The sequence below is a fragment of the Streptomyces purpureus genome, assembly GCF_014648195.1.
Taxonomy (GTDB): domain Bacteria; phylum Actinomycetota; class Actinomycetes; order Streptomycetales; family Streptomycetaceae; genus Streptomyces; species Streptomyces purpureus.
Window position 1 is genome coordinate 44,669 of sequence record NZ_BMQQ01000021.1, and the last position, 86,914, is coordinate 131,582.

71 protein-coding genes and 2 pseudogenes are annotated in these 86,914 nt (G+C 71.7%); 29 read left to right on the forward strand and 44 right to left on the reverse strand.

Going from position 1 to position 86,914, the window contains the following annotated elements; translation table 11 throughout:
* The 7 genes from IEZ01_RS24090 to IEZ01_RS24120 all read left to right on the forward strand — a co-directional run.
* On the forward strand, positions 1-325 hold a 325-nt coding region (locus tag IEZ01_RS24090), incomplete at its 5' end, for a roadblock/LC7 domain-containing protein (protein ID WP_229833192.1).
* Between the two features lie 132 nt (positions 326-457).
* Positions 458-862, forward strand: coding sequence for a DUF742 domain-containing protein (locus tag IEZ01_RS24095; RefSeq protein WP_019889726.1), 405 nt, complete (start codon positions 458-460; stop codon positions 860-862).
* The gene (locus tag IEZ01_RS24100; RefSeq protein WP_028798027.1) at positions 843-1,424 is read left to right on the forward strand and encodes a GTP-binding protein; all 582 of its coding nucleotides are present in this window, start codon (positions 843-845) and stop codon (positions 1,422-1,424) included. The genes IEZ01_RS24095 and IEZ01_RS24100 overlap by 20 nt, the downstream gene beginning before the upstream one ends.
* 348 nt (positions 1,425-1,772) lie before the next feature.
* A complete protein-coding gene (locus IEZ01_RS24105) occupies positions 1,773-5,054 on the forward strand; it encodes a sensor histidine kinase (RefSeq protein WP_189203728.1) in 3,282 nt (1,093 codons plus the stop codon).
* Between the two features lie 10 nt (positions 5,055-5,064).
* Entirely contained in the window at positions 5,065-5,478 is a 414-nt protein-coding gene (locus tag IEZ01_RS24110; protein WP_006127847.1) for a roadblock/LC7 domain-containing protein, read from the forward strand.
* A 112-nt stretch (positions 5,479-5,590) separates the two neighbouring features.
* Positions 5,591-6,178 (forward strand): DUF742 domain-containing protein, encoded by a 588-nt coding sequence (locus IEZ01_RS24115; RefSeq protein ID WP_028798025.1) that lies wholly within the window; start codon positions 5,591-5,593, stop codon positions 6,176-6,178.
* Positions 6,159-6,737, forward strand: coding sequence for a GTP-binding protein (locus IEZ01_RS24120; protein WP_189203730.1), 579 nt, complete (start codon positions 6,159-6,161; stop codon positions 6,735-6,737). Before IEZ01_RS24115 ends, IEZ01_RS24120 begins: the two co-directional genes overlap by 20 nt.
* Before the next feature lie 131 nt (positions 6,738-6,868).
* Here IEZ01_RS24120 and IEZ01_RS24125 read toward each other — a convergent pair whose 3' ends face one another.
* The 4 genes from IEZ01_RS24125 to IEZ01_RS24140 form a co-directional block, all read right to left on the reverse strand.
* Complete coding sequence (locus tag IEZ01_RS24125; RefSeq protein WP_019889720.1) at positions 6,869-7,072, reverse strand: acyl-CoA carboxylase subunit epsilon; 204 nt, start codon at positions 7,070-7,072, stop codon at positions 6,869-6,871.
* Positions 7,073-7,084: 12 nt separating this feature from the next.
* Positions 7,085-8,671, reverse strand: coding sequence for an acyl-CoA carboxylase subunit beta (locus IEZ01_RS24130; protein WP_019889719.1), 1,587 nt, complete (start codon positions 8,669-8,671; stop codon positions 7,085-7,087).
* Between the two features lie 152 nt (positions 8,672-8,823).
* Positions 8,824-11,175 (reverse strand): polysaccharide lyase 8 family protein, encoded by a 2,352-nt coding sequence (locus IEZ01_RS24135; RefSeq protein ID WP_189203732.1) that lies wholly within the window; start codon positions 11,173-11,175, stop codon positions 8,824-8,826.
* Positions 11,176-11,342: 167 nt separating this feature from the next.
* Entirely contained in the window at positions 11,343-15,197 is a 3,855-nt protein-coding gene (locus tag IEZ01_RS24140; protein ID WP_189203734.1) for an endo-alpha-N-acetylgalactosaminidase family protein, read from the reverse strand.
* 197 nt (positions 15,198-15,394) lie between these two features.
* Between IEZ01_RS24140 and IEZ01_RS24145 the strand changes: the two genes are divergently transcribed.
* Positions 15,395-16,012, forward strand: a complete 618-nt coding sequence (locus IEZ01_RS24145; protein ID WP_189203736.1) for a YceI family protein — start codon at positions 15,395-15,397, stop codon at positions 16,010-16,012.
* Between the two features lie 104 nt (positions 16,013-16,116).
* Here the strand turns inward: IEZ01_RS24145 and IEZ01_RS24150 are convergent, their stop codons facing one another.
* The 10 genes and pseudogenes from IEZ01_RS24150 to ureA all read right to left on the reverse strand — a co-directional run bounded on the left by IEZ01_RS24150 (position 16,117) and on the right by ureA (position 26,051).
* Positions 16,117-17,475, reverse strand: a complete 1,359-nt coding sequence (locus IEZ01_RS24150) for a hypothetical protein (RefSeq protein ID WP_019889714.1) — start codon at positions 17,473-17,475, stop codon at positions 16,117-16,119.
* 115 nt (positions 17,476-17,590) lie between these two features.
* Positions 17,591-17,704: pseudogene (locus IEZ01_RS36085) on the reverse strand (AMP-binding enzyme); the annotation flags it as partial.
* A gap of 1 nt (position 17,705) precedes the next feature.
* Positions 17,706-18,342, reverse strand: a pseudogene (locus tag IEZ01_RS24160) (glycoside hydrolase family 3 protein); the annotation flags it as partial.
* Positions 18,294-18,518 (reverse strand): hypothetical protein, encoded by a 225-nt coding sequence (locus tag IEZ01_RS24165; protein ID WP_189203738.1) that lies wholly within the window; start codon positions 18,516-18,518, stop codon positions 18,294-18,296. The pseudogene IEZ01_RS24160 and the gene IEZ01_RS24165, both read right to left, overlap by 49 nt.
* 48 nt (positions 18,519-18,566) lie before the next feature.
* Entirely contained in the window at positions 18,567-20,195 is a 1,629-nt protein-coding gene (cimA, locus tag IEZ01_RS24170; protein ID WP_019889710.1) for a citramalate synthase, read from the reverse strand.
* A gap of 374 nt (positions 20,196-20,569) precedes the next feature.
* Positions 20,570-21,892 (reverse strand): MFS transporter, encoded by a 1,323-nt coding sequence (locus tag IEZ01_RS24175; RefSeq protein WP_028798022.1) that lies wholly within the window; start codon positions 21,890-21,892, stop codon positions 20,570-20,572.
* A gap of 74 nt (positions 21,893-21,966) precedes the next feature.
* The gene (locus IEZ01_RS24180) at positions 21,967-22,527 is read right to left on the reverse strand and encodes a TetR/AcrR family transcriptional regulator (RefSeq protein WP_028798021.1); all 561 of its coding nucleotides are present in this window, start codon (positions 22,525-22,527) and stop codon (positions 21,967-21,969) included.
* 133 nt (positions 22,528-22,660) lie between these two features.
* Positions 22,661-23,677, reverse strand: a complete 1,017-nt coding sequence (locus tag IEZ01_RS24185; protein WP_019889707.1) for an agmatine deiminase family protein — start codon at positions 23,675-23,677, stop codon at positions 22,661-22,663.
* A gap of 8 nt (positions 23,678-23,685) precedes the next feature.
* A complete protein-coding gene (locus IEZ01_RS24190; protein ID WP_019889706.1) occupies positions 23,686-25,368 on the reverse strand; it encodes an urease subunit alpha in 1,683 nt (560 codons plus the stop codon).
* Positions 25,368-26,051 carry an urease subunit gamma gene (ureA, locus tag IEZ01_RS24195; protein WP_189203740.1) on the reverse strand — a complete coding sequence of 228 codons (684 nt, stop codon included), beginning with the start codon at positions 26,049-26,051 and terminating at the stop codon, positions 25,368-25,370. Before ureA ends, IEZ01_RS24190 begins: the two co-directional genes overlap by 1 nt.
* A 164-nt stretch (positions 26,052-26,215) precedes the next feature.
* Here ureA and IEZ01_RS24200 point away from each other — a divergent pair, with 164 nt between their 5' ends.
* On the forward strand, positions 26,216-27,619 hold the full coding sequence (locus IEZ01_RS24200) for a cytosine permease (RefSeq protein WP_019889703.1): 1,404 nt from the start codon (positions 26,216-26,218) through the stop codon (positions 27,617-27,619).
* Here the strand turns inward: IEZ01_RS24200 and IEZ01_RS24205 are convergent.
* The 5 genes from IEZ01_RS24205 to IEZ01_RS24220 all read right to left on the reverse strand — a co-directional run bounded on the left by IEZ01_RS24205 (position 27,589) and on the right by IEZ01_RS24220 (position 31,915).
* A complete protein-coding gene (locus IEZ01_RS24205) occupies positions 27,589-28,140 on the reverse strand; it encodes a tetratricopeptide repeat protein (RefSeq protein ID WP_028798019.1) in 552 nt (183 codons plus the stop codon). The two genes, IEZ01_RS24200 and IEZ01_RS24205, sit on opposite strands and share 31 nt — an antisense overlap.
* Before the next feature lie 74 nt (positions 28,141-28,214).
* On the reverse strand, positions 28,215-29,303 hold the full coding sequence (locus IEZ01_RS24210) for a branched-chain amino acid aminotransferase (protein WP_019889701.1): 1,089 nt from the start codon (positions 29,301-29,303) through the stop codon (positions 28,215-28,217).
* A gap of 248 nt (positions 29,304-29,551) precedes the next feature.
* On the reverse strand, positions 29,552-30,592 hold the full coding sequence (locus IEZ01_RS24215; RefSeq protein WP_019889700.1) for a 3-isopropylmalate dehydrogenase: 1,041 nt from the start codon (positions 30,590-30,592) through the stop codon (positions 29,552-29,554).
* 104 nt (positions 30,593-30,696) lie between these two features.
* Positions 30,697-30,828 (reverse strand): hypothetical protein, encoded by a 132-nt coding sequence (locus tag IEZ01_RS35735; RefSeq protein ID WP_267907295.1) that lies wholly within the window; start codon positions 30,826-30,828, stop codon positions 30,697-30,699.
* Between the two features lie 190 nt (positions 30,829-31,018).
* The gene (locus IEZ01_RS24220; RefSeq protein WP_019889698.1) at positions 31,019-31,915 is read right to left on the reverse strand and encodes a LysR family transcriptional regulator; all 897 of its coding nucleotides are present in this window, start codon (positions 31,913-31,915) and stop codon (positions 31,019-31,021) included.
* A gap of 104 nt (positions 31,916-32,019) precedes the next feature.
* Between IEZ01_RS24220 and IEZ01_RS24225 the strand changes: the two genes are divergently transcribed.
* The 3 genes from IEZ01_RS24225 to IEZ01_RS24235 all read left to right on the forward strand — a co-directional run bounded on the left by IEZ01_RS24225 (position 32,020) and on the right by IEZ01_RS24235 (position 34,175).
* Positions 32,020-33,021, forward strand: a complete 1,002-nt coding sequence (locus IEZ01_RS24225) for an NADP-dependent oxidoreductase (RefSeq protein ID WP_028798018.1) — start codon at positions 32,020-32,022, stop codon at positions 33,019-33,021.
* A 66-nt stretch (positions 33,022-33,087) separates the two neighbouring features.
* Positions 33,088-33,429 (forward strand): PadR family transcriptional regulator, encoded by a 342-nt coding sequence (locus tag IEZ01_RS24230; protein WP_019889696.1) that lies wholly within the window; start codon positions 33,088-33,090, stop codon positions 33,427-33,429.
* A complete protein-coding gene (locus IEZ01_RS24235) occupies positions 33,426-34,175 on the forward strand; it encodes a hypothetical protein (RefSeq protein WP_019889695.1) in 750 nt (249 codons plus the stop codon). The genes IEZ01_RS24230 and IEZ01_RS24235 overlap by 4 nt, the downstream gene beginning before the upstream one ends.
* Positions 34,176-34,213: 38 nt before the next feature.
* Here IEZ01_RS24235 and IEZ01_RS24240 read toward each other — a convergent pair whose 3' ends face one another.
* Positions 34,214-34,756, reverse strand: a complete 543-nt coding sequence (locus IEZ01_RS24240; protein WP_189203742.1) for a GNAT family N-acetyltransferase — start codon at positions 34,754-34,756, stop codon at positions 34,214-34,216.
* A gap of 88 nt (positions 34,757-34,844) precedes the next feature.
* Here IEZ01_RS24240 and IEZ01_RS24245 point away from each other — a divergent pair, with 88 nt between their 5' ends.
* The 8 genes from IEZ01_RS24245 to IEZ01_RS24280 all read left to right on the forward strand — a co-directional run bounded on the left by IEZ01_RS24245 (position 34,845) and on the right by IEZ01_RS24280 (position 41,781).
* Positions 34,845-35,417 (forward strand): CDP-alcohol phosphatidyltransferase family protein, encoded by a 573-nt coding sequence (locus tag IEZ01_RS24245; protein WP_189203744.1) that lies wholly within the window; start codon positions 34,845-34,847, stop codon positions 35,415-35,417.
* Positions 35,414-36,250, forward strand: coding sequence for a phosphatidate cytidylyltransferase (locus IEZ01_RS24250; RefSeq protein ID WP_028798017.1), 837 nt, complete (start codon positions 35,414-35,416; stop codon positions 36,248-36,250). Before IEZ01_RS24245 ends, IEZ01_RS24250 begins: the two co-directional genes overlap by 4 nt.
* A gap of 176 nt (positions 36,251-36,426) precedes the next feature.
* Positions 36,427-37,578 carry a lysophospholipid acyltransferase family protein gene (locus IEZ01_RS24255; protein ID WP_189203787.1) on the forward strand — a complete coding sequence of 384 codons (1,152 nt, stop codon included), beginning with the start codon at positions 36,427-36,429 and terminating at the stop codon, positions 37,576-37,578.
* Between the two features lie 101 nt (positions 37,579-37,679).
* On the forward strand, positions 37,680-38,384 hold the full coding sequence (locus tag IEZ01_RS24260) for a nitroreductase family protein (RefSeq protein WP_189203746.1): 705 nt from the start codon (positions 37,680-37,682) through the stop codon (positions 38,382-38,384).
* A gap of 93 nt (positions 38,385-38,477) precedes the next feature.
* Complete coding sequence (locus IEZ01_RS24265; protein WP_028798015.1) at positions 38,478-39,365, forward strand: alpha/beta fold hydrolase; 888 nt, start codon at positions 38,478-38,480, stop codon at positions 39,363-39,365.
* Between the two features lie 38 nt (positions 39,366-39,403).
* Positions 39,404-39,814 carry a hypothetical protein gene (locus IEZ01_RS24270; RefSeq protein WP_189203748.1) on the forward strand — a complete coding sequence of 137 codons (411 nt, stop codon included), beginning with the start codon at positions 39,404-39,406 and terminating at the stop codon, positions 39,812-39,814.
* 6 nt (positions 39,815-39,820) lie between these two features.
* On the forward strand, positions 39,821-41,263 hold the full coding sequence (locus tag IEZ01_RS24275) for a hypothetical protein (RefSeq protein ID WP_189203750.1): 1,443 nt from the start codon (positions 39,821-39,823) through the stop codon (positions 41,261-41,263).
* The gene (locus IEZ01_RS24280; protein ID WP_189203752.1) at positions 41,260-41,781 is read left to right on the forward strand and encodes a hypothetical protein; all 522 of its coding nucleotides are present in this window, start codon (positions 41,260-41,262) and stop codon (positions 41,779-41,781) included. Before IEZ01_RS24275 ends, IEZ01_RS24280 begins: the two co-directional genes overlap by 4 nt.
* A 1-nt stretch (position 41,782) precedes the next feature.
* Here the strand turns inward: IEZ01_RS24280 and IEZ01_RS24285 are convergent, their stop codons facing one another.
* From IEZ01_RS24285 to IEZ01_RS24295, 3 genes are all read right to left on the reverse strand, one after another.
* Complete coding sequence (locus tag IEZ01_RS24285; protein WP_189203754.1) at positions 41,783-42,844, reverse strand: S1 family peptidase; 1,062 nt, start codon at positions 42,842-42,844, stop codon at positions 41,783-41,785.
* Positions 42,845-42,961: 117 nt separating this feature from the next.
* Positions 42,962-44,593, reverse strand: coding sequence for an L-glutamate gamma-semialdehyde dehydrogenase (gene pruA / locus IEZ01_RS24290; protein WP_189203756.1), 1,632 nt, complete (start codon positions 44,591-44,593; stop codon positions 42,962-42,964).
* A gap of 34 nt (positions 44,594-44,627) precedes the next feature.
* Positions 44,628-45,554 (reverse strand): proline dehydrogenase family protein, encoded by a 927-nt coding sequence (locus tag IEZ01_RS24295; protein WP_019889681.1) that lies wholly within the window; start codon positions 45,552-45,554, stop codon positions 44,628-44,630.
* Between the two features lie 173 nt (positions 45,555-45,727).
* On the opposite strand from IEZ01_RS24295, the gene IEZ01_RS24300 reads away from it, so the two are divergent.
* Genes IEZ01_RS24300 through IEZ01_RS24310 form a run of 3 tightly spaced genes read left to right on the forward strand, consistent with a single transcriptional unit; the run spans position 45,728 to position 49,665 of the window.
* Positions 45,728-47,293, forward strand: a complete 1,566-nt coding sequence (locus IEZ01_RS24300; RefSeq protein WP_189203757.1) for a PucR family transcriptional regulator — start codon at positions 45,728-45,730, stop codon at positions 47,291-47,293.
* Positions 47,294-47,320: 27 nt separating this feature from the next.
* Positions 47,321-48,496: a DUF1266 domain-containing protein gene (locus tag IEZ01_RS24305; RefSeq protein ID WP_229833194.1), complete on the forward strand. Its 1,176-nt coding sequence runs from the start codon at positions 47,321-47,323 to the stop codon at positions 48,494-48,496.
* A complete protein-coding gene (locus IEZ01_RS24310; protein ID WP_189203759.1) occupies positions 48,487-49,665 on the forward strand; it encodes a DUF1266 domain-containing protein in 1,179 nt (392 codons plus the stop codon). The genes IEZ01_RS24305 and IEZ01_RS24310 overlap by 10 nt, the downstream gene beginning before the upstream one ends.
* Positions 49,666-49,798: 133 nt before the next feature.
* On the opposite strand, the gene serA is transcribed toward IEZ01_RS24310, so the two are convergent.
* From serA to IEZ01_RS24340, 6 genes are all read right to left on the reverse strand, one after another.
* Positions 49,799-51,388: a phosphoglycerate dehydrogenase gene (gene serA / locus IEZ01_RS24315; RefSeq protein ID WP_019889677.1), complete on the reverse strand. Its 1,590-nt coding sequence runs from the start codon at positions 51,386-51,388 to the stop codon at positions 49,799-49,801.
* 237 nt (positions 51,389-51,625) lie between these two features.
* Positions 51,626-52,627 (reverse strand): ketol-acid reductoisomerase, encoded by a 1,002-nt coding sequence (gene ilvC / locus IEZ01_RS24320; protein WP_019889676.1) that lies wholly within the window; start codon positions 52,625-52,627, stop codon positions 51,626-51,628.
* A gap of 121 nt (positions 52,628-52,748) precedes the next feature.
* Entirely contained in the window at positions 52,749-53,273 is a 525-nt protein-coding gene (gene ilvN, locus IEZ01_RS24325; protein WP_019889675.1) for an acetolactate synthase small subunit, read from the reverse strand.
* 18 nt (positions 53,274-53,291) lie between these two features.
* On the reverse strand, positions 53,292-55,178 hold the full coding sequence (locus tag IEZ01_RS24330; RefSeq protein WP_028798013.1) for an acetolactate synthase large subunit: 1,887 nt from the start codon (positions 55,176-55,178) through the stop codon (positions 53,292-53,294).
* Between the two features lie 227 nt (positions 55,179-55,405).
* Entirely contained in the window at positions 55,406-58,273 is a 2,868-nt protein-coding gene (locus IEZ01_RS24335; RefSeq protein ID WP_189203761.1) for a putative bifunctional diguanylate cyclase/phosphodiesterase, read from the reverse strand.
* 324 nt (positions 58,274-58,597) lie between these two features.
* Entirely contained in the window at positions 58,598-59,548 is a 951-nt protein-coding gene (locus tag IEZ01_RS24340) for a 2-hydroxyacid dehydrogenase (protein WP_189203763.1), read from the reverse strand.
* A gap of 75 nt (positions 59,549-59,623) precedes the next feature.
* On the opposite strand from IEZ01_RS24340, the gene IEZ01_RS24345 reads away from it, so the two are divergent.
* The 3 genes from IEZ01_RS24345 (at position 59,624) to IEZ01_RS24355 (ending at position 62,195) form a co-directional block, all read left to right on the forward strand.
* The gene (locus tag IEZ01_RS24345; protein WP_052185689.1) at positions 59,624-60,625 is read left to right on the forward strand and encodes an aldo/keto reductase; all 1,002 of its coding nucleotides are present in this window, start codon (positions 59,624-59,626) and stop codon (positions 60,623-60,625) included.
* A gap of 205 nt (positions 60,626-60,830) precedes the next feature.
* Positions 60,831-61,976 (forward strand): PQQ-dependent sugar dehydrogenase, encoded by a 1,146-nt coding sequence (locus tag IEZ01_RS24350; RefSeq protein WP_189203765.1) that lies wholly within the window; start codon positions 60,831-60,833, stop codon positions 61,974-61,976.
* A gap of 12 nt (positions 61,977-61,988) precedes the next feature.
* Positions 61,989-62,195, forward strand: a complete 207-nt coding sequence (locus IEZ01_RS24355; RefSeq protein WP_019889668.1) for a DUF6191 domain-containing protein — start codon at positions 61,989-61,991, stop codon at positions 62,193-62,195.
* Here the strand turns inward: IEZ01_RS24355 and IEZ01_RS24360 are convergent.
* The 5 genes from IEZ01_RS24360 to IEZ01_RS24380 form a co-directional block, all read right to left on the reverse strand.
* A complete protein-coding gene (locus tag IEZ01_RS24360; protein ID WP_229833195.1) occupies positions 62,192-65,269 on the reverse strand; it encodes a helix-turn-helix transcriptional regulator in 3,078 nt (1,025 codons plus the stop codon). The two genes, IEZ01_RS24355 and IEZ01_RS24360, sit on opposite strands and share 4 nt — an antisense overlap.
* A 7-nt stretch (positions 65,270-65,276) precedes the next feature.
* On the reverse strand, positions 65,277-65,450 hold the full coding sequence (locus tag IEZ01_RS24365; protein ID WP_019889666.1) for a hypothetical protein: 174 nt from the start codon (positions 65,448-65,450) through the stop codon (positions 65,277-65,279).
* 160 nt (positions 65,451-65,610) lie between these two features.
* Positions 65,611-66,168, reverse strand: a complete 558-nt coding sequence (locus IEZ01_RS24370; protein WP_189203767.1) for a GNAT family N-acetyltransferase — start codon at positions 66,166-66,168, stop codon at positions 65,611-65,613.
* Positions 66,146-68,386, reverse strand: a complete 2,241-nt coding sequence (locus tag IEZ01_RS24375; RefSeq protein WP_189203769.1) for an MMPL family transporter — start codon at positions 68,384-68,386, stop codon at positions 66,146-66,148. Before IEZ01_RS24375 ends, IEZ01_RS24370 begins: the two co-directional genes overlap by 23 nt.
* Positions 68,387-68,618: 232 nt before the next feature.
* Positions 68,619-70,709, reverse strand: a complete 2,091-nt coding sequence (locus IEZ01_RS24380; protein WP_189203771.1) for a phosphocholine-specific phospholipase C — start codon at positions 70,707-70,709, stop codon at positions 68,619-68,621.
* Positions 70,710-70,897: 188 nt separating this feature from the next.
* Here IEZ01_RS24380 and IEZ01_RS24385 point away from each other — a divergent pair, with 188 nt between their 5' ends.
* Positions 70,898-71,299 (forward strand): hypothetical protein, encoded by a 402-nt coding sequence (locus tag IEZ01_RS24385; protein WP_019889662.1) that lies wholly within the window; start codon positions 70,898-70,900, stop codon positions 71,297-71,299.
* Positions 71,296-74,058 (forward strand): tetratricopeptide repeat protein, encoded by a 2,763-nt coding sequence (locus IEZ01_RS24390; RefSeq protein WP_189203773.1) that lies wholly within the window; start codon positions 71,296-71,298, stop codon positions 74,056-74,058. The genes IEZ01_RS24385 and IEZ01_RS24390 overlap by 4 nt, the downstream gene beginning before the upstream one ends.
* A 38-nt stretch (positions 74,059-74,096) precedes the next feature.
* Here IEZ01_RS24390 and gatB read toward each other — a convergent pair whose 3' ends face one another.
* The 10 genes from gatB to mnmA all read right to left on the reverse strand — a co-directional run bounded on the left by gatB (position 74,097) and on the right by mnmA (position 85,947).
* Positions 74,097-75,608: an Asp-tRNA(Asn)/Glu-tRNA(Gln) amidotransferase subunit GatB gene (gene gatB / locus IEZ01_RS24395; protein WP_019889660.1), complete on the reverse strand. Its 1,512-nt coding sequence runs from the start codon at positions 75,606-75,608 to the stop codon at positions 74,097-74,099.
* Between the two features lie 16 nt (positions 75,609-75,624).
* A complete protein-coding gene (locus tag IEZ01_RS24400) occupies positions 75,625-75,858 on the reverse strand; it encodes a hypothetical protein (protein ID WP_040875683.1) in 234 nt (77 codons plus the stop codon).
* Positions 75,859-75,955: 97 nt separating this feature from the next.
* Positions 75,956-77,455 (reverse strand): Asp-tRNA(Asn)/Glu-tRNA(Gln) amidotransferase subunit GatA, encoded by a 1,500-nt coding sequence (gatA, locus tag IEZ01_RS24405; protein ID WP_189203775.1) that lies wholly within the window; start codon positions 77,453-77,455, stop codon positions 75,956-75,958.
* Between the two features lie 4 nt (positions 77,456-77,459).
* Entirely contained in the window at positions 77,460-77,756 is a 297-nt protein-coding gene (gatC, locus tag IEZ01_RS24410) for an Asp-tRNA(Asn)/Glu-tRNA(Gln) amidotransferase subunit GatC (RefSeq protein ID WP_019889657.1), read from the reverse strand.
* Positions 77,757-77,860: 104 nt separating this feature from the next.
* Positions 77,861-79,969, reverse strand: a complete 2,109-nt coding sequence (locus IEZ01_RS24415; RefSeq protein ID WP_019889656.1) for a putative bifunctional diguanylate cyclase/phosphodiesterase — start codon at positions 79,967-79,969, stop codon at positions 77,861-77,863.
* 229 nt (positions 79,970-80,198) lie between these two features.
* Positions 80,199-82,388 carry an NAD-dependent DNA ligase LigA gene (gene ligA / locus IEZ01_RS24420; protein WP_019889654.1) on the reverse strand — a complete coding sequence of 730 codons (2,190 nt, stop codon included), beginning with the start codon at positions 82,386-82,388 and terminating at the stop codon, positions 80,199-80,201.
* A 40-nt stretch (positions 82,389-82,428) separates the two neighbouring features.
* Positions 82,429-83,433 (reverse strand): methionine synthase, encoded by a 1,005-nt coding sequence (locus tag IEZ01_RS24425; RefSeq protein ID WP_189203777.1) that lies wholly within the window; start codon positions 83,431-83,433, stop codon positions 82,429-82,431.
* Positions 83,434-83,503: 70 nt separating this feature from the next.
* Positions 83,504-84,193: an SDR family oxidoreductase gene (locus tag IEZ01_RS24430; RefSeq protein WP_189203779.1), complete on the reverse strand. Its 690-nt coding sequence runs from the start codon at positions 84,191-84,193 to the stop codon at positions 83,504-83,506.
* Between the two features lie 27 nt (positions 84,194-84,220).
* Complete coding sequence (locus IEZ01_RS24435) at positions 84,221-84,760, reverse strand: LOG family protein (protein ID WP_189203781.1); 540 nt, start codon at positions 84,758-84,760, stop codon at positions 84,221-84,223.
* A 62-nt stretch (positions 84,761-84,822) separates the two neighbouring features.
* Positions 84,823-85,947, reverse strand: coding sequence for a tRNA 2-thiouridine(34) synthase MnmA (gene mnmA, locus IEZ01_RS24440; RefSeq protein ID WP_028798009.1), 1,125 nt, complete (start codon positions 85,945-85,947; stop codon positions 84,823-84,825).
* Positions 85,948-86,008: 61 nt separating this feature from the next.
* On the opposite strand from mnmA, the gene IEZ01_RS24445 reads away from it, so the two are divergent.
* Positions 86,009-86,671: an N-acetylmuramoyl-L-alanine amidase gene (locus IEZ01_RS24445; protein WP_019889644.1), complete on the forward strand. Its 663-nt coding sequence runs from the start codon at positions 86,009-86,011 to the stop codon at positions 86,669-86,671.
* The last annotated feature ends 243 nt before the right edge of the window (positions 86,672-86,914 follow it).

An 86,914-nucleotide genomic window follows, 5' to 3' on the forward strand; every position in this document is an offset into this window, starting at 1 on the left:
GGACGGTCTGCTGCTGGCGATGTCCGAAGGGTTTCCGCGCGACCGCGCCGACCAGCTCGCGGCCGTCGCCTCCGGACTGACCTCGCTCACCGCGGGGGCGTCCCGGATCTTCGAAGGCGGTCCCGTCACCCAGACCGTCGTGGAGATGGAGCGCGGTTTCCTCTTCCTCATGTCCGTTTCGGACGGCTCCTCCCTGGCCGTCCTGGCCCACCCGGAGTGCGACATCGGCCTTGTCGGGTACGAGATGGCGCTGCTGGTCGACCGGGCCGGCAGCGTCCTCACCCCGGACCTGCGGGCCGAGCTCCAGGGAAGCCTGCTCCACTAGCCCAACAGCACGTCGGCGGTGCGCCCCTCAGCCCGCCTTCCGCCCCAACTGACCGTAAGGCCGCCCCACATGGCCCCCCACCGGCCCCTCAGACGGCACGAAGACGATCCTGCTGTCACGCCCGGAGGATTAATGACCCCGCCACCCGCCTCTCACGATCCGTACGGCGTCTCCGTAGACGCCTACGGGCATGAAGGCGACCAGCCGCTGGTCCGTCCGTACGCCATGACCGGCGGCCGGACCCGGCCGCGCTACCAGCTCGCCATCGAGGCGCTGGTCAGCACGACCGCCGACCCGGCCCACCTCGGGTCGCTGCTCCCCGAGCACCAGCGGATCTGCCACCTCTGCCGTGAGGTCAAGTCGGTGGCCGAGGTCTCCGCACTGCTGTCGATGCCCCTGGGTGTCGCCCGGATCCTCGTCGCCGACCTGGCCGAGGCGGGCATGGTGGCGATCCACCAGCCGGGCAATGGAGAGGCCGGCGGCACGCCGGATGTGACGCTGCTCGAAAGGGTGCTCAGTGGACTTCGGAAGATCTAGCGGCGGTACCGCCCGGTCGACCACCAGCGCGAAGATCGTGGTGGCGGGTGGCTTCGGCGTGGGCAAGACCACGTTCGTCGGCGCCGTCTCGGAGATCAATCCGCTGCGTACAGAGGCCGTGATGACCTCCGCGTCGGCGGGCATCGACGACCTGACGCACACCGGTGACAAGACCACCACCACGGTGGCGATGGACTTCGGCCGTATCACTCTGGACCAGGACCTGATCCTGTACCTCTTCGGTACGCCGGGCCAGGACCGCTTCTGGTTCATGTGGGACGACCTGGTCCGGGGTGCCATCGGCGCTGTCGTGCTGGTCGACACCCGTCGTCTGGCCGACTGCTTCCCGGCGGTGGACTACTTCGAGAACTCCGGGCTGCCGTTCGTCATCGCCCTCAACGGATTCGACGGGTACCAGCCCTACGGTCCCGACGAGGTGCGCGAGGCGCTCCAGATCGGCCCGGACACCCCGATCATCACCACCGACGCCCGTCACCGGGGGGATGCGAAGAGCGCGCTCATCACGCTCGTCGAGCATGCCCTGATGGCGCGACTCAAGTAGTGGCCGGTATACGTCAGTTGTCGTAGTCCGACCAGTTGTAAACAGGGGTGCGCTGTGTGGTTCGACACGGTCCGCCCCGGTGTTCATAACATTTCGACAGAGAATTGAGCCTGGTCGGACACCCGACGCATCCGAGTCGTATCGCTGCGCTCACATGAGCCCCGCCTTTTGGCGGGGCTCGCTCTTTATGCCCGTTTTATCTGCGGTCTGGACCACTTGAAATGGCCCGTTCCCGCTGTTTGGAACGGACCCGCTTCACGTGCTGCAATTCCCTGAACTCCCGAGTAGTACGGCCCTGAACGAAAAACGGCACAACGTAGGTGCCGACGCCGAGAGGTTGTTGGTCGAGTGAGGCGAAGCAAGGAAAGCTCCGCGGAGCAGCAGGCGCGGGGAAACTTCACCCCGCCGCCGCGCGCGGCGGTGTCGCCTGCGGACGCGCCAGGAACGGTCGAGGAAAGCGCCCCCACCGGCAGCTCCAGCAAGCTGTCCCCGCGTAACTGGCGGGTGCCCACCCGGCTGAACGCGATCCTCCTCATACCCGTGCTCGTCGGCCTCGTCATGGGCGGCTTCCAGGTGAAGACCGCTGTCGACACCTGGCAGGAGGCCCGGGACGCCGAGAAGACGGCGCTCATCGTGCGCGCCGCCTCGGAGTACGGCGAGGCCCTCCTCAACGAGCGTGACCTCACCGCCGCACCGCTCCTCACCGCGAGGACCGAGGAGGACCGTAAGACCGACGAGGTCCTCAAGATCTACGCGGCCACCGACGAGGCGAAGAAGAAGTTCGACGCCGCCGTCCAGGACATGCCCGAGGGGCAGGGCCTGGAGCGCCGTCTGGAGCTCTTCAGGAACGCCAAGCCGACCCTGGAGGACCTGCGCGAGGTCGCGTACAAGCGCGTGCAGGACCCCACCCAGACCGAGCAGGGCTACGTCGCGGTCCAGCACTACCTGATGGAGTTCTCCAACGAGCTCGGTCTCGGTACCGGCAACGTCACCAGCTACGGCCGTACGGTCTACGCCATCCAGCTCGCCAAGGCCGCGAACTCGCTGCAGCGCTCGATCGGTATGCACCTGCTGGTCCGGCCGAGCAAGGACGACGCCGTCTTCGCCCAGCAGTCGGTGGCGTTCAACTCGTACAACTACCTGGAGTCCATCGCTCTGGGCGAGTACCAGTCCGGTGGCACCGACGCCGATGTCGCGCGGCTCCAGGAGGTCATGAAGGGCAAGGCGGTCGAGGGCGCCAAGAAGCTCGAGGCGGCCGGTCTCAACCCGCCGCGGGACGCGCAGGGCAACGTCCTCGCCGGTATGGCCGCCGCGATCGGCCAGGCCAAGGACGCCGACGGGATCAAGGACCTCCGTAAGAAGGACATCACCCCCGAGACCTGGATGGGCGGCTCCACGGCGAAGTTCGACGGCTACTCCCAGGTCGAGTCGGAGCTCGTCACCAAGGCCGTGGACGAGGCCTCGGACATCGCCGACGAGGCCAGGACCGACGCGTTCGTCATCGGCGGCATCGTCGTGATCGCGCTCCTCACCGCCTTCATCCTGGCCGGGATGATGGCGCGCCAGATGAGCCGCTCCATGCGCCAGCTGCGGACCGCCGCCTTCACCATCGCCGAGCAGCGGCTGCCGATGCTGGTCGACCAGCTCTCGCGCACCGAGCCCGGCCGCGTCGACACCCGCGTGAAGGCCATCCCGATCGACACCCAGGACGAGATCGGCGAGGTCGCCCGCGCCTTCGACCAGGTCCACCGTGAGGCCGTCCGGCTCGCCGCCGAGCAGGCCCTGCTCCGGGGCAACGTCAACGCGATCTTCACCAACCTGTCGCAGCGCAACCAGGCGCTGATCGAGGGCCAGCTGACCCTGATCACCGACCTGGAGAACAACGAGGCCGACCCGGACCAGCTGGAGAACCTCTTCAAGCTGGACCACCTGGCGACCCGTATGCGCCGCAACGGCGAGAACCTCCTCATCCTCGCCGGCGAGGAGCCGGGCCGCCGCTGGAACCAGCCGGTGCCGCTGGTGGACGTGTTGCGCGCCGCCTCCTCCGAGGTGGAGTCGTACGAGCGCATCGAGCTGACCGGTGTCCCCGAGTCCGAGATCCACGGCCAGGCCGTGACCGACCTCGTGCACCTGCTCGCCGAGCTGCTGGAGAACGCCACGACGTTCTCCTCCCCGCAGACGAAGGTTCGCGTCACCGCCACCCGGCTGCCCGACGGTCGGGTCATGATCGAGATCCACGACAAGGGCATCGGCCTGACCGCCGAGGACTTCGCGGACATCAACCACAAGCTGGCCAACCCGCCGACCGTGGACGCCGCCGTCTCGCAGCGCATGGGCCTGTTCGTGGTCGGCCGGCTCGCCGACCGGCACGGCATCCGGGTCCAGCTGCGCCCCTCGGGCGAGCAGGCGGGCACGACCTCGCTGGTCATGCTCCCGGACGCGATCACCCACGGTGGTGGTGGCGACCCGCTGCCGGACGACGACTTCACCGTCTCGCAGATCATCCCCGAGCAGCAGGCCTTCGAGAGCGCCCCGCTGCGCACCGCCGCCGAACTCGGCTTCGACGACTCGCGCTACGAGCAGCAGACCGGCGAGCGCCAGCTCGACCCGGTCGGCCGTTCGCTGATGCGCGGGGAGCGCCGGGCGGCCCTGGAGGAGCGCGCGCAGGGCAGCGACCGGCCGCTGTTCAGGGACGAGGTCGAGCAGGACCAGCAGGGTTACGCACCCCAGCAGGACGAGCAGTCCTACGGCCAGGAGTACGCGCAGGGCGAGCGGCAGCAGGGCTACGATCAGGGCTACCAGCAGCCTGGTTACGACCAGCAGCAGGGCTACGGCGAGCACTCCGGCTACGAGGAGTACTCCGGCGAGGAGTACCGCGGCGAGGGCTACCGCACGGACGAGTACCGCACCGGTGAGTACCAGACCGGTGACTATGCCTCCGGCAGCTATGCCGAGTCGGCCTATCCGGAATCCACGTATCCGGCTCAGGAGGCTCAGCAGCCGCAGTACGACGGCTCGTTCGACTCCCAGGCCCAGCAGGGCGAGTGGGCCGGTCAGGACGCCTTCCAGGGCCGCTATGAGTCGGATTACCAGCCGGAAGCGGAATCTGCCCCGGGCGCTCCCGCGCACGCTCCGGAGCGCGTAGGCTTCGACCGTCAGGGTCCGGCCCCGAGCAGCGGTCACGCGCTGACCGACGCCGGTCTGCCGCGCCGCGGCAGCAGCGCGCAGAACCCGCAGGCGCCGCAGCCGCAGTCGCAGCAGCGGGCGCCGCAGGCGAAGCCGGTGCAGCAGGCCCAGCCGGGCCGCGAGGACCGGCAGAACGACGCCGACGGCTCCGACGACTGGCGTTCGACGAACGACGAACGCTGGCAGCGGGCCGAGAAGCTCCGCGAGCCGAAGGCCGGAGGGGTCACCCCCTCCGGGCTGCCGCGACGGGTTCCCAAGGCCAATCTGGTCGAGGGCACGGCGGAGCAGACCCCGCAGGGCGGCCCACAGGTCTCCCGCGCCCCTGAGGACGTGCGTGGCAGGTTGAGCAACCTGCGGCGCGGCGTCCAGCAGGGTCGCAGCGCGGGAACGGACACGAACGGATCGGGCCTCGGCCCGGGTAGTACCTACAACCAGGAGCGTTAGTGTGAGCCCGATGAGCCAGGCGGCGCAGAATCTGAACTGGTTGATCACCAACTTCGTGGACAACACCCCTGGGGTGTCCCACACGGTGGTGGTCTCCGCCGACGGACTCCTGCTGGCGATGTCGGAGGGTTTCCCCCGGGACCGCGCCGACCAGCTTGCGGCCGTCGCCTCCGGACTGACCTCGCTCACCGCGGGGGCGTCCCGGATCTTCGAGGGGGGTGCCGTCAACCAGACCGTGGTCGAGATGGAGCGCGGTTTCCTCTTCATCATGTCCATCTCGGACGGTTCTTCGCTGGCCGTGCTCGCGCACCCGGACGCCGACATCGGCCTCGTCGGGTACGAGATGGCGCTGCTGGTCGACCGGGCCGGCAGCGTCCTCACCCCGGACCTGCGCGCGGAGCTTCAGGGAAGCCTCCTGAACTAGAAGAACTGTTCTCAACCATCAGACAGACAGTGCGTTTCGCGCCATCGCACCATAGGGTGCGGTGGCGCGGCTCCAAGGGACATGGACCGCGACGGCAGTCGGAGGAGGAAACGTGGGAACACCCCCGGGCGGACGCCCATATGACGGTTATGACGGGCACCAGCCGCACGGTGACACCGGTCAGAACCGTTTCAACTTTCCCTCCGCACCGAGCAGCAGACAGGGCCCCGCACAGCCCTATCCGAATGCTCAACAGCCGTACGACCAGCCGCAGGCGCCGCGGATCCAGCCCGCGGCCCCGCGGCGGACCACGGAACCCAAGGCCCGCTCAGGGGCGGGCGCGGGCTCCGGAACCAGCCACAACCCGCTGGTCCGTCCGTACGCCATGACCGGCGGCCGGACCCGGCCGCGGTACCAGCTCGCCATCGAGGCACTGGTCAGCACCACGGCCGATCCGGCCCGGCTGCAAGGGCAGTTGCCCGAGCACCAGCGGATCTGCCGGCTGTGCTTCGAGATCAAGTCGGTCGCCGAGATCTCGGCCCTCCTCTCCATCCCCCTCGGCGTTGCCCGGATCCTCGTCGCCGACCTGGCGGAGGCCGGCCTCGTCGCCATCCACCAGCCCGGCGGCGACGAGGCCGCCGGCGGCCAGCCAGATGTGACACTGCTCGAAAGGGTGCTCAGTGGACTTCGCAAGCTCTAGCGGCGGTGCTGCCCGCTCAACCACCAGCGCGAAGATCGTGGTGGCGGGCGGCTTCGGCGTGGGCAAGACCACGTTCGTCGGCGCCGTCTCGGAGATCAACCCGCTGCGTACCGAAGCCGTGATGACCTCCGCGTCGGCGGGCATCGACGACCTCACCCACACCGGCGACAAGACGACGACCGTCGCCATGGACTTCGGCCGTATCACCCTGGACCAGGACCTGATCCTGTACCTCTTCGGTACGCCGGGCCAGGACCGCTTCTGGTTCATGTGGGACGACCTGGTGCGCGGCGCGATCGGCGCGGTCGTGCTGGTCGACACCCGCCGGCTCGCCGACTGCTTCCCGGCGGTCGACTACTTCGAGAACTCCGGGCTGCCGTTCGTCATCGCCCTCAACGGCTTCGACGGCCACCAGCCGTACACGCCGGACGAGGTGCGCGAGGCGCTCCAGATCGGCCCGGACACCCCGATCATCACCACCGACGCCCGCCACCGCGCGGACGCCAAGAGCGCCCTCATCACGCTCGTCGAGCACGCCCTGATGGCCCGCCTGCGCTAGCCGTCACGAGCCGCCCCGGCCCCGTACACCGCGGAAGGTGTACGGGGCCTTCTGCGTGGCGTCGCGGCACGTGCCTGGGGACGCGAAAGGCCCCCGTCTCGCGACGGGGGCCTTCACGCGTGCGGTGGGCGTCAGCCCTGCCAGGAGTGGGCCGAGCGGAAGCCGTTCTGGCGTTCCAGGCGGCGCCAGCCGGCGGTGGAGCGGCGGCGGTGGGCCGGGGCGTCGGGCTGGGCGGCGGCGCGGGCGAGGAGGACCGCGGTGATCGCGGCGAGTTCCTCGGGGTCGGCGTGGCCCTTCTCGACGCGCAGCAGATGCTCGGAGGCGGGTGTGGTCACAGGGTGCTCCTGTTACTGAGGCGGGTTGCCGTGCTTGCGGGACGGCAGGTCGGCGTGCTTGGTGCGGAGCATCGCGAGGGACTTGATGAGGACCTCGCGGGTCTCGGTGGGGTCGATGACGTCGTCGACGAGTCCGCGCTCCGCCGCATAGTAGGGGTGCATCAGCTCGGCCTTGTACTCCTTGACCATGCGGGCCCGCATGGCTTCGGGGTCCTCGGCGTCGGCGATCTGCCGGCGGAAGATGACGTTGGCCGCGCCCTCGGCGCCCATGACCGCGATCTCGTTGGTGGGCCAGGCGTAGGTGAGGTCGGCGCCGATGGACTGGGAGTCCATGACGATGTAGGCGCCGCCGTACGCCTTGCGCAGGATCAGGGAGATACGGGGCACGGTCGCGTTGCAGTAGGCGTACAGCAGCTTTGCGCCGTGCCGGATGATTCCACCGTGCTCCTGGTCGACGCCGGGCAGGAAGCCGGGTACGTCCAGAAGAGTGATGATCGGGATGTTGAAGGCGTCGCACATCTGCACGAACCGGGCGGCCTTCTCGGACGCCTCGATGTCCAGGACACCGGCCAGCGACTGGGGCTGGTTGGCGACGATGCCGACGACCTGGCCGTCGAGCCGGGCCAGCGCGCAGATGATGTTGCGGGCCCAGCGCTCGTGGATCTCGAGGTAGTCGCCGTCGTCGACGAGCTCCTCGATGACCTTGTGCATGTCGTACGGGCGGTTGCCGTCGGCCGGGACCAGGTCGAGCAGGACGTCCGAGCGGCGGTCGGCGGCGTCCTCGGAGACGACGACCGGGGGGTTCTCGCGGTTGTTCTGCGGCAGCATCGACAGGAGGTAGCGCACCTCCGCGATGCAGGTCTCCTCGTCGTCGTAGGCGAAGTGCGCCACGCCGCTGGTCTCGGCGTGCACGTCGGCGCCGCCCAGGCCGTTCTGGGAGATCTCCTCGCCGGTGACCGCCTTGACGACGTCCGGGCCGGTGATGAACATCTGCGAGGTCTCACGGACCATGAAGACGAAGTCGGTGAGCGCCGGGGAGTAGGCGGCGCCGCCCGCGCACGGGCCGAGCATCACCGAGATCTGCGGGATGACACCCGAGGCCCTGGTGTTGCGCTGGAAGATGCCGCCGTAGCCGGCGAGCGCCGAGACGCCCTCCTGGATACGGGCGCCGGCGCCGTCGTTCAGGGAGACCAGCGGCGCACCGGCCGCGATGGCCATGTCCATGATCTTGTGGATCTTGGTGGCGTGGGCCTCGCCCAGCGCGCCGCCGAAGATCCGGAAGTCGTGGGCGTAGACGAAGACCGTGCGGCCCTCGACGGTGCCCCAGCCCGTGATCACACCGTCGGTGTAGGGCTTCTTGGACTCCAGACCGAAGCCGGACGCCCGGTGCCGTCGCAACTGCTCGACCTCACGGAACGAGCCCGGGTCCACCAGCAGCTCGATACGCTCGCGAGCCGTCAGCTTGCCCTTCGCGTGCTGCGCCTCGGTCGCACGGTCGCTCGGCCCACGCAGGGCCTGCTCACGCAGGGCGTGCAGCTCCGCCACACGCCCACGGGCGTCACTCGGCTCGCTCGGGATCTTGTCCACCAGATCGGTCATGTACCGACCCTACGAAGCCGACCAAGAAAATCCCGCCGTTGACTCCGTACAGTCTCCTGACCGGATTCCTGGTGGAGCTGGACAGAACGGCTTCCCGTACGGCACTTCTCAACAGCTAGGAACCCCTCGTACTTATGGGGTTCCTATAAAAGTCAGCTGAGAGCCACCTCACACCGATGAGTGGCCCCCTGGGTGCCGGGGGTGATCCGCAGCCGGAGCGACGGGGTGGTGGCGAGCACCTCCACCGAGGGATCGCGAAAGAGGATCCGGGCGACCGGACGGTCCCAGGCGATCTCCAGCGGCTGCCCGGTTCTGGGCGGCTCGGAGACGGCGAGGACGGCGGTGGAGCGGCGCCTGCGCACCAGCACGCTCGCCGGGGCACTCACCTTCAGGCGCTCTACCGTACCGGCTCGCCAGAAGTTCGCCGCGGTCAGCCCCAGAGAGCGGACGGCGACCGCCTGGCGGTCCGCGGTGTTGTCGAGGATCTCCAGCCAGCCGAGATCGTGGGAACGTGCCGCCACGGCGCGTCGCGAGGCGCCCGGCATCAGCAGATAGGCGTAGGCCGCTTGGGTGGGGTTCGTGCCGTGGTCCAGCCACAGGGTCTGGTACCGGCGGGTGCGGCGCTCGGTGGAGGAGCCGGCGTTGATGTCGCTCCAGGCCCCCGTGCGGTCCTCGCGCAGGGTGCGCAGCGCTCCCGTGCCGCCGGGCAGGACCCAGCCGCCGTGGCCTTCGAGGTGGGCCCAGCGGGGGCCGGTGGTGAAGGCCTGGGTGCCCTGCTCGCCGAGGTTGCGATTGTCGACGACGGTCTCGACGGGGACGCCGTCGGTGCTGGTGATCCCGGCGCCGAGGCAGATGACGGTGTCGGCGGCGCAGAACCAGGACTTACGGGCTTCGAGGGTGGACCCGAGGCCCTTGAGGTGCTGGCCCACCGCGGCGAACTCCCCGTCGGTGGCGCCGCCGACCCACTGGACGGCGGGCTTGGGCTGCCCCCATTCGCCGCCGGCCCGGTCGGCGAGCCGCTTGGTGGAGACGGTGGTGCCGGGCAGCCGGTAGGGGTCCACGGTCGGCCAGAACCAGTCGGTGTACTGGGCGTCCGCTCCTGGGCCGGGGCCCCACCAGTAGAGCATTCCGGCGCCGGTGTGCCAGCCGCGCGGGTTCTCGCCGTTGCCGCACTCGTAGTACGAGATCCGCTCCGAGGCCATGGCTATGTTGGCGGCCCAGCCGGGGCGGCGGTGGACGGCGCGGTCCATGGCGGCGAAGAGGCGGTGGCCGACGGGCTCGGGGGCGGCGGGGCCGGGGGCGGCGGCGACCGCGTGCAGCCGGGCGAGGTCGGCGACGCCGAACTGGCGGGCGGTGAGGATCGGGCTGACCGTGTCCCGTTCGATCCAGCCCTTCACGCGCGCGTGCCACCGGTCGCGTTCGGCGGGGCTCGCCCCGGCGGCGAGCAGGGCGATGGCGGCGATGAGTCCCTGGCCGTGGAAATGGTCGCCGCGCAGGATCTTCCGGGCGTCGTCGCGGGCGTAACCGCGGCTGATGGCACGGCCGTTGACGCTGTCCATCGCGAGGCCGTTGTAGATGAGCGGGGCGTAGGCGTGCTCGACGCCGTCGAGGATGATCTGCCGGGCCGGGTCTGTGACCGCCCAGGTGGAGCCGGCGAGCAGCGTGAAGAGCCGGCCGAGGCCGTCGAGCAGGACCTGTCCGTACGTACCCGAGTAGGCGACCCAGGTGTGCTGGACGAAGCTGCCGTCGGCGTAGAGGCCGTCGCCCCGGGTGACGTACGGGAAGACGGGGCTCAGCGCGTCCCGGGCCAGGGCGAGTTTGGCGGGGTCGCGGCCGAGGACGCCGCGCAGGGCGACCGAGCGGCACAGGTCGACGCGGTTGGCGCCGGTGGAGGTGCCGGTGTAGCTGCCGAGGGCGGAGTCGGGGATGAAGTGGTCGACGGCGGCGCAGGCGGCCTGGACGCGGTCCGGGCCGAGGTGGTCGTGGAGGGCGGCGACGATGTCCATCAGCAGGCGGGGGCTGCCGATCTGCCACTCCCACCAGTTGCCGTAGCGGGTGGTGCCGGGGTGGTAGACGCGGGCGGAGAGGTGGTCGAGGCCGCGTACCACGTCGGCGAGGAGGCTCTCGTCGCCGGTGAGGCCCGTGCCCTGCTGGAGGTAGGCCTCGGTCATGGTCCACAGGCGGCTGTAGCTCTTGGTGATCCCGGACGGCGGGTCGAAGGCGTGGCCCGGCCACAGGGAGGTGGCGGTGGGGGCCATCGACGCCTGGAAGCCGCGGGCGAGTTCGCCGGTCTCGGCGAGCCGGGAGGCGTACGGCGCGGCGGCCGGGTCGTAGCCGGTGCCGAGCTGGAGGGTCAGCCAGCGGGCTCGTAGCGTGTCGAACTCGTCTGCGGCAGCGGCGCGTTGAATGGGGACACGGGCGGACGCCGGGGCGGGCACGAGGGCGGCGCCGATGGCGGCGGACGAGGTGGCGGCGAGGAAGGTGCGGCGGGACCAGGCGGGCACGGGGGCCTCCCGAGGCGTGGGTGTGGACCGGCTCAGGGCCGGTGTAGCACGCGCTTTCTGTCGCCAGCAATGGTCATGACATGACGAGATGAAAGCGCTTTCCACCTTGGGGCGTCCGGACGGCGGGATGGCGGGCCGCCCGGGCGCCGGGTCAGGGCCTTCGAGGGTCAACCGCCGCAGTGGAAGCGGGCGTTGCTCCAGTCGGCGTGGTCGTTGCCGTTGCCGTCTCCCCCGTCGTCGGCCACCAGGTCGACGTACCGCGCGCCGGTGACGTCGACGGTCAGGGACCACGCCGGGTCGTTCGCCCCCAGGACCGGTGACGTCACCTTCCGGGTCCCGTCGGCGAGCACGCCGAAGCGCACGCTGCCGCGGGCCGTCTGTGCGTCGTCCACGCCGACCTCGGCGGTGAAGGTGGTGCACCGGCCGCCCAGGTAGTAGCGGACGGTGGCCGGGGCGTGGGTGCCCAGGCCCTTGGCGTAGGGCACCCCGCCGATCGACAGCGGGCGGCCGTCGCCGGTGCCGGTCTCGCCGTTGGAGCGGTCGCGTTCGACGGGGCCCCAGCCGTTGGTGGCCGAGGTCCAGTCGAGGTCACTGGCCCAGCTGTCGGTGGTGGGCGGCGGGGGCAGCGTACGGACGGAGGTGGTGGCGCTCACCCGGCGCGGGACGCCACCGGTGGCGTAGGTCGCGTGCGATGTCACCGTGTACGTCCGGTAGGGGGCGTCCAGCGGTGGGGTCACCCGCCAGGTGGCGCTCGCCTTGGCGCCCGGTGCGACCGAGTCGAAGGTGACGGGGCCGGCCGGCTCGGCGCTCCAGCCGTCGGGCAGGGTCAGTGCCACCGCGACCCCTTCGGCGGCTCCGGCCTCGTCGTGGGTGAAGGTGGCCGTGACGTCGTTGGGGCGGCCTGGTTCCAGGGTCTCGCCGGCCGTGACCGAGAGCGTTCCACAGGCGGCGGGTTCGGCGGCCGGGCCGAGGTCGGTGACGGTGAAGCCGTCGAGGACGAAGTCGGCTCCGTCGGGGGCGTCGCTCCGCTTGCGCAGCCCGGTCCAGGTGTCCCCGCATCCGGCGGTGACGGTCTCGGTGAACCGCGCGGTGGTCCGCTGCTGTCCGATCGGTGTGCGGCGGGTCTCCACGGCGCCGCCGGACGTGCGGTCGTACCCGGTCACCCACTCGTAGGCGCCCGCATGGCTGGACTGGTGGTCGTAGGAGACCCGGTAGGCGTGGCCGGCCTTCATCGGCACGGTCCAGGGGGCGGTGCGGTAGACGAGGCCGGGGTTCTCGTCGTGTGACTTGAGGGACTCGGCGCCGCCGAGGACGTCGTCGACGAGCTTGCCGTTCCAGCCGGACTGGGTGTACGGGGCGTGCAGCTGGCTGATGTGGGTGCGGGGGTCGGTGGAGCCGCCCGCGTCACCCTTGAGGAAGGGGCCCCAGCCCTGGTCGACGGCCTCGAAGTCCTCCTGGACGACGGTGCCGGGCTCGGGGGCGGGGGCGGCGCCCGCGACGACACGGACGTCGTCGACGCGTACCCGCGCCGTACCGGCCTGGGCGGCGATCCTCAGCACCGCGGTGCCGTCCGCCGGGGCGTTGAAGGTGGTCCTGGCCCGCTGGAGGTGGGTGCCGTGCCAGTCGGATGCGGCGACCTGGTCCTTGACGGCGGAGCGTTCGACGGCGACCGACCGCCCGGCGATCGAGAGCGTGGTGCGGCGCGTCGCACCCGGCTCGACCTCGACGAGCGCCGAGGCGGTGTAGCGGCGGCCGGGGGTGAGGCCGGTGATCCGCTGGGTGAGTGACACCTCGGTGTCACCGGTCAACGCGGCGCTGTGGCGGCCGTTGGCGTCGGTGTGACGGGTGACATCGCCCGACTTGGTCCAGGCGGCCAGCCGGTTGTCGTTGAAGCCCGGGTCGGCGACCGGGCCGCCCTCGCCCCAGCGCGGCGGGCTCTGCTCGGGCGCCCGGTCGGGGTAGAGCACATAGGGCTGCCCGGCGGCCGCGTCGAGGGTGATCCGGCCGTCGACCGGGCGGACCGTACCGGTCCTCACCCGGCCGTTGTCTGTGAGCTCGTACACGGTGTACGCGCCCCGGCCCGGCACCGCCCAGCTGCTGGTGCCGCCCCCCTTGCTGTAGTGGTACAGCTTCCTGCCGCCGTCCCAGGGGAGCAGATAGCGCTCGCCGTCGAGGACCTTGCGGCCGTGGTCGTAGAAGGTGCGCCGGCCGTTCTCGACGGTGCCGCGCACGCCGCCGGTGAAGGTGATGTCGTCGCCCTGCCAGCGGGTGATCCGCTGCTGCTGGAGGTATTTGGCGGGCAGGTTCTTCTGCCAGACGGTGGCCTGGAAGGCGTTCCAGTCGTTCTCGCCGGTCCAGCCCTCGAACTCCTCCAGCGCGCTCTGGCCGAGGACGGGGTGGTTGTTCCAGATGTCCTTCTCGTGGTTGCGGATGAAGCGGATGATCTGGGAGTTGAGGCCCTTGTTGGTGGAGCCGCCGTAGTCGAGGTCGTTGGCCCAGTGGGACCAGAGCGAGGCGCGCTCGAACTTCTCCGACCATTCCGTGCCGACGTGCCAGCCCTGCGCCTGGACGGCCTGGAGGGTCTTGTCGGCGATCCAGCCGTGTGTGTAGTAGACGTCGATGTAGAGGAAGGAGAGGTTGCGGTCGGTCTCGTTCCTCAACTGCTGGAATCTGCTGGCGAGATCGCCGCTGTTGAGGTCGCGGCGCTGGTCGATGTAGTAGCTCTGGTTGAGCCAGTTCCAGCCGGGCCGGGTCTTGTCGACGAGGGTCTCGCTGAAGTTCCTGGCCTCGGGGTAGGACTCGGTGGCGTTGACGTGGACGCCGAAGGTGGCGCCCCACTTCTTGCCGCCGCGCAGCAGCTTGTTGAGGTCGTCGAGGCCGCCGGCCCGCTTGTTGTAGTTGCCGCCGTAGTCGGGGTGGGCGGAGTCGTGACCCTCGGAGCCGTAGCCCTTGAGGACGGCGAGCTGGCCGAGGCCGTCGGTGGCCAGCGAGATCCGCTTGACGTCGTCGAGGGTGCGCAGGAACGGGTGGGTGGCCTGGCTGGCGAAATTGAACGGGATGTGGGTGATCACCCGGTCCGGGGTGCTTTCGCTGCCGGGTGCCCGGACGCCGATGGCACGGAAGGCGAGGGCGCCGTCCTGCCAGTCGGTCTTCCCGTCGCCGTTGGCGTCCGGGGTGACGACGACCTTCGCCCAGGGAAGGTGGTCGCCCCTCTCCGGCCGGGGGGCGCCTTCGCCGCGGTAGGTCCACTGCCCGGACCAGACGCCGACCCGGACGGATCCGTCGGCGGCCTTGCGGGCCTGGTGCCACAGCCGGGCCTTGTCGCCGCCGGTGGGGCCGGAGGGCTTGTCGTAGCTGGAGTTGGACTCGACGGCGGCGGCCAGTGAGGCCGTGTTGACCAGGCCGTAGGTGGCGCCGACGGGGGCGGGGTCCGGCGCCGTGGCGGCGGTGATGTCGGCGAAGCGGTCGGCGTTACGGGTCGAGTCGTGGTCGAGCCAGGTGAAGGCGGTCTCGGCGCCCGGGTCGGCCGAGCCGACGGAGACCAGGTCGTGGCCGGGTATGTCGAGGGTGGCGAGGCGGAAGGCGTCGGTGTCGCGGACGGCGGTGACCTTGAAGGTGGTGGCGCGGCCGGTGACGGTCAGGGACGCGTCGATCTCGACGCCGGGGAGGTCGGGGAAGGTGAGGGTGTAGGCGGCCCGGTCGGCGGTGACGACCGGTTCGCCCTTGGCCTGGACGGTGAACGGCGTGCCGTTGAGCACGACCCGGGTGACCGGGGCCGTACTGCCCGCGAGGGCGGTGCCGGTCCCGCGGTCGGTGTACGAGACCACGCGCGGGAAGTCCTTGGCGACGGCGACCGCGAGCTGGGGGGAGCCGATGAGGGCGGTGGTGCCCGGGCCGGCGGCGCGGGGGGCGTGGTGGGCCCGGCCGTCCGCGAGGGCGGGCCCGGAGAGCGGCCCGGCCAGGGCGAACAGGGCGGACGAGGCGGCGAGGAGCGCGCACCCGGAACGGAATCTTCGCGACATGGACTCTGCGTAGTGGCCGCCGCGCGGGGCGGTCAACGCGTTGGTGCGGCGGCGGCTCCGCCAGTCCAAGAACCCCGTTCCGTTAGTCCAAGCGTGACCCGGACCACAGAGATGTTGAATGTTGAACGGAATGGAGTTACGGTCGTTCTCGTTGAACATTCAACAAGAGCGTCACTCATCCCCCCAAGGAGCACGTCATGGGTCTCTTCGGCCGCAAGAACGACACCGCCACCACCGCCACCGCGGTCGCCACCCTGCCGGTGGACCCGGCGCTGGCCGCCCTGACCGGCGACTACACCGTCGACCCGGCGCACAGCAGCATCGGCTTCACCGTCCGCCACGCCATGGTCACCAACGTCCGCGGCGCCTTCGGGGAGTTCGAGGGCACGCTGCGGCTCGACGGGGCGGACCCGGGCGCCTCCACGGCCGCCCTCGACGTGCGGATCGAGAGCGTCGACACCGGGATCGCCGACCGCGACGGCCATCTGCGCGGCGCCGACTTCTTCGATGCGGAGCGGTTCCCGCTGATGACCTTCCGCTCCACCTCGGCCGAGCAGCTGGGCGGCGAGACATACCGCATGACCGGTGACCTCACGATCAAGGACGTCACCCGCCCGCTCTCCATCGACCTGGAGTTCCACGGCAGCGCGACGGACGTCTACGGCAACGAGCGCGTCGGCTTCGAGGGCAGCGCCGAGATCCTGCGCTCCGACTGGGGCCTGACCTGGAACGCGGCGCTGGAGGCCGGCGGTGTCATGGTCAGCGACAAGGTGAAGCTGACCTTCGACATCTCCGCGATCAAGACCGCCGCCTGAGCCGCCAGAGCCGCCAGACTCACCTGAGCCGCCCGAGCGACCACGCGCGCGTGGCGCTGCCGACCGGGCGGCTCACCCGCTGAGCGCCGCGGCGGCCGCGGCGGTCAGAAGCCGCCACCGCCGTCGAAGCCGCCTCCTCCGCCGAAGTCACCGCCGCCGAAGCCGCCCCAGCCGCCCGAGTCTCCGCCGCCGAAGTCACCGGAGTCGAAGTCCGCGCCGGAGGTGTCCCCGCCCTGGAAGTCGGCGCCGCCGTACTCCGCCGCATACGCCGGGGTGGAGAGCATCGATCCGAGCATCGTGCCCATCAGCAGGCCGGGCAGGATGCCGCCGCCGAAGTAGCCGCCCGCCCAGGGGCCGTAGGCCGGGCCCGCCTCCCAGTACGGGCGGCGGCCGGTGTCGGTGTCGACCGTACGGGCCGCCGGGTCCTGGCCGTCCTCGATCCGGGCGGCGTCCGCCGCGCAGACCGGGACCTGCCGCGCCGCGGCGCCGGACGGCGACCAGAGCACGTCCGCCACGGAGGGGCCGTGGCGCGGGTCGAAGAAGCAGGGCGAGCGGCGCTCGGGCAGCGGCCGGTGCTCGCGGCGCGCCGCCAGGACGGCGAGCGAGAACCGGCCGTCCTCCAGGGCCTGGGTCACCGCCCGTACGTCGCTCGGGTGCTCGGCGGCGCCCATCAGGGACTTCGCCTTGTCGTAGGCGTCCAGGGCGCGTTCGTAGTCGGCGCGCATCGCGTCGTCGGCACCCTTCTCCGCCGGGTGGAAGTCGAGCCGGTCGAGCTCCTCGCCGAAGGCGGTGATGTCCTCGTCGACGACGACCCGCAGCTTGTCGAGGGCGGCCTGCTCCTCGGCCCGCTTGCGGTTCTTGTTGCGCCTGGCGACCGCGAGCGCGCCGGCACCGCCGGCGGCCGCGACCGCGCCGAGGGTCACCAGCGCGCCGACGCCCGGACCTTCGGTGTCGGCGGCCGAGCCGCCGCTCCAGGAGGCGGGGGCGGAGCCGCGGGCCTGCGGCAGGGCCTGGTCGACGAAGTTGTTCAGCTCGGTCTGCGCGTCGACACCGGGGGTCCTCACCGCGGTGACGAGGTTCTGCACGGCATCCCGGGACATCACGGAGCGGTCCGCGCCCGCGTCGAACCCGTCGCCGAGACGGACGGCGTAGAGGCCGGTCACCCCGGTCTCGGTGCGCAGATTGCGCAGCAGGTTCTCCGGCGGGAAGTCGGCGGTCGCGGGCAGGACGGCCACGAAGACCGGCTTGTCCGCGTCGATGATCTTCTGAGCGAGGGCGTCCGCGTCGGCCCGCGAGAGCTGGTCGGCGGCGCCCGGGTCGACGTAGACCGGGCCCTGTTTCAGGGCCGCGGCCGCGTCGGATATGCCCGTGGCCCTGGCGGAGACACCGGGGGCCAGGGCCAACAGCAGCAGGAGCGCCAGCCCGGCGAGGGCCGACAGTACGGAAAACGGCCTGGTCCTCATGCATCGAAGCTACCCGAAAGGGAGCAAATCAGGCCATATCCCTGAAATTCGCGCTCCTGGGGGCAGGCGCGCGCTCAGCGGCCGGGCTGGGGACCTCGGACGGTCAGACCGAAGGCTCGGCGGGCTCCGCGGAGACGCCGGGGCGCAGGCTGACGTACGCCTTCACCGTCTCGCCGCGGTAGGCGTCGGGGACGCCGACGACGGCTGCCTCGCGGACCGCCGGGTGAGTCGCCGTACGGGAAGAGCGGGTCGTACCCGCGGTCCCCGACGTTGACCTGCCCCTGGTCGGCGGAGCGGGGCCAGCTCAGCGGCAGCTTCCCGGTGAAGGGCCGCTTGCCGTAGAGCACGTGGGTCACGCCGTCGCCCTCGCTGCCGGGCAGCCAGGAGGCGACGAGCGCGTCCATGGCGGGCAGCTGGTCGGCGATCATCTGCGGACGGCCGGAGACGACCAGCACCACGCACCGCATCGTGCCGCAGACCCGGGTCGACGGCCTTCCGGTCGGCCTCGGTGAGCTCCAGGTCGTGGCCGTTGTTGCCGACGTCGCCGAAGCCCTCGGCGTACGGGGCCTCACCGACGGCGACCACGCCCACGTCATGCCCCTCGGTGGGCGCCGAGGCGTCCACGGAGTGGGTGACCCGGGCGCCCTTGGCCGCCGTCCTGATCCCGTCCAGGATCGTCCTGCCGCTGATCGTCGGCAAGGAGGGGCCCTGCCAGCTGACGGTCCAGCCGCCGACCTGGTTGGCCATGTCGTGGGCGTTGGAACCGGCCACGTACACCCGCTGTCCGGCGCGCAGCGGCAGCGCTCCCCCGCTGTTCTTCAGCAGCACCTGCGCACGGCCCGGGTGAGCGGCTTCGTGGTGTGCAGGGTGACGCGGACCTGCGCGGTGGAGCCCTCGGTGACGGTGGTGACCGGGGCGGCGGTGACGCGCGGCACGAGGGGTGCGGCGGGCGCGTCGGCGGCCGTGAGGCAGCCGGTCAGGACGGCGACGGCGGCACCGGCCGCCGCCGTCCTGGTACTCGGAGTGATGAACGTACGAGCCATGCTGCCCATGTGTGGGACGAACAGGGGCGAATCGGCCGGTACGACGCGCTACTGGGCCGGCTCGATCCCCGCGCGCAGCAGCCCATAGGTGTACGCGTCCTCCAGCGCCTGCCAGGAAGCGGCGATGACGTTGTCGCCGACGCCGACCGTCGACCACTCGCCGCTGCCGTCGCCGGTGGTGATCAGGACGCGGGTGGTGGACTCGGTGCCGTGGCGCCCTTCGAGGATGCGGACCTTGTAGTCGACCAGCTCCAGCTTGGCGAGTTGCGGGTAGACCGGTTCGAGGCCGGCTCGCATCGCCTGGTCGAGGGCGTGCACGGGGCCGTTGCCCTCGGCGGTGGCGACGATCCGCTCGCCCTTGGCCCACAGCTTCACGGTGGCTTCGTTGGCGTGGGTGCCGTCGGGGCGGTCCTCGACGATCGCCCGCCAGGACTCCGTACGGAAGTAGGTGCGGGGGCGTCCCTCCGCCTCGGCGCGCAGGAGCAGTTCGAAGGAGGCGTCGGCGGCCTCGTAGGTGTAGCCCTGGAGTTCGCGCTCCTTGACCCGCTCGACGACCCGGCCGACCAGGTCGCGGTCGTTGCCGAGGTCGACGCCGAGCTCCTTGCCCTTGAGCTCGACCGAGGCGCGCCCGGCCATGTCGGAGACGAGCATCCGCATGGTGTTGCCGACCTGCTCGGGGTCGATGTGCTGGTACAGGTCGGGGTCGACCTTGATGGCGGAGGCGTGCAGTCCGGCCTTGTGGGCGAAGGCGGAGACACCCACGTAGGGCTGGTGGGTGGAGGGCGTGAGGTTGACGACCTCGGCGATGGCGTGCGAGATCCGGGTCATCTCGGCGAGCGCGCCGTCGGGCAGCACCTTCATGCCGTACTTGAGCTCCAGTGCGGCGACGACCGGGAAGAGGTTGGCGTTGCCGACCCGCTCGCCGTAGCCGTTGGCGGTGCACTGGACGTGGGTGGCGCCCGCGTCGACGGCGGCCAGGGTGTTGGCGACGGCGCAGCCGGTGTCGTCCTGGGCGTGGATGCCGAGGCGGGCGCCGGTGTCGGCGAGGACGGTGGTGACGACGGCCTGGACCTGGGCGGGGAGCATGCCGCCGTTGGTGTCGCAGAGGATGACGACGTCGGCGCCGGCCTCGGAGGCGGCGCGGACGACGGCCTTGGCGTATTCGGGGTTGGCCTTGTAGCCGTCGAAGAAGTGCTCGCAGTCGACGAAGACCCGGCGGCCCTGCTCGCGCAGGAAGGTGACGGTGTCGCGGACCATCTCGACGTTCTCGTCGAGCGTGGTGCGCAGGGCGAGTTCGACATGCCGGTCGTGAGCCTTGGCGACCAGCGTGATCACCGGGGCGCCGGACTCCAGGAGCGCTCTGACCTGCGGGTCGTCGGCGGCCTTGGCCCCGGCCCGGCGGGTGGCACCGAAGGCGACCAGCTGCGCGTGCTTGAAGTCGATCTCCTGCTGGGCGCGGGCGAAGAACTCGGTGTCCCGCGGGTTGGCCCCGGGCCAGCCGCCCTCGATGAAGCCGACGCCGAATTCGTCCAGGTGCCGCGCGATGGTCAGCTTGTCGGCGACGGTGAGGTTGATGCCTTCGCGCTGGGCGCCGTCGCGCAGCGTGGTGTCGAAGACATGGAAACTGTCGTCGGCCCGAGCGCCCCGGTCGGTGCTCTGGTCGGTCTCCGTGGTCATGACTGTGTTGGCTCCTGTCGGACGTGGCTCCGGAAGGTATGGCTCCACTTGCCCCCATTTTCGCGCGCCTTCCGTCTCCGGTCGGGGTGGTCCGGAAAACGAAAAAACCCCTCGCGGGTGCGAGAGGTCTGCGCGCGGGTCTGGGGCACGGTGGCCGCTGCCGCGGGGGTACAGCCGCGTTCAGCGGTCACTGCGGACCGGCGCGCTACTGCCAATAATCATGGTGGTAGCAAGCACCTCCGCAGTCTCCCACACGGGCGCCGTCCGCGGGACACGGGTCTCACATGGCGGGCACCCGGCCGAGGGACCGGTTGGGAAGTGGGTGGCGACGGAGGCGCTCCCGCGCGCCGCCGTCGCCACCGGTCATGGACGGCCTACACGGCCGGGGTCCTGGCCGGCTCCGGCTCGGGCGCCCGCGGGGCCCTGCCGACGCGGCCGAGGTCGATGTCGCGGGTCTCGCGCATCGTCAGGTACACCACCAGGGAGACCGCGGCGCAGCCGGCGACGTACCAGTAGAAGCCGGACTCGACGCCCGAGTCCTTGAACCAGAGCGCCACGTACTCGGCGGTGCCGCCGAAGAGCGCGTTGGCGATGGCGTAGGGCAGGGCGACGCCGAGGGCCCGGATGCCGGTGGGGAAGAGCTCGGCCTTCACGCACGCGTTGATCGAGGTGTAGCCGGTGATCACGACGAGGGCGAGCAGCGAGAGGCCGAGGGCGGGCCAGAAGGAGCCCGCGTGCCGCAGCAGCGTCATGATCGGCACGGTCAGGAAGGTCGAGCCGAGCGCGAAGGTGATCAGCAGCGGGCGGCGGCCGATGCGGTCGGAGAGCTTGCCGGCGAGCGGCTGCAGACAGGCGAAGACGATCAGGGCGCAGAAGGAGACCAGGGTGGCGGTCTGCTTGGGCAGGCCCGCGGAGTTGGACAGGTACTTCGTGAGGTAGGTCGTGTACGTGTAGTACGCGACGGTGCCGCCCATGGTCAGGGCGATGACGAGGAACGCCTCACGCTTGTGCGCCCACAGCGCCTTGATGGTGCCCTTGTCCTTGGCCGGGGTGTCGTCGGCGGAGTCCTCGTAGACGTCCGTCTCCAGCATGTTGCGGCGCAGGTAGAAGACGACCGCGGCGCCGAGCGCGCCGATGATGAAGGGGATGCGCCAGCCCCAGCTGTGCAGGGCCTCGCTGGACATCGTGCGCTGGAGCACGATCTGCAGGCCGAGGCCGAGGATCTGGCCGGCGGTCATCGACACGTACTGGAAGCTGGAGGCGAAGCCGCGGTGCTGCGGGGCGGAGGCCTCGGTGAGGTACGTGGCGCTGGCGGCGTACTCGCCGCCGACCGAGAGCCCCTGGAGCAGCCGGGCGATCAGCAGGACGGCGGCGCCGCCGTAGCCGGCGACGGAGTAGGTGGGGGCGACGGCGATCAGTAGGGCCGAGGCGGACATGAGGGTGACGGTGAGCGTGAGGGCCGCCTTGCGGCCCTTGCGGTCGCCGACCCGGCCGAGGAGCCAGCCGCCGACGGGGCGCATGAAGAAGCCGACGGCGAAGATGCCGGCGGTGTTCATGAGCTTGGCGGTGTCGTTGCCCTCAGGGAAGAAGGCTCCCGCGAAGTAGGTGGCGAAGCTCGCGTACACGAACCAGTCGAACCACTCGACCATGTTGCCGGCCGACCCGACCCAGATCTTTTTCCAGTGCTCTCGTCCCATGATCCGAACCGTGCCGGAGGGGCCCGGGGGCGGACAAGGCGGTGGCGGGCAACGATAGGGAGTACTTGCGTACGTTACGTTCCCGGAAGGAGTGTGTCCTGGAGGAACTCCCGTACGTGAGCGAGAACTTGCTCGCGTCCGGTGCCCGGTATCCCGACTGCCACGTGCACGCTGAACCCGTCGAGCAGGGCGCGCAGCCGGGCGGCGTACCGGTCGGGGTCGACGGGCCGGAGCTCGCCGCGGGAGAGCCCCTCGGCGAGCAGCGCGACCAGGTCGCGGTGCCAGGCCCCCTCGATGGCGGCCTGCCGGGCGCGGGCGTCGGCGTCGGCGTTCTGGGACCGGTTCCAGACCTCCAGCCACAGCGTCCAGTGGGGGTCGCGGGGTCCGTCGGGCACGTACAGGTCGACGTAGGCGGCGAGCCGTTCGCGTACGGGTGCCTGCCGCGACAGCAGCGCGCTGCGCTCGGCCCCGAGCTGGGCCTCGCTCCACTCCAGGGTCTGCAGCAGCAGTTCGTCCTTGGTGCGGAAGTAGTAGAGGAGGTGCCCGCTGCTCATCCCGACCTGGCGGCCGAGGCCGGCCATGGTGAGCCCGTCGAGCCCGCGCTCGGCGATGGTGTCCATGGCGGCTGCCAGCAGCTCCTCCCGGGGAGGGGCGGCGTTGCGGCGGCGCGGGCTGTGCGGGTGGCTAGGGGTCACTCATACGTTTTACCTGATCGGCCGGGGCCGGCCGGCCGGTCCCCCGCCGCGCGGTGCGCGGCGAGGGGTCGGGTCAGACCTTCGGCTGCTGCTGGGTGATGCAGTGGATGCCGCCGCCGCCCGCGAAGATCGCGCGGGCGTCGACGAGGGTCACCGTGCGGTCCGGGAAGAGGCGGCGGAAGATGCCGGCCGCGATCTCGTCGTTCGGGTCGCCGAAGCCGCACAGCACCACGCCGCCGTTGCAGAGGTAGTGGTTGATGTACGAGTAGTCGACCCAGTCGCCCTCCTCGTCCTTGAGGACGGTGGGGGCCGGGATCTCGACGACCTCCAGGCGCCGGCCCCGGGCATCGGTCTGGCCGCGCAGGAGATTGACGTAGAGGCGGGAGCGCTCGTGGTCGGGGTGGGCGGGGTCCTGCTGGCTGTGGACCACGACCGTGCCCGGGCGGGCGAAGGCGGCGACGATGTCGACATGGCCCTGGGTGCCGTACATCCCGTAGTCGCCGGCCAGGCCGTGCGGGAGCCAGATCGCCTTGGTGGTGCCGAGCTTGGCGTGGATCTCCGCCTCGACCTGGGCGCGGGTCCACTCGGGGTTACGGCCGGCGCCGAGCTGGACGGTGTCGGTCAGCAGGACCGTGCCCTCGCCGTCGACGTGGATGGCGCCGCCCTCGTTGACCAGCGGGCTGCTCAGCACGGACACGCCCGCGAGGTCGGCGACATGGCGGGCGATCTTGGAGTCGTGCTCCCAGCGCGCCCAGTCCTGTCCGCCCCAGCCGTTGAACACCCAGTCCACTGCGGCCAGTTGGCTGCCATCGGTGACGAAGGTGGGGCCGATGTCCCGCATCCAGGCGTCGTCGAGCTCGCGCTCGACGAGGTCGATGTCCGGGCCGAGCAGGTCGCGCGCCGAGTCGCCCTGGCCGGGGCCGTGCACCACCGTCACCGGCTCGAAGCGGCGGACCGCCCGGGCGACGGCCGCCCAGGCCGCGCGGGCCTCGGCGAGCTCCTCGTCGTCGGTGAAGGTGGGGTTGGGGCCGGGCCAGGCCATCCACGTGCGCTCGTGCGGCGCCCACTCGGGCGGCATACGGAAGGTCATGTCAGTCCTCAGAGGAAGTAGAGGCGGTTGAGGGAGATGGACTCGGCCGGTTCGGAGCGGATCGGGTCGCCGTCGAGGGTGACCAGTCCGGTCCGGCCGTCGACGGAGACGTCTCCGATACGGGAGTTGAGGAGGAGGTTGCCGGGGCCGATGCCGCGGGTGCCGCGGACGGCGACCCGGCGGCGGCGGGTCGGCAGCCGGTCGGAGCCGAGGTCCACGGCGGCCTGGGCGACGAACGCGACGGAGATCTCCGCCGGGGTGGCGCCGTGCGCGCCGAACTGCGGTCCGAGGACCAGCGGTTCGCAGGTGTCGGTGGCGGCGTTGGGGTCGCCGACGACGCCGTACGCCGGGAAGCCCGACTTGAGGACCAGCTGCGGCTTGGCGCCGAAGTACTGCGGGCTCCACAGCACGATGTCGGCCATCTTGCCGACCTCGATGGAGCCGATCTCGTGCGCGAGGCCGTGGGCGATGGCGGGGTTGATGGTCAGCTTGGCGATGTAGCGCAGGACGCGCGCGTTGTCGTCGTGCGCCCCGTCGCCCGTCATGGGGCCGAGCTCGGCCTTCATCTTGCCGGCCATGGCGAAGGTCCGGCGTACGGTCTCGCCGGCCCTTCCCATGCCCTGCGCGTCCGACGAGGTGATGCCGATCGCGCCGAGGTCGTGCAGGACGTCTTCGGCGCCCATGGTCCCGGCGCGGATCCGGTCCCGAGCCATGGCGGCGTCGCCGGGCAGGTCCGTCTTCAGGTCGTGGACGGAGACGATCATGCCGTAGTGCTCGGCGACCGCGTCCCGGCCGAAGGGGAGGGTGGGGTTGGTGGAGGAGCCGATGACGTTCGGCACGCCCGCCATCTTGAGCACGTTGGGGACGTGTCCGCCGCCGCAGCCCTCGATGTGGAAGGCGTGGATGGTCCGGCCGTCCAGCACCCGCAGGGTGTCCTCGACGGAGAGGCATTCGTTGAGGCCGTCGCTGTGCAGCGCGACCTGGACGTCGTGCTCCTCGGCGACCCGCAGGGCGGTGTCCAGGGCGCGGGTATGGGCGCCCATGTCCTCGTGGACCTTGAAGCCGGAGGCGCCGCCCTCGGCGAGCGCCTCCACGAGCGGGGCGGGGTCGGAGGACGAGCCGCGGCCGAGAAAGCCGATGTTGACGGGCCAGGCGTCGAAGGCGCTGAAGGCGTGCTTGAGCGCCCAGGGCGAGTTGACGCCGACGCCCCACACCGGACCGAACTCCTGACCGATGACGGTGGTGACGCCGCTCGCCAGCGAGGCCTCCATGATCCTCGGGGAGAGGAGATGGACATGGGTGTCGACGGCGCCGGCGGTGGCGATCATGCCCTCGCCGGAGACGATCGACGTGCCGGTCCCGACGACGACGTCCACGCCGTCGAGGGTGTCGGGGTTGCCGGCCCGGCCGATGGCGTGGATCCGGCCTTCGCGGATGCCGATCGACACCTTGCGGATGCCCTGCACGGCGTCGATGACGAGGACGTTGCTGATGACCACGTCACAGGTCTCGCGCACGGCGGCGGCCTTCAGGTGCAGTCCGTCCCGGGCCGTCTTGCCGAAGCCGGCGAGGAACTCGTCCCCCGGCTTCTGGGCGTCGGAATCGACGCGCACGACGAGCCCGGAGTCGCCCAGGACGACCCGGTCGCCTGCGCGCGGGCCGTGGACGGATGCGTATTCGTACGGGTCCATCAGCTGACCTCCACTCCCAGATAGCCGCAGGCCGCTGCCCTGCGTAGCGCCTCTTCCTTCGCGCCGGGCGCGTCCAGCGGGCCGTCGACGAGACCGGCGAAACCGATCGCGATCCGGTCGCCGCCGATCGGTACGAGTCCGACGGTGGCCTCGCCGCCCGGGTCGAAGCGGAAGGAGGACCCGGCGGGGACGCACAGACGCATGCCGTAGGCGGCGGCCCGGTCGAAGTCGAGGCGCGGGTTGGCCTCGAAGAAGTGGAAGTGCGAGGTGACGCCGACCGGGACGGTGGCGGTGTTGCGCACGCTCACCGTGACCGCCGGTTCCTGCTCGGCGTGCGGCGGCGCGGGCAGCAGCGCTCCCGGCGCGTCCGCGCCCGATCCGGCCCCCAGGGGCTGGGAGACCACGGCGAGCCGCGATCCGTCCTCGAAGACGGCCTCGACATGGACCTCGGTGACCACGTCGGCGACGCCCGGCAGGACGTCGTCGGGGCCGAGGACGCCGCGGGCCGCCTCGATCGCCTCGGCGAGCCGTCTGCCGTCGCGGGCCGCCTCGCAGACGGTGTCCGCGATCAGGGCGGTCGCCTCGGGGACATTGAGCTTCAGGCCCCGGGCCCGGCGGGCCCTGGCCAGTTCGGCCGCGCCGAAGAGCAGCAGCCGGTCGCGCTCCGTGGGGGTCAGTCGCACGTCACCACACCTCCTGTTTGAGCAACACTCTAACCGGAGATTCAGCGCGCTCAAAGCATTGACTCGGGGGCTTGTGGTAGTTCACATTGAGCGTCACTCTAATTATTGAGCGACGCTCGAAATGCCGACCCTCGACGAGGCCGGAGAGCAGGGAGAGAGCCCCCATGCCGATAGAACAGCGCGGAGTCGACACCATCCCGGACGCGGAACGCACCAGCGGCCCTCGCGACCTGATCGCGATCCTGCTGGGATCCAACCTCTGCCTGGGCGTCATCGTCTTCGGGTGGCTCCCGGTCTCCTTCGGGCTCGGCCTGTGGCCGGCGGTGACCTCGATCCTCGCGGGGACGGCCGTCGGCGTCCTGGTGACCGCGCCGCTGGCGCTGATCTCGCTGCGGACGGGCACCAACCTGTCCACCTCCAGCGGTGCCTTCTTCGGCGTACGCGGGCGCCTCGTCGGCTCGGTCGTGGGGCTCCTGCTCTCCCTCGGCTACACCGCGCTCACGCTGTGGATCGGCGGGGACGTGATGGTGGGCACCCTGGCCCGGCTGATCGGCCTGCCCACCGGCGGGCTCTCGCACACCCTCGTCTACACCCTGCTCGCGGGCTGTACCGTCGTCGCCGCGGTGTACGGCTACCGGCTGCTGCTCAAGCTCAGCAAGGCCCTCGCCCTCGGCATGACCGTGCTGCTCGCGCTCGGGATCTTCGCCTACGCGGGCGACTTCACCACCGCCGCCGTGCCCGACACGCCCTACCTGCTCGGCTCCTTCTGGCCGACCTGGGTGCTCTCCGCGGTCGCCGCCGGGCTCAGCGGCCCGATCGCCTTCATCACCCTGCTCGGCGACTACACCCGCTACATCTCCCCGCGGCGGCACAGCTCCAAGGCCGTCTGGCGGGCCACCTGCCTGGGCCTCGCCGCCGGTCTGCTCGTACCCCAGCTCTTCGGCACCTTCACGGCGCTGGCCGCGCGCGGCTCGCTGGACTACGCCGGGCCGCTGGTCGACGCCTCCCCCGTCTGGTACCTCGTGCCGCTGCTGCTCGCCGCGACCGCCGGCTCGATCGGCAACGCCGGTCTGATGCTCTACTCGATGGGCCTCGACCTGGACGCCATCCTGCCTCGCGCCACCCGGGCCCGGGCCACGCTCGCGGTGGCCGTCGTGGCGACCGCCTTCGTCTTCCTCGGCCACTTCGCCTGGGACGCGCAGTCGGCGATGACCTCCTTCGTCCTGCTGCTCACGGCGGTCGGCACCCCCTGGGCGGTGATCACCCTGATCGGGCACGCCCGCTGCGGCGGCGAGTACGAGCCGGAGGCCCTCCAGGTCTACAACCGCCGCGCCCGCGGCGGCGTCTACTGGTTCCAGGCCGGCTGGCACCCGCGCGCCGCGGCCGCCTGGGCGCTGGGCGCCGCGGTCGGCCTGGCGTCGGTCTCCACCCCGCTGTACGAGGGCCCGCTGCTCGCCCTGACCGGCGGGATCGACTGCAGTTTCATCCTCTCCGGCGTGGTCGGCGGCGCGCTGTACGCGGCGCTCACCCCGCGCGCCTACGCCGTGGCCGAGAGGTCCTTGGCGTAGAAGGCGATGGCCGGCCGCAGCTCCGCGACGGTCGGGTCGTCGCTGGTGGCGGCGAGCAGCTCCAGCAGGAGCCGTATCGACTCCTCGTGACGGCCGGTGTTGTGCAGGGCCATGGCGAGGAAGGTCCGCAGCCCGCCGTGGTCCGGGAACAGCTCCACCGCCCGGCGCAGCAGCCGCTCGGCGTCCTCGTACCGCCCGAGCACGCGGTACGTGCTGCCGAGGCCGAGCATCGCCCCGGCCCGGTCCTCGTCGGACAGCGTGCCCGGCCCGGCTCCGGACAGCGCGCCCGGCCCGGCGCCGTTGCCCGGCCCGTCCCCGGCCAGCGCCCGCTCGTAGAACGGCACCGCCTCCGCCTCCAGGCCGAGCACGTCGTGCGCCCAGGCGGTCTGGTAGGCGATCTCCCGGTCTTCGGGCCACCGCCCGGCGAGCGCGAGCAGCCTCCCGCGGGCCTCCTCACGCTCCCCGCGCTCACGCAGCGCCACTGCCTCGGCCAGCTGTCGGTCCCGCTCGTCCGTCGTCATGGCGCCCATTGTGGAACACGGGTACGACAACGGGCCGCGCCTCTCGCGAAGAGGCACGGCCGTCGTGGTGCCGGCTACGCCAGCTCGTGGGTCCAGCCGTGGACGTCCTCGGCCTTGCCCGTCTGGATGTCGAGCAGGGCCTGGCGCAGCTTGCGGGTGACCTCGCCCGGCTCGCCGCCGGACTGCTGCCACTCGCCGGAGGCGCACTTGACCGTGCCGACGGGGGTGATCACCGCGGCCGTGCCACAGGCGAAGACCTCCTTGAGCGTGCCGTTCTCGGTGTCGGCGCGCCACTGGTCGATGGAGATCCGCCCCTCCTCGGAGGCGTAGCCGAGGTCCTTGGCGAGGGTGAGGAGCGAGTCACGGGTGACGCCGGCGAGCAGCGAGCCGGTGAGCTCGGGGGTGACGATCCGGTCCTCGTACACGAAGTAGAGGTTCATGCCGCCCAGTTCCTCGACCCACTTGTGCTCGACGGCGTCGAGGTAGGCGACCTGGTCGCAGCCCTTGGCGGCGGCCTCGGCCTGGGCGAGCAGGGAGGCGGCGTAGTTGCCGCCGGTCTTGGCGTCGCCCATGCCGCCGGGGACGGCGCGGACGCGGTCCTCGGAGACCCAGATGGAGACCGGCTTGACGCCACCGGGGAAGTAGGCGCCGGCGGGGGAGGCGATGACCACGAAGAGGTATTCGTTGGCGGGCTTCACGCCGAGTCCGACCTCGGTGGCGATCATGAAGGGGCGCAGGTAGAGCGAGGACTCGCCGCCGTGTGCGGGGACCCAGTCCTTGTCCTGCTGGACGAGGCGGTCGCAGGCCTCGAGGAAGGTCTCGACCGGCAGCTCGGGCATGGCGAGCCGGCGGGCGGAGGACTGGAAGCGGCGGGCGTTGGCCTCCGGGCGGAAGGTGACGACCGAGCCGTCGGGGCGGCGGTAGGCCTTCAGGCCCTCGAAGATCTCCTGGGCGTAGTGCAGGACGGTGGTGGCCGGGTCGAGGGAGAGCGGACCGTACGGCACCAGCTGACCGTCGTGCCAGCCGCGGCCCTCGGTCCACTTGATTGTCACCATGTGGTCGGTGAAGTGGCGGCCGAATCCGGGGTTCGCCAGGACCGCCTCGCGCTCCGCGTCGGACAGCGGGCTGGAGGAGGGCTTGAGCTCGATCGTGGGCGTCGTCATGAGTGCGTGTCCTTCACCGTTTGTGTGTGTCGGACCGCGCTCACGCCGCTGCTGCTAGGACGTCCGAGCTTTCCCGCATGCCGCGGCCCCACGTTCGATTATCGCCCGCGTGGGCCGGTGGGGTGAAGCGGAGTGTTCGCGGTCCAGGGTTGATGGTGGCACCCCGCGACCGCAATGGTGAAGCCGCCGGGTGCGGATGCGACCCGGCGGCTTGTGTGCCTCACGTGGAAGGCGCGTCAGTCGGCGGGCTAGCCGGCTACTCGTACGGCGAGCGCGTCGCCGATCTCGTCGGTCGTCCGCGCGGAGCCGTCCCGGGCCGCGAGGTCGGCGGCGACGGCGTCCTCGATGCGGGCGGCCTCGGCGTCGAAGCCGAGGTGGCGCAGGAGGAGCGCGACGGACAGGATCGTCGCCGTCGGGTCGGCCTTGCCCTGGCCCGCGATGTCGGGCGCGGAGCCGTGGACGGGCTCGAACATGGACGGGAAGGTCCGGTCCGGGTTGATGTTGGCCGACGCGGCCAGGCCGATTCCGCCGGTCACGGCGGCGGCGAGGTCGGTCAGGATGTCACCGAAGAGGTTGTCGGTGACGATGACGTCGAAACGCTCGGGCTGGGTGACGAAGAAGATCGTCGCGGCGTCGACGTGCAGGTAGTCGGTGGTGACCTCGGGGTACTCCTGGCCCACCGTGTCGAAGATCTTCTTCCACATGTGGCCGGCGTGGACGAGGACGTTGTTCTTGTGGACCAGCGTCAGCTTCTTGCGGGGGCGGGCGTTGGCCCGCTCGTACGCATCGCGGACGACGCGCTCGACGCCGTACGCGGTGTTGAGGCTCACCTCGGTGGCGACCTCGGCGGGCGTGCCGGTGCGCAGCGAGCCGCCGTTGCCGGTGTACGGGCCCTCGGTGCCCTCGCGGACGACGACGAAGTCGATCTCGGGGCGGCCGGCCAGCGGGGTGGCGGTGTTGGGGAAGAGCTTCGACGGACGCAGGTTCACGTAGTGGTCGAAGGCGAAGCGGAGCTTGAGGAGCAGGCCCCGCTCCAGAACGCCGGAGGGCACGGACGGGTCGCCGATCGCGCCGAGCAGGATGGCGTCGTGGTTCTTGAGGGAGTCGAGCTCCGCGTCGGGGAGGGTCTCTCCGGTGCGGTGCCAGCGCCGGGCGCCGAGGTCGTACTCCTTGGTCTCCAGCTTCACGTCCTGCGGAAGGACGGCCGTAAGGACCTTGAGGCCCTGGGCCACGACCTCCTGGCCGATGCCGTCACCGGGGATCACTGCGAGATTGATGCTGCGAGACATGTCGGCACCCTACTCCCCGTCCCAGCCGTTGACACACGCCTGTCCACCATGCGGACGAGGTGAGTGCACGGCCGGGTACGGCGATCGGTGGTGGAGCGCTCGGCCTAGTGGCCGGTGGCGCCGCCGTTGTCCCTGCGGTCGAGGGCGCGCTGCAGGGCGGCGGCGGCGTTCTTGCGGGCGTCGTCGCTCGGACGGGCGACGGAGTGGCGGACGCGACGGAGGGTCTCAGCGGCCATGATGATCGACTCCTTGAGATCAGGCGAATGATCGAAGGCGCCGGAAGGGGCGGGGAGCGGGCCCGCAGGGGTTGCCTGCGCGAGGGGCACGGCGCTCTCGACCGCCATTCGCTGATGGAGCGAGACGTTCGGCTTCTACAAAGCTAAGGGAGCCGGGGCTGTCTGTCTGCACAATTACTTGGGCTTCCTACTATCTGAGACGGCTTCCTTCACTCCGCGTGGCGGCCGGCACTCTCAGTTCCCGGATCAGCGCCCGTACGGCGATCGATTTCGCCTGCTCAGGGGTGGTGACATAGCCCACGGACCGGGACGGGCGCGCCGGGCCGAGATCAGTGATCTCGATTCCGTCGGGTGCTCCGATCAGGGACAGCTCGGGCATTACGGCCATACCGAAACCCCTGCTCACCAACGAGAGCACCGCTCCGTCGTCCTCGGTGCGGACGGTCGCCGACGGCAGCCACTCCTGCCGCTGCCACCACTCGCGCGTATAGGAGGTGCAGTTCTCGTCCCAGTCGACCAGCGGCAGCGTCCGGGGCGAGGGATGCCCGGCCGGGTGCACCAGCGCGTACCCCTCCTCCAGCAGCACGCCGCCGATCAGCTGCGGCGGTACGGGCGAGGTGGTCCCGATCGTCGCGATCCCCACGTCCGCCCGGCCGTCGAGGACTTCCCCGGCGGTCCCGGGCCCCACCTCCCGTACGATCCGCACCTCCGGCACGATCTCGGGGTGGCGCGCGGCCAGCCGCTCCAGCGCGCCCGGCAGCAGGTGCAGCGCCGCGCTGCGGAAGGCGGCGATCCGCAGCGCCCCGGCGGCCGCGCCCCGCTCGGCGCCCCGGACCTCGGCGCGCATCACCTCCAAGAGCCGCAGGACGCGCCGGGCGTGGGCGACGGCCCGCTCGCCGGCCGCGGTGGGCCGGGCGCCCCTGCGGTCCCGGTCGAAGAGCACGGCGCCGAGCTTGCGCTCGCTGCCGCGTACGGAGTGCGAGACGGCGGACTGGGTCATTCCGAGGGCGGCCGCGGCGGCGGAGAAGCTCCGCCCGTGCGCGACGGCGACCAGGACGCGCAGTTCATGGGGTGCGAGATCAGTCATGGGCGCGACTCTCACCTCGGAGTATGAGGAACATTCATGGCTGGGACGGTTCCATCGACGCAGCCTACTGTCCGGTCGGCGCCGCCCTGCCTACGGTCGTGATCATGACGAAGCAGACCTCGCTCACCGTGCACCAGACCGCCCGCCCCAACGGCTTCCCGACCGCCGGAAACTTCACCTTCGTCGAGGCGCCGGTCCCCTCCCCCGGGCCCGGCACCGCGCTGGTGGAGAACCTCTACTGGTCGGTGGATCCGTACCACCGCGAAATGATGGACGGTGACTTCGCCCTCCACGCCCCGCTGGAGGGCCGCACCCTCGGCCGGGTCGTCGCCTCACGCGATCCGGGCCTGCGGGAGGGCGATCTGGTCCTGCACCGCGAGGGGTGGCGCACCCACTCCCTGGTGACCGCCGCCGCCTCCCGGCGGCTGACCGAGCACCCGGGCGTGCCGCTCTCCGCCTATCTGAGCGTCCTCGGCGGTACGGGCCTGTCGGCGTACGTCGGCCTCACCCGCATCGCGAAACTCCAGCCGGGCGAGGACCTGTTCATCTCGGCGGCGGCGGGCGGGGTGGGCACGGCCGCCGGCCGGTTCGCGCGGCTGCTGGGCGCCGGGCGGATGGTCGGCAGCGCGGGCTCGGCCCGCAAGGTCGCCCATCTCGTCGAACGGGTCGGCTTCGACGCGGCGTTCGACTACCACGACGGACCGGTGGGCGAGCTGCTCGCCAAGGCCGCCCCGGACGGGGTGGACGTGGTTCTCGACGGGGTGGGCGGCGACCATCTGGAGGCCGCGATCGGCGCGGCGCGGGAGCACGGACGGATCGCCTGGGTCGGCGCGGTCGCGCAGTACCACTCGCTCGACACCCCGCCGCCCGCGCCCCGCAACCTCTTCACCATGGTCGACAAGAGCATCCGGCTCGAAGGCTTCCTGGTGCGCAACCACCGTGACGCCCAGGAGGAGTTGGAGGACTTCGCCGTGCCGCACATCCGCGACGGGCGGCTCCCGCTCGACGAGACCGTGGTGACGGGGTTCGAGCACATCGTGGCGGCCTTCCTCGGGATGCTGCGCGGGGAGAACACCGGGAAGATGCTGGTGGCCCGACCCAGCTAGCTTCCCGATTCAAGTAGCTGGGCCAGCTAGGTTGCAATCCTATCTAGCTAGTGGTGGAATACAGGCATGGCCGCAGACCGCAGATCCAGTTGGCTCAAAGGCGTCCTCGATCTCCTCGTTCTCTCCTGTCTCACCGAGGGGGAGAGCTACGGATACGAGATCTCCAAGGCGCTCGCCGAGGCCGGCCTCGGCGAGATCAAGGGCGGAACGCTCTACCCCGTCCTGAACCGGCTGGAGGAAGCCGGGCTCGCCGTGGGCGAGTTCCGGGTCGCCGAGCGCGGGCCGGGCCGCCGCTACTACCACCTCACCGAGGCGGGGCGGCGCCACCTCGCCACCGAGACCGACGCCTGGCTGGACTTCCACACCGCCGTAAAGACCATGCTGCACACCGGGGGAACGACACGATGAACACCGACCCGACCACCTACTTCGACGAGCTGTCCACCGCGCTGCGCACCGCCGGCGTCGCCGAGGCCCAGATAGCCTCCACCGTCGCCGAACTGACTGGCCACCTGGCCGAGACGGGCACGGCGCCGGAGGAGGAGTTCGGTCCGGCGGCGGTGTTCGCGGCGCAGCTGGGCGGCACGGCCCCGGCCGCCGGGGCGCCGGTCGCCGAGGCGGAGACCTGGACCTGGACCGCCGACATCTACAGCGACCGGCACCTGCTCGCCGTCCACGGCGACGAGGGCTGGGAGGTCGAACGCCTCGACACACTGGGCCGGTTCGTCTGCCGCCGGGTGCCGGGATCGGCGATGCGCTGGGAGTACCGCCGCGAGCTCATCTCCGGCCGCCGCCGCGCCCGCGTCCTCGCCGAACTGGAGCCCGAGGGCTGGGAGATGTGCGGCGAGTGGGTGCTCTACGCCTACTTCAAGCGCCCCAAGGCCGCCAGCGAGGGCCCGGCGGCGGAGCTCGCCACCCTCCCGGCGAAGCCCAAGGGGTGGCTGTACCTCAGCACCCGCGGCCGCTGGATGCTGGCCGCCTGGGCCACCCTGCTGGTCTTCCTCGGCACGGCGTATCTGATCGGCGCCCTCCACATGCCCTCGTACGTCGCCGCGCTCATCGCGACCAGCGGTGCGGCGGCGGCCGCGTACGGCACCAAGCGGGACCTCGTCAAAGGCACCGACGACGGGAAGACGACCGCCAAGGCCCGCTGAGGAACGACCCCGACCCTCTGAGGAACGATCCCGGCCCGCTAGAGAAGGTCGCCGTCGCGCCAGTCGAACTGCAGCGGCCCCGCGGCCGGTTCCGGCAGCGGGCGGCCCCCGGGCAGCAGAAAGGTGGAGTCCTCCTCGTCCGGCAGGTGGACGACGCCCTCGGGGCCCATCGCCTCGATCCGCCCGCGCCACAACCGCCAGCCCCGCGCGGCGTACAGCGAGGCGCCCTCGTCCGACGCGGACAGCGCGCCGAGGTCGTACGCCCCGGCGATCACCTTCTCCAGCTCCACCATCACCCGACCGCCCAGGCCCTGCCTGCGGCGGTCGGCGCGTACGGCGACCGCCTCCACATAGCCGGTCCGGTACGCGTGTCCGGCGTGCCGCACCCGCCGCATGACCACGCTGCCGTGCGCGGCGATCCCCCGCCCGTCCTCGATCCAGGCGTGGATGCCGCCGAGGCCGTGCTCGAAGTCCTCGTCGGCGAAGTCCCCGTCGAAGGCCTCGTCCAGGAAGGCGCGGAGGCGAGTGAGGGCGGGGGCGGACAGCAGATAGGTGTGGGCGGTGCTCAGTCGGTCGGTCATGTGCGCCACTCTCACAGTTCAGGTACTCAGCCGCAGTTGAGTATCCGGGGCGTGGTGAGGAATCGGCCGGCGGCCGAGAGTGGGGCGTATGAACGGCCTCTACGCTCTCAAGCCCTGGTACGCGGACCGGCTCGCCGGTGTCCGTACCGCGCTCGCCCGCCGCGAGGTGTCTCCCGACACCCTCACCGCGGCCGGTGTGCTGTGCGCCGCGGCGGCGGCCGCCGTCCTCGCGTACGTCCCGGCGCCGCCCGCCGCCCTGCCGGTGGCCGCGCTGCTGGCGGCCCGGCTCGGCTTCGCCAAACTCGACGGGGCCCTGGCCCGGGACACCGGCCGTACGACCCGGCGGGGCGCGGTCCTCAACGAACTGGGCGACCGGGCCGCCGATCTGGCCGTCCTGGCCGGTTTCCTCGCGCTCGCCCCGCTGTGGCTGGTGGCCGTCGCCGCGCTCGCCGCGACCCTGCCGTCGTGGGTGTCGCTCGCGGGCGCGGCGGCCGGTGCGCCGCGCCTCAACGGCGGACCGGTCGGCAAGACCGAGCGCTGCCTGCTCGTCGTCGTGGCGGCGGCCACCGGCTGGGCCGTCCCGGTCCTGGCCGTCATCGCGGCCGGCTCGGCGCTCACCGCGCTGGTGCGGCTCGCCCGGATCTGGCGGGAGCTGGCATGAGCGGGGTGGGGGCGGCGCTGCCGCTGGTGGCGGGGGCGCTCGGCGCGGGCGGGGTCGCGGTGGCGGCGCTGCCGGCCCGGGTCCGGATGCGGGACGAGCTGCGCAGGCGCTGGCGGACCTGGGCGCTGGCCGCGCCGGTCTTCCTCGGCGCGCTGCACCTGGGCGGCGGCGGGGCGTTCGCGCTGGCCGCGGCGCTCGGAGTGATCGCGGTGGGCGAGTACGTACGGATGGCGGGCCTGCGCCCGGCCGACCACGCGCTCCTCGTAGCCGCCGGGTGCGGGCTTCCCGCGCTGGCCTGGCTGGCGCCGGATCTGCTGGACGTACGGGCGGCGGGCCTGCTGCTGGTGGCGGCTGCGCTGCCGCCGCTGCTGTCCGGCGACACGGCGGGCGGGTTCACCCGCGCGGCCAGGACGTCGTTCGGCGTGCTGTGGATCGTGGTGCCGCTGACGGGTCTGGTCCTGCTCGGCGACACGGCGGTGGCGGTGGGCCTCGCGGTGGCGCTCGGCGACGTCGGCGCCTGGTGCGGCGGGACCCTGCTCGGCCGCCGGGGCCCGCTGGCCCGTCCGCTCTCCCCGCACTCCCCGAACAAGACCTGGGCCGGCGTGGCGGGCGCGTCGGCGGCGACCGCCCTGGCCCTGCTGGCCGTCGGCGCGTTCACACCGGGCCTGTGGGCGGCGGTGCTGACCGGCGGGGTGCTGGGTGACCTGCTCGAATCGATGGTGAAGCGGGAGGCCGGGGTGAAGGACGCGGGCAGCTGGCTGCCGGGCTTCGGCGGCCTGCTGGACCGGATCGACTCGCTGCTGCCGGCGCTGCTGCTGGCGGTGATCCTGTGAACGGCACGCGGGGTGGGGGCGCGGCTGCGGACGGCGGCGGCGCGCGGGGCTTGGGCGCGACATCGGACGGCGCTGGAGCCCTGGACCGACAGGCCGCCGTAGGCGGCGACCCTGTGGACGGCGCGCGAGGCGGCGGCGTTACGGCTCCGGTCGGCGCCGGCGCGCGGCGGTCGTACCTGTGCGCGGCGCTGCGCCGTGCCCTGTGGTGGGTGGTGCTGACGTTGACCGGTGGGGTGGAGCGGCGGGGGCGGCTGCCCCGGACCGGGTGTGTCGTGGTCGCCAACCATTCCTCGCACGCCGACACCGCCGCGCTGCTCGCCGCCCTCGACGCCCGGCACGCGCCGGCGATCGGCGCGGCCGCCGACTACTGGTTCGCCTCGCCCTGGCGGCGCCGGATCTGCCGGCGCCTGGCGGCCGGGTTCCCGGTGCGGCGTACCGGCGGTGGCATGGGCGACCTGCTCGCCCACGTCGACGCGCTGCGCGCCGGCCGCGCGGTCGTCCTCTTCCCCGAGGGCACCCGGCGCCCGGACGGCGAGGTCGGTTCCTTCCACCGGGGCGCGCTGGTCCTCGCCGAGCGGGCGGGCGTCCCCGTCGTACCGGTCGGCATCGCGGGTACGGACCGGCTGCTGCCCAAGCACGGCCGGCTGCGTTCGGCCGTGGTCCGGGTGCGGATCGGCGAGCCGCTGCCGCCGACGGCCACCCCGCAGGAGGCGCGCGACGCGGTCGCGGCCCTGCACGCCCGTACCCGTGCGGAGACGCTGCGGGACTCGGCCGCGCGCCGCCGGGTGGCGGCCGTGGCTAGCTCCCGGCTGGGGCCGCCGCTCGCCTTCGCCTGGGCCTTCGCCGAGGCGCTGAGCTGGCCGCTGATGCCGGAGCTGCTGCTCGGGATCGCCTGTGTCGCGGCGCCGCGCCGGGCGCTCACGCTGTCGCTTTCGGCGCTGGCGGGCAGCGTGGTCGGGGGGCTCCTCGCCCTCCATCTGGCCGCCGGCGGCCTGCATCTGCCGGCGCCGCTCACGACCGACAGGATGCGCGCGGAGGTCCGCGCCGAGCTGTCGGCGGAGGGTGCGGCGGCCGTACGCCACCAGCCGTGGAACGGCATTCCGTTCAAGGTGTACGGGGCGGAGGCCGGCCGGTCCGGGACCGGGACGGCGCAGTGGCTGGCCGAGGCGTCCCGGGCGCGGGGGGCGCGTACGGTCTCGGTGGGGCTGGCGTTCGGCGCGTTCGGGCTGCTGATGCGGAGGTACCGGCGGTTCTACGGGGTGTATCTGGTGCTGCTGGGCGGCGGGTTCACGCTGGGGCTTTCGCTGATCGTCGCGGGCTGGCGCTGACCCGCGGGGGCCGGCCGCCGGCTTCGCGCCGCCGCGCCGTTTTCGGCCGCCTCGGTGCGAAGCCCTCGCCCCAGGGGGCGGCGGCTCCGCAGACTCGTGCCATGTCACCCATCACCGAAGAGCGTTGGACGCCCACCCATGGCGATCCCTACCGGCCCGTCCCCTACCGCCCCGAGCGGATGCCCGCGGAGGAATCCCTCGCGCGGGCGGCGGAGCTGTGTGCGCGGATGCGGGAGCGGCGTACGGTACGGCAGTTCTCCCCCGACCCGGTCCCGGACCAGGTGGTGCGCGACGCGATCGCCTGCGCGGCGACGGCCCCGTCCGGAGCCCACCAGCAGCCGTGGACCTTCGTACTGGTGAAGAACCCCGAGGTACGGCGCGCGATCCGGGAGGCGGCGGAGCGGGAGGAGGAGATCAGTTACGACGGGCGGCTCGGCGAGGAGTGGCTGGCGGCGCTGCGGCCGCTCGGCACGGACGCCGTGAAGACGCACCTGACCGACGCACCGGCCCTGATTGTGGTCTTCCAGCAGCGCTACTGGCTCGGCGAGGACGGCAGCAGGCGCAAGCACTACTACGTGGACGAGTCGGTCGGGATAGCCGTCGGGATGCTGCTCTCGGCGCTGCATCTGTCGGGGCTCGCGGGGCTGGTGCACACACCGAGTCCGATGCGCTTCCTGTCGCAGGTGCTGGGGCGGCCGGAGAACGAGAAGGCGTTCGCGGTGATTCCGGTGGGGTATCCGGCGGACGACTGCGAGGTGCCCGACCTCGTACGGAAGTCCTTGGATCAGGTACTCGTCGAAATCTAACCCCTTAAGACGCATTGACAGGTTACGTACGGCGACGGTTGACTGAGGCCGCGCCGCCTTAACCAGTCATGCACACATAAGGGGTTAGAGATGATGGCCGTACAGGCGATCCACCACCGCACCGTCGCCGTCCGCGGCCACGAGATCTTCTACCGGGAGGCCGGGGCCGCGGACGCGCCGGTGCTGCTTCTGCTGCACGGCTTCCCCACGAGCTCGTACATGTTCCGCGACCTGATCCCCCGCCTCGCCGGCCGCTACCGCGTCATCGCCCCCGACCACCTGGGCTTCGGCCACTCCGCGGCCCCCTCGGCCAAGGAGTTCCCCTACACCTTCGCCGAACTGGCCGCCCTCACCGGCGAGTTCACCGAGCGGCTGGGCCTCGACCGGTTCGCCCTCTACATCCAGGACTACGGCGCCCCGATCGGCCTGCGCCTCGCACTCGCCCACCCCGAACGCATCACCGCGATCGTCACCCAGAACGGCAACGCCTACGACGAGGGCCTCGGCACCGAGGCCTGGGCGCCGGTCCGGGCCCTGATCGCCGAGCGCACACCGCGCACGGAGGAGCCGGTCCGTGCGATCCGCTCCTTGGAGGGCATCCGCCGGCAGTACGAAACCGGCGTCCCGCCCCGCTACCGCTCCCTGCTGAACCCGGACGCCTGGCACCACGACGCCGCCCTGATGACCCGTGACGGCCAGGACGGCATCCAGCTCGACCTGATCGCGGACTACGGCTCCAACTTCGCGCTCTACCCCGCCTTCCACGAGTACTTCCGCCGGAGCCAGGTCCCGCTGCTCGCCGTCTGGGGCGAGGGCGACGAGGTGTTCGTACCGGCGGGCGCGCAGGCGTTCCGCCGAGACCTCCCGGCCGCGGAGATCCACCTGCTGCCCACCGGCCACTTCGCCCTGGAGACCCACGCCCCGGCGATCGCCGCGCTCATGGACGACTTCCTCGGCCGGACTGTCGGACGCGCTGTATAGGGTGAACGGAATCGCGCATGTCTCAACGGGGGGCGGATATGGCGTTCGACGACGAGTGGTCGAAGATCAAGACCGATTCGACGGGCATGAGGCTCAACCAGCTCGACGGTGGCGGAGGGGGCGGCACGGACCGGCCGGACCTGAAGACCGCGCCGACCGAGAAGAAGGCCGCGGCCAAGGTCATCCAGGACATCCTGGAACCGGAAACCCGGACCGCGGGCGACCACGCCGATGCGACGACGACAGCGGCGAAGACGGCGCTCGCGGGCTGGCAGACGGCGTCCGCGCTCAAGACCGTCGAGGACACCTGGGCCGGCCAGGTGAAGATGCTCCTCGGCCGCCTCGCGGGCGAGAAGGCCGCGCTCAGCGGCTCCGGATTCGCCTTCCAGGCACAGGAGTTGAAGACACGAGACGGATTTGCTCCGCTGGCACCCGGCCCCAAGGAGTAACGCGCCGTGCTCACGTACCACGAGGTCCTGACCACCGACTTCGCCAAGCTGACCGCCGCGGCCACCGCCTGGGAAGCCATGGCGGACAAGTTCGAGACGCTGGAGACGACGTACGAGAAGAAGGTGCAGTCGACGACGACCAGCGGGGTGTGGCTCGGCCAGGCCCAGCAGGTTGCCGGACCGAACTTCGCCGTCACGCGCAACGAGTACAACAGCGCCCAGATCCAGGCGCGGGCCGTGGCCATGCTGCTGAGAGAGGCGGACAAGCTCTTCAGCGAGCTCAGGGGCAAGGTGAAGGCGGCGGTCGCCGAGGCCGAGGCGGCCGGGATGAAGGTGAGCGAGGGTGGGGTCGCCTCTTTCGACGTCTCCAAGGTCGACGCGCAGGACGCGCGCGCCATCCGGCACGACCCGGACCTCCCGGAGGTCGAGCGTGCCTGGACCCGGAAGATCCAGCAGGCGGTGGACGCGTTCGACGAGGCGGATCAGGGCGTGAAGCTCGCCCTGGTCGACGCGGTGACGGACACCAACTGGCGGGACGGCACGTTCGGCGGCTTCAATGGCAGCCGCCCGTACTCCTCCCTGAAGGAGGCCGCCGCGGCGGAGAACATGCCGAAGGACCCCACGAAGGTCGCGGAGTGGTGGAGCAAACTGGATCCGGTGACACGCGGGATCCTGCTGGAGGAGCGGGGCGAGGAGCTGCGGAAGGCGGGAATCCTCAATCCGTACCACTACAAGTGGTCCTCACCGGACCCGGGCGCCGGCGCGTTCGGGGTGGAGGAGCCCACGGCCCGTGACTACTGGATCCTCAGCCAGGCCAAGCTCTTGGAGGGCGGCGGCGACCTCATGGGGCAGAACGGCGCCAGCCGCAATATGTCCCACTACCTGAGCGCCTCGGGAAAGCCGCTGACCGTGGACGTGGACCGGTTCCTGCACGACGAGCCGCAGCTCGGCGCCTCCATCACCACCAATCATTTGGATCTCAACCAGGCCGCCTGGCGCCAGCAGGCCCTGGACGCCTACGAGAAATCAGGCGGCAAGCCCGTGGCGATCCCGGTGGAGAGCAAGGCGACCGGACAGCAGCTGCAGCCCGGAACGGAGTGGTACCACGCCATCAACGGCCACCAGCAGAGCGTCTCCGGAGTGGTGTCCGTGACGCCCGGAGCCGACGGCAAGCCCAAGGTCTCCCTCGACTACCAGGTCAACGTCTGGGACCGCTACAACTGGGACAAGGGCAAAGGCATCGACATCGGGCCCTGGCACATCCCGGACGAGGACATGGCCCGGCTTCACAAGACCGGCCTGGCGCAGGAGTACGACATGCGAGGCTCCAGCTCCGTGCGCCACCAGGATCTCACCGAGCCTCCGGGCCCCGCTTCAGTGCCCGAGGTCGACCCGGGGCGCGACGGCACGCGCAAGGATCCCGAGCGTGGGCGGGAGGAGAACCGATGATCCGCTCCGCCCGCGCGCGTCGGGCCGCCTCCGCCATCCTCCTCGCTTGCGCCCTGCTCGGCGGCAGCGTCGCCTGCTCCGCGGCATCGGACGCGCCCGTCGAGGGGCGCGACTGGAAGTGGGACGAGAAAGCGGGGGCGGCCGAGGCCGCCGCGTTCATGGAGGTCGACGTTCCTGCGGGGGCCACCGAGGTGAAGGGGGCCGTGAAGCTGGTTCCGCAGGACGAGATCCGGCTGCTGTCGTTCGTCACCACCCGCAAGGCGGCGGAGGAGCTCGGGCGGCAGTTCGAGGCGCGGGCGCCGCTTCGGGTGCGGCCGGCCAGGAGTCCGGGGGCCCAGGACAGCCCGGACTTCGCCCATCTCGGGCTGCCCGAGCCGGAGACCCTGAAGGGGGTGCGCTGGGCCGGGGTCTGTCCGGCCTGCGAGACGGACGAGCGCCGTGCCTCCGTCCAGTGGATCGAGATCTCTCTCCAGGCACTGGACGGAGACCGGACGAGGGTCTATCTCACCGCCTGGTGAGTCAGTACACGTTGACCCCGTACGCCGCCAGCGCCTCCTTCACCGGCTGGTGGATCGCGGAGCCGTTCGTGCCCGTGCAGCCCGAGCTGCCCGAGTGGATGCCGAGGGCGACCGAGCCCGCGAAGTGGGCGCCGCCGCTGTCGCCGCCGGCCGAGCAGGCGGTTGTGCGGACCATGCCGTAGACGGGGCCGTCGCTGTAGTTGACGGTCACGTTCACCGCGGTGACCTTGCCGCTGGTGACCTTGGTCGTGGAGCCGGACTTCTTCAGGGCCTGGCCCACGACCGCGTCGGCGGCGGAGGCGATGTCCTGGTAGCTGCCGTTGTGGAGGTTGACGTTGCCGGCCGGCGCCGAGCCGTTGGTGTAGCGGACGATGCCGTAGTCGTTGGTGGGGAAGCTGCTTCCGTGACGGACCCCGATCTGGGCCCCGCCCGAGCTCGCCGACCAGCTGCTGGCGATGTTGGTGCAGTGTCCGGCGGTCACGAAGTAGCGCGTGGTGCCCTTGGAGACGTTGAAGGCGGCCGAGCAGCGCGAGCCGCCGCCGTAGATGGCGTCGCCGCCGGCGACCTCGCGCTGGAAGACGCCGGCGACGCGGCTGATGCGGATCGCACCGCCCTGGTCGGCGGCGACGGCCCGCAGCCGGGCCATGTCCCGCGCCGAGACGGACCGGTCGGCCTCCACGGCGATCTGGTTGGTGCGCGGGTCCAGACCCCAGGAGGTGCCGGGTATCTTCGCGCCGAACTCCAGGGCGGCGACGGCGGCCGCGAGCTGCGCCGCGCCGCGTGTGACGCGCTGGGGCGTGGCTCCGGCGGCCCGGGCCCGTTCGGCCGCGGTGTCGGTGGTGACGGTGGCGACGAGCTTGCCGGTGGCGGCGTCGACGTAGGTGCCGGCGGACTGGGCGCCGAGGCTCCGCTCGACGGCCGAGTCGACGGCGAAGACCTGGGTGGGGTCGGGGGTGGGGGTGGGGGTGGCCGAGGCGGGGGCGGCGCCGACGCCGAGCGAACCGGCGGCGAGCAGGGCCGAGGCGGCCAGGGCTAGGCGCGTGCGCGGTCTGTGAAGGCTCATGCCGAGTAAATTGACATGGACATTACTTGACCACAAGACTGCGTTCCGGACATGGAACCGCCCCCGTCCTGGGTTGGGGGTCCAGGACGGGGGCGGGGTTCAGCGGCGACGGACGCGTCAGCCCATGTGCGGGTACGTGTAGTCCGTCGGCGGCACCAGCGTCTCCTTGATGGCGCGGGTCAGCGTCCAGCGCATCAGGTTCTGCGGCGCGCCCGCCTTGTCGTTCGTACCGGAGGCGCGGCCACCACCGAACGGCTGCTGGCCGACGACGGCGCCGGTCGACTTGTCGTTGATGTAGAAGTTGCCCGCGGCGAAGCGGAGCTTCTCCATCGTGTACGCGGCCGCGGCGCGGTCGTTGGCGATCACGGCGCCGGTCAGCGCGTAGTCGGAGACCGACTCCATCTGCTCCAGCATCGCGTCGTACTTGTCGTCCTCGTAGACGTGCACGGCGAGGAACGGGCCGAAGTACTCGGTCGTGAAGACCTCGTTGGCCGGGTCGGTGCACTCGACGACCGTCGGGCGGACGAAGTAGCCGACCGAGTCGTCGTAGGTGCCGCCGGCGATGATCGTGCAGCTGTCGTCGGCCTTGGCCCGGTCGATCGCCGCCTTGTTCTTGGCGAACGCCCGCTCGTCGATGACGGCGCCCATGAAGTTCGACAGGTCGGTGACGTCACCCATCGCCAGCCCGTCGACCTCGGCCGCGAACTCCTCCTTGAAGCCCGAGTTCCAGATGGAGGCCGGGACGTACGCACGCGAGGAGGCGGAGCACTTCTGGCCCTGGAACTCGAAGGAGCCGCGGGTCAGCGCGGTCTTCAGCACCGCGCGGTCGGCGCTCGGGTGGGCGACGACGAAGTCCTTGCCGCCCGTCTCACCGACGATGCGCGGGTAGGAGCGGTACTTCTCGATGTTGTTGCCGACCGTCTTCCACAGGTGCTGGAAGGTCTTGGTCGAACCGGTGAAGTGGATACCGGCCAGGTCGCGGTGGTTCAGGGCCACCTCGGAGACGGCGATGCCGTCACCGGTCACCAGGTTGATGACACCCTTCGGCAGACCGGCCTCCTCCAGCAGCTCCATGAGCAGCACGGCGGCGTGGGTCTGGGTCGGGGACGGCTTCCAGACCACCACGTTGCCCATCAGGGCCGGGGCGGTGGGCAGGTTGCCCGCGATGGCCGTGAAGTTGAACGGCGTGATCGCGTAGACGAAGCCCTCCAGCGGGCGGTGGTCCAGACGGTTCCAGACACCCGGGGAGTTGGCCGGCGGCTGCTCGGCGAGCAGGTCACGGGCGTAGGCGACGTTGAAGCGCCAGAAGTCGACGAGCTCGCACGGGGTGTCGATCTCGGCCTGCTGGGCGGTCTTCGACTGGCCGAGCATGGTGGAGGCGGCCAGCGTCTCGCGCCAGGGGCCGGCCAGCAGCTCCGCGGCGCGCAGGATGATCGCGGCGCGGTCGTCGAAGGACATGGCGCGCCACGCCGGGGCCGCGGCCAGGGCGGCGTCGATGGCGTCCTGCGCGTCCGCTTCCGTGGCGGCGGCGAAGGTGCCGATGACGGCCTTGTGGTTGTGCGGCTGTACGACGTCGAACCGCTCGCCGCCGCCCATGCGCTTGACGCCGTTGATCGTCATCGGGAGGTCGCGGGGGTTCTCGGCCAGCTCCTTGAGCTTGGCCTCCAGTCGGGCGCGCTCCGGGGAACCGGGGGCGTAGCCGTGGACCGGCTCGTTGACCGGGGCGGGGACCTTGGTCACAGCGTCCATGAGGTCTGTGTCTCCTTAGGGGGTCGGGGGGAGCTCAGCCCTTGGTGAGGATGGAGCGGGCGAAGAAGAGGAGATTGGCCGGCTTCTCCGCCAGGCGGCGCATGAAGTAGCCGTACCAGTCGGTGCCGTAGGCCGTGTAGACCCGCATGCGGTGGCCCTCGGCGGCCAGGCGGACGTGCTCGTCGCTGCGGATGCCGTAGAGCATCTGGAACTCGTACTCGTCCAGCTTGCGCCCGGCGCGGCGGGCCAGCTCCTGGGTGATGGAGATCAGGCGGGGGTCGTGGGACCCGATCATCGGGTAGCCATCGCCCTCCATCAGGATCTTCAGGATCCGGACGTACGCCTTGTCGATCTCGGTCTTGTCCTGGATGGCGACCTCGGCGGGCTCCTTGTAGGCGCCCTTCACGATCCGCACGCGGCTGCCGTTGGCGGCGAGACGGCGGGCGTCGTCCTCGGTACGGAAGAGGTAGGCCTGGATGACGCAGCCGGTCTGCGGGAAGTCCTTCCGCAGCTCCTCGTGGATGGCGAACATCGAGTCGAGGGTGGTGTGGTCCTCCGCGTCCAGGGTGACCGTGGTGCCGATCGCGGCGGCGGCCTCGACGACCGGGCGGACGTTGGCGAGCGCCAGCTCGTGGCCGCCCTCCAGCGCTTGGCCGAACATGGACAGCTTCACGGACATCTCGGCCTTGGGGCCGTAGTCCAGGTCCTTCAGACGCTCGATGAGCTCCAGGTAGGCGTCGCGCGCGGCGTAGGCCTGCTCGCGCGTGGTGATGTCCTCGCCCACGACGTCCAGGGTGACCTCGAGGCCCTTGCCGACGGTCTCGATCACGATCGGGACGACCTGATCGACGGTCTCACCGGCGATGAACCGGTCGACGACCTGCTTGGTCCCAGGGGCGGCCGACACGAAACGGCGCATCTTTTCGCTGCGGGACGCGGCGAGGATCACGGGACCCAGCACGGGGCACCTCCACGGAACAGGGGTTGAAGGGGGCCGAATCCGAACAATCCGGAAACAGCACGGAGAACCACCGTGAAACCTAAGGATCGCTCCGATCCTCGGCCATCGACAGCTGTCACGCATCCGTGGCCGAGATCTCAGACATCTGTCTGAAGGGGTGCGAGAATGACCGCGTGAAGGGCGATTACCAAGAGCTGGTGGACGAGATCTCGGCGCTCCTCGGCGCCCCGGCCACGCTGGAGAACCGGGACTTCGGACTCATCGCCTTCGGCGCCCACGACAGCGACGACGACCTCGCGATGGACCCCGTCCGCACCCGGTCGATCCTCACCAGAAAGTCGACGCCCGCCGTCCGCGCCTGGTTCGAGGGGTTCGGCATCACCCGTGCCACCGGCCCCGTCCGCATCCCCGCCGCCCCGGACGCGGGCGTCTTCCGGGGCCGCATCTGCCTGCCCGTACGCCATCGGGGCGTGGCCCTCGGCTACGTGTGGCTGCTCGACGCCGAGCCGGGGCCCGCACCCGGCCGTCTCGACGCGGCGATGGAGGTCGCCGCCCGGATCGGCGGGCTGCTCGCGGAGGAGGAACAGGCCGGCGCGGAGCTCTCCCGTGAGCTGCGGGCGGCACTGACGGCCGAGCGTGGCTGGCAGTACGACATGGCGCTGGCCGCCCTGCGCACGGCACTCGGTCCCGGCGCGGACGGGCTGCACGCGCTGGTGTGCGTGGCCCCCTGGCCGGACGAGGACCCTCCCTCGGTACGTACGGCGCCGGGCGCGGCGGCGCTGTGTACGGTGCCGTGGCCCGGGCCGGCGGCGTCCGAGAACGGCAGCGCAGGCGCCCCCGCAGGCGCGCCCGGGCCGGCCACCGACGGTCCGCGCGGTCCCCGGGGCCCGGGGGGCTCGGGCGGCTCCGGAGGCTCGGGAGGCGAAGCCGGACGCGGAAGCCGATCCGGAGCCCGGCCGGCTGCCGACGGTCTGCGGGGTCCCTGGGGCTCGGGCGGCTCAGGAGGGTCTGGAGGCGAAGCCGGACGCGGAAGCCGACCCGGGGCCCGGCCGGCTGCCGACGCCGGAAGGGGCGGCACAGGCGCCTCGCGAAGCTCGGGCGCCGCCGATGCCGGGCGCGGCAACCGGGGTCCGGCCACCTCGGGCACCGACGCCGGGCGCGGAAACCGGCCGGGGTCCTGGGCTTCCGGCGGGGCGGCCGCCGACGCCGGGCGCGAGGCGGGCCGAGGGGCCGGGGGCGGCGGGCACGCGCTGGCCGCGCTGATCCGGCTGCGGTCCGCCGACGTCCTCTCCCCCGCCGTCACCGCGGCCGGGCGGCTGCGGGAGACGGCCGGCGGCGCGGCGGGCATCGCCACGCCCCGGCACGGGCTCGGCGCGCTCGACCTGGCTTGGCGCGAGGCGGCCGCCGCCGCGCGGGCCGCGCTCGCCGAGCCCCGGCTCGGCCCCGTCGCCGAGTGGTCCGGCATCGGCCCGTACCGTCTGCTCACCGCGCTGCCCCCGGGCCCGGACGACCCGGCCGTCGGCCCCCTGCTCACGCCCGCGCACACGGAACTGGCCCGTACGGCCGAGGTGTTCCTCGACCACGCGGGCCAGGCGGGACGCGCGGCGGCCGCCCTCGGCATCCACCGCCAGACCCTCTACTACCGTCTCTCGCGGGTCGAACAGCTCACCGGCCTCGACCTCGACCAGGGCGAGGACCGTCTGCTGCTGCACATGACCCTCAAGGCCGCCCGTTTGTGACCCCCACTCAGCTCATAAGATCGATCCATGCATGCGGGGGCGGTGGCGGGTATGACGGCGGGCGGCGCGGGTGCGCCGCCCACGGCCGGTGAAGGGCTGCTGTACGAGGCGGTGGCCCGCGGGGACGAGGCGGCCGTGATCGACGTGCTCTCGCGTGTCCGGCTCTATTTCCTCGTCCCCCGGCTGCACGCGGACACGCCCGGCTTCATCCCGCGTCCGGCGCCCCACCGCGACGACGCGACCCGCCGCACGGTGATCCCCGTCCTGACCGAGGGCATGCTGCCCGCGTGGCATCCGGAGTGGGTGTTCCAGCAGACCACGCTCGACCGGATCGCGCAGTCCTGGCCGGACAGCAAGTGGCGGCTGGCGGTCAACCAGGACACCCCGTACGCCACCACGCTCCGGGCACGGCCCGCCGACCGCCAGAAGTGGCTGGCGGCCGCCGCGCGCTCCGACGGTCCGGCCGGCGTCCGGCTGCTCACCCACGGCGGAGGCCATCTGCTCGGACCGCTCGCCCACGGGCTCGCTCTCGGCGCCCATCTCGCCGTCCTCAACGGCCTGGTGTGGAACACTCTCGGCGCCGCCTACGAGGACTTCGGGACCGACCGCGCACGGCTGCGCCGCCCCTGGGGCGTCACCCACCGCGCCGGCTACCGCGAAACCCTCGACAGCCTGATCGCCACCAAGCTTGTCGGCCGCGTCCCCGAGTCCCTCCTGCGGGCGCGGCGGACGCTGGCCGTACGCCTGGGCCGGGCGCCCACGCACGACGAGTGGTCCCGGAGCGTCGCGGAGGGCCTGAGCCGGCACGGCGCGTCGGGCGAGTCGGTCCGGGAGGCGGGTGAGTTCCTGCGCCGGATCGCCCACTACGAACAGCGCTTCCGCGCGGACGGGGTCCTTCCGCCCGAGGGGCGGGTCGACACTCTGGCCGCCTTCGACCACGGCCGCGCGGTGAACGTCGTCCGGCTCGCTCTCGGCGCGCGCCTGTGCGATCCGGCCGAGGCCGAGCAGGCCGTGCTGCGGATCGGCGAGGCCGCCCGCCCGCTGTACGGCTCGTGGGAGGAGTTCTCCCTCGGCTATGTCCTCACCCGGCTGATCCACTTCGACGAGGGCGACCCGGAGGAGATGTACCGCGAATCCCTCGCCATCCACCACGCCCTCACCCACGACCCCGCGAGCCCCTACCGGAACATCCCATGGTCATGAACCCGCAGCACCCCGGCTTCACGTACGGCGCGCCCTGGACACCGCCCTCGGAGACCGAACACCTGCTGTACGAGGCCGGCGCACGGGGCGACCTCGAGACCCAGCTCCGGGTCCTGGCCGGGACGACCCTCTACATCCTGGCCTCCAAGGCCGAGGTCGACGCGACCCCCGACATGATCACGTGGCGCGCCGGCATCACCGAGACCGGGCACAACGTCCGCCCGGTGCTCACCCGCGGCCTGCTGACGCCGTGGCATCCCGAGTGGGTGTACCACAGCGTCTCGCTGAAGTGGATCGCCGAGTTCCGCTGGCGCGATCCACAGCAGCTGCTCGCCGTGAACAGCGGCACCCCGGCCCAGCTCCTGCTCCAGACGACGCCTCAGCACCGGGCGCTGTGGCTGCGGTACTACGCAGAGAACGACCGGGCCTCCGCGGACCGGCTGCTCGCGCTGCGGCACGGCGCCCTGCACGGGCCGCTCGCCTACGGCCTGGCCTGCGGCGCCCATCTCGCGATCAGGAACGGCGTGCCGTGGAACGAGGTCGGCACGGCCTACCTCGGCTACAGCGACGAACTCGAAACGCTCCGCGACTCCTGGGGCATCACCGACCGCGAGGGCTGGCAGCGGCAGTTGACGGCCCTGCTGGAGGCGCGCAACAGCCCGGCGGAGCCCGACTACACCCTCCGGGTCCGTGGAGGCCTGCGGGCCAGGTTCGGGGAGCTGCCCTCGCCCGACCTGTGGCGCGAGACGGCCGCCGGCCATGTCCAGGACCTGGGCGCGGGGCCGGGGGCCGTCCGCCACATCGAGGAGCTGGTGCGCCGCATCCTCCGCTACGAGGCCCGCTTCCGCGCCGACGGCCTGCTGCCGCCGGACGGCAGGGTCCGCACCACCGTCGCGTACGACTACGGACGGGCCGTCAACCTCGCCCGCTGGGGCCTGTCGGCCCGCTTCTGCGACCCGGCCGAGGCCGAGCAGGCGATCGTCCACGCGGGTGCGCTCAGCAAGGCGTCGTACGGCTCGTGGGAGGAGTTCTCCGCCGGGTACGCGCTGGGCAGGGTGCTGCGCTTCGACGAGGAGGAGTACGGCCACTTCTACGAGCAGAACGTCACCGCCCACCGCATCCTGTCGGAGCACGAGGGCAGTCCCTGGCGGCACATCCCCTGGCGCTGAGTCCACGGGCGGGCGTCAACCCTTCTCCCACAGCCCCTGGAAGCGCTCGTACGGGTGGGCGACAGCACCGTACCCGGCTCCTGGACTTCCGTGTAAGACGGACGTCCAGAAACCGGGTACGGGTGGTGCGGGGTCAGACCAGGTTCACCGAACGGGCCGAGGTGGCACCGATCTCGGCGGCGAGCTCGGCCAGCACGTTCGCCGGGACGGTGTCGTCCACGGTGAGGACCGCGAGGGCCTCGCCGCCCTCCTCGGCCCGCGCGACCTGCATGCCGGCGATGTTGAGGCCGGCCTCGCCGAGGATCCGGCCGACCGTGCCGACGACACCGGGGCGGTCCTCGTAGCGCAGCACGACCATGTGCTCGGCCAGCGCCAGGTCCACGTCGTAGTCGCCGATGGCGACGATCTTCTGCAGGTGCTTGGGGCCGGCCAGCGTGCCGGAGACCGAGACCTCCTCGCCGCCCGAGAGCGTGCCGCGGACGGTGACCACGTTGCGGTGGTCGGGCGACTCGGAGCTGGTGGTCAGCCGGACCTCGACGCCGCGCTCCTGGGCGAACAGCGGCGCGTTGACATACGACACGGTCTCGTCGACCACGTCCTCGAACACACCCTTGAGCGCGGAGAGTTCGAGCACCTTGACGTCGTGCTGGGTGATCTCGCCGTACACCTCGACATCGAGGCGGACGGCCACCTCGCCGGCGAGGGCGGTGAAGATCCGGCCGAGGCGCTCGGCAAGCGGGAGGCCCGGCTTCACGTCCTCGGCGATGACACCGCCCTGGACGTTGACCGCGTCCGGGACCAGCTCACCGGCGAGCGCGAGGCGCACGGAACGGGCGACCGCGATACCAGCCTTCTCCTGGGCCTCGTCCGTGGACGCGCCGAGGTGCGGGGTGCAGACGACCTGGTCGAGCTCGAAGAGCGGGGAGTCCGTGCAGGGCTCCTTCGCGTACACGTCGAGGCCCGCGCCGGCGACCCGGCCCTCCTTGAGGGCGGAGTACAGCGCCTCCTCGTCGACGATCCCTCCACGCGCGGCGTTGACGATCCGGACGCTCGGCTTGACCTTGTGCAGCGCCTCGTGGCCGATCAGACCGACCGTCTCGGGGGTCTTGGGCAGGTGCACGGTGATGAAGTCGGCGACCTCGAGGAGCTCGTCGAGCGAGAGCAGCTTGACGCCCATCTGGGCGGCGCGCGCGGGCTGCACGTAGGGGTCGTACGCCACGATCCTCATGCCGAAGGCGGACATGCGCTGAGCGACCAGGACGCCGATGCGGCCGAGGCCGACGACGCCGAGGGTCTTCTCGCTCAGCTCGACGCCCGTGTACTTCGAGCGCTTCCACTCGCCGTTCTTCAGTGCGGTGTTGGCCTGCGGGATGTTGCGCGCGGTGGCGACGAGCAGACCGCAGGCGAGCTCGGCGGCGGTGACGATGTTGGAGGTCGGCGCGTTGACGACCATCACGCCCGCCTTGGTGGCGGCGGAGACGTCGACGTTGTCCAGACCGACGCCGGCGCGGGCGACGACCTTCAGCTTGTTCGCGGCGGCGATGGCCTCGGCGTCGACCTTCGTCGCGGAGCGGACCAGGATCGCGTCCACGTCGACGATGGCGGGCAGGAGTTCGGCGCGGTCCGCGCCGTTGCAGTGCCGGATCTCGAAGTCCGGGCCCAGCGCGTCAACGGTGGCGGGCGACAGCTCTTCAGCGATGAGTACGACAGGTTTCGAGCTCACGTGAGTCCTCACAGGTCCAGTGCGGACGGCCGTCCCGACGGCCGCAGGCGGTGGAGGGGGCTTGCCGCGTGAAAGCGCACGACGCTGTGGGCCTGACGCGAATGTTGTTGAGCAGTGTAGTGCTGAGGCAGCGCGCTTCATGCGCCTCGTTGGCAGGATCACCCGTCCGTGGTTGGACTGGTTGTCCAAGGAAGGGCGACGGGGCCGGACACCATGTCCGACCCCGGCCCCAAGGGCTTACGCCTCGTCGTTGTCCACCCAGCTCATGAGCTTGCGCAGCTCCTTGCCGGTGGTCTCCAGGAGGTGGTTCTCGTCCTGGGTCTTGTACTCGTTGTACTTCTTCAGACCGCCGTGGTACTCCGCCATCCACTCCTTGGCGAAGGTGCCGTCCTGGATCTCGGCGAGGACCTTCTTCATCTCGGCCTTGGTGGCGTCGGTGATGATCCGCGGTCCGGTGACGTAGTCGCCCCACTCGGCGGTCTCGGAGACCGACCAGCGCATCTTCTCCAGACCGCCCTCGTACATCAGGTCCACGATCAGCTTCAGCTCGTGGAGGCACTCGAAGTAGGCGATCTCCGGCTGGTAGCCGGCCTCGGTCAGGGTCTCGAAGCCCGCCTTGACCAGCGCCGCGGTGCCACCGCAGAGGACGGCCTGCTCACCGAACAGGTCGGTCTCCGTCTCCTCCTTGAAGGTGGTCTTGATGACGCCGGCGCGGGTGCCGCCGATGCCCTTGGCGTACGAGAGCGCCAGCGGGAAGGCGTTGCCGGTGGCGTCCTGCTCGACGGCGGCGATGCACGGAACGCCGCGGCCCTCCTCGTACTGGCGGCGGACCAGGTGGCCCGGGCCCTTGGGGGCGACCATGGCGACGTCGACACCGGCCGGCGGCTTGATGAAGCCGTAGCGGATGTTCAGGCCGTGGCCGAAGAAGAGGGCGTCGCCGTCCTTCAGGTTCGGGGCGATGGACTCCTCGTAGACCTGGGCCTGGATCGGGTCCGGCACCAGGATCATGATGACGTCGGCCTCGGCGGCGGCCTCGGCGGGCGTCACGACACGCAGACCCTGCTCCTCGGCCTTCGCCTTGGACTTGGAGCCCTCGTGCAGACCGACCCGAACGTCGACACCCGAGTCACGGAGCGACAGCGCGTGGGCGTGGCCCTGGCTGCCGTAACCGATGACCGCGACCTTGCGGCCCTGGATGATGGACAGGTCGGCGTCGGCGTCGTAGAACAGCTCGGCCACTGGGAATCTCCTTGGTGTGCTGATGTTGCGTCCCACCGTACGGCGGGGAAGGTGAGGGAGGTTTTCGGGTCTCGCCAGCCGGACCGCCGGACGGGCCGGCGGTTCACGTCTGGCGTCGAGGTCAGGCGCTGCGGTCGAGGGCCCGCAGCGAACGGTCCGTGATGGACCGGGCGCCGCGCCCTATGGCGATCGTTCCGGACTGCACGAGCTCCTTGATACCGAACTGCTCCAGCATCTTGAGCATCGCGTCGAGCTTGTCGCTCGAACCGGTGGCCTCGATGGTGACCGCCTCGGGCGAGACGTCCACGGTCTTGGCGCGGAACAGCTGGACGATCTCGACGATCTGGGAGCGGGTCTCGTTGTCGGCGCGGACCTTCACCAGGACGAGCTCGCGCTGGATCGCGGCGCTGGGCTCGAGTTCGACGATCTTCAGGACGTTGACCAGCTTGTTGAGCTGCTTGGTCACCTGCTCCAGCGGCAGGTCCTCGACATTGACCACGATGGTGATGCGGGAGATGTCGGGGTGTTCGGTGACACCGACCGCGAGCGAGTCGATGTTGAAGCCACGGCGGGAGAACAGCGCGGCGATCCGGGCCAGGATGCCGGGGGTGTTCTCGACCAGGACCGAGAGCGTGTGCTTGGACATGTTTCTTTCTGCTCTCTCTCAGTCGTCTTCGTTGTCGCCGAAGTCGGGGCGGACGCCACGGGCGGCCATGACCTCGTCGTTGGAGGTGCCGGCGGCGACCATGGGCCAGACCTGGGCGTCCTCGTGGACGATGAAGTCGATGACGACCGGGCGGTCGTTGATGGCGTTGGCCTCGGCGATGACCTTGTCCAGGTCGGCCGGGTCCTCGCAGCGCAGGGCGACACAGCCCATGGCCTCGGACAGCTTGACGAAGTCCGGGACGCGGGTGCCCTTGCGGGGCGCCTGGCTCGCGCCGACCTGAGAGCCGGTGGTGTGGTGGCCGGTCTCGTCGGCGTGCAGGACGGTGCTGGAGTAGCGCTCGTTGTAGAACAGGGTCTGCCACTGGCGGACCATGCCCAGCGCGCCGTTGTTGATGATCGCGACCTTGATCGGGATGCCGTTGAGCGCGCAGGTCACGAGCTCCTGGTTGGTCATCTGGAAGCAGCCGTCGCCGTCGATCGCCCAGACCGCCCGGTCCGGCATGCCGGCCTTGGCGCCCATGGCCGCCGGGACCGCGTAGCCCATCGTTCCGGCGCCGCCGGAGTTCAGCCAGGTGGCCGGCTTCTCGTAGTCGATGAAGTGGGCGGCCCACATCTGGTGCTGGCCGACACCGGCCGCGAAGATCGTCCCCTCGGGGGCGAGCTGTCCGATGCGCTGGATGACCTGCTGCGGGGCGAGGCTGCCGTCGTCGGGGGTCTCGTAGCCGAGCGGGTAGGTCTCGCGCCAGCGGTTGAGGTCCTGCCACCAGGCGGTGTAGTCCCCGGCGTTGCCCTCGCTGTGCTCGGCCTGGACGGCCTGGACCAGGTCGGCGATGACCTCGCGGGCGTCACCGACGATCGGGACGTCGGCGGCGCGGTTCTTGCCGATCTCGGCCGGGTCGATGTCCGCGTGGACGATCTTGGCGAAGGGGGCGAAGCTGTCCAGCTTGCCGGTGACGCGGTCGTCGAAGCGGGCACCGAGGGCGACGATCAGGTCGGCCTTCTGGAGCGCGGTGACGGCGGTGACCGCGCCGTGCATGCCGGGCATGCCGACGTGCAGCGGGTGGCTGTCCGGGAAGGCGCCCAGCGCCATCAGCGTGGTGGTGACCGGCGCGTTGGTCAGCTCGGCGAGGACCTTCAGCTCGGCCGTGGCGCCGGCCTTCAGGACGCCGCCGCCGACGTACAGCACGGGCCGCTTGGCGGACGTGATCAGCTTGGCGGCCTCGCGGATCTGCTTGGCGTGCGGCTTGGTGACCGGGCGGTAGCCGGGCAGGTCCAGGACGGGCGGCCAGCTGAAGGTGGTCTTCGCCTGGAGGGCGTCCTTGGCGATGTCGACCAGAACCGGGCCAGGGCGGCCGGTGGAGGCGATGTGGAACGCCTCGGCGATCGTCTTCGGGATGTCCTCGGCCCTGGTGACCAGGAAGTTGTGCTTGGTGATCGGCATCGTGATGCCGCAGATGTCCGCCTCCTGGAAGGCGTCCGTGCCGATGGCCTTGGAGGAGACCTGGCCGGTGATCGCGACCAGCGGGACGGAGTCCATGTGGGCGTCGGCGATCGGGGTGACCAGGTTGGTGGCGCCGGGTCCCGAGGTCGCCATGCAGACGCCGACCTTGCCGGTGGCCTGGGCGTAGCCGGTCGCGGCGTGGCCCGCGCCCTGCTCGTGGCGGACCAGGATGTGACGGACCTTGGTGGAGTCCATCATCGGGTCGTACGCCGGGAGGATGGCGCCGCCGGGGATGCCGAAGACGGTGTCGGCCCCCACTTCCTCGAGAGAACGGATGAGGGACTGCGCGCCCGTGACGTGCTCAACGGTGGCGGAGGGCTGTCCGCCGGTACGGGCCCGCGGCTGCGGATGGTGGGCCCCGGTGGCCTGCTCGGTCATCGGCATTCTCTTCTCGAAGCTGAGGGTTTTCGCTGAGGGTTTCGCGAGGTTTTAGCTGGTTTTGACGAGTGCCAGTGCAACAAAAAACCCCTCGTGCCGTGAGGCAAGCGAGGGGAGCGCGTCGGGTGCGTTCAAGCCGGGCCGTCGTGGCCCCTGCTTCAGCCGACGCGCTTTCCAAGTACGAGAATTCGGGTGCGCATGGCAATGACCCTCCCCCTCACGCCCGGGCACTGTCAAGTGGGTGGGACGGGCGTCTCATTATTTGAGCGGATCGGGGGAAGGGATCCGCCACTGAGAACGGGCAGGGCGACGCCGCCGGGCACCGGGTACTCGTCGCGCACGAGGACGCGCCGCAGCCGGTACTCGTCGAGCGGCCCGGAGAAGGCCATGCCCTGGCCGTGGGTGCAGCCCATGGCCCGCAGGGCGAGGACCTGCTCGGGCAGGTCGACGCCGTCGGCCACGGACTGCATCCCGAGATCGCGGGCGATCCGCAGCAGGCCGCTGGTGATCTTGTGGAGCCGGGCGGACTCGACCACTCCCTCGACGAGGCCCCTGTCCAGTTTCAGTACGTCGACGGGGAGGCGGCGGAGCGCGTTGATGGCCGCGTAGCCGCTGCCGAAGCCGTCCAGGGCGATCCGTACGCCGAGCCTGCGCAACGCCACGAGGCGGTGCTCCAGCTCGTCGAAGGAGATCCTGGGGTCGCTGTCGGCGAGCTCGATCATCAGCGCCCCTGAGGGCAGGCCGTGCCGGGTGAGCAGGGCTTCGATGGAGTTGAGCGGCAGGGACCGGTCGAGGAGGCGGCGGGCCGAGAGGCGGACGGAGACGGGCGTGTGATGGCCGAGCCTGGCCCGCTCGGCCGCCTGCTCGACGGCCTGCTCCAGGAGCCAGCGGCCGAGCTCGGCGGTGCGGTCGGCCTCGGGGGTCTCGGAGGCGTCGGCGACCCGCATGAATTCGGCCGGGGTGAAGAGGATGCCCTGGGCCGAGCGCCAGCGGGCCTGGGCGGCGACCGCGGAGATCCGTCCGGTGGCCAGATCGACCACCGGCTGGTGCAGCAGCGCGAACTCGCCGTCGTGGAGAGCCGTGCGCAGCCGGGCGGCCAGTTCGGTCCGGCGTACCACTTCGGCCTGCATCTGCGGAGCGTACATCTCGACCCGGTCCTTGCCCGCGGCCTTCGCGCGGTACATGGCCAGATCCGCGTTGCGCAGCAGGTCGCCGGCGCTGATGCCGGGCTCGGCGAAGGCGACGCCGATGGACGCGGCGACCCGGACCTCGGTGCCGTCGATGCGGTACGGCTGGGAGAGGGTGAGCCGGAGGCGGTCGGCGATCTCGTGGACCTGGTATTCGCGGGCGGACCGGTCGTGGCCGCCGTCGCCGAGGATGAGCGCGGCGAATTCGTCGCCGCCGAGCCGGGCGGCGGTGTCCCCGGCCCGTACGGAGTCCTGGAGGCGGCGGGCGGCCTGGATGAGGAGTTCGTCGCCGGCCTGGTGGCCGAGGCGGTCGTTGACGCCCTTGAAGCCGTCCAGGTCGATGAAGAGGACGGCAGTGCCGGCGTCGCCCGCGCGGCGGCCGCCGAGGGCCTTGCGGACCCGTTCGGTGAACAGGGCGCGGTTGGGCAGGTCGGTGAGCGGGTCGTGTTCGGCGTTGTGCCGCAGCTGGGCCTGGAGGCGGACCCGTTCGGTGACGTCACGGCTGTTGAAGATCAGGCCGCCCTGGTGGCGGTTGACGGTGGACTCGACGTTGAGCCACTCGCCCGTGCCGGAGCGGAAGCGGCATTCGATGCGGGTCGTGGGCTCCTCCGAAGGAGGAGCGGCCAGAAACCGCCGTACTTCGTGGACCACGCTGCCGAGGTCCTCGGGGTGGATGAGCGAGGCCAGCTCGGAGCCGATCAGGTCCTCGGCCTCGCGGCCGTAGACCCCGGCGGCGGCCGGGCTGACGTAGCGCAGTATGCCTGTGGGCGCGGCGATCATGATGACGTCGCTGGAGCCCTGCACGAGAGACCTGAAGTGGTTCTCCTTCTGGGCCAGTTCGTGGGTCAGCGCGATGTTGTCGAGCAGCATGATGCCCTGGCGTACGACGAGGGCGAGGACGACCGTACAGCCCGTGAGGACCACGACGCGGTCCACTCTGCGCCCCTCGACCACGTTGTAGAGGATGCCGAGCGTGCAGACGGCGGCGGCGAGATAGGGCGTGAGTGCGGCGAGCGAGCCGGCGATGGGGCGGCTGGCGAGGCGCTGCCCGCGCTGCGGGCCGGGCATCTCGTTGCGCCGTACGCCCCAGGGGGCGTAGGCCAGGATCAGCGAGCCGGCGAACCATCCGGCGTCGAGGAGCTGGCCGGAGCTGTAGCTCTGGCGCAGCAGGGGCGAGGTGAACAGGGCGTCGCAGAGCACGGTGAGGGCGAGTCCGGCGATGGCGGTGTTGATGGCGGACCGGTTGGTCTGTGAGCGGCGGAAGTGGAGGGCGAGGACCATGCTGACGAGAACGATGTCGAGCAGTGGGTAGGCGAGCGAGAGCGCGGCGCGGGCGACGGGCTCTCCGTCGATGTGCGCGGTGTGCGCGAGGGCGAGGCTCCAGGAGAGCGTGAGCAGGGAGCCGCCGATGAGCCAGGCGTCGAGCGCGAGGCAGACCCAGCCGGCGCGGGTGACGGGCCTCTTGGCGAGGACGAGCAGTCCCACGATGGCGGGTGGGGCGAACAGCAGGAAGAAGAGGTCGGCGAGCGAGGGGCTCGGGACGGAGCGGCCGAGGACGACCTCGTACCAGCCCCAGACGGCGTTGCCCGCGGCCGCCATGAAGGACGAGAAGGAGAAGAGCAGCCAGGCCGGCCGGAACCGGCTGCCGCGCGCGCGTGCGTACAGCAGGCAGGAGATGGAGGCGACGAGGGCTGCGGCGCTGAGCCCGAAGTCCCCCATGATCAGAGAGAAGTAGGGCGATCCCCAGCCGAGCAGCGCGCCCAGGGCGTACCCGGCGCAGACGCCGGCGAGCATCAGCTGGGCCGTCAGCCCGCTCAGCGGCCCGCCCGTGCCGTCCGTGCCGCCCATGGCGTCTCCTGGGCCGCCGGCTCCGGCGGTGGCCGGGCGGCGGATCAGCGCTCCGGGGGCGCTCACGGGGACACCCCCGCGGCGGTGTCCGGGTGCCCCGGCCGGTTCGGTCGGTTCGGTCGTGTCAGTCGGCGCGCCGGCACAGCACGCGAGGGTTGCCGACGCGGCTCCCGCGTCGGATCTCCGGTCCTTCGGCCGTTCTTCACCCGTCGCCCCCCTCGGAATCTGATGGCCCGTCACTTTGCTCCCCGGCGTCATCCCGTACTCGACGCAGTCCCCCGATCGGGACGATACACCAGGACCGTCACTCAGCGACAGGGTCGCTCTACGCTCCGTGACGATCATCAGAGTTACGGACACTCGCCGCACCGGGTCGGCTGCGGAGCGTGGCTACCCGGTCGTCAGCACGACGTTGCGCAGCGGCTCCCCGGCGGCGAACCGGGTGAGCTGACCGGCCAGCAAACGCTTGGCGCGGGGCATGAAGGCCGAGGTGGAGCCGCCGACATGCGGGCTGATGAGAACACCGGGAGCGTGCCACAGAGGATGGCCGGGCGGCAGAGGTTCCGGGTCGGTGACGTCGAGGGCCGCCGTGATCCGGCCGCTCTCCGCCTCGGCCAGCAGGGCCTTGGTGTCCACCACCGGGCCGCGGGCCACGTTCACCAGCAGGGCGCCGTCCTTCATCCTGGCCAGGAACCCGGCGTCGGCGAGGTGGCGGGTGTCCGGGGTGAGCGGTGTGGAGAGCACCACGACGTCGGCCTGAGGCAGCAGGGCGGGCAGATCGGTGAGTGCGTGCACCGGGCCGCGCTCGGTGGTGCGGGCGGAGCGCGCGACGCGCACCACCCGCGCGCACTCGAAGGGTGCGAGCCGGTCTTCGATGGCGCCGCCGATCGATCCGTACCCCACGATCAGCACGGACTTGTCGGCGAGCGCCGGGTAGAAGCCGTCCCGCCACTCCTCGGCGTCCTGGCCGCGTACGAAGCCGGGAATGCCGCGCAGCGAGGCGAGGATCAGGGCGAGGGTGAGCTCGGCGGTGCTCGCCTCGTGGACGCCCTTGGCGTTGCACAGCCGTACGCCCGCGGGCAGCAGGCCGAGTCCCGGGGTCACATGGTCGATCCCGGCCGAAAGTGTCTGTACGACGCGCACTCCGGACATCGCGTCGAGCGGGCGCACCGCGATCTCGCTGCCCTTCATGTACGGAACGACGTAGAAGACACAACGGGCCGGATCCGCCGGGAAGTCGGGGCCGCCGTCCCAGAAGCGGTAGTTCAGGCCCGCGTCGGCGGGTGCAGGGAGGCCGTCGATCTCGTCGGCCGGAATGGGGAGCCACACATCTGAAGTCATGGCCTGGAGGCTATGCGAAGGATCCGGCCGCCCATTGGTTACTTTGGGGAGCGGAACAGGGAGGGGTACGGGGAGTTGGAGCGCAGGACAATCGGGGCGGCGGCGCTCGAAGTGGGTGCGGTAGGCCTCGGCTGCATGCCCATGAGCTGGGCCTACACCACCTCCCAGCAGCGCGGTGACCGCTCGTTGCGGGCGGTGCACGCGGCGCTCGACGCGGGCTCGACCCTGCTCGACACGGCCGACATGTACGGGCCGTTCACCAACGAGCTGCTGATCGGCCGGGTGCTGAAGGAGCGGCGGGCCGACGCGTTCGTCTCGACCAAGTGCGGCCTGCTCGTGGGCGACCAGCACATCGTGGCCAACGGACGGCCCGGCTATGTGCGCCGGGCATGCGACGCCTCGCTGCGGCGGCTGCAGACGGATGTGATCGATCTCTACCAGCTGCACCGGGCGGATCCGGAGGTGCCGGTCGAGGAGACCTGGGGCGCGATGGCCGAGCTGGTGACGGCGGGCAAGGTGCGGGCGCTTGGGCTGTGTGCCGTGGGGGCGCGGGCGGCCCGGCGCGGTGATGCCCGCGGGCTGTACGACGGAACGATCCGCCAGCTGGAGCGGGTGCAGCAGGTCTTCCCGGTGAGCGCGGTGCAGGCGGAGCTGTCGGTGTGGTCGCCGGAGGCGCTGGCCCGGCTGCTGCCGTGGTGTGAGGCGCGGGGAGTGGGGTTCCTCGCGGCGATGCCGCTGGGGAACGGCTATCTGACCGGGACGCTGACGCCCGGCGGGGGCTTCGAGCCGGACGATCCACGGGCCCGGCATCCCCGCTTCACGGCCGAGATGATGGCCGCGAACCAGCCACTGGTGGCGGGGCTGCGGCGGGTGGCCGCCCGGCACGGCGAGGACGTCACACCGGCGCAGGTGGCACTGGCGTGGGTGCTGGCCCGGGGGCGGCATGTGGTGCCCGTGCCGGGGACCAAGCGGGAGCGGTGGGCGGTGGAGAACGCCCGGGCGGCCTCGCTGGAGCTCACGGCGGAGGACCGGGCGGAGATCGCGGGGCTGCCGGCGCCGCGGGGGTCCTGGGACTGATCGGCGCGGTCGGCGAAAGGCGGGAACCTGATCCTTCCGAGCGGTGTATGAAGAGTGAAAGGCATGAGTGAAGGGCCTGAGTCGAAAGCCTGGGCGGAAGGTCTGACGGGCGCCGCTCGGCATCCGCTCGGCACCTGCTCGGCACCTGTTCGGCGGCCCGGCCCGCCGCGCTGTGGAAGGGATCAGAACTGTGCAACGTCCTGCTGTGACGGCCTTGCTGGCCGCCGCCCTGCTGGTGCCGGTGGCCGGGTGCGCGTCGGGCGACGGCCCGGCCGGGCCGGCCGCCACGAGCTCCCCGCCGCGCGGCTCCGCCCCCGCCACCACCACGCCCGGACCGACCCGTTCCGCGCCGCCCGACAAAGGTTCGGCGACCGTGGTGTCCACGCTCACGAATGATCTGAAGTCGCCGTGGGGTCTCGCGGCGCTGCCGGACGGGGATCTGCTGGTCTCCTCCCGCGACGAGGGAACGATCACCCGCGTCGACGCCGAGACCGGTGAGCAGACCCGGCTCGGTTCGGTGCCCGGCGTGGCCCCGGCCGGCGAGGGCGGCCTGATGGGCCTCGCGGTCTCGCCCTCGTACGCCTCGGACCACCAGATCTACGCCTACTTCACCACCGAGTCGGACAACCGCATCGCGCGCATGCTGCACGACGAGCGCAAGCCGGCCGGGCAGCAGCTCGGCGCGCCGGACACGGTGCTGCGGGGCATCCCCAAGGGGACGATCCACAACGGCGGGCGGATCGCCTTCGGCCCGGACAAGATGCTGTACGCGGGCACGGGCGAGACCGGTGACACGGGCCTCGCCCAGGACAAGGCGTCGCTGGGCGGGAAGATCCTGCGGATGACGCCGGACGGGCAGCCCGTGCACGGCAATCCCTCGGCGGACTCAGTCGTCTACTCCTACGGCCACCGCAATGTGCAGGGGCTGGCCTGGGACTCGGACAAGCGGCTGTGGGCGGCCGAGTTCGGGCAGAACACCTGGGACGAGCTGAATCTGATCGAGCCGGGGAAGAACTACGGCTGGCCGGAGGTGGAGGGCACGGGCTCCAAGCCCGGGTTCGTCGAGCCGGTGGCCCAGTGGAGGACCTCCGAGGCCTCGCCGAGCGGTATCGCCTACGCCCAGGGCTCGATCTGGATGGCCGGGCTGCGGGGCGAGCGGCTCTGGCGCATCCCGCTGTCCGGAGCGGAACGTTCCGCGGAGCCCGAGGCGTTCCTCGCAGAGAAGCACGGCCGGTTGAGAACGGTCCTGGCCGCGGGGGGCAGCGCCCTGTGGCTGGTGACCAGCGAGACGGACAACCGGGGCACGCCCGAGCCCGGCGACGACAAGATCCTCCGTGTGGAGGTGAAATGAGGGGCGGCAGCGATGTTCAACCTGATGGAGGAGCTCTTCGCGCCCGGGCGCAAACACACCCGTGACGAGGAGCGGCGCCTGGCCCTGACCAGGGAGGACCTGGGGGACAACGACCCGTCGCGCGGGCCGATAGACCTCTCCTCGGGGAAGGTCACGATACGGCCGTCCTCCTCCGGGACGGGCGGGGCCGACCCGGAGGAGGACGGGAGCCGCTCCTAGCTCGCCTCCTGGAGGAGGTGGAGGCGGTGCGCCATCGCGGCGGCCTCGCCGCGGCCGGCGACGCCGAGCTTGGCCAGGATGTTGGAGACATGGACGCTCGCCGTCTTCGGCGAGATGAAGAGCTCCTCGGCGATCTGGCGGTTGGTGCGGCCTGCGGCGACCAGGCCGAGGACGTCCTGCTCCCGGGGGGTGAGGCCGAAGCCGTCCTCGTCCGGGGGCGAGGCGGGTTCGCCGGGCGTCAGGGAGAGGCGGGCCCGGGCGGCGAGGAGTTCCAGGCTCTCGCGCAGCGGCCGGGCACCGAGGTGGACGGCGACGAGATGGGCCTCGCACAGCAGCGCGGCGGCCTCCTCCCGGCGGCCGCCCGAGGCCAGGAGCGCGTCGGCCCAGCGGTGCCGGGCCCGGGCCAGGTCGTAGGGGCGTTCCAGGGGGCCGAAGGCGCGGGCGGCCTCGGCCCAGCGGTCGGGGTCGTCGTGGCCCTCGGCGCGGGTCAGTTCGGCGGAGACGGACAGGGAGTGGGCGATCCAGACCGCTTCCGGGGCGGGGAGGGACTTGGCGATCGAGCGAATACGGGACAGGGCCTCGGCGCGACCCTCGGCGGCGGCCGGCAGGCCGCGGGTGTCGGCCTCGGCGGTGACGGCGGCGAGCAGCAGGGGCCAGGCGTAGCGCTGGCTGCCGGGCGGGAAGCCGGCCTCGGCGCATTCGGCGAGCAGGGTCCGGACGTCCCCGAGGCGGCCCTCGGCGGCGGCGATGCTCACGGCGACCCGGGTCATCGGCAGGGTGTACTGCATCTGGGGGTCGTGCTTGCCGTAGGCGGCGCGGGCGAGTTCCAGGAGCTCGGTGGCGGTGGCCAGTTCACCTCGGGCCTCGGCGAGCTGGGCGAGCCGGAGTGCGGCGGAGCCGCGGGGCTTGGCGCTGTAGGCGATGCGCTGGAGCCGCTGGGCGCCGTCGAGGGCCTCGTCCCAGTGGCCGAGGGATATCTGGGACTCGGTGAGGTTGGACAGGATCCAGCCCTCGTGGTCGAGCAGGCCCCAGCACTGGGTGAGCTCGATGCCTTCGCGGGCGACCTCAACGGCCTGGCGGGAGCGGCCGACGCCTTCCAGGCTGGAGGAGAGGTTGGTCCGGGACCGGGCGGCTTCGCTGATCAGGCCAAGCTGGACGGTCCGTTCGCTCACGCCGGCCATCTCGGCGAGTCCGCGTTCCACGTCGCCGGAGTCGACCATGAGGGCGCCGAGGGTGAGCCGGGCGTTGAGTTCCATCTCCTCGGCCTGGACGAGCTGGGCGTACTCGACAGCTCGTTCGGCGGCGGCGAAGGTCTCCAGGCCGGGGGCGTGGAGCATGCCCCAGCCGGCGGCGGTGGCGAGGACCTGGGCGTGCACGGCGGAGGGGGGCAGGCCGCGGACGAGCTCCTGGGCGGTGGCGATCTCGGCCCAGCCGTCGCCGCGGGCGAGGCCGGAGACGAGCCGGGAGCGCTCGATCCAGAACCATGCGGCGCGTACGGGGTCGTGGTCGGTGGCGTTCTCCCCTTCGAGGAGGCGCAGCGCCATCTTGACGATTTTCAGGGCCCGTTCGCGTTCGCCGCAGAGCCGGGCGGCGACGGCCGCCTCGGCGAGCAGGTCGAGGTAGCGCAGCGGGGTGGTGGCGGGGTCGCAGCCGCAGGGCGGGTAGGCGCCGGCGTAGTCGATGGGCCGCAGGCCGGCCCGTACGTCGGCGGGGACGTCGTCCCACAGCTCCATGGCCCGCTCGAGGAGGCGGAGTTGTTCGGCGTAGGCGTGGCGCTTGCGGGCTTCGACGGAGGCGCGCAGGACGACGGGAAGGGCCTTGGTGAAGTCGTGGGCGTGGTACCAGTAGCTGGCCAGGCGGGTGGCCCGTTCGTCGTCGCGGACGAGGGAGGGGTCGGCCTCAAGGGCTTCGGCGTAGCGGCGGTTGAGGCGGGAGCGTTCGCCGGGCAGCAGGTCGTCGCTGACGGCCTCGCGGACGAGGGAGTGGCGGAAGCGGTAGCCGTTGCCGTCCGGGGCGGCGATCAGGATGTTGGCGCCGACGGCGGAGCGCAGGGCCTCGATGAGGTCGTCCTCGGCGAGCCGGGCGACGTCGGCGAGCAGGTCGTACTCGACGGTGGAGCCGCCCTCGGCGACGATCCGGGCGACCTTCTGGGCGTCCTCGGAGAGTTCCTCGACGCGGACGAGGAGGAGGTCGCGCAGGGAGGCGCTGATGGTGCCGGAGGCGCAGCCGCTGGTGTGGCAGACGACGAGTTCCTCGACGAAGAAGGCGTTGCCGTCGGAGCGGCTGAAGATCTCGTCGACGAGCGCGGGGTCGGGCTCGGCGGCCATGATGCCGGTGAGCTGGCGGTGCACCTCGGTGCGGGTGAAGCGGGAGAGCTCGATGCGGCGGACGGTGCGCAGCCGGTCGAGTTCGGCGAGGAAGGGGCGCAGCGGATGGCGGCGGTGGATGTCGTCGGCGCGGTAGGTGGCGATGACGGCGAGCCGGCCGCGGCGCAGGGTGCGGAAGAGATAGGCGAGCAGGTGCCGGGTGGAGGCGTCCGCCCAGTGCAGGTCCTCCAGGACGAGGACGACCGTGCGGTCGGTGGCGAGGCGTTCCAGGAGCCGGCCGGTGAGCTCGAAGAGGCGGGCGGTGCCGGTCTCGTGGTACGCCTCCTGGCTGCCGGCGTCACCCAGTTCGGGCAGGAGCCGGGCGAGTTCGCCCTCCTGTCCGGCGGCCGCGGAGGCGAACTCCTCGGGCAGGCGGCGGCGCAGGGAGCGCAGGGCGGTGGAGAAGGGCGCGTACGGCAGTCCGTCGGCGCCGATCTCGACGCAGCCGCCGACCGCGACCACCGCGCCACGCCCGCAGGCCTCGTCGAGGAACTCCTCGACGAGGCGGGTCTTGCCGACCCCGGCCTCGCCACCGATCAGGAGCGACTGGGGCTCTCCTGCGGTGGCGCGGCCCAAGGCGCCGGTGAGGGTGGTCAGTTCACCGGCTCTGCCGACGAACACGGGGCTGACGGACGTGTTCTCCACGCCGCCGAGCATCGCACACCCCTCCGCCCGCGCGGCAGCCGAGATCGGGACGACCGTCGCCATGGCCGGGTCACGCGGCCCGGGTGAAGGCGCTCGGCGACCGGCTCACCCGCCCTTCCGCCTCGTGCTTGGCGGACCGGCGCTGGGCGCGGCGGGCCTTGCGGAACTGGCCGGCCAGGCGCTCGGCGTCGGCGCGGGCGATGAGCTCGGCCTGGTTGATGCGGTGCAGCTCGTACTCGAACATCGTGTTCTCCCTGGGTGAGGTGTCGCCTTTCGCGATGCCTCTACTTTCGTCTCCCAGGGGGTGCGGTCACATCGGGTAAGTGCCGCATGTTCGGGGACCGGGGTGCCTTAGGCGGCGGCCCGGGGTCTCACGTACGGGCTAAGGCCATGCCCAGGGCGCCTTAGGCGGCCCGGGCGGCGCGCCATTCGGGGGCGAGGACGGACCAGATCTCGGTGTCGCCGCGGACCCCTCGGTGGACGTCGTTGCCGCGCAGGAGGCCGTCGCGGGTCATGCCGAGCCGCTTGGCGACGTTGATGCTGGCGGTGTTGAGCGGGGAGACCTGCCACTCCACGCGGTGGATGCCGCGCTCCTCGACGGCCCAGTCGATGATGACCCGGGCGGCCCGGGTGACCAGGCCCTTACCGGCTGCCGCGGGCTCCAGCCAGCAGCCCGCCTCGGCGGTGCCCCGGCCCGTGTCCATGGTGCGGAAGAGGACTCCGCCGACGAGGGTGCCGTCGGTCCAGATGCCGTAGATCCGGCCGGTGTCGGTGGCGGCCTTCTCGGCGTACCGCTGGAGGAAGGCGCGGGCGGAGTCAAGGTCGTGGCAGACGTCGGCGAGGGGGACGTACCGGCTGATGTAGTCGCGGCCGCGGTCGAGGTGGGCGAGGTACTCCTCGGCCTGCCAGGGCTCCAGGGGCCTGAGCTCGGCGCCGTCGTCACCCAGCGATATCGCGAACATCCTCGATCTCCTCCGTGCGAACCGTCAGAAGCTGCCCAGGGATCTTCGCACGGGCGTCGGCCGCCTCGCGGCACTCGGACGGTTCGATACTGATGCGCGGCAGACGCCGGTCCAGCCAGCGCGGCAGCCACCAGTTGGCGCCGCCGAGCATGTGCATCAGGGCGGGGACGAGGAGCGTGCGCAGGACGAAGGCGTCCAGGGCGACGGCGGCGGCGAGCGCGATGCCGAACATCGCGATGACCCGGTCGCCGGAGAGGACGAAGGCGAGGAAGACGGAGATCATGATGACCGCCGCGGAGTTGATCACGCGGCTGGTCTCGGCGAGGCCGACCCGGACCGCGCGGCGGTTGTCGCCGGTCTCCAGCCACTCCTCGTACATCCGGCTCACCAGGAAGACCTGGTAGTCCATGGAGAGCCCGAAGAGCACCGAGACCATGATCACGGGCAGGAAGGGTTCGATCGGGCCCGCGCTGCCGAGGCCGAGCAGCTCGCTGCCCCAGCCCCACTGGAAGATCGCGACGACGATGCCGAAGGAGGAGGCGACGGCGGCCACGTTCATCAGGGCGGCCTTGAGCGGGATGCCGATGGAGCGGAAGGCGAGCAGGAGCAGCAGGCAGCCGAGGGTGATGACGACGCCGACGAAGAGGGGCAGCTTGCCGATGATGATCTCGGCGAAGTCGTCGTAGGACGCGGTGAGGCCGCCGACGTGGACGTCCAGGCTCGTGCCGTGTTCGGCGGCGGGCAGGACGTCCTGGCGGAGCCGGTCGACAAGGTCGCTGGTGTCCTGGGACTGGGGGGAGGACGCCGGTACGACGGTGAGGACCGCGGTGTCGCCGGAGCTGTTGTAGGCGATCGGGGAGACGGTCTCGACGCCGCTGGTGGCGCGCAGCGCGTCGGGAAGCTCGCGCAGGGCGAGCCGGTCGTCGGCTCCGTCGAGGGTGGCGACGAGGGTGAGGGGGCCGTTCACGCCGGGCCCGAAGCCGTCGGCGAGCAGGTCGTAGGCCTGGCGGGTGGTCGCCGTGGCGGGGTTGTTGCCCTGGTCGGAGGTGCCGAGGTGGAGCGAGAACGTCGGCAGGGCGAGGACCAGCATGACCACGGCCGCGACGGCGCCGAGGAGCTTGGGGTGGCGCTCGACGAAGGCGGCCCAGCGGGCGGCGAAGCCGGTGGGCAGTTCGGGCTGGGGGCCGTGCTCGGCGAGATGGCGCCGCTCGCGGCGGGAGAGGGCCCGCGGGCCGATGAAGGAGAGCAGTGCGGGCAGCAGGGTCACGGACGCGGCGACGGTGAGGACGACGGTGAGACAGGCCGCGATGGCGACACCGTTGAGGAAGCTGAGCCGCAGTATCAGCATGCCGAGCAGGGCGATGCAGACGGTCGCGCCGGCGAAGACGACGGCCCTGCCGGTGGTGGCGACGGCGTTCTCGGCGGCTTCGGAGACGCTGAGGCCGCGTTTGAGGCCCTTGCGGTGGCGCGTGACGATGAAGAGGGCGTAGTCGATGCCGACGCCGAGGCCGATGAGCATGCCGAGCATCGGGGCGAAGTCGGCGACGGTCATGACATGGCCGAGGAGCCCGATCCCGGCGTAGGCGGTGCCGACGCTGACCAGTGCGGTGGCGATGGGCAGCAGGCTCGCGGCGAGGGAGCCGAAGGCGAGGAGCAGGACGACGGCGGCCACCACGACGCCGACGGCTTCGGCGAGGTGCCCGCCGGGGGCCTCGGTGAGCGCGACGGCGGTGCCGCCGAGCTCGACCTGGAGGCCGTCCGCCTCGGCCGCCTTGGCGGTGTCGACGAGCGCCTGTGCCTGGCTCTCGGGGATGTCGTCGGCCTGCTCGTGGAAGGTGACGACGGCGTAGGCGGTGTGCCCGTCCTCGCTGATCCGGGACGCGCCGCCGGGGCCGTCGTACGGGCTCACGACGGAGGCGATACCGGGGAGCTCGGCGACGTCGTCGAGCATGTCGGTCATGCGCTCTTCGACGGCGATGGCGCGGACGCTGCCCCGGTCGGTGTGCCAGACGATGGTGTCGGTGTCATCGCCGGCGCCCTGGAAGCCGGCCTCGAGGAGGGCGGTGGCGCGGCCGGACTCGGTCCCGGGGGCGTCGTAGTCGTTGGAGTACGCGCCGCCCGCCACGGCCGCCGCGGCGGTCACGCCGCCGAAGGCGGCGAGCCAGAGCAGGACGGCGGCAAGACGGTGCTTGATGCACCACCGGGCGATGGCGGCCAAAGGACGGGCTCCCTGGGTGGTTCGTGGATCTTTACCGGGAAGAGCCCGCAAAGAACACATGACCTGGCGCATGACCTGACGCATGAGCTATATACGACCACTCTCGCAGTCAAACGTGATCCTTTGCCCCTTTCGTGTCCATCCTCACAGCGGTGCGCGGAGGCCCCGGGACGGACATCCCGGGCCTCCGCGCGTCCTGCTCTTCGTGATTCGGCCCTCGCGGCGCCGCCGCTCAGCCGGAGACGCTCACCCGCCCGTTCTCGATGTGACCCATCAGACGGCGGTAGAAGCCGTCGGCCGCCGTCACCTCGATGTCGTACCAGCCGTGGGCGTCGGCGGCGGAATGTACGACCGTACGGCCGCGGCCCGGCTTGACCGTGACGGTACGGGTCCAGTCGGCGAGGTCGGCGTCGTCGACGTAGCCGAGCGGGCGGACCGTGAAGGTGACCGGCTCGCTGCCGCTGCTGCGGAGCGAGAGGTGCAGGTCACGGTCGTGGTGGTCGATGCGGGAGTGGAGCGCGGCGCCGCCGTCGCGGCGTCCGGCGAACTCGCGGCGGAAGCCGTTGGGGCCGGTGACCGTGAAGCGGTACCGCTCCCGGGTAAGGGGCACGGTCCATTGCGCCTTGCCCCTTACATCGCGGTGCTGGGGTTCGGTGAACTCACCCTCGTACGGGTAGAGCGCGAAGTGCGCGCTCGCCTTGCCGGTGTTGCGCAGCTCCAGGGTCATGGCGCCGTCGGCGAGGGTGCCGTAGGCGTCCGGCTGGTACGGCAGCGGCCGCGCGGGGCGGGTGCCGGGCTCCTGGACGGGCATCTTCTGCACCAGCGGCGGCTGGGGCCGCCAGCGGCCGCTGAACGGCGGCACGGCGCCCGGCTGGTCGACCGGGGGCAGGCGGTGGCCGCGGCGGAAGTCGAAGGCGGAGGTGAGGTCACCGGTGACGGCGCGCCGCCAGGGGGTGATGTTGGGCTCCTCGACCCCCGTCCACCTCTCCAGGAACCGGATCACGGAGGTGTGGTCGAAGACCTCGGAGCAGACGTAGCCGCCGACCGACCAGGGCGAGACCACCAGCAGCGGGACGCGGATGCCGAGGCCGGTGGGCAGGCCTTTGAACCGTTCGTCAGCGTTGTCGGTAGGCGGGACGGGCGGAGGGACGTGATCGAAGAAGCCGTCGTTCTCGTCGTAGTTGATCAGTACGACGGTGTGCCGCCAGACGTCCGGATGGGAGCCGAGGGCGTCGAGGATCTTGTAGACGAGGGTGGCCGAGGCGATCGGCGAGGACGAGCCGGGGTGCTCGGAGTCGATCGCGGAGGGCACCAGGTAGGAGACCTCGGGCAGGGTGCCGGCGGCGACGTCGGCGCGGAAGGCGTCGGCGAGGGTGCCGGTCTCCACCCGGCGCAGCCCCCGCTCGAAGAGGGAGCGCTCGGCGTCGGTCAGGGTGGCGACGCCCTCCTCCAGGAGGGCGAGGAGCCGGGCCCGCTCGGCGGTGTCGGCGGTGTCGCGGACGGCGGCGTAGAAGGACTCCATGAAGGTGTGCCCGCCGGTGCGGGCCAGCGCCTTGCGGGCGATCTTCTTGAAGGAAGTGAAGAACTCGATGTTGTTGTCGGTGAAGTTCTCCCATTCGGTGTACGTCTTCCAGGTCCGCCCGGCGGCCTCCAGACGCTCCGCGTAGGTGGGCCAGGGGTAGCCGGGGTGGGTGCCCTCGGCGTACGCGGCGTTGGTCACGGCCCGGCTGCCGTCGGCTTCGAAGCCCGTCCAGCCGGACCACAGATGGTTGCGGTTGGGGCTGGTGGAGGTGTGGATCGAGGAGTGGTAGGCGTCGCAGATGGTGAAGGTGTCCGCGAGCTCGTAGTGCAGCGGGATGTCCCGGCGGTCGTAGTACGCCATGGTCGCGGCGGTCTTGGCGGAGACCCAGCCGTCCATCCAGCCGCCGTGCCAGGCCTTGGCTCCGCCGCTCCAGGAGTGGTCGAGGTCGCCGATGTACTGGAGGTCCTTCTTCTGGGCCTCGGCGGCGGTGCGGACGGGGAAGGGCAGGACGGTCCGGCCGAGCGCGGTGGGCTGTTCGAACACCGGCCTGCCGCTGGGGAGCTCGATGGCGTTGCGGTCACCAAAGCCGCGGACGCCGCGCAGGGTGCCGAAGTAGTGATCGAAGGAACGATTCTCCTGCATCAGTACGACGACGTGCCGGACGGCCGACATCCCCCCGGCCGGCGGCCCCGCCGCCATCGCCGCCTGCAGCGACGGCGGAAGCAACGAGCCTGCGGCGGCCGCTCCGAGGCCGCCTCCGCCCAGCGCGAGCAGCCTTCTGCGCGAAATCTCGGGTGACAAGACCGACCTCCAGTCGACGGCCAATGGTTCGCCTTCGAGCCATTGGGTGGTTCGCGGGGACGGTAGTGAGAGCGGGTGACAGTGAGAAGACCTGGCGCCGACCACGAGACGAACGTCCAACACCCGGCCCCCGGGAGTCCATCCGCATCCCGCCCCACACCGGGGCGCGGTTGTGGAATGCTGCACGCATGCTGGACGAGTCGCTGACCGCCCTGGCCGCCGCAGGCGGCGGGGCCGTGGTCGCCGCGATGGCCACCGACGCCTGGCACGTCACCCGGGACGGTGTGGTGCGGCTGTTCCGGGGGCGGGCGGAGGTCGAGCGGCGGCTCGAGGACGACGCCGCCCTCGTCGCCGGGGCCGAGGACACCGACGACGCGCGACAGGCGCTCGCACCCGCCTGGGCCCTGCGGCTGCGGGCCCTCCTCGCCGAGCACCCGGAGTACGCCGACGAGGTGCGCGCGCTCATGGCCGGGCTTCCGCAGGCGCACCATTCGGTCCAGCACAACACCGCTCACGACAACGCCCGGGTCTTCGGGGTCCAGCACGGGAGCATCGTCATCCACCCCCACCCCGACCAGGCGGGCGCGTGAGCGTCGAGCAGCACGTCACCGCGGACTCCGGGTACGCGTACGGGGTCATCGGCGCCGACATCCACGTCTTCGGCGACGGGTCGCCCGTCTATCTGCTCGTGAACTGGCGCCCTGCCCCCGCCGCCGACCCCGCGTGGTTGCGGGAGTTACCGAGCCGGATGCTCAACTCCCGCTTCGAAGTGGTGCCGTTCACCGGACGTGACGCCGAGCTCGCCGAGCTGCGCGCCTGGCGCGACCAGGAGCCGCCCAGGCTCGCCGTCCACTGGGTGCACGCGCCCGGCGGACAGGGAAAGACGCGCCTCGCCGCCCGCTTCGCCGACGAGACCCTGAAGACCGGCTGGCGGGTCGTCACGGCGACGAACGGCCCCGGGTCCGTGCAACCGCCGCCCGGCAGCGAGGACTTGTCGCTCGACGGCCACGGCGGCGTCCTGCTCGTCGTCGACTACGCGGACCGCTGGCCCCTCACCCATCTCACCTGGCTGCTCAGCAACGCCCTGCTGCACCGGCCGGGCGTACGGACGCGGGTGCTGATGCTCGCCCGGACCGCCGACGCCTGGCCCGCCCTGCGGGCCTCCCTCGCCAACCACCAGGCCGGCACGAGCAGCCGTCTCCTCGGCGAGCTGCCCGACGGTTCCGAAGCCCGCGCCGAGATGTACCGGGCCGCCCGGGACGCCTTCGCCGTACGGTACGGAGTCCCCGCCGCGCCCGGCCCCGGGCCCCCTCCCCCGTACGGGCTGACGCTGGCCCTCCACATCGCCGCTCTGGTCTCCGTCGACGCCCACGCGCACGGGCGCCTGCCGCCCACCGACGTGGCCGGGCTGACCGTCTACCTCCTCGACCGCGAACACCTGCACTGGGGCACGCTCTTCGCCCGGGGCGGGCGGTACGCGACCCCGCCGCAGGCGATGAACCGGACGGTCTTCGCCGCCGCGCTCACCGGGACGCTCGACCGGCCCAAGGGGTCGGCCGTCGTGGCGGGGCTCGGGACGGGCCACTCCCCCGGCCGGGTCCTGGACGACCACGGGTACTGCTATCCGGCCGCCGAGCCGGAGCGCGGCACGGTCCTGGAACCGCTCTACCCCGACCGGCTCGCCGAGGATTTCCTCGCCCTGACCCTGCCCGGCCACGACGCCGACTATCCCGCCGCCGACTGGTCCGGACAGGTCACCGCTCGCCTGGTCGGCCCGCACGCCCGGCGCGCCGTCACCTTCCTCGCCACCGCCGCGCAACGCTGGCCGCACCTCGGCCCCGGGCACCTCTACCCGATGCTCCTGACCGCCCCGTCGCTCGCCCTCGCCGCCGGCAGCGCCGCCCTGAGCGCGCTGGCCGCGCTCGACGACGTACCGGTACAGCTCCTCGCCACCCTCTCGGAGCGGTTCCCCGCCCAGCGCCAGGTGAACCTGGACACGGGCATCGCCGCCGTCCAACGCCGGTTCACGCACGAACTGCTCGCCCTCGACGACTCGCCGGCCACCCGCGCGGCGGCGTACCACCACCTCTCCTCCCGGCTCCAGAACGCCGGCCTCCTCGACGAAGCCCTGGACGCGGCCGAACGGTCCCTGGCCGCGCAGGAGGAACTCCCGGAAGACATTCCGGCTCTCGCGACCTCCCTCTCCCGCCTCGCCGCCTGTCTCGCCCCCACCGGACGGCTCGCGGAGGCCATCTCGCTCACCGAAAGGTCCGCCGCCCTGTTCGGCCGGCTCGCCGAGTCCGACCCCGAGCGGTGGGAGGCATCCGTGGCCGCCGAACTCACCGACCTGGCCAACTGGCTGTCGTCCGCGGGAAGGCACGCGGAGGCCCTGGCCGTGAGCGAGCGGGCGGTGTCGCGCTGGCGCCGGCTGGCCGCCGCCGATCCCCTCCTCGAGGAGCACCTCTCCATCGCTCTGCACGCCCTCGGCAACTGCCTCGCGGGCCTTGGACGTTGGCCCGAGGCCGCGGACGCCACCTTCGAGTCGCTGCGCCTCGCGCAGCGGTTCATCGAGCAGGACCCGGCCGCCAACGAGCCCGGACTCGCGGCCGCTCTCATCAATCTCTCGGTCCAGCTGGCGGCCCAAGGACGGCATGCCGACGCCCTGTGGGCATCCGAGGGGGCGGTGAGCTGCCTGCGCTACCTCGTCCGGGTGAACGCCGCCGCCCACGAGAAAGCCCTCGCCACCGCGCTGACGAGCATGAGCGACGACCTCGCCAACGCCGGACGGCATCAAGAGGCCCTGGACGCGACGGCGGAGGCCGTCGCCATCCACCGCCGCCGCGCCGCCGGCCACCCGTCCACGCCCTGCGGCGAGCTCGCCCAGTCACTGTCGAACCTCGCCCACCTCCTGCTCATGACGGAACGGCCCGCCGAGGCGCTCAGCGCCGCCGAGGAGTCCCTGGAGATCCACGAACGGCTGTACGCGCAGGCGCCCGAGCTCCACGGGGCGGGCCTCGGTCACGCGGTGTCCATCCTGAGCCGCGGTCACGTGGAGGCCGGCCGCCCCCTCGTCGGTCTCGTCTTCGCCGTCCGCGCCGTGAATCTGTATGAGGCCGCGTCGGCCGGGAACCCGGGCAGGTACGCGTTGCCGCTGGTCAGGGCGCTCGGCCAGCTGGCAGAGACCCTCGCCCTGGCGGGTCGTCCGCACGAGGCCCTCGCCGTGTGCGAGGACGCCCTCGCGCGGGCCTCGGCGAACGCCGCCGAGAACCCGCCCGCGTACGGGCAGCTGCTCACGTCCCTGCTGGCGCTCCGAAGCCGCGTACGACGAGAGCGGCGCCCCGGGTCGTGAAACCCGGGGCGCCGCCCTCGTACGCGTCCAGAGGCGGATCAGCCCTCGCTGACGCCCAGCTTCTCCAGGATCAGGTCCTTGACGCGCGCCGCGTCCGCCTGGCCCCGGGTCGCCTTCATGACCGCGCCGACCAGGGCGCCGACCGCGGCGACCTTGCCGCCGCGGATCTTGTCGGCGATGGCGGCGTTGCCCGCGATGGCCTCGTCCACGGCGGCGCCGAGCGCGCCCTCGTCGGAGACGACCTTCAGGCCGCGCTTCTCGACGACCGCGTCCGGGTCGCCCTCGCCGGCGAGGACACCCTCGATGACCTGACGGGCCAGCTTGTCGGTGAGGTCACCGGAGGCCACCAGCTCGGTCACCCGGGCCACCTGCGCCGGAGTGATCGGCAGCTCGTCCAGGGCGCGGCCCGACTCGTTGGCGTTACGGGCCAGCTCGCCCATCCACCACTTGCGGGCCTGGTCGGCCGGGGCTCCCGCGTCGGTCGTCGCGACGATCAGGTCGACGGCGCCTGCGTTGAGGATGGACTGCATGTCCTGCTCGCCGATCCCCCACTCCTCGCGCAGCCGGTTGCGGCGCACCCGCGGCAGCTCGGGGAGCGTGGCCCGCAGCTCCTCGACCCACTCGCGCTGCGGGGCGACGGGGACGAGGTCGGGCTCCGGGAAGTACCGGTAGTCCTCGGCGTTGTCCTTGATCCGGCCGGACGTGGTGGTGCCGTCGTCCTCGTGGAAGTGGCGGGTCTCCTGCACGATCGTGCCGCCGGCGGTCAGGACGGCCGCGTGACGCTGGATCTCGAAGCGCGCCGCCCGCTCCACGGACCGGAGCGAGTTGACGTTCTTCGTCTCGGAGCGCGTGCCGAAGACCTTGGTGCCGTGCGGGCGCAGCGACAGGTTCACGTCGCAGCGCATCTGGCCCTTGTCCATCCGGGCCTCGGAGACACCGAGCGCCCGGATGAGCTCTCGCAGCTCGGCGACGTACGCCTTGGCGACCTCGGGGGCGCGCTCGCCCGCTCCCTCGATCGGCTTGGTGACGATCTCGATGAGCGGGATACCGGCGCGGTTGTAGTCGAGCAGGGAGTGCGAGGCGCCGTGGATACGGCCGGTCGCGCCGCCGATGTGCGTCGACTTGCCGGTGTCCTCCTCCATGTGGGCGCGCTCGATCTCCACGCGGAAGATCTCGCCGTCCTCGAGCTGGACGTCCAGATAGCCGTTGAAGGCGATCGGCTCGTCGTACTGCGAGGTCTGGAAGTTCTTCGGCATGTCCGGATAGAAGTAGTTCTTCCGGGCGAAACGGCACCACTCGGCGATCTCGCAGTTCAGCGCGAGACCGATCTTGATCGCCGACTCGACGCCGACGGCGTTGACCACCGGGAGGGAGCCGGGCAGGCCGAGACAGGTGGGGCAGGTCTGGGCGTTCGGCTCGGCACCGAGCTCGGTGGAGCAGCCGCAGAACATCTTCGTCTTCGTACCCAGTTCGACATGGACCTCAAGGCCCATGACGGGGTCGTACGCCGCGAGGGCCGCGTCGTACGACAGCAGTTCGGTGACGGTCACAGTGAGACTTTCCCTCTCAGCCCAGCAGGACGTCGTCGTCGCCCAGGCGCTTCAGCTCCCGGTAGAGGATCGCCAGGCCGGTAACGATGGCGGCGGCGGACACGGCGGCGTCGATCAGCCGCAGGGTGTCGTTGTCGTTGCGGGCCAGCTTGGCCTGCTTCGCGACGCTGATCGCGCCGAAGGCGGTGCTGGCCAGCGACACGTACACGCCGGTCTTGGACTTCTTGAAGTTCTTGGCCTTCTTTGCCATGGCGTTCACAGCATCTCTCCCTTCGCTTCTCCGCCCTCGCGGCGCAGAGGTGCGGCCATCGTCGCTGCCTGCGGCCAGGCGGCCGCGTGTGCGTCGCTCACAGTGAAGGAGCCTCCTCAAGCAGCGGGTGACCCCACTTTTCCACGAAGGCGGCCTCGACGGCGGCGCCGACCTTGTACAGCCGGTCGTCCTTCATGGCGGGGGCGATGATCTGCAGTCCGACCGGCAGGCCGTCCTCGGGCGCGAGGCCGCAGGGCAGCGACATGGCGGCGTTGCCGGCCAGGTTGGTCGGAATGGTGCACAGGTCGGCCAGGTACATCGCCATCGGGTCGTCGGCGCGCTCGCCGATCGGGAAGGCGGTGGTGGGGGTCGTCGGGGAGACGATCACGTCGACCTGCTCGAAGGCGCGCTCGAATTCCTGGGTGATGAGCGTACGGACCTTCTGGGCCGAGCCGTAGTACGCGTCGTAGTAGCCGGAGCTGAGCGCGTACGTACCGAGGATGATGCGGCGCTTGACCTCGTCGCCGAAGCCGGCCTCACGGGTGAGGGCGGTGACCTCCTCGGCCGACTTCGTGCCGTCGTCGCCGACCCGCAGGCCGTAGCGCATGGCGTCGAAGCGGGCGAGGTTGGAGGAGCACTCCGAGGGCGCGATCAGGTAGTACGCGGAGAGCGCCAGGTCGAAGGAGGGGCAGTCGAGCTCGACGATTTCGGCGCCGAGCTCCTTGAGGAGCTCGACGGACTCGTCGAAGCGCTGCACCACACCGGCCTGGTAGCCCTCGCCGCGGAACTGCTTGACGACGCCGACGCGCATCCCCGCGACCGAGCCGTTGCGGGCGGCCTCGACGACCGGCGGGGCCGGGGCGTCGATGGAGGTCGAGTCGAGCGGGTCGTGGCCGGCGATGACCTCGTGCAGGAGGGCCGCGTCCAGGACCGTACGGGCGCAGGGGCCGCCCTGGTCGAGGCTGGAGCTGAAGGCCACCATGCCGTAGCGGGACACGCCGCCGTAGGTCGGCTTGACGCCGACGGTGCCGGTGACGGCGGCGGGCTGGCGGATGGAGCCGCCGGTGTCCGTGCCGATGGCGAGCGGAGCCTCGTACGAGGCGAGGGCGGCGGAGGAGCCGCCGCCGGAGCCGCCGGGGATCCGGGTGAGGTCCCAGGGGTTGCCGGTGGGGCCGTAGGCGCTGTTCTCGGTGGAGGACCCCATGGCGAACTCGTCCATGTTGGTCTTGCCGAGGATGACGACGTCGGCCTCCTTCAGCTTGCGCGTCAGGGTGGCGTCGTACGGCGGCAGCCAGCCTTCGAGGATCTTCGAACCGACGGTCGTGGGCACGCCCACGGTGGTGAAGATGTCCTTCAGGGCGAGCGGGACACCGGCGAGCGGGCCCAGCTTCTCGCCGGCGGCGCGCTTGGCGTCGACGGCACGGGCCTGGGCGAGGGCGCCCTCGCGGTCGACGTGGAGGAAGGCGTTGACCTTCTCGTCGACGGCGTCGATCCGGGCGAGGTGGGCCTCGGTGACCTCGACGGCCGTGAGCTCGCCGGACGCGATCTTCTCGGCGATCTCGGCGGCGGTGAGCTTGATGATGGTGCTGTCCGTCATGTGATTAGTCCTCCCCCAGGATCTGCGGCACCTTGAAACGCTGCTGCTCCTGGGCCGGGGCGCCGGAAAGCGCCTGCTCGGGGGTGAGCGACGGACGGACCTCGTCCGCGCGCATGACGTTGGTCAGCGGCAGCGGGTGGGAGGTCGGCGGGACGTCTTGGTCGGCGACCTCGGAGACGCGGGCGACCGCGCCGATGATGTCGTCGAGCTGACCGGCGAAGTGATCGAGCTCGGAGCCGGACAGCTCAAGGCGCGCCAGCCGTGCGAGGTGGAGTACCTCCTCGCGCGTGATGCCAGGCATGCAGCGATCCTCTGGGGTTGGTGTTTTTGGGCTTTGAGCCCAATCCTATGGGGCCCGGCGGCATGACCGTGAAACGGTTTGCCCGGGCGCCCCGCCCGAGGGGGTCACTGCACGACCTGGTCGGCCTCCGCCGGGTCTGCGGCGGCGAGCTCCGAGGGGCGGTGCCAGCCGCGTTCGCCGCGGGCCCGGAGCCAGGCGGTCGTCTCGTCCGGGGGCATCGCCGCCGCGACGAGCCAGCCCTGGACGGCGTCGCAGCCCAGGTCGCGCAGGCGCTCCCAGGTCTCGTCGTCCTCGACACCCTCGGCGACGACCAGGAGGCCCAGGGAGTGGGCCAGGTCGACGGTGCAGCGGACGATCTCGGCGTCCTCGGTGTCGACGGCGAGCCGGGCGACGAAGGAGCGGTCGATCTTGAGCTCGCTGACCGGGAGGCGGCGCAGGTGGACCAGGGAGGAGTAGCCGGTGCCGAAGTCGTCCAGGGACATCTTGACGCCGTGGCCGGTGAGCCCGGCCATGGTGTCGGCGGCGCGCTGGGGGTCCTCCAGGAGGACGTGTTCCGTTATCTCCAGCTGGAGCGCGCCCGCCGGGACCCCGTGCCGGGCGAGCCGGGCCGCGACGGCCCCGGCGAAGCCGGGGGTGTGGACGTCGCGGGGCGAGACGTTCACGGCGACGGGGACGAACAGGCCCTGCGCCCGCCAGCGGGCGACCTGGGCGAGGGCGGTCTCCAGGACGTACTCGGTGAGGTGCGGCATCAGCCCGGAGGACTCGGCGATGGCGATGAACTCGTCGGGAGGGACCCGGCCGCGCTCGGGGTGCACCCAGCGCACGAGCGCCTCCAGACCGGCCACGTGGCCGTCGAAGCCGACCTTGGGCTGGTAGTGCAGCTCGACCTCGCCCGCGTCGAGCGCGCGGCGCAGGTCGCCGAGGAGGCCGAGGCGGTCGGGGGTGTTGGAGTCGCGCTTGGACTCGTAGACCTCGACGCCGGTGCGGTCACGTTTCGCCTGGTACATCGCCACGTCCGCGCGGCGCAGCAGGCCCTCCGCGTCGAGGGCGTGCTCGGGGAAGACGGCGACGCCGGCGCTGGCCTCCAGGACGAGGGTCAGTCCGTCGAGGTCGAGGGGCGAGGAGAGTTCGGCGACGAGGTGGCGGGCGACGCGCTGGGCGCTGGTGGTGGAGTCCGCGGTGGGCAGGAGTACGGCGAACTCGTCGCCGCCGAGGCGGGCGGCCTCCGCGCCCCGGGGCAGGGCGAGGCGCAGCCGCTCGGCTATCTGGAGCAGCAGGCGGTCGCCCGCGAGGTGCCCGAGGGTGTCGTTGACCGACCGGAAGCGGTCGAGGTCGATCAGGACGAGTGCGGCGCGGGCTCCGTCCCCTTCGGCCTCCTCCAGCGCCGTCCAGGTCCGCTCCAGGAGCCACTGGCGGTTGGGCAGGCCGGTGAGCGGGTCGCGCAGCTGCTCCTCGGCGCGGGCGCGGGCTATCCAGAGCGTGGAGTCCAGGGCGATCAGGGGCACGGCGAAGAGCGGCAGCAGGATCGGCACGGACATGGCGACCACGCAGATCAGCGGGGCGATGCCGAGCAGGGCGACGGCCACGAGGCCCTGGCGGAGCAGGGCCGTGCGGGCGACGGTGGGCAGCCCGCCGCCCTGGGGGGTGAGGGCGAACCACAGCAGCAGCCGGGTGACGGCGAGGAAGGCGAAGGCCGCGAGGACCACCTCGGGCACGACGTCCCAGCCCCACGCCCCGGGCCGCCAGGGCTCCTCGACGGTGGGTACGTCTCCGAAGGCGGCGAGTATCAGCGCCGCGCCGCCTATGCCGAGGACGTCCGTGGCGCCGTGCAGCAGGCCCTGGCGCCAGCGGTGCCGGCGGGCGGCGCCGACGAGGACGACGACGGCGAGGCTGACGAGTCCGGCGGGCACCCAGCCGTACAGCAGCAGCACGGCGAGGGTGAGGGCGGCGCCGGAGCCGGTGCCGCCCCACCAGCGGTCCCGGCCGAGGGCGACGAGGTGGCCGGCGATGAGGCCGGTGAGGACGGCGAGGGACCAGCCCTCGGCGCCGCTCGGGAAGAGGGCGTGGCCCTCGCTCACGGCCCGGTAGATTCCGGTGCCGAGCAGGATGACGGCGACGCCCAGCATGACGCCGGGCAGTCCGGACGTGATGCCCACGACGGCCGCGCGACCACGCGGCCGGGTGACCGGTGCGGCACTCTCGGTCGGTTTCATTCCCGTCCCTCTCACAGCCGGCGGTGCCGATGCCACGTGGTGGCCCGTTGTCATGCCACCACGGCGGAAATCCCACCACGCAGCCGTGCATGACAGGCGCACGTCTCAACAGTAGGCCGCGGAAGGCATCGACGGGCAGCGCTCTACAGGTCTTGCCCGAATGCGACCCGACCTCCCGTATCCATCTGGTATGCGCTGAACGGGTGATACCCGCTCAGCGCCCAGAGCCTCACCCGGCGATGGGGAGTGCCGCTTCGCGAGCGGCGTCCGGACCCTGCTCGAGCAGGACCGCGAAGCCGTTCTCGTCCAGAACCGGAACCTTCAACTGCATGGCTTTGTCGTACTTGGAACCGGGGTTGTCACCGACAACCACAAAGGACGTCTTCTTCGAAACGGAACCGGTCACCTTCGCTCCGCGGCTCTGCAGCGCCTCTTTTGCGCCATCCCGGGTGTGGTTCTCCAGGGTGCCGGTCACGACGACCGTGAGCCCCTCCAGCGGACGCGGTCCCTCGTCCTCGCCGGTCCCCTCCTCCTCCATCCGCACGCCGGCCTCGCGCCACTTGCGGAGGATCTCGCGGTGCCAGTCCTCGGCGAACCACTCCTTGACCGCCGTGGCGATGATGCCGCCGACGCCGTCGACGGCCGCGAGCTCCGCCTCGGTGGCTTGCTCGATCCGCTCGATCGAGCGGAACTCCCGGGCCAGCGCCTGGGCGGCGACCGGGCCGACGTGACGGATCGACAGACCGTTGATGATCCGGGCGAGCGGGCGCTGCCGGGCCGCCGCGATGTTCTCCAGCATCGCCAGGGCGTTCTTCCTCGGCTCGCCCTTCTGGTTGGCGAAGACCGTGACGACCTTCTCCTCGCCGGTCTTGGGGTCGCGCTTGGGAAGTCCGCTGTCCTGGTCAAGGACGTACGCCTTGATGGGCAGCAGCTGCTCGATCGTCAGGTCGAAGAGGTCGCCCTCGTCGACCAGCGGCGGGTCCGCCGGCTCCAGCGGACGGGTGAGCGCCGCGGCCGCCACCGCGCCGAACGCCTCGATGTCCAGGCACTCGCGCCCGGCCAGGTAGAAGAGACGTTCACGCAACTGGGCCGGGCAGGTACGGGCGTTGGGGCAACGGATGTCGATGTCGCCCTCCTTCATGGCCCGCAGGGGTGTCCCACACTCGGGGCACTCGGTCGGCATCACGAACTCCCGCTCGCTGCCGTCCCGCAGGTCCACCACCGGACCGAGGATCTCCGGGATCACGTCACCGGCCTTGCGCAGCACCACGGTGTCGCCGATGAGCACACCCTTGGCCTTGACCACCTCCTGGTTGTGGAGGGTGGCGAACTCGACCTCGGAGCCGGCCACGGTCACCGGCTCAACCTGCGCGTACGGCGTGACACGGCCCGTGCGGCCCACGCCCACGCGGATGTTCACCAGCTTGGTGTTGACCTCCTCCGGCGGGAACTTCCAGGCGATCGCCCAGCGCGGCGCGCGCGCCGTGGAGCCGAGCCGCCCCTGGAGCGGGATCTCGTCGAGCTTGACGACGACACCGTCAATCTCGTGCTCCACCGAGTGGCGGTTCTCGCCGTAGTGGGCGATGAACTCCCGGACCTCGTCGAGCGAGCCGAGGACCTTGTTGTGCCCCGCGGTGGGCAGACCCCACTCCCTGAGCAGGCCGTACGCCTCCGAGAGGCGGGTGATCTGCAGGCCCTCGCGCGCGCCGATGCCGTGCACCACCATCCGCAGCGGCAGCGTCGCGGTGACCTTGGGATCCTTCTGGCGCAGTGAACCGGAGGCGGAGTTACGGGGGTTGGCGTAGGGCTGCTCGCCCGCCTCCACCCGGCGCTTGTTGAGCTCCTCGAACTTCTCCATCGGGAAGTAGACCTCGCCGCGGATCTCGACGAGGTCCGGGATGCGGTCGCCGCGCAGCCGGTCCGGGATCCCCTTGATGGTCCGGGCGTTGGGGGTGATGTCCTCGCCGGTGCGGCCGTCGCCGCGGGTGGCGGCACGGGTCAGCCGCCCCTTCTCGTACGTGAGGTTGACGGCCAGGCCGTCGACCTTGAGCTCGCACAGGAAGTGGTAGTCGGGGGTGTTGACGTCGCGGGCCACCCGCTCGGCCCAGGCGGCCAGCTCCGCGTCGTCGAAGGCGTTGTCCAGCGAGAGCATCCGCTCGCGGTGGTCGACGGCGGTGAACTCGGTCTCGTACGCCCCGGCGACCTTCTGGGTCGGCGAATCGGGCGTGCGCAGCTCCGGATACTCGTCCTCCAGGGCCTCCAGGGTGCGCAGCAGCTTGTCGAAGTCCGCGTCGCTGATGACCGGCTGGTCCTTCACGTAGTACCGGAAGCGGTGCTCCTCGACCTGCTCGGCCAGCTGCGCGTGCTTCTCCCGTGCCTCCGTCGGCACCGGCATCTCCGCGCTCTGCTCGACAGCCACCGTCTCGTCCTCCCGTTACTTCAGCCCGTTACTCAGCCCGTTACTCAGGGTTGTCAGCGAGCGATCTGGCCGCCCGCACGCAGTGCGTGAGGGCCGCGCGGGCGTAGGCGGGCGAAGCACCCGCCAGACCGCACGTGGGAGTGATCACCAAGGACTCGGCGAGAGTCCCCGGATTCAGCCCCAGCCTGCGCCACAGCGTTCTGACACCCATGACGCTACCGGCAGGGTCTGACAATGCCGTGTCGGTGGAGGGGACGACGCCCGCGAAGAGCTTCGTACCGGCCTCGACTGCCTCTCCGATCGACTCCTCGTCACGCTCGGTGAGCAGGTCGAAGTCGAACGAGACCCCGGCGACGCCGGCCCGGCGCAGCAGCGCGAAGGGGACGTCCGGGGCGCAGCTGTGGACGGTCACCGGTCCGTCCGCGGCGCCGATCACCTCGCGCAGGGCGCTCTCCACGATCTGCCGGTCGACGGCCCGGTAGGTGCGGTAGCCGCTGGCCGTGCGGACCTGGCCGCGCAGGACGGCGGTGAGGGAGGGCTCGTCGAGCTGGAGCAGGATCCGGGCGCCGGGAACCCTCCTGCGCACGTCGGCGAGGTGGTCGCGCAGCCCCTCGGCGAGGGATCCGACGAGGTCCCGGCAGGCGCCGGGGTCCCCGAGCGCGGCCTCGCCGCCGCGCAGTTCCAGCGCGGCGGCGAGCGTCCACGGGCCGACCGCCTGGACCTTGAGCGGGCCCTCGTAGCCCTGGGTGAACTCCTCCAGGGCGTCGAGGTCCTCGCCGAGCCAGGACCGCGCGCGGCGGGTGTCCCGGCCGGGCCGGTCGCTGACCCGCCAGCCGCTGGGCTCCACGTGCGCGTACATCTCGACGAGCATCCCGATGGTCCGCCCGATCATGTCGGCGCCGGGCCCGCGGGCGGGCAGCTCCGCGAGGTGCGGGAAGTCCTCGAAGGACCCGGTCACGGTCTTGGCGGCCTCCCGGGCGTCGCCGCCGGGCATCGATCCGACGCCGGTGGCGGGGCCCCAGCCGAACTCGTTCTTCTCGCTCACGCAGGAAGCGTACGTGCCGGTGCGCGGCGGGTGGCGGGCCGTCCCGCCGCAGGGGCCCCGGGGAGCGGTGTCAGCGCCCCGGACGGACCGTCATGTCGTTGATCTCCGCGTCGCGCGGAAGGTCGACGGCCGTGAGGATCGCCGTGGCGACGGACTCCGGGTCGATCCAGCGGGAGGGGTCGTACTCCTTGCCCTCCTGGGAGTGCACCTTGGCCTGCATGGGGCTGGCCGTGCGGCCCGGGTAGACGGAGGTGACGCGGACGCCGTTGCCGTGCTCCTCGTGGCGGAGGGAGTCGGCGAGGGCCTTGAGGCCGTGCTTGGAGGCGGCGTAGGCGCCCCATTCGGCGTGGGCGTTGAGGCCCGCGCCGGAGTTCACGAAGAGGACGTGGCCCTGGGCGGCCCGCAGTTGCGGGAGGAAGAGGCGGGTCAGCTCGGCGGGCGCGATCAGGTTGGTGTTGAGCTGCTGGTGCCAGGTCTTGGGGCGCAGCTCGGCGACCGGCCCCAGGTCCACGATCCCGGCGATGTGCAGCAGGGTGTCCAGGCGGTCCGGCATCGGCTGCTGGCCGAGCGCCCAGGAGATGCGGTCGGGGTCGGCCAGGTCGGCGACGAGCGTACGGGCGCCGGGGTGGGCGGCCGCCAGTTCCCTGGCGCGTCCGGCGTCGCGCGCGAGCAGGACCAGGTCGTCGCCGCGCTCGTGGAGGCGGCGCGCGACGGCCGCGCCGATGCCGGAGCCCGCTCCGGTGATCAGATGGGTAGCCATGGGCACCATGCTCGCATCACCCACGGATCACTGGACGCCCGCGTTCTCCTCCAGGTAGGCGAGGGCCGAGACGCCGTCCTCGGCGAAGAAGACCAGGTCCGTCAGGGGCACCGGCAGGAAGCCCTCGGCCTCCATGCGGCGGAACTGCTCCTTGAGCCCGTCGTAGAACCCGGCGGTGTTGAGGAGCACGACGGGTTTGGTGGTCTGCCCGTGCTTCTTGAGCTCCAGGATGTCCGTGGCCTCGTCGAGGGTGCCGGTGCCGCCGACCATGATGACGATCGCGTCCGACTTCGCCAGGAGCTGTGCCTTGCGCTCGGCGAGGTCCTTCGTGATCACCATCTCGTCGGCGCCCGGCCGTGCCTTGTGGGCCAGGAAGTCCACGGAGACCCCGATGAGCCGGCCGCCCGCCTCCTGCACACCGTCGGCGACGACCTTCATCAGGCCCACGTCGGAGCCGCCCCAGACCAGGGCGTGGCCGCCCTTGCCAAGGAGTTCGGCGAATTCGCGGGCGGGGCCGGTGTAGCGCTCGTCGAGATCGGCCGCGGAGAGGAAGACGCAGATGTTCATGGGCTCCACCGTAGGCCCCGCCGCCGACAACGGCCGGGGACCCGTGGCCCCCGTGCCGGTGCTCAGGCCGAGACGGCCGTGCGCCGGGTGGTCGTGGCGATCGTCGCCGAGCCCACCACGCGCGTGCCGTCGTACAGCACGATCGCCTGGCCGGGGGCGACGCCCCGTACCGGCTCGGCGAAGGCCACCCGCAGCTCGCCGTCGACGAGCTCGGCGGTGATCTCGGTCTCGCCGCCGTGGGCCCGCAGCTGGGCGGTGTACGTGCCCGGGCCGGCCGGGGCGGTGCCGCACCAGCGGGGCTTGATCGCGGTGAGGGCGGTGACGTCGAGGGCTTCGGCCGGGCCGACGGTGACGGTGTTGTTCACCGGGGAGATGTCCAGGACGTAGCGCGGCTTGCCGTCGGGCGCGGGGTGGCCGATGCGCAGGCCCTTGCGCTGGCCGATGGTGAAGCCGTACGCCCCCTCGTGGGAGCCGACCTTCGTACCGGACTCGTCGACGATGTCGCCCTCGGCCTTGCCCAGCCGGGAGGCGAGGAAGCCCTGGGTGTCGCCGTCGGCGATGAAGCAGATGTCGTGGCTGTCGGGCTTCTTGGCGACGGCGAGACCTCGGCGCTCGGCCTCGGCCCGGATCTCGTCCTTGGTGGTGAGGGTGTCGCCCAGCGGGAACATGGCGTGGGCGAGCTGCTTCTCGTCGAGGACCCCGAGGACGTACGACTGGTCCTTGGCCATGTCGGAGGCCCGGTGCAGCTCGCGGGTGCCGTCGTCGTTGAGGACGACGGTCGCGTAGTGGCCCGTGCAGACCGCGTCGAAGCCCAGCGCCAGCGCCTTGTCGAGCAGCGCCGCGAACTTGATCTTCTCGTTGCAGCGCAGACACGGGTTGGGGGTGCGGCCGGCCTCGTACTCCGCGACGAAGTCGTCGACGACGTCGGCGCGGAACCGCTCGGCCAGGTCCCACACGTAGAAGGGGATGCCGATCACGTCCGCCGCGCGGCGCGCGTCACGGGAGTCCTCGACGGTGCAGCAGCCGCGCGCACCGGTACGGAAGGACTGCGGGTTGGCCGAGAGCGCCAGGTGGACCCCGGTCACGTCGTGCCCGGCTTCGGCGGCACGGGCGGCGGCGACGGCGGAGTCCACGCCGCCCGACATGGCGGCGAGCACACGGAGAGGGCGCTGGGGAGTCTGAGTCATAGCCCTACCAGAGTACGGGCCCGCGGGAACCGGGGGCACGTGAGTATGCGTTCACGGTCACATGGGGAGCGAACCGAAGCGGGGGATCGGCCGGCGTGCGGTGCTGATCGGTGGCGGTGCCGCCGTGGCGGGTACGGCGCTGCTGGCCCGGGACGAGATCAGACGGGCCTGGTGGCGGCTGCCGGGCACGCGGAAGAAGCGGGTCGAGGGCGAGCTCGACCACCCGGGCGCGCAGTGGACGGCGGCGGCGCGGGCGAACTGGCGGCGGGCGGACCGTCCGGACGACTTCACCATCGACCGGGTCGTGATCCATGTTGTCCAGGGCAGCTTCCCGACCGCGCTGAAGGTGTTCAAGAACCCGGGGCACGGGGCGGCGACCCACTACGTGGTCCGTAAGGACGGACACATAGCCCAGATGATCCGTGAGCTGGACGTGGCCTTCCACGCGGGCGACCGGGACATGAACGAGCGCAGCATCGGCATCGAGCACGAGGGCTACGTGCACCGGGCCAAGGACTTCACGGAGGCGATGTACGCGTCGTCGGCGCGGCTGACCGCCGGGATCTGCGGGCGGTACGGGATACCGCTCGACCGGGAGCACATCATCGGCCATGTCGAGGTGCCGGGCACGGACCACACGGACCCCGGTCCGCACTGGGACTGGGACCGGTACATGAAGCTCGTACGGGCCGCGTCCCGGGAGCCGGCTCCGGCGAAGGCGTGAGCCGCCTCCCGCGGGCCAGGGGGTGTCTTGTGGATCAGGCTGGATCAGCGAGCGGGGTCTGGCGCCGTGCATCGCAAGGCGGAGGAAGGAGCCCACGCGGAGCGTCGGCGACTGACGACAACGCGGCAAGGTGCGGTGTCAGGGCAGGCGAGCCCGGCAAGATCCGCAAGACACCCCCTAGTAGTGCTTTGTTAGCGGGTCTTGTCACATTGGGTGTTCGGTAGTTCGCTGGTTGTATGAGGG

What these genes read in the sequence shown, in the direction of transcription:
- IEZ01_RS24095 (WP_019889726.1), top strand. Translation starts at nt 458, where the DNA reads ATGACCCCGCCACCCGCCTCTCACGATCCGTACGGCGTCTCCGTAGAC.
- IEZ01_RS24110 (WP_006127847.1), top strand. Translation starts at nt 5,065, where the DNA reads ATGAGCCAGGCGGCGCAGAATCTGAACTGGTTGATCACCAACTTCGTG.
- IEZ01_RS24130 (WP_019889719.1), bottom strand. Translation starts at nt 8,671, where the DNA reads ATGACCGATCTGGTGGACAAGATCCCGAGCGAGCCGAGTGACGCCCGT.
- IEZ01_RS24140 (WP_189203734.1), bottom strand. Translation starts at nt 15,197, where the DNA reads ATGTCGCGAAGATTCCGTTCCGGGTGCGCGCTCCTCGCCGCCTCGTCC.
- IEZ01_RS24145 (WP_189203736.1), top strand. Translation starts at nt 15,395, where the DNA reads ATGGGTCTCTTCGGCCGCAAGAACGACACCGCCACCACCGCCACCGCG.
- IEZ01_RS24150 (WP_019889714.1), bottom strand. Translation starts at nt 17,475, where the DNA reads ATGAGGACCAGGCCGTTTTCCGTACTGTCGGCCCTCGCCGGGCTGGCG.
- IEZ01_RS24165 (WP_189203738.1), bottom strand. Translation starts at nt 18,518, where the DNA reads ATGGCTCGTACGTTCATCACTCCGAGTACCAGGACGGCGGCGGCCGGT.
- cimA (WP_019889710.1), bottom strand. Translation starts at nt 20,195, where the DNA reads ATGACCACGGAGACCGACCAGAGCACCGACCGGGGCGCTCGGGCCGAC.
- IEZ01_RS24175 (WP_028798022.1), bottom strand. Translation starts at nt 21,892, where the DNA reads ATGGGACGAGAGCACTGGAAAAAGATCTGGGTCGGGTCGGCCGGCAAC.
- IEZ01_RS24185 (WP_019889707.1), bottom strand. Translation starts at nt 23,677, where the DNA reads ATGACCTTCCGTATGCCGCCCGAGTGGGCGCCGCACGAGCGCACGTGG.
- IEZ01_RS24190 (WP_019889706.1), bottom strand. Translation starts at nt 25,368, where the DNA reads ATGGACCCGTACGAATACGCATCCGTCCACGGCCCGCGCGCAGGCGAC.
- IEZ01_RS24200 (WP_019889703.1), top strand. Translation starts at nt 26,216, where the DNA reads ATGCCGATAGAACAGCGCGGAGTCGACACCATCCCGGACGCGGAACGC.
- IEZ01_RS24205 (WP_028798019.1), bottom strand. Translation starts at nt 28,140, where the DNA reads ATGACGACGGACGAGCGGGACCGACAGCTGGCCGAGGCAGTGGCGCTG.
- IEZ01_RS24210 (WP_019889701.1), bottom strand. Translation starts at nt 29,303, where the DNA reads ATGACGACGCCCACGATCGAGCTCAAGCCCTCCTCCAGCCCGCTGTCC.
- IEZ01_RS24215 (WP_019889700.1), bottom strand. Translation starts at nt 30,592, where the DNA reads ATGTCTCGCAGCATCAATCTCGCAGTGATCCCCGGTGACGGCATCGGC.
- IEZ01_RS35735 (WP_267907295.1), bottom strand. Translation starts at nt 30,828, where the DNA reads ATGGCCGCTGAGACCCTCCGTCGCGTCCGCCACTCCGTCGCCCGTCCG.
- IEZ01_RS24220 (WP_019889698.1), bottom strand. Translation starts at nt 31,915, where the DNA reads ATGACTGATCTCGCACCCCATGAACTGCGCGTCCTGGTCGCCGTCGCG.
- IEZ01_RS24225 (WP_028798018.1), top strand. Translation starts at nt 32,020, where the DNA reads ATGACGAAGCAGACCTCGCTCACCGTGCACCAGACCGCCCGCCCCAAC.
- IEZ01_RS24230 (WP_019889696.1), top strand. Translation starts at nt 33,088, where the DNA reads ATGGCCGCAGACCGCAGATCCAGTTGGCTCAAAGGCGTCCTCGATCTC.
- IEZ01_RS24235 (WP_019889695.1), top strand. Translation starts at nt 33,426, where the DNA reads ATGAACACCGACCCGACCACCTACTTCGACGAGCTGTCCACCGCGCTG.
- IEZ01_RS24240 (WP_189203742.1), bottom strand. Translation starts at nt 34,756, where the DNA reads ATGACCGACCGACTGAGCACCGCCCACACCTATCTGCTGTCCGCCCCC.
- IEZ01_RS24245 (WP_189203744.1), top strand. Translation starts at nt 34,845, where the DNA reads ATGAACGGCCTCTACGCTCTCAAGCCCTGGTACGCGGACCGGCTCGCC.
- IEZ01_RS24250 (WP_028798017.1), top strand. Translation starts at nt 35,414, where the DNA reads ATGAGCGGGGTGGGGGCGGCGCTGCCGCTGGTGGCGGGGGCGCTCGGC.
- IEZ01_RS24260 (WP_189203746.1), top strand. Translation starts at nt 37,680, where the DNA reads ATGTCACCCATCACCGAAGAGCGTTGGACGCCCACCCATGGCGATCCC.
- IEZ01_RS24265 (WP_028798015.1), top strand. Translation starts at nt 38,478, where the DNA reads ATGGCCGTACAGGCGATCCACCACCGCACCGTCGCCGTCCGCGGCCAC.
- IEZ01_RS24270 (WP_189203748.1), top strand. Translation starts at nt 39,404, where the DNA reads ATGGCGTTCGACGACGAGTGGTCGAAGATCAAGACCGATTCGACGGGC.
- IEZ01_RS24280 (WP_189203752.1), top strand. Translation starts at nt 41,260, where the DNA reads ATGATCCGCTCCGCCCGCGCGCGTCGGGCCGCCTCCGCCATCCTCCTC.
- IEZ01_RS24285 (WP_189203754.1), bottom strand. Translation starts at nt 42,844, where the DNA reads ATGAGCCTTCACAGACCGCGCACGCGCCTAGCCCTGGCCGCCTCGGCC.
- pruA (WP_189203756.1), bottom strand. Translation starts at nt 44,593, where the DNA reads ATGGACGCTGTGACCAAGGTCCCCGCCCCGGTCAACGAGCCGGTCCAC.
- IEZ01_RS24305 (WP_229833194.1), top strand. Translation starts at nt 47,321, where the DNA reads ATGCATGCGGGGGCGGTGGCGGGTATGACGGCGGGCGGCGCGGGTGCG.
- IEZ01_RS24310 (WP_189203759.1), top strand. Translation starts at nt 48,487, where the DNA reads ATGGTCATGAACCCGCAGCACCCCGGCTTCACGTACGGCGCGCCCTGG.
- ilvN (WP_019889675.1), bottom strand. Translation starts at nt 53,273, where the DNA reads ATGTCCAAGCACACGCTCTCGGTCCTGGTCGAGAACACCCCCGGCATC.
- IEZ01_RS24330 (WP_028798013.1), bottom strand. Translation starts at nt 55,178, where the DNA reads ATGCCGATGACCGAGCAGGCCACCGGGGCCCACCATCCGCAGCCGCGG.
- IEZ01_RS24340 (WP_189203763.1), bottom strand. Translation starts at nt 59,548, where the DNA reads ATGACTTCAGATGTGTGGCTCCCCATTCCGGCCGACGAGATCGACGGC.
- IEZ01_RS24355 (WP_019889668.1), top strand. Translation starts at nt 61,989, where the DNA reads ATGTTCAACCTGATGGAGGAGCTCTTCGCGCCCGGGCGCAAACACACC.
- IEZ01_RS24360 (WP_229833195.1), bottom strand. Translation starts at nt 65,269, where the DNA reads ATGGCGACGGTCGTCCCGATCTCGGCTGCCGCGCGGGCGGAGGGGTGT.
- IEZ01_RS24365 (WP_019889666.1), bottom strand. Translation starts at nt 65,450, where the DNA reads ATGTTCGAGTACGAGCTGCACCGCATCAACCAGGCCGAGCTCATCGCC.
- IEZ01_RS24370 (WP_189203767.1), bottom strand. Translation starts at nt 66,168, where the DNA reads ATGTTCGCGATATCGCTGGGTGACGACGGCGCCGAGCTCAGGCCCCTG.
- IEZ01_RS24385 (WP_019889662.1), top strand. Translation starts at nt 70,898, where the DNA reads ATGCTGGACGAGTCGCTGACCGCCCTGGCCGCCGCAGGCGGCGGGGCC.
- IEZ01_RS24400 (WP_040875683.1), bottom strand. Translation starts at nt 75,858, where the DNA reads ATGGCAAAGAAGGCCAAGAACTTCAAGAAGTCCAAGACCGGCGTGTAC.
- gatA (WP_189203775.1), bottom strand. Translation starts at nt 77,455, where the DNA reads ATGACGGACAGCACCATCATCAAGCTCACCGCCGCCGAGATCGCCGAG.
- gatC (WP_019889657.1), bottom strand. Translation starts at nt 77,756, where the DNA reads ATGCCTGGCATCACGCGCGAGGAGGTACTCCACCTCGCACGGCTGGCG.
- IEZ01_RS24415 (WP_019889656.1), bottom strand. Translation starts at nt 79,969, where the DNA reads ATGAAACCGACCGAGAGTGCCGCACCGGTCACCCGGCCGCGTGGTCGC.
- IEZ01_RS24430 (WP_189203779.1), bottom strand. Translation starts at nt 84,193, where the DNA reads ATGGCTACCCATCTGATCACCGGAGCGGGCTCCGGCATCGGCGCGGCC.
- IEZ01_RS24435 (WP_189203781.1), bottom strand. Translation starts at nt 84,760, where the DNA reads ATGAACATCTGCGTCTTCCTCTCCGCGGCCGATCTCGACGAGCGCTAC.
- mnmA (WP_028798009.1), bottom strand. Translation starts at nt 85,947, where the DNA reads ATGACTCAGACTCCCCAGCGCCCTCTCCGTGTGCTCGCCGCCATGTCG.
- IEZ01_RS24445 (WP_019889644.1), top strand. Translation starts at nt 86,009, where the DNA reads ATGGGGAGCGAACCGAAGCGGGGGATCGGCCGGCGTGCGGTGCTGATC.